Source organism: Sorangiineae bacterium MSr11954 (assembly GCA_037157815.1).
Classification (GTDB): domain Bacteria; phylum Myxococcota_A; class Polyangia; order Polyangiales; family Polyangiaceae; genus Pendulispora; species Pendulispora albinea.
The window spans coordinates 9,155,830-9,271,172 of the sequence record CP089984.1; the positions used below are offsets into that span (position 1 = coordinate 9,155,830).

97 protein-coding genes and 1 pseudogene (1 of these 98 running past the window's edge) are annotated in these 115,343 nt (G+C 66.8%); 50 read left to right on the plus strand and 48 right to left on the minus strand.

The features are described 5' to 3' along the window. The 3 genes in view from kdpA to kdpC are tightly spaced (at most 22 nt apart) and all read left to right on the plus strand, a layout consistent with a single transcriptional unit that may run on beyond the window. Positions 1-944 carry the 3' portion of a potassium-transporting ATPase subunit KdpA gene (gene kdpA / locus LZC94_35735; GenBank protein ID WXB13184.1) on the plus strand. It extends 802 nt beyond the left edge of the window, so only the last 944 of its 1,746 coding nucleotides appear in the window; its start codon lies beyond the left edge, outside the window; its stop codon occupies positions 942-944. Positions 945-946: 2 nt separating this feature from the next. Continuing rightward, positions 947-3,154 carry a potassium-transporting ATPase subunit KdpB gene (gene kdpB / locus LZC94_35740; protein WXB13185.1) on the plus strand — a complete coding sequence of 736 codons (2,208 nt, stop codon included), beginning with the start codon at positions 947-949 and terminating at the stop codon, positions 3,152-3,154. 22 nt (positions 3,155-3,176) lie between these two features. Beyond that, complete coding sequence (gene kdpC, locus LZC94_35745) at positions 3,177-3,803, plus strand: potassium-transporting ATPase subunit KdpC (protein ID WXB13186.1); 627 nt, start codon at positions 3,177-3,179, stop codon at positions 3,801-3,803. Here kdpC and LZC94_35750 read toward each other — a convergent pair. The 6 genes from LZC94_35750 to LZC94_35775 form a co-directional block, all read right to left on the minus strand. After that, complete coding sequence (locus LZC94_35750; protein ID WXB13187.1) at positions 3,772-6,954, minus strand: CusA/CzcA family heavy metal efflux RND transporter; 3,183 nt, start codon at positions 6,952-6,954, stop codon at positions 3,772-3,774. The two genes, kdpC and LZC94_35750, sit on opposite strands and share 32 nt — an antisense overlap. After that, positions 6,951-8,213, minus strand: coding sequence for an efflux RND transporter periplasmic adaptor subunit (locus tag LZC94_35755; GenBank protein ID WXB13188.1), 1,263 nt, complete (start codon positions 8,211-8,213; stop codon positions 6,951-6,953). The genes LZC94_35750 and LZC94_35755 overlap by 4 nt, the downstream gene beginning before the upstream one ends. After that, complete coding sequence (locus LZC94_35760) at positions 8,210-9,643, minus strand: TolC family protein (protein WXB13189.1); 1,434 nt, start codon at positions 9,641-9,643, stop codon at positions 8,210-8,212. Before LZC94_35760 ends, LZC94_35755 begins: the two co-directional genes overlap by 4 nt. Positions 9,644-9,754: 111 nt before the next feature. Beyond that, entirely contained in the window at positions 9,755-10,267 is a 513-nt protein-coding gene (locus LZC94_35765) for a hypothetical protein (protein WXB13190.1), read from the minus strand. Between the two features lie 41 nt (positions 10,268-10,308). Beyond that, complete coding sequence (locus tag LZC94_35770) at positions 10,309-11,157, minus strand: LysR family transcriptional regulator (GenBank protein WXB13191.1); 849 nt, start codon at positions 11,155-11,157, stop codon at positions 10,309-10,311. 69 nt (positions 11,158-11,226) lie between these two features. Then, a complete protein-coding gene (locus LZC94_35775) occupies positions 11,227-11,679 on the minus strand; it encodes a hypothetical protein (protein ID WXB13192.1) in 453 nt (150 codons plus the stop codon). 269 nt (positions 11,680-11,948) lie between these two features. On the opposite strand from LZC94_35775, the gene LZC94_35780 reads away from it, so the two are divergent. Further along, the gene (locus LZC94_35780; GenBank protein WXB13193.1) at positions 11,949-12,389 is read left to right on the plus strand and encodes a hypothetical protein; all 441 of its coding nucleotides are present in this window, start codon (positions 11,949-11,951) and stop codon (positions 12,387-12,389) included. 68 nt (positions 12,390-12,457) lie between these two features. Here the strand turns inward: LZC94_35780 and LZC94_35785 are convergent, their stop codons facing one another. Then, complete coding sequence (locus tag LZC94_35785; GenBank protein ID WXB13194.1) at positions 12,458-14,080, minus strand: amidase; 1,623 nt, start codon at positions 14,078-14,080, stop codon at positions 12,458-12,460. A 155-nt stretch (positions 14,081-14,235) separates the two neighbouring features. Here LZC94_35785 and LZC94_35790 point away from each other — a divergent pair, with 155 nt between their 5' ends. Next, positions 14,236-15,642 (plus strand): serine/threonine protein kinase, encoded by a 1,407-nt coding sequence (locus LZC94_35790; protein ID WXB13195.1) that lies wholly within the window; start codon positions 14,236-14,238, stop codon positions 15,640-15,642. Between the two features lie 25 nt (positions 15,643-15,667). Here LZC94_35790 and LZC94_35795 read toward each other — a convergent pair whose 3' ends face one another. From LZC94_35795 to LZC94_35810, 4 genes are all read right to left on the minus strand, one after another. Next, positions 15,668-16,450 carry a hypothetical protein gene (locus LZC94_35795; GenBank protein WXB13196.1) on the minus strand — a complete coding sequence of 261 codons (783 nt, stop codon included), beginning with the start codon at positions 16,448-16,450 and terminating at the stop codon, positions 15,668-15,670. A 21-nt stretch (positions 16,451-16,471) separates the two neighbouring features. Next, complete coding sequence (locus LZC94_35800) at positions 16,472-16,681, minus strand: hypothetical protein (GenBank protein ID WXB13197.1); 210 nt, start codon at positions 16,679-16,681, stop codon at positions 16,472-16,474. Between the two features lie 632 nt (positions 16,682-17,313). Then, the gene (locus LZC94_35805; protein ID WXB13198.1) at positions 17,314-20,394 is read right to left on the minus strand and encodes an ATP-binding protein; all 3,081 of its coding nucleotides are present in this window, start codon (positions 20,392-20,394) and stop codon (positions 17,314-17,316) included. A 187-nt stretch (positions 20,395-20,581) separates the two neighbouring features. Beyond that, complete coding sequence (locus tag LZC94_35810) at positions 20,582-21,448, minus strand: nucleotidyltransferase family protein (GenBank protein WXB13199.1); 867 nt, start codon at positions 21,446-21,448, stop codon at positions 20,582-20,584. A 149-nt stretch (positions 21,449-21,597) separates the two neighbouring features. Between LZC94_35810 and LZC94_35815 the strand changes: the two genes are divergently transcribed. Then, positions 21,598-22,338 carry a metallophosphoesterase gene (locus LZC94_35815; protein WXB13200.1) on the plus strand — a complete coding sequence of 247 codons (741 nt, stop codon included), beginning with the start codon at positions 21,598-21,600 and terminating at the stop codon, positions 22,336-22,338. A gap of 71 nt (positions 22,339-22,409) precedes the next feature. Here the strand turns inward: LZC94_35815 and LZC94_35820 are convergent, their stop codons facing one another. Beyond that, complete coding sequence (locus LZC94_35820) at positions 22,410-23,120, minus strand: hypothetical protein (protein WXB13201.1); 711 nt, start codon at positions 23,118-23,120, stop codon at positions 22,410-22,412. 319 nt (positions 23,121-23,439) lie between these two features. On the opposite strand from LZC94_35820, the gene LZC94_35825 reads away from it, so the two are divergent. Continuing rightward, positions 23,440-24,375 carry a formylglycine-generating enzyme family protein gene (locus tag LZC94_35825; protein ID WXB13202.1) on the plus strand — a complete coding sequence of 312 codons (936 nt, stop codon included), beginning with the start codon at positions 23,440-23,442 and terminating at the stop codon, positions 24,373-24,375. A gap of 5 nt (positions 24,376-24,380) precedes the next feature. Here the strand turns inward: LZC94_35825 and LZC94_35830 are convergent, their stop codons facing one another. Further along, complete coding sequence (locus LZC94_35830) at positions 24,381-26,210, minus strand: sulfatase-like hydrolase/transferase (protein ID WXB13203.1); 1,830 nt, start codon at positions 26,208-26,210, stop codon at positions 24,381-24,383. Between the two features lie 124 nt (positions 26,211-26,334). Here LZC94_35830 and LZC94_35835 point away from each other — a divergent pair, with 124 nt between their 5' ends. Then, entirely contained in the window at positions 26,335-27,054 is a 720-nt protein-coding gene (locus LZC94_35835) for a DUF882 domain-containing protein (protein WXB20290.1), read from the plus strand. Between the two features lie 104 nt (positions 27,055-27,158). Here LZC94_35835 and LZC94_35840 read toward each other — a convergent pair whose 3' ends face one another. Beyond that, positions 27,159-28,178 carry a serine/threonine protein kinase gene (locus LZC94_35840; GenBank protein ID WXB13204.1) on the minus strand — a complete coding sequence of 340 codons (1,020 nt, stop codon included), beginning with the start codon at positions 28,176-28,178 and terminating at the stop codon, positions 27,159-27,161. Positions 28,179-28,280: 102 nt separating this feature from the next. Then, positions 28,281-28,913 (minus strand): hypothetical protein, encoded by a 633-nt coding sequence (locus LZC94_35845; protein WXB13205.1) that lies wholly within the window; start codon positions 28,911-28,913, stop codon positions 28,281-28,283. A gap of 130 nt (positions 28,914-29,043) precedes the next feature. Here LZC94_35845 and LZC94_35850 point away from each other — a divergent pair, with 130 nt between their 5' ends. Beyond that, positions 29,044-30,507: a trehalose-6-phosphate synthase gene (locus LZC94_35850; protein ID WXB13206.1), complete on the plus strand. Its 1,464-nt coding sequence runs from the start codon at positions 29,044-29,046 to the stop codon at positions 30,505-30,507. 132 nt (positions 30,508-30,639) lie between these two features. On the opposite strand, the gene LZC94_35855 is transcribed toward LZC94_35850, so the two are convergent. Then, positions 30,640-31,296, minus strand: coding sequence for a YceI family protein (locus LZC94_35855; GenBank protein ID WXB13207.1), 657 nt, complete (start codon positions 31,294-31,296; stop codon positions 30,640-30,642). 23 nt (positions 31,297-31,319) lie between these two features. Continuing rightward, the gene (locus LZC94_35860; protein WXB13208.1) at positions 31,320-32,147 is read right to left on the minus strand and encodes a dioxygenase; all 828 of its coding nucleotides are present in this window, start codon (positions 32,145-32,147) and stop codon (positions 31,320-31,322) included. 74 nt (positions 32,148-32,221) lie between these two features. Between LZC94_35860 and LZC94_35865 the strand changes: the two genes are divergently transcribed. Beyond that, the gene (locus LZC94_35865; GenBank protein WXB13209.1) at positions 32,222-33,145 is read left to right on the plus strand and encodes a LysR family transcriptional regulator; all 924 of its coding nucleotides are present in this window, start codon (positions 32,222-32,224) and stop codon (positions 33,143-33,145) included. 76 nt (positions 33,146-33,221) lie between these two features. Next, entirely contained in the window at positions 33,222-35,138 is a 1,917-nt protein-coding gene (htpG, locus tag LZC94_35870; protein WXB13210.1) for a molecular chaperone HtpG, read from the plus strand. A 9-nt stretch (positions 35,139-35,147) separates the two neighbouring features. Here htpG and LZC94_35875 read toward each other — a convergent pair whose 3' ends face one another. Together LZC94_35875 and LZC94_35880 are read right to left on the minus strand one after the other, a co-directional pair. Then, positions 35,148-35,618, minus strand: coding sequence for a hypothetical protein (locus LZC94_35875; GenBank protein ID WXB13211.1), 471 nt, complete (start codon positions 35,616-35,618; stop codon positions 35,148-35,150). After that, positions 35,615-35,854, minus strand: a complete 240-nt coding sequence (locus tag LZC94_35880) for a hypothetical protein (protein WXB13212.1) — start codon at positions 35,852-35,854, stop codon at positions 35,615-35,617. The genes LZC94_35875 and LZC94_35880 overlap by 4 nt, the downstream gene beginning before the upstream one ends. Here LZC94_35880 and LZC94_35885 point away from each other — a divergent pair. Continuing rightward, positions 35,853-36,491: a GFA family protein gene (locus LZC94_35885; GenBank protein WXB13213.1), complete on the plus strand. Its 639-nt coding sequence runs from the start codon at positions 35,853-35,855 to the stop codon at positions 36,489-36,491. The two genes, LZC94_35880 and LZC94_35885, sit on opposite strands and share 2 nt — an antisense overlap. A 282-nt stretch (positions 36,492-36,773) precedes the next feature. On the opposite strand, the gene LZC94_35890 is transcribed toward LZC94_35885, so the two are convergent. Next, positions 36,774-38,234, minus strand: coding sequence for a metallophosphoesterase (locus tag LZC94_35890; GenBank protein ID WXB13214.1), 1,461 nt, complete (start codon positions 38,232-38,234; stop codon positions 36,774-36,776). A 468-nt stretch (positions 38,235-38,702) separates the two neighbouring features. Here LZC94_35890 and LZC94_35895 point away from each other — a divergent pair, with 468 nt between their 5' ends. Beyond that, complete coding sequence (locus LZC94_35895) at positions 38,703-39,926, plus strand: hypothetical protein (GenBank protein ID WXB13215.1); 1,224 nt, start codon at positions 38,703-38,705, stop codon at positions 39,924-39,926. Between the two features lie 97 nt (positions 39,927-40,023). Beyond that, positions 40,024-40,443: a hypothetical protein gene (locus LZC94_35900; protein ID WXB13216.1), complete on the plus strand. Its 420-nt coding sequence runs from the start codon at positions 40,024-40,026 to the stop codon at positions 40,441-40,443. Positions 40,444-40,537: 94 nt separating this feature from the next. On the opposite strand, the gene LZC94_35905 is transcribed toward LZC94_35900, so the two are convergent. Then, positions 40,538-41,938 carry an MATE family efflux transporter gene (locus LZC94_35905; GenBank protein WXB13217.1) on the minus strand — a complete coding sequence of 467 codons (1,401 nt, stop codon included), beginning with the start codon at positions 41,936-41,938 and terminating at the stop codon, positions 40,538-40,540. Between the two features lie 596 nt (positions 41,939-42,534). On the opposite strand from LZC94_35905, the gene LZC94_35910 reads away from it, so the two are divergent. Then, on the plus strand, positions 42,535-44,679 hold the full coding sequence (locus tag LZC94_35910; GenBank protein WXB13218.1) for a S8 family serine peptidase: 2,145 nt from the start codon (positions 42,535-42,537) through the stop codon (positions 44,677-44,679). A gap of 51 nt (positions 44,680-44,730) precedes the next feature. On the opposite strand, the gene LZC94_35915 is transcribed toward LZC94_35910, so the two are convergent. Then, positions 44,731-45,144, minus strand: a complete 414-nt coding sequence (locus tag LZC94_35915) for a DUF2914 domain-containing protein (protein ID WXB13219.1) — start codon at positions 45,142-45,144, stop codon at positions 44,731-44,733. 235 nt (positions 45,145-45,379) lie between these two features. On the opposite strand from LZC94_35915, the gene LZC94_35920 reads away from it, so the two are divergent. Further along, the gene (locus LZC94_35920) at positions 45,380-45,928 is read left to right on the plus strand and encodes a YaeQ family protein (protein ID WXB13220.1); all 549 of its coding nucleotides are present in this window, start codon (positions 45,380-45,382) and stop codon (positions 45,926-45,928) included. A 27-nt stretch (positions 45,929-45,955) separates the two neighbouring features. Here LZC94_35920 and LZC94_35925 read toward each other — a convergent pair whose 3' ends face one another. Then, complete coding sequence (locus LZC94_35925; GenBank protein WXB13221.1) at positions 45,956-46,636, minus strand: NAD(P)H-binding protein; 681 nt, start codon at positions 46,634-46,636, stop codon at positions 45,956-45,958. Between the two features lie 61 nt (positions 46,637-46,697). On the opposite strand from LZC94_35925, the gene LZC94_35930 reads away from it, so the two are divergent. Beyond that, on the plus strand, positions 46,698-47,174 hold the full coding sequence (locus tag LZC94_35930) for a bZIP transcription factor (GenBank protein WXB13222.1): 477 nt from the start codon (positions 46,698-46,700) through the stop codon (positions 47,172-47,174). A 343-nt stretch (positions 47,175-47,517) separates the two neighbouring features. Here LZC94_35930 and LZC94_35935 read toward each other — a convergent pair whose 3' ends face one another. The 4 genes and pseudogenes from LZC94_35935 to LZC94_35950 form a co-directional block, all read right to left on the minus strand. Continuing rightward, positions 47,518-47,757 (minus strand): addiction module protein, encoded by a 240-nt coding sequence (locus LZC94_35935; GenBank protein WXB13223.1) that lies wholly within the window; start codon positions 47,755-47,757, stop codon positions 47,518-47,520. 121 nt (positions 47,758-47,878) lie between these two features. After that, positions 47,879-49,090, minus strand: a complete 1,212-nt coding sequence (locus LZC94_35940) for a pyridoxal phosphate-dependent aminotransferase (GenBank protein WXB13224.1) — start codon at positions 49,088-49,090, stop codon at positions 47,879-47,881. A gap of 182 nt (positions 49,091-49,272) precedes the next feature. Further along, positions 49,273-49,395 (minus strand): annotated as a pseudogene (gene tatA / locus LZC94_35945) (twin-arginine translocase TatA/TatE family subunit). 75 nt (positions 49,396-49,470) lie between these two features. Then, positions 49,471-50,454 (minus strand): hypothetical protein, encoded by a 984-nt coding sequence (locus tag LZC94_35950; GenBank protein ID WXB13225.1) that lies wholly within the window; start codon positions 50,452-50,454, stop codon positions 49,471-49,473. A gap of 161 nt (positions 50,455-50,615) precedes the next feature. Here LZC94_35950 and LZC94_35955 point away from each other — a divergent pair, with 161 nt between their 5' ends. Continuing rightward, on the plus strand, positions 50,616-51,389 hold the full coding sequence (locus tag LZC94_35955; GenBank protein WXB13226.1) for a hypothetical protein: 774 nt from the start codon (positions 50,616-50,618) through the stop codon (positions 51,387-51,389). Positions 51,390-51,524: 135 nt separating this feature from the next. Beyond that, on the plus strand, positions 51,525-53,270 hold the full coding sequence (locus LZC94_35960; GenBank protein ID WXB13227.1) for a protein kinase: 1,746 nt from the start codon (positions 51,525-51,527) through the stop codon (positions 53,268-53,270). A 423-nt stretch (positions 53,271-53,693) separates the two neighbouring features. Here LZC94_35960 and LZC94_35965 read toward each other — a convergent pair whose 3' ends face one another. From LZC94_35965 to rpmI, 6 genes are all read right to left on the minus strand, one after another. Further along, positions 53,694-54,230, minus strand: a complete 537-nt coding sequence (locus LZC94_35965) for a DUF1232 domain-containing protein (protein WXB13228.1) — start codon at positions 54,228-54,230, stop codon at positions 53,694-53,696. A 168-nt stretch (positions 54,231-54,398) separates the two neighbouring features. Next, on the minus strand, positions 54,399-55,796 hold the full coding sequence (locus tag LZC94_35970) for a serine/threonine protein kinase (GenBank protein ID WXB13229.1): 1,398 nt from the start codon (positions 55,794-55,796) through the stop codon (positions 54,399-54,401). A 13-nt stretch (positions 55,797-55,809) separates the two neighbouring features. Then, positions 55,810-58,281 carry a phenylalanine--tRNA ligase subunit beta gene (gene pheT / locus LZC94_35975; protein ID WXB13230.1) on the minus strand — a complete coding sequence of 824 codons (2,472 nt, stop codon included), beginning with the start codon at positions 58,279-58,281 and terminating at the stop codon, positions 55,810-55,812. 17 nt (positions 58,282-58,298) lie between these two features. Next, positions 58,299-59,369 (minus strand): phenylalanine--tRNA ligase subunit alpha, encoded by a 1,071-nt coding sequence (locus tag LZC94_35980; GenBank protein WXB13231.1) that lies wholly within the window; start codon positions 59,367-59,369, stop codon positions 58,299-58,301. A 28-nt stretch (positions 59,370-59,397) separates the two neighbouring features. After that, positions 59,398-59,787, minus strand: a complete 390-nt coding sequence (gene rplT / locus LZC94_35985) for a 50S ribosomal protein L20 (GenBank protein WXB13232.1) — start codon at positions 59,785-59,787, stop codon at positions 59,398-59,400. 132 nt (positions 59,788-59,919) lie between these two features. Then, positions 59,920-60,117: a 50S ribosomal protein L35 gene (rpmI, locus tag LZC94_35990; GenBank protein ID WXB13233.1), complete on the minus strand. Its 198-nt coding sequence runs from the start codon at positions 60,115-60,117 to the stop codon at positions 59,920-59,922. Positions 60,118-60,293: 176 nt separating this feature from the next. On the opposite strand from rpmI, the gene LZC94_35995 reads away from it, so the two are divergent. Together LZC94_35995 and LZC94_36000 are read left to right on the plus strand one after the other, a co-directional pair. After that, a complete protein-coding gene (locus LZC94_35995; protein WXB13234.1) occupies positions 60,294-62,078 on the plus strand; it encodes an AMP-dependent synthetase/ligase in 1,785 nt (594 codons plus the stop codon). Positions 62,079-62,195: 117 nt separating this feature from the next. Next, positions 62,196-63,182 carry an SAM-dependent methyltransferase gene (locus LZC94_36000; protein ID WXB13235.1) on the plus strand — a complete coding sequence of 329 codons (987 nt, stop codon included), beginning with the start codon at positions 62,196-62,198 and terminating at the stop codon, positions 63,180-63,182. On the opposite strand, the gene LZC94_36005 is transcribed toward LZC94_36000, so the two are convergent. Then, a complete protein-coding gene (locus tag LZC94_36005) occupies positions 63,179-64,951 on the minus strand; it encodes a phospho-sugar mutase (protein ID WXB13236.1) in 1,773 nt (590 codons plus the stop codon). The genes LZC94_36000 and LZC94_36005 overlap by 4 nt on opposite strands. 56 nt (positions 64,952-65,007) lie before the next feature. Between LZC94_36005 and LZC94_36010 the strand changes: the two genes are divergently transcribed. The 6 genes from LZC94_36010 (at position 65,008) to LZC94_36035 (ending at position 73,072) form a co-directional block, all read left to right on the plus strand. Continuing rightward, on the plus strand, positions 65,008-66,582 hold the full coding sequence (locus LZC94_36010; protein ID WXB13237.1) for an ABC transporter permease: 1,575 nt from the start codon (positions 65,008-65,010) through the stop codon (positions 66,580-66,582). Further along, positions 66,582-67,625, plus strand: coding sequence for an ABC transporter permease (locus LZC94_36015; protein WXB20291.1), 1,044 nt, complete (start codon positions 66,582-66,584; stop codon positions 67,623-67,625). The genes LZC94_36010 and LZC94_36015 overlap by 1 nt, the downstream gene beginning before the upstream one ends. 322 nt (positions 67,626-67,947) lie before the next feature. Then, positions 67,948-68,619, plus strand: coding sequence for a thioredoxin domain-containing protein (locus LZC94_36020; GenBank protein ID WXB13238.1), 672 nt, complete (start codon positions 67,948-67,950; stop codon positions 68,617-68,619). 229 nt (positions 68,620-68,848) lie between these two features. Then, positions 68,849-69,343: a transcriptional repressor gene (locus tag LZC94_36025; GenBank protein ID WXB13239.1), complete on the plus strand. Its 495-nt coding sequence runs from the start codon at positions 68,849-68,851 to the stop codon at positions 69,341-69,343. Between the two features lie 80 nt (positions 69,344-69,423). Further along, the gene (locus tag LZC94_36030; GenBank protein WXB13240.1) at positions 69,424-71,733 is read left to right on the plus strand and encodes a hypothetical protein; all 2,310 of its coding nucleotides are present in this window, start codon (positions 69,424-69,426) and stop codon (positions 71,731-71,733) included. A gap of 115 nt (positions 71,734-71,848) precedes the next feature. Continuing rightward, positions 71,849-73,072 (plus strand): nuclear transport factor 2 family protein, encoded by a 1,224-nt coding sequence (locus LZC94_36035; GenBank protein WXB13241.1) that lies wholly within the window; start codon positions 71,849-71,851, stop codon positions 73,070-73,072. A gap of 67 nt (positions 73,073-73,139) precedes the next feature. Here the strand turns inward: LZC94_36035 and LZC94_36040 are convergent, their stop codons facing one another. From LZC94_36040 to LZC94_36050, 3 genes are read right to left on the minus strand one after another with little or no spacing between them, the layout of a single operon-like run. After that, a complete protein-coding gene (locus LZC94_36040; GenBank protein WXB13242.1) occupies positions 73,140-73,277 on the minus strand; it encodes a hypothetical protein in 138 nt (45 codons plus the stop codon). 41 nt (positions 73,278-73,318) lie between these two features. Further along, complete coding sequence (rny, locus tag LZC94_36045; GenBank protein WXB13243.1) at positions 73,319-74,998, minus strand: ribonuclease Y; 1,680 nt, start codon at positions 74,996-74,998, stop codon at positions 73,319-73,321. A gap of 3 nt (positions 74,999-75,001) precedes the next feature. Beyond that, on the minus strand, positions 75,002-75,703 hold the full coding sequence (locus LZC94_36050; GenBank protein ID WXB13244.1) for a 5-formyltetrahydrofolate cyclo-ligase: 702 nt from the start codon (positions 75,701-75,703) through the stop codon (positions 75,002-75,004). Positions 75,704-75,732: 29 nt separating this feature from the next. On the opposite strand from LZC94_36050, the gene LZC94_36055 reads away from it, so the two are divergent. Continuing rightward, positions 75,733-76,599 carry a DNA adenine methylase gene (locus tag LZC94_36055; GenBank protein ID WXB13245.1) on the plus strand — a complete coding sequence of 289 codons (867 nt, stop codon included), beginning with the start codon at positions 75,733-75,735 and terminating at the stop codon, positions 76,597-76,599. 15 nt (positions 76,600-76,614) lie between these two features. On the opposite strand, the gene LZC94_36060 is transcribed toward LZC94_36055, so the two are convergent. Genes LZC94_36060 through LZC94_36075 form a run of 4 tightly spaced genes read right to left on the minus strand, consistent with a single transcriptional unit; the run spans position 76,615 to position 82,267 of the window. Next, positions 76,615-78,798 carry a DUF4340 domain-containing protein gene (locus LZC94_36060; protein ID WXB13246.1) on the minus strand — a complete coding sequence of 728 codons (2,184 nt, stop codon included), beginning with the start codon at positions 78,796-78,798 and terminating at the stop codon, positions 76,615-76,617. Then, positions 78,799-80,463, minus strand: a complete 1,665-nt coding sequence (locus LZC94_36065) for a GldG family protein (protein WXB13247.1) — start codon at positions 80,461-80,463, stop codon at positions 78,799-78,801. Beyond that, positions 80,460-81,209 (minus strand): ABC transporter permease, encoded by a 750-nt coding sequence (locus LZC94_36070; protein ID WXB13248.1) that lies wholly within the window; start codon positions 81,207-81,209, stop codon positions 80,460-80,462. Before LZC94_36070 ends, LZC94_36065 begins: the two co-directional genes overlap by 4 nt. Then, a complete protein-coding gene (locus LZC94_36075; GenBank protein ID WXB13249.1) occupies positions 81,206-82,267 on the minus strand; it encodes an ABC transporter ATP-binding protein in 1,062 nt (353 codons plus the stop codon). Before LZC94_36075 ends, LZC94_36070 begins: the two co-directional genes overlap by 4 nt. 54 nt (positions 82,268-82,321) lie before the next feature. On the opposite strand from LZC94_36075, the gene LZC94_36080 reads away from it, so the two are divergent. From LZC94_36080 to LZC94_36090, 3 genes are all read left to right on the plus strand, one after another. Next, a complete protein-coding gene (locus LZC94_36080) occupies positions 82,322-83,206 on the plus strand; it encodes a formylglycine-generating enzyme family protein (GenBank protein WXB13250.1) in 885 nt (294 codons plus the stop codon). Between the two features lie 86 nt (positions 83,207-83,292). Beyond that, entirely contained in the window at positions 83,293-84,996 is a 1,704-nt protein-coding gene (locus LZC94_36085; GenBank protein WXB13251.1) for a DUF262 domain-containing protein, read from the plus strand. Next, positions 84,983-86,224, plus strand: coding sequence for a HipA domain-containing protein (locus tag LZC94_36090; GenBank protein WXB13252.1), 1,242 nt, complete (start codon positions 84,983-84,985; stop codon positions 86,222-86,224). Before LZC94_36085 ends, LZC94_36090 begins: the two co-directional genes overlap by 14 nt. Before the next feature lie 208 nt (positions 86,225-86,432). On the opposite strand, the gene LZC94_36095 is transcribed toward LZC94_36090, so the two are convergent. From LZC94_36095 to xseA, 5 genes are all read right to left on the minus strand, one after another. Next, entirely contained in the window at positions 86,433-86,900 is a 468-nt protein-coding gene (locus LZC94_36095) for a DUF3293 domain-containing protein (protein ID WXB13253.1), read from the minus strand. Positions 86,901-87,387: 487 nt separating this feature from the next. Further along, positions 87,388-88,095, minus strand: coding sequence for a response regulator transcription factor (locus LZC94_36100; GenBank protein WXB13254.1), 708 nt, complete (start codon positions 88,093-88,095; stop codon positions 87,388-87,390). Further along, positions 88,092-89,078 (minus strand): ATP-binding protein, encoded by a 987-nt coding sequence (locus LZC94_36105; protein ID WXB13255.1) that lies wholly within the window; start codon positions 89,076-89,078, stop codon positions 88,092-88,094. The genes LZC94_36100 and LZC94_36105 overlap by 4 nt, the downstream gene beginning before the upstream one ends. A 55-nt stretch (positions 89,079-89,133) precedes the next feature. Continuing rightward, entirely contained in the window at positions 89,134-90,009 is an 876-nt protein-coding gene (gene aroE, locus LZC94_36110) for a shikimate dehydrogenase (GenBank protein ID WXB13256.1), read from the minus strand. After that, positions 90,006-91,439 (minus strand): exodeoxyribonuclease VII large subunit, encoded by a 1,434-nt coding sequence (gene xseA, locus LZC94_36115; protein ID WXB13257.1) that lies wholly within the window; start codon positions 91,437-91,439, stop codon positions 90,006-90,008. The genes aroE and xseA overlap by 4 nt, the downstream gene beginning before the upstream one ends. Positions 91,440-91,546: 107 nt before the next feature. On the opposite strand from xseA, the gene LZC94_36120 reads away from it, so the two are divergent. The 3 genes from LZC94_36120 to metG all read left to right on the plus strand — a co-directional run bounded on the left by LZC94_36120 (position 91,547) and on the right by metG (position 96,369). Next, positions 91,547-93,064, plus strand: a complete 1,518-nt coding sequence (locus tag LZC94_36120) for an acetyl-CoA carboxylase biotin carboxylase subunit (GenBank protein ID WXB13258.1) — start codon at positions 91,547-91,549, stop codon at positions 93,062-93,064. Positions 93,065-93,486: 422 nt separating this feature from the next. Next, complete coding sequence (locus LZC94_36125; protein ID WXB13259.1) at positions 93,487-94,311, plus strand: hypothetical protein; 825 nt, start codon at positions 93,487-93,489, stop codon at positions 94,309-94,311. A 54-nt stretch (positions 94,312-94,365) separates the two neighbouring features. Continuing rightward, on the plus strand, positions 94,366-96,369 hold the full coding sequence (metG, locus tag LZC94_36130) for a methionine--tRNA ligase (GenBank protein WXB13260.1): 2,004 nt from the start codon (positions 94,366-94,368) through the stop codon (positions 96,367-96,369). A gap of 32 nt (positions 96,370-96,401) precedes the next feature. Here the strand turns inward: metG and LZC94_36135 are convergent, their stop codons facing one another. Then, complete coding sequence (locus LZC94_36135; protein WXB13261.1) at positions 96,402-97,712, minus strand: thymidine phosphorylase; 1,311 nt, start codon at positions 97,710-97,712, stop codon at positions 96,402-96,404. A 46-nt stretch (positions 97,713-97,758) separates the two neighbouring features. Between LZC94_36135 and LZC94_36140 the strand changes: the two genes are divergently transcribed. The 16 genes from LZC94_36140 to LZC94_36215 all read left to right on the plus strand — a co-directional run bounded on the left by LZC94_36140 (position 97,759) and on the right by LZC94_36215 (position 113,854). Next, positions 97,759-98,160 carry a hypothetical protein gene (locus LZC94_36140; protein ID WXB13262.1) on the plus strand — a complete coding sequence of 134 codons (402 nt, stop codon included), beginning with the start codon at positions 97,759-97,761 and terminating at the stop codon, positions 98,158-98,160. 42 nt (positions 98,161-98,202) lie between these two features. After that, the gene (locus tag LZC94_36145; GenBank protein ID WXB13263.1) at positions 98,203-99,318 is read left to right on the plus strand and encodes a WYL domain-containing protein; all 1,116 of its coding nucleotides are present in this window, start codon (positions 98,203-98,205) and stop codon (positions 99,316-99,318) included. Between the two features lie 91 nt (positions 99,319-99,409). Further along, positions 99,410-100,795, plus strand: a complete 1,386-nt coding sequence (locus LZC94_36150) for a KamA family radical SAM protein (protein WXB13264.1) — start codon at positions 99,410-99,412, stop codon at positions 100,793-100,795. Between the two features lie 129 nt (positions 100,796-100,924). After that, the gene (locus LZC94_36155; GenBank protein WXB13265.1) at positions 100,925-101,617 is read left to right on the plus strand and encodes a hypothetical protein; all 693 of its coding nucleotides are present in this window, start codon (positions 100,925-100,927) and stop codon (positions 101,615-101,617) included. Positions 101,618-101,698: 81 nt separating this feature from the next. After that, positions 101,699-102,400: a hypothetical protein gene (locus tag LZC94_36160; protein WXB13266.1), complete on the plus strand. Its 702-nt coding sequence runs from the start codon at positions 101,699-101,701 to the stop codon at positions 102,398-102,400. A gap of 521 nt (positions 102,401-102,921) precedes the next feature. Next, positions 102,922-103,461, plus strand: coding sequence for an A24 family peptidase (locus tag LZC94_36165; GenBank protein ID WXB13267.1), 540 nt, complete (start codon positions 102,922-102,924; stop codon positions 103,459-103,461). A gap of 5 nt (positions 103,462-103,466) precedes the next feature. Beyond that, positions 103,467-103,652, plus strand: coding sequence for a hypothetical protein (locus LZC94_36170; GenBank protein ID WXB13268.1), 186 nt, complete (start codon positions 103,467-103,469; stop codon positions 103,650-103,652). A 10-nt stretch (positions 103,653-103,662) separates the two neighbouring features. Continuing rightward, positions 103,663-104,478: a Flp pilus assembly protein CpaB gene (gene cpaB, locus LZC94_36175; GenBank protein WXB13269.1), complete on the plus strand. Its 816-nt coding sequence runs from the start codon at positions 103,663-103,665 to the stop codon at positions 104,476-104,478. Continuing rightward, entirely contained in the window at positions 104,475-105,812 is a 1,338-nt protein-coding gene (locus tag LZC94_36180; protein WXB13270.1) for a type II and III secretion system protein, read from the plus strand. Before cpaB ends, LZC94_36180 begins: the two co-directional genes overlap by 4 nt. A gap of 21 nt (positions 105,813-105,833) precedes the next feature. Further along, entirely contained in the window at positions 105,834-107,711 is a 1,878-nt protein-coding gene (tadA, locus tag LZC94_36185; GenBank protein WXB13271.1) for a Flp pilus assembly complex ATPase component TadA, read from the plus strand. Continuing rightward, positions 107,708-108,595: a type II secretion system F family protein gene (locus LZC94_36190; protein ID WXB13272.1), complete on the plus strand. Its 888-nt coding sequence runs from the start codon at positions 107,708-107,710 to the stop codon at positions 108,593-108,595. The genes tadA and LZC94_36190 overlap by 4 nt, the downstream gene beginning before the upstream one ends. Before the next feature lie 33 nt (positions 108,596-108,628). Beyond that, positions 108,629-109,549, plus strand: a complete 921-nt coding sequence (locus LZC94_36195) for a type II secretion system F family protein (protein WXB13273.1) — start codon at positions 108,629-108,631, stop codon at positions 109,547-109,549. A 34-nt stretch (positions 109,550-109,583) separates the two neighbouring features. Next, positions 109,584-110,465, plus strand: coding sequence for an FHA domain-containing protein (locus LZC94_36200; protein ID WXB13274.1), 882 nt, complete (start codon positions 109,584-109,586; stop codon positions 110,463-110,465). An 8-nt stretch (positions 110,466-110,473) separates the two neighbouring features. After that, a complete protein-coding gene (locus LZC94_36205) occupies positions 110,474-111,100 on the plus strand; it encodes a hypothetical protein (protein WXB13275.1) in 627 nt (208 codons plus the stop codon). After that, entirely contained in the window at positions 111,097-112,245 is a 1,149-nt protein-coding gene (locus LZC94_36210) for a CpaF family protein (GenBank protein WXB13276.1), read from the plus strand. The genes LZC94_36205 and LZC94_36210 overlap by 4 nt, the downstream gene beginning before the upstream one ends. Further along, entirely contained in the window at positions 112,238-113,854 is a 1,617-nt protein-coding gene (locus tag LZC94_36215) for a hypothetical protein (protein WXB13277.1), read from the plus strand. The genes LZC94_36210 and LZC94_36215 overlap by 8 nt, the downstream gene beginning before the upstream one ends. A 36-nt stretch (positions 113,855-113,890) precedes the next feature. Here the strand turns inward: LZC94_36215 and LZC94_36220 are convergent, their stop codons facing one another. After that, complete coding sequence (locus tag LZC94_36220) at positions 113,891-115,297, minus strand: sigma 54-interacting transcriptional regulator (protein ID WXB13278.1); 1,407 nt, start codon at positions 115,295-115,297, stop codon at positions 113,891-113,893. Positions 115,298-115,343 lie beyond the last annotated feature (46 nt).

Sequence of the window (115,343 nt, forward strand, 5' to 3'; positions counted from 1 at the left end):
AGGTGTTCGCCATTTTGATCATCTCGGCGGGCCTCTGCCACACCTTTGGAAAGATGGTGGGCGATCCGCGGCAGGGTTGGGCGGTGCTGGCCGCCATGTTCGTGGTCTTCGTGCCCCTGCTCTTCTTCTGCGCGTCGCAGGAGCAGGCGGGAAATCCCATGCTGGCGAGCCTCCCCATCGATCAAGCGGCGAGCGCGCTCTCGTCCGGCGGCAACATGGAAGGGAAAGAGGTGCGCTTCGGCATCGCGAACTCGGCCCTCTGGGCGACCGCGACCACCGCGGCCTCCAATGGCTCCGTCAACGCCATGCACGACTCGTTTACCCCGCTCGGCGGCTTGGTGCCGATGTGGCTGATGCAGCTGGGCGAGATCATCTTCGGCGGCGTCGGCTGCGGCCTCTACGGCATGCTCATGTTCGCCATCATCGCCGTCTTCATCGCGGGCCTGATGGTGGGGCGCACGCCGGAATACCTCGGTAAGAAGATCGAGGCCTACGAGATGAAGATGGCGTCCATCGTCATTTTGGTGCCCGGCTCCCTGGTGCTCATCGGCACCGCGGTCGCGTGCATGACGGAGGCGGGCCAAAGAGGGGTATTCAACCCCTCCGCGCACGGCTTCAGCGAGATCCTCTACGCGGTCTCCTCCGCCTCGAACAACAACGGCAGCGCGTTCGGCGGGCTGTCGGCCAACACGCCTTTCTACAATACGCTGCTCGGTATTTGCATGTTCGGCTCGCGCTTCTGGCTCATCGTGCCGGTGCTCGCCATCGCCGGCTCGCTCGCGAAGAAGAAGATCGTCCCGCATACCAGCGGCACCTTGCCGACCCACACGCCGCTGTTCGTGGCCATGCTCGTCGGCACCATCGTCCTGGTGGGCGCCCTCACCTTCATTCCGGCCCTCGCGCTCGGCCCGATCGTCGAGCACCTCCTCGCCATGGGGTCTTGATCATGAATACGCACGATAAATCTTCGCTGACCCCCTCGATCCCCGAGGCCCCGCCCTCGGCGCGTCCTTCGCTTTCGCTCATCGCGGCCTCCGGCAAAAAAGAAGCACACGCCCAAGCGCGCGCGGGCATCCCCGTCGCCCGCGGCGGCGCGGCGCCGCGCAAGCTGTTCGAGGCGAACATCGTCGAACGCGCCATCGTCGACTCGTTCTTGAAGCTCGATCCACGACATCAAATCAAGAACCCCGTCATGTTCGTCGTCTTGGTGGGGAGCGTGCTCACCACGTTGCTCTTCGTGCAGGCGCTGGTGGGCACGGGGGAGGCGCCGGCGGGCTTCATCTTCGGCATCTCCGCGTGGCTCTGGTTCACCGTGCTCTTCGCAAACTTCGCGGAGGCCATGGCCGAGGGCCGCGGCAAGGCGCAGGCCGATGCCCTTCGCAATGCGCGCAAGGACACCCCGGCGAAGAAGCTCTCCGAGCCCCGGCGCGAGGGCAAGGCCACGGTCGTATCCTCGTCCACCCTCCGAAAAGGAGACGTGGTGCTCATCGAGGCGGGCGACGACATTCCATGCGACGGCGAGATCATCGAGGGCGTCGCGTCGGTGAACGAGGCGGCCATCACCGGGGAGAGCGCGCCGGTCATCCGCGAGAGCGGCGGCGATCGAAGCGCGGTGGTCGCGGGCACCTCGGTGCTCTCCGACTGGATCGTGGTGCGCGTGGCCGCAAACCCGGGCGAGACCTTCCTCGATCGCATGATCTCGATGGTGGAGGGCGCCAAACGCCAAAAGACGCCCAATGAAATTGCGCTCAACATTCTCTTGGCCGTGCTCTCCATCGTCTTTTTGCTGGCCACCGTGACCTTGCTGCCGTTCTCGCTCTTCAGCGTCAAGGCGGCGGGATCGGGGCAACCGGTCACCGTCACCGTGCTCGTCGCCCTCTTGGTGTGCCTCATTCCGACCACCATCGGCGGGCTGCTCTCCGCCATTGGTATCGCCGGTATGGACCGGATGATCCAAGCCAATGTGATCGCCACCTCCGGCCGCGCGGTGGAGGCGGCGGGCGACGTCGATGTGCTGCTGCTCGACAAGACCGGCACCATCACCCTCGGCAACCGCCAAGCCACCAAGTTCCACCCGGCCCCCGGGGTGTCGGAGGCCGAGCTGGCCGACGCCGCGCAGCTCTCCTCCCTGGCCGACGAGACCCCCGAGGGCCGCAGCATCGTGGTCCTCGCCAAAGAGAAATACGGACTTCGCGAGCGCAATTTGCATGATTTGAACGCCGTCTTCGTTCCTTTCACCGCGCAGACGCGCATGAGCGGCGTCGACGCCGAGGGACGGCAGCTGCGCAAGGGGGCGTCGGAGGCCATCGAGGCCTATGTGCGCGCCAAGGGAACCGCGTTCCCGGAGGCCGTTCAGAGCACGGTCAAAGAGGTCTCGAAGAAGGGCGGTACGCCGCTGGTGGTCGCCGACGGCGCGCGCGTGGTCGGCGTCATCGAGCTGAAGGACATCGTCAAGGGCGGTATCAAGGAGCGCTTCCAAGAGATGCGGCGCATGGGGATCAAGACGGTGATGATCACCGGCGACAACCCGCTCACGGCCGCCGCCATCGCCGCCGAGTCGGGGGTCGACGACTTCCTCGCCGAGGCCACCCCGGAGGCGAAGCTCAAATTGATCCGCGAGCACCAAGCCGGCGGGCGCTTGGTCGCCATGACCGGCGACGGCACCAACGACGCCCCCGCGCTCGCCCAGGCCGACGTGGCGGTGGCGATGAACTCGGGCACGCAGGCGGCCAAAGAAGCCGGAAATATGGTCGATCTCGACTCGAACCCGACCAAATTGATCGAGATCGTCGAGATTGGAAAGCAAATGCTGATGACGCGCGGCGCGCTCACCACATTCAGCATCGCCAACGACATTGCAAAGTACTTCGCCATCATTCCGGCGGCGTTTGCGGTCACCTACCCGCAGCTCGGCAGGCTGAACGTGATGCACCTGGCCACCCCGGGCAGCGCCATCATGAGCGCGGTGATCTTCAATGCGCTGGTCATCATTTTCCTGATTCCGCTGGCGCTCCGCGGGATCCCATACCGCCCCATCGGCGCCAGCGCGCTCTTGAAGCGCAATCTTCTCATCTACGGGCTCGGCGGCGTGGTGGTCCCCTTCATCGGGATCAAGCTGATCGATCTCGTCCTCGTCGTCCTGCACCTCACCTGATCGCGCAATCGAGGTATCGAACATGAGCGCCACCGTGACCTCCCAGCAAACACAAACCGATCCGCAGCCGAGCTTTGGCCAGCAGGCCCTCACGGCCACCGGGATGCTGATCATCCTGAGCCTCATCACCGGGCTCGCGTATCCGCTGCTCGTGACGGGCATCGCGCACGTCGCCATGAAGGACAAAGCCGAGGGCAGCCTGATCGTGCGCGATGGAAAGGTCGTGGGCTCGCGCCTCGTGGGCCAGCCCTTCGAGGATCCGAAGCACTTCTGGGGCCGCATATCGGCGACGTCGCCCGTAGCGTACAATGCGGGCGCTTCGAGCGGCTCCAACTTGGGCCCCACCAACGAGGCGCTGACCAAGGCCGCCCAGGCGCGCATCGATGCGCTGCGCGAGGCCGATCCGGGGAACGAAGCGCCGATCCCCGTCGATCTGGCGACCGCCTCGGGGAGCGGGCTCGATCCGCATATCAGCCTGGCGGCGGCCGAATACCAAGTAGGCCGGGTGGCGCGCGCCCGCGGGATCCCCGAGGCGCGCGTGCGCGAGCTCGTGGCCCAGAACACCGAGGGGCGCGATCTCGGCATTCTGGGCGAGCCCCGCGTCAACGTGCTCGCGCTCAATCTCGCACTGGACGCGCGCTCGAAATAGGCAGCGCGCGCGACTTCCAGATGGCAAAGAGGGCGGGATACACGGTGAGCTCCAGCACGAACGACGTCACCAGCCCGCCCACCATGGGCGCCGCGATGCGCTTCATCACATCGGCGCCCGTCCCGGTGCTCCACAGCACCGGGACGAGGCCGAGGATCATGGTGGCCACCGTCATCAGCTTCGGCCGAAGGCGCTTGGCCGCCCCCTCGACGATGCTCTCGCGCAAATCCGTGTGGGTGCGGAGGCGCCCCTCGCGCGCATACCGATCGTGGGCGAGCTTGAGATAGAGGAGCATCACCACGCCGGTCTCCGCGTCGAGGCCGGCCAGCGCGAGGATGCCCACCCATACCGCCACGCTGACATGGTAGTGCAAAAGGTAGAGGAGCCACACGGCCCCCACCAAGGAGAACGGAACGGCGAGCAGCACCATCGAGGTCTCCGTCGCCGATTGGGTGTTCATGTAGAGAAGCAGCGCGACGATCCCCAAGGTGAGCGGGACGACCCATTTCAGCCGCTCCTTGGCGCGCTCGAAGTACTTGAATTGCCCGACCCACGCGATCCGCGTCCCCGGCGGCAGCTGGACGGCGGCGCCCACGACGTTCTTCGCCTCGGCCACGTAATCGGCGATGGGCCTTTCGGTGTCGACGAAGACGAAGCCGACGAGCCTCCCGCCTTCGCTTCGGATCATGGGCGGTCCCAAGACGCTTCGAACGGTGGCCACCTGCGAAAGTGGGATAGGGCCGCCCTCGGGGGTCGCGACCAGGACGCGGCCCAAGAGCTCGGGCTCGTCGCGAAACTCGCGCGCATAGCGCACATTGATGGGAAAACGCCGGCGCCCCTCGACCGTCTCCGAGACATTTTCGCCGCCGATCGATTGCGCCACGACCGTGTCGATGTCGCGAACGGAGAGCCCGTGGCGCGCGGCCTCTTCGCGTTTGACGTCGATATCGAGATAAAAGCCGCCGACGCCGCGCTCGGCGAAGGCGCTGCGGGTGCCAGGAATGCCGGCCACGGCGCGCTCGATGGCGAGGGCCGCCTTCTCGATGGTGTCGCGATCGTCGCCGAAGACTTGAATGCCGAGGGGGCTGCGCACGCCGGTGGCGAGCATTTCGGTCCGCGTTTGAATCGGCATCCACCAGACGTTGGGCATACCGGGGAAGCGCATTTTCTCGTCCATCTCGCGAACGAGCGCGTCCCACGTCAGCCCCTTTCGCCATTGATCGCGCGGCTTCAAGACGACGTGCACCTCCGCCATGCCGAGCGGCGCAGGGTCGGTCGCGCTCTCCGCGCGCCCTTGTTTGCCAAAGACGCTCAGCACCTCGGGGAACTTCATGAGCTCGCGATCGATGGCTTGGAGCACCACCGCCGATTCGTTTTCGGACATGCCGGGTGGCGCCGTGGGCATGTAGAGGAGGACGCCTTCGTTGAGCGGCGGCATGAACTCGCTGCTCAGGCCTAGGGCGGCCGGAACCGTGAGCGCCATGGTGACGAGGGCGGCCGCGACGACCTTCCCGCGGTGCGCGACCACGAAGCGAACCACGGGCGCGTAGAGCGCGGTGAGCCAGCGGTTGATGGGATTTTTCGTTTCGTCGTGCACCTTGCCGCGGATGAGGAGAACGGCCAGCGCGGGGGTCAGGGTGATGGCGAGGATGGCCGCGAAGCCAATGGAGTACGTCTTGGTGAAGGCGAGCGGCTTGAAAAGACGCCCCTCCGTGGCCTCCAAGGTGAAGACGGGGAGGAAGGACACGGTGATGACGAGCAAGGAGAAAAAGACCGAGGGGCCGACCTCCTGCATCGCCGCGATGAGCACACGGGTCCGTGATTCGCGGCCCTCCGTGCCTTGCCCTGGATACGCGTCGCGCTCCTCGCCGAGTCTCTTGTGGATGTTTTCGATCAGGATGATCGACGCGTCCACCATGGCGCCGATGGCCACGGCGATGCCGCCGAGGGACATGATGTTCGCCGTCAAATTCTGGTGAAGCATGGGAATGAAGGCGAGCAAGACGCCGATGGGCAACGTGAGAATCGGAATGAGGGCGCTTCGCGCGTGCAGCAGGAAGATGAAAATGACCGCGCTGACGACGATCATCTCTTCGACGAGGGTGCGCCGGAGCGTGCTCACCGCCTCGTCGATGAGCTGCGACCGGTCGTAGGTGACGACGATGCGAACCCCCTCGGGCAAACCTCGTTCGATCTCCGAAATGCGCTCCTTCACGGCGTCGATCACGGTCAGCGCATTTTCGCCATAGCGCATGACCACGATGCCGCCGGGCGCCTCGCCCTCGCCATTGAGCTCCGTGAGCCCGCGCCGCATGTCCGGGCCGAGCTGCACGTGCGCGACGTCCTTGACCCGAATGGGCGTTCCGTCCACGACGCGGATGGGGCTCTGGGCGATATCGTTCGTCTTTTGCACATAGCCGCGCCCTCGAATCACGTGTTCGTGGCCGGCAATTTCGAGGACGCGCCCGCTCACCTCCTGGTTCGAATCGCGCACGGCGCGGACCACGTCATCCATGGTGACCCCGCGGGCGAGCAGCGCCTGGGGATCCACATTGACTTGATATTGCTTCACGTAACCGCCCACGCTCGCGACCTCGGCCACGCCGGGCACGCTGGCGAGCGCATAACGGATATTCCAATCTTGAAGGGCGCGCAGCTCGGCGAGATCGTTTTTGCCGCTTTTGTCGACCAGGGCATACTCGAAGACCCAACCGACGCCCGTGGCGTCGGGGCCCAAGGTGGGGTTCGTGCCCTGCGGCAGCTTGGCGCGAACGGCGCTCATGGACTCCAGCACCCGGCTTCGCGCCCAATAAATGTCCGTCCCTTCGCGGAAGATGACATGGACGAAGGACATGCCGAACATCGAAGTTCCGCGCACCGCCTCCACCTTGGGCGCCGAGAGCAGCGCCGAGGAGATGGGATACGTGATTTGGTCCTCGACCCGGTCGGGGCTCTGCCCCATCCACTCCGTAAAGACGATGACCTGGACGTCGGAGAGATCGGGGATGGCGTCGAGCGGCGCCTTTTGCAGCGACACCCAGCCCCATGCCGCGGCGGCGAAGGCGACGAGGATCACCAAGAACGGGCTGCGCGCGCTGGCCGCGATGATGCGCGCGATGAGGCCCGTATGGGCGTGGGTAGGCTCGCTCACGGCTCGTCCCCCGCGTCGGAGGCGTTCTCCCAATAGGCCGCGGCCGTGCGGATGCGGGCCTCGGCGGCGATGAGAAATACGCCGGAGACGGCCACGGAATCGCCGGCTTGCAGGCCCGAGAGCACCTCGTACATCCCATGGGCCTCGGCGCCGATCCGGATCGCGCGCGGTTCGAAGCGGCCCTCGCCGCGATCGAGGAACACGAGCCTTCGCGGGCCGGTGTAAACGACGGCGGCCGAGGGCACCTGGAGCCGGGTGCCCATGTCCGCCCCCAGCTCGACGGTCGCGTACATTTCGGGGCGGAGCGCGAGATCGCGATTGGCGACCGTCACGCGCACCCGCCCCGTGCGCGCTTTGGCGTCGAGGGACGGGTCGATCGACGCGACCTTGGCGTCGTAGGTGCGATCGGGCGCGTGGTCGAGGATGACCTCGACGGGCTGCCCCACGCGCACGTGCACGAGATCGGCTTCGTAGACGTTGGCTTCGATCCAGACGCGATCGAGCGCGGCGATGCGAAAGACGCGGGTGCCGGGCTCGATCGAGGCTCCTTCGACGGCGTTCTTCTCGGCGATGAAGCCGCTCGCAGGCGAGAGCACGGTGATGCTCTCGGCGGGCGCGCCCTTTTTGGCCATGGCGTCGATCTGCGCATCGTCCATACCGAGGAGGCGCAACCTTTGGCGCGCGGCGTGGACGAGGGGGGCGTTCGACGCCTGCAGGGCGAGCAGGAGATCGTGCTGCGCGTTGTACGATTCGGGGCTGTACATCTCGAAGAGGGGCTGGCCTTTGCCGACGGGTTGCCCCGGCTGGCTCGCCATGAGGCGCGTGATCCAGCCACGCACCCGCGGGTTCACGTCGGCGAGCCGTGACTCGTCGTAGGCGACGCGGCCCGCGGCGCGGAAGGTGGTGCGCATCGGGCCGACGGTGACGGGCGCCGTGCGCACGCCGATGAGTTGGCGGCGGGAGTCGTCGAGGGTCACCGTGCTGGCCTGCGGGTCCTTCGCGTCCTTTGCGTCTTTCGCATTTTTCGCGTTGGACGCGTCCTTCGTGTCCTTCGCGACCGGCACCAGGTTCATGCCGCAGATGGGGCACTTGCCGGGCCCCGGCTGCTTGACCGAGGGGTGCATCGAGCACGTGTAGTGATCGATCGCGGCGGCGCGGCCATCGCGATCCTGGAAGCGGGCCACGAGGGCAAAGCCACCTGCGACCGCGAGGAGCGCGAGCACGCGCCGCCGCAACGGCGAAAAGGGTCGAGCGCTCATCGTACGGCCTCCTCTCCGCGGATTCGGATTTGTCCGGGCTCGCCGAGACCCGGAATGCGCCCCAGCGCGCGCTCGAGCTCCGCATGGCGTCGGTCGCAATCGGCGCGCGCTACTTGGTATTCGAGCTCGGCCCTCCGCAAACCCCGCTCGGCCTCGATGACCGCGGAAAACGAACTTTGCGATGCGACGAAGCCGGCGCGTGCGGCGTCGATCTGGCTGCGCGCCACCGGCAAAAGCCGCGCTTCGAACGAGCGCACCAGGTGCTCCGACTCTTCGAGCTGCTTCACGGCCACGAACACCTGGGTGCGCGCCATATCCCGAAGGTGCGCGACCTCGCTCGCCATGCGCGCGCGCGCCGCGTCGGCTTCGTCGACGGCACCCGCGCGGCGACCGGTTTGGATGGGCAATGGAAAGGCGAGGCCCACCATCCAGCGGTGCTCCGGCATATCCCACATCGCGTTGTACGAGGTGGAGACGGTGACATCGGGGTAATACTCGCGGCGACCGCGCTCGGCGCGGGCCACCTCGGCGCGCTCGCGCTCGCGGGCGGCGGTGATCTCCGGACGTCGCGCGAGCGCCTCCTCGCGAAGGCGTTCCGAGTCGCGCCCGTCGCGCACATCGCGCGCAGCCTGCGCGACGGACGGCGCGGGGGGCAAGGCGAGCTCGTTCGGCGGCGAGGGCAGCGGAAGCTCCGGCGCGCGGTGCAAAAGCTCGTTCATCTGCGCCACGGTGACGTCGCGCCGGGAGGCGAGGACGACGACGTCGTGCTCCAGGTGCGCGAGCTCGGCCTCCGCTTGCAGCGGATCGTGCGCCATCGCCCGCCCGGCTTCGAATTGAGCCAGCGCGCCCGCGTGCAATGTCCGCATCAGTCGAATGTGCTCTTCGTGGATGGCGAGCGAGCGGACCGTCACGAAGTATTGGTCGTAGAGCGACGATGCGGCGAGCGCGAGCTCCCGCTTCGTCGCCTCGAAATCGCCCTTCGCCGCCCCCGCCTCGGCGGACGCCGCGTCGCGCTCGAGCGCGCGCTTTCCGAACCACGGCAAACGCTGGTGAATACCGACTTCGTAGCCCAATCGTGCGCTCGAGGAGCCTATCGAGAGCGGCGCGATCCCCACGTTCACCATGGGATCGTCGACCTCCCCGGCCTGCCGTGCTCGCGCGACGGCCGCACGCCACCCCTGCCGCGCCGACTCGATGCTCGCATTGCGCTGCAGCACCGCGCGCACGTACGCCGCGCGCTCGAGCACGGGCCCGCGCAGCACCTGGTCAGAATCGTCCGGCGCGAGCCGAGTTGGATGAAAAGAAGAAGACGGAGCAGGCGGCGGAAGAGCCGTTGCGCCGTTTGCGCCCGTCGCGCAGGCGGCCAAAAGCAAGGACGCGAGCGCGAACCACGGCGTTCGCGCGCGCCCGTACATCGGAGCAAAATCCATCGGAGAATCCTTTTTTGACGTTTGGCGCCGACCAGCAGACGACGGCACGTCGCCTGCGACCCATGTCGCGCGAAGCGCGCTACCGGAGAAGCGCGCGCTTCGCGGGTCGGCTCACGTCAAAAAGACCATCAATCGTGCGCGTTGCGCGCTCGGCGACGGCAAGGGCACGCGCCATCGTTCCACGACCCGCGGCAGCCGATGGCAAATGCCAAATAGTGGATCGGCGGTGCAACGTTGCTCACCCTGCAGGTCGGAGACGAGCGCAACCAGCGGCGCCTCCGGTACGCTGGGGCCGTCGATGTGGGCGCCGTTCGGCACGCTCGGCATGGTGAGCACTTCGCAACAATCCACGTGGTGCGCCCGAAGCTCGGCGCGGGCGGGGTCCTGCACCGCGCGACCTTCCGTGGCGACGGCCGCCGCATGAAGGCAGGGGTTCGACACCAGCAGGCCCATGGGGGCGCAGAAGAAATAACGCTGGCCCGCCTGCGCAAATCCGCAAAGAACGGCAAAGACGAGCACGGCGCAGGCGAAAAGCCGCGCTGTGGCGACCAACGCGCGCAGCCCGCTCCCCAGCGCGCTTTGGCGCCTGGTGCGTTGCGTTTCTCGGCCGCGGTTCCGTCCCACGGCCGATTTCGTATCACCCACACCGTGCGCGCGCAATCCGCCTAAGCCTGCGCCAGCCGCGTGCGCAGGTATTCGATGAAGAGGCGCACCTTGGGGGGAGCCTGCGGGCCGGGGTACACGGCGTGGATACCGCCTTCGCGCAACCGGTACGTGGGAAGGAGCGAGACCAATCGCCCTTGCCGCACGTCGTCGCCGATCAGGCAATCGGGCAGAATGGATATGCCGGCGCCGTTGATCACCAGCCCCCTCACGGCGGCGACATTGTTGGCCTGCGCCACCTGACGCATGCGCACAGTGCGCCGGTTGCCATCCGTCCCCGTAAACGTCCATCGCAAGGGGGAGGGCAGCGGCGCCACGGCAATCCAATCATGGTTCGCCAGCTCGAGGGGCGTGCGCGGTGTACCGCGGGCGGTCAGGTAATGCGGGGCGGCCACCACCAGCTGGTGAAAAGCGGCCAGCCGCACCGTGCGCAGCGAGGAGTCGCGCAACCAGCCGACGCGAATGGCCAAGTCGAAGCGCTCTGCAATCAGGTCGCGAATCTCGTCGCCGATGACCAAGTCGACCTGCAGCTGCGGGTGCCGCCGCATGAAGTCCGCCAGAAGCGGCGCGAGCACCCCGGGGCCGTAGTCCGTGGAGCTCGTGAGGCGCAAGGTGCCGGTCGGCTTCTCGCGATTTTGCGCGACCCGGGCAATCGCGGCGTTCGTTTCGCTCAGGATCCGCACACAGTCGGCGTGAAATGCCGCGCCGGCCTCGGTCAGGGCCATGCGGCGGGTGGTGCGCACCATCAACGACACGCCCAGCTCCCGCTCCAGCCTCGCAAGGTGGTGGCTCACCATCGCCTTCGTGAGCCCCAGCGGCTCTGCGGCTGCGGTGAACGACCCCGCGCGCACCAGCGCAGCAAAAACCGCTAGACGGTTTAAATTGACGTCGCCCTTCATAAAGACACGTCTAGCGATATTTTAGATGGGCGGGGAGAGCTTTGGCGCCGGCTTGGTGAGCTCCTTCTGGAGTTGATCGTGCATCTCGTCCAAGGTGCGGTGGAGCAGCTTGCGATCCGCGTCGAAGGCGCCGATGTAATCGAGGGCGGCCTCGACTTCGTTTCGGCCAAAAATGCGCATTCGCGGGTTGAACCAATTGATGGCAATGGCAGCGATGCGGGCCTCCCGCGTTGTCGCAATCACTGCCTTCAGACACGGCGTTCGACCCTCGGCATCGCGAAGGCGAACACGCTGCGCTGCGTTGGGCGGCGCGGAACAATGGACCAGCACCCGTTTGGCACGGGTCTCTGCCGAACGGTAAATTTCCAGGTACTGATCCCAGTCCGCATTGGTGGGTGTGCGGACCGTAACCACCACGATGTACTGCTCGAGCTCGCGCACGGCCATCGACCGAATGCGACGTGTTTGCTTCACGAATGACTCCCCCTGCCGGCGCCCACTCGGGCCTGAGCCGGCGGCCCTGCATTCACTTGCCCCTCGGATCCAACCACGAACTTGGCGCGGTCCTCGAACGGCGCCTTCGACGATGAAAAATCACCGCCCAGTATGTCAGATTCACATCGTCCCGTTAATCGGAAACTGCCATACAATATCGTATGGCGCACGCGCATAATCTTTGCGCGCGCCTGCTTCACCTTTCGTTCCCCTGCCCGTGCGCCGCGCCGATGCGCGATACTTGCTCCATGAGAATGTGCGGGGGGCTGGGGAAAATTATGATCGGCGGTGCGCTGTTCGTGCTCGGCGCCGAAGCTCACGCGGAGCCACCGAGCTGCGGCCGCGATTGCCAGATAGCGGCCGCAAACACGTACCTTCGCGCGCTCGTGACCCACGATGCGCGCGACGTGCCGCTGGCGCCGGCTGCATACCGGATCGAAAACGGGCTGCTCACCGGTATTTCCGGGGAAACGATCCGCCATGCCCTCGACACTGGCCCACAGTATCGGCTGATCACCGACCTCCGGGACCTGCAGTGGAGCGTTCACGATGGCCGCGTGGTGGCCGACTACCTTCTCGACATCCAACTACCGCAAATACCAATCGGACGGTTGACCATCCATGTTCGGGAGTGGTTTACGGTTCGGAACGATGGCCAGATTCACGTCATCGAAGCGCGGATTGGGTGAGCCCGGTGCGTTTCGACGAGGGCGGCTCGCTCCGACTCACTCGAGGAGCCGGCCACACGCGGTGGAAATTACAGGGTCGGTAGGAAGCGCGGCGGGCGGCGCGCGGCCGTCACCCGCTCCACCGCCGAGGCGAGCGAGAGCACACGTGCGTCGGACCAGCGGCCCGCGAAAATGGATATGCCCACGGGAAGCGGCCCGATGAACCCCGCGGGTACTGTGGTATGCGGATATCCCGCGATGGCGGCGGGTGTCGACGATGGAATGATATCGTTATCGCCTTTGACGCAATCCGTTTTCCAAGCAGGCGGATTGGTGGGCGCCACGATCGCGTCGAGGTGAAACTTCGCCAACGTCTCGTCGATCGAGCGGCGCGACAGATCGGCGAGCCGCGCACGGCGCGCGCGGTAGCCGGGATCGCTCGGCGGCGGGGCCACCTCGGCCTGCTCGAACAGCCCTTGATCGGCAAAGCAGGTTCGTTCCGCGGGATCGCGGCGGTTGTAGGCGATGAGATCGGCGAGGGTGCGCGGGCCGCCAATTCGCGTCGCCAGGTAGGCGTTGATGTCGCGTTTGAACTCGGTGAGCAGCGCGGGCAGCTCGTCGGCGGCGAGTTGATCTTGATACGGCGGTACGACCTCGATCACCGTCGCGCCGTTCGCGCGCAAGGTATCGGCGGTGGCGCGCATGACGCGGTCGACGTCGGGGCCGAGCACGGGCAAGCTCCACAAGCCGATTCGCGCGCCGCGCAGGGCGTTCGGATCGAGGAGCTTGGCATAGTTGGTGGGCTGGTCGCGCGGATAGTCGCCCGTGGCCGGATCGTCGGGATCGCGCGCTTGAAGGACGGACAGCGCGATGGCCGAGTCGACCACGTGCCGCGTGATGGGCCCCGCCGTATCCTGCTCGGCCGAAATCGGGACCACGCCGCTGCGGCTGACCAAGCCGAGGCTCGGTTTATGGCCGACCACACCGTTCATGCCGGCCGCGCAAACGATGGATCCGTCCGTTTCGCTGCCGATGGCGACTTGGGCCAGCGAGGCGGCCACCGCGGCGCCCGATCCCGACGAGGAGCCGCACGGGTTGCGATCGAGCACATGGGGATTGTTCGTGTGCCCGCCCACGCCGGACCACCCCGAGGTCGGCTTGACGGAGCGGAAATTCGCCCACTCCGAGAGGTTTGCTTTTCCGAGGATCACGGCGCCGCCCGCGCGCAGGCGACGGACCAAGAAGGCGTCGCGGGCGGGGCTGGATCCGAGCAAGGCGCGGGAGCCCGCGGTGGTGGGCATCACCACCGTATCGGCGTTGTCCTTGAGCAGCACGGGAATGCCATCCATGGGGCCGAGCGGTTTGCCAGCGCGATGACGCACATCGCTGGCGGCTGCCTCCGCGAGCACCAAAGGGTTGATGAAGAGCACCGATCCGAGCTTGCCGTCGAGGTGATGGATGCGTTGCAAATAGGCGAGGGTGAGTCGAATCGACGAGAGCTCGCCGCGGCCCATCATGCGCGCGAGATCGGGGATGGTCGCCTTATCGAGATCGAACGAGAGCGGAGCCGGCTCGCGTTCGGCATCCTGCAAGGAGTCGAGCCCGGCGCCGCCGTCGGCCCTCGCGGGTGAGGATTGAAAAGCAGCCGCCAATACGACGGCGGCTGCGGTGGCTGCCACTTGGAAGTGCGCCAATCGATGAATGGAACGCATGGATTTTCCTCCGTGAATGGCCGTCCGCCACGAAGACGGTGTACGCTGCGCCAGATACCCCCGATGTTGCGCGCCTGTCCAGATTGTGGCTTTCGTCGAAGCCCGCGCTCGGCTACGTTCGGATTGCAATTTTGAAGTCCAAGCACCATGCATTCGTGGACGGGCTTGCGGAAAAATCTCCGGACGATGTCTTCGCGGATCGATTCCTCATCGAGAAAGAGGCGGGCGTCGGCGGGATGGGGATCGTCTATCGCGCGCTCGATCGGGTCTCGGCGGGTCCGGTTGCGCTGAAGGTGCTCCGCAGAACGGAGCCTTCGACCATCAAGCGATTTGCGACCGAGGCGGGCGCGCTGGAAAACCTCGATCATCCGGCCGTGGTGCGTTACGTCGCCCATGGGGTGTCGGAAGAGGGTGAGCCGTACCTCGCGATGGAGTGGATCGAGGGCGAGAGCCTGCATGTGCGATTGGCACGCGCCAGCGCGGAGGGGACGCTGCTCGCGGTTCGAGACGTGCTCGAGCTGGGTCAACGGGTTGCGGGGGCGCTGGCGGCGGCCCATGCGCTGGGCATCGTTCATCGCGACGTGAAGCCAAACAACATCCTGCTCGTCGAGGGCGATCTCGCGCGCGCCAAGCTGGCCGACTTTGGAATCGCGCGCGCCGACTTTGCGACCCACGTGACCACGTCCGGGGTGATCCTGGGAACCGTCGGCTACATGGCGCCGGAGCAAGCGCGCGGCGCGACGGATCTGGATGGTCGCGCCGATCTGTTCGCGCTGGGGTGCGTGCTCTTTCGCTGCCTGACGAACAAGAATGTGTTCGAGGGGCCCGAGCCGATGGCGATGCTCGCCAAATTGCTGCTGCACGAGGCGCCGCGCGTGGGGGAGCTGCGGCCCGGGGTTCCTGCGGCGCTGGAGGATCTGGTCGCCAAGCTGCTCGCGCGGGAACGGGACAATCGTCCGGCGTCGGCGCTGGATGTGCTCGCGGAGCTAGCGCGTATTGCGACGATGCCGCTCGACACGGCGCCCATGACGCTTTATCGCGCGGCGGAAGCGGCGCGGGCTTCGGCGGAAGCGGCGCGGGCCTCGGCGGGGGGCGTGGGGAGGGCGGGGGCGGCGAAGGCGGCGGGGGGCGCGGAATCGACGACCCTCACCGATGAGCGTACACCGCCGGCGTCGGCGCATGCGGCGCGCGAGGGCAAGGCGTCCCTTGGATGGCGCACGGGCGCCGTGGTCGTCCTCGGCTTGGCGGTGCTCTTCGCGGCGGTGCTCACGGCGCTCTTCGTGCGCCATCGCGGCGAGTCGCGGGCCGCGGTGCACGCCGTCGACGCGCCGCGCGCGGTGCACGCCGTCGACGCGCCGCGCGCTCCGGAGCCAGCGGCCGCCACGGCTTCCGCTGTCGAGCGGCCCGAAGAGCCCGCGGCGGCGCCTTCCGCGTCGAGCGCCGTCCATCGCGCACCGCGCGCTCGCCCCAAGCCCAGCGCCGCGCCGGAGAAGCCGGATTGCAATCCGCACTACTACTTCGATGCGCAAGGGATAAGGCGCGCAAAACCGGAGTGCCTCTAGACGCGAAAGGCGCGCGACCCGTCGCTCAGAAGCGAACCGAGAACGGCGCGGCGCCCGTCGTGGAAGGACCGCGCCGCCACGGCTGCCAAATCAAAATCGCGGCGGCGGCGGACACCACGCCGACACCGGCCGTAATCCAAGCGATATCGTAGAGGCGCGTGGCCGCATCCACGTCGTGGGGATCGCATCGCGGCGCGCAGCTCGATCGAAGGTCCGCCACGTCCAAATGGCCCTTGATCGATAGACCGCCGGCCACGCCAAAAGCGGCAATCGCCGTGGCGCCCAAAATGTAGACGGCGGGCGAAGCAGACGGCTTCGCCCCATCCACGGACGCAGGTGACGACGTTTTCGCGTCGGCCCCGCGAGACGCCGCGGTGGCATCCGCGCTACGCGCCCGCGCCGCGGATGATTCGACAGGCGGCGGTGACCCCACCGGCGACGGCGACCCCACAGGCAACGGTGACCCCACCGGCGACGGCGATCCGACAGGCGGCGGTGACGCAGCAGGCGCCTCGACCGGCGACGTCGCGCGCGGCGCGGGCGCCGCCAGCTGCGCATCGACCTCGGCCCGCCATCGTTCGCAATCGAGCGCAAAGGCGGTCGAGCAAATCGCACGGCACACGAGGAGCTGCGCGCGCGCCTCGGTCAGCCGATCGTGACGCCGCAGCTCCTGCGCCTGTTCGTAGGCGGCCGCGCAGCGAACTTTCACGTCGTCCGCCGCCGCGGGCGGCGCCACCAAGACGCCTATCGTCAGCGCCGCGATGCGCGGGCCGCGGGAGGCAAGCTTGGTCCAACGCGTCGTGGTCATGGCTCCTCGCTGTTCCAACGTTCACTCCTGAACCACCGTCACATTGTCGATGCGGAGATCATTGGTCGATCCCGTAGCGTCCCCACCGCCCAAATAGAGGACAATCGCCGCGAAGGAATCCGGAGCCACCGGCATCGGATTCATAACCGCCGGATCACGGTCGATCGAATGCGCGACGCTGCCGGCCGGCCCAAATTGAATTTCGGTTTTCATATGAACGAATCGATTCATGGGGAGCGGAGGGAGCGCAGGCGACGCACATGGCCGTCCGGAAGGGCAGACGTAGAGCGTCGTGCGGCTCGCCTTTGGCTCGCACGTCAATGAAACCGACTGCGTAGGCCCCGACGTTTCGAGCGACCAGAGCGCATGCACCCCCTGCCCCGCGGCCGCCAAAAGCACGTCCAGCTCGATCCGTATGCGCGATTTGACCGCCAATGTCTTCTCGAGCCTGCAAGGGCGGTCATCCGGTCCGCACACCACCCGGAGCGCATTCGGCGGCGAAACGTTCTTGGCCGGATCCAGCGACAGCGTCGCACCCGCCCCGGGCGTTCCACTCCACATGGCCCCCAACGGCCCTTCGTCGAAGTCGTCACAAAACGTATACGTACCCTGCGCACACCACCGCCCCGACCCGTCGGGCACGTCCCCACCCGAATCCCTCGACCCCGGGTTCACGCCCCCCGCGTCGGAGGCACCGGAGGGCGAATCCCCCGACGCATCGAACGACGGATCCAAAGGCGCACCGCCCGTGAGCCCCGAAACGGAGCACGCGGCGACGCCCACGACGAGCGCCGATACGCCCAGCCCCCAACGCCTCGTTTCGCGAGCCCCGCCCGTCGCCCCCACGAAGGGCGAGCATACCTCTACTTCGTGCCCGTCTCCTCCAGATCCTCCATGGTCAGCGCGTGTGAAGGCGACGACCAGCGCGCAATGGCCTCCACCAAGGCAGCCGGTTCGACGGGCTTCGGGACGTGCATATGGTACCCCGCCTCGAGCGCCTTTCGCTTGTCCTCATGACGCGCGTACGCCGTGAGCGCCAGAGCCGGAATGGGCGGAGTTTTGCGCTCCGCCTCCAGCGCGCGCAGACGCCGGATCAACGTGTAGCCATCGTCGACGGGCATCCCGATGTCGCAGAGGATGACGTCGGGGCGGAGCTCGTCGAGCATGTTCATGGCGTCGCACACGGTCCGCGCGCCGCGTGGCTCGGCGCCGTTCTCGCGAAGGACCTCCATCACCAGGTCGCGCGCGTCCTCTTCGTCGTCGACCACCATGATGCGCATCCCACTGAGGCGCCGCATGCTGGCCGCGGTGGCGTGCGTACCCGAGTCGCGATCGGCAAATCGCGCGGTGGACATCAAGGTGCGCACCGGGAGGTGCACGGCGAAGGTCGCGCCCATGCCGATCCCGGAGCTGTCGGCCTCCACCGTGCCGCCGTGGAGCTCCACGATGTGCCGCACGATGGCCAGGCCGAGACCGAGGCCGCCTTGGGAGCGGGTGGTGGTGCCATCGGCTTGACGGAAGCGCTCGAACACATGGGGCAAGAACGCCGGGTTGATGCCCTCGCCCGTGTCGGTCACGCGAATCTCGACCCGCCCTCGGCTCACCGTGGCGAAGATGGCGACCTTGCCGCCCGAGGGCGTGAACTTCACGGCGTTCGACAACAGGTTCCACACGACCTGCTGCAGTCGATCGGAGTCGCCCACCACCCCGCCGAGCGCAGGCCCCAAGGTGCACACCACCTCGACCTGCTTCTTCTGCGCCGCCGGACGGATGGTGTCGATGGCGCCGTGGATGATGCCCACCATATCGACCGGCTTCAAATCGAGCCGGATCTTTCCCGCGATGATGCGCGACACATCGAGGATGTCCTCGATGAGCTGCGCCTGCGCCCGCGCGTTGCGCTCGATGACGCTGATGGCCTTGGCCACCCGCTCGGGCTTCACCTGGCCATCGCTCAGGAGCTTCACCCAGCCCAAGATGGCCTGCAGCGGCGTGCGCAGCTCGTGGGAGACGGTGGCCAGAAACTCGTCCTTCATCCGATTGAGGCGCTCGGCGTGCGTGCGCGCCGTCTCCTGCTCCATCTCGGATTGACGCCGCACCCGCGAGAGCTCCAGGTGCGTGCGCACCCGCGCCACCAGCTCGCGCGCCGAGAACGGCTTGAGCACGTAGTCGTCGGCGCCGGCGGCGAAGCCCTCCACCGTGGACTCTTGCCCCGCGCGCGCCGTGAGGAGGATGACCGGCGTCGTCTTGAGCCGCGCGTCCTCTCGGATAGCCCGGAGCAAGGCGAAGCCGTCCATCCGCGGCATCATCACGTCTGTCACGATCAAGTCGGGGCGGTGCTCGCGCGCTTTGTCGAGCGCCGCTTGGCCGTCGGCGACGGCGGTGACATCCCAGTGCTTGCCGAGCAGGCGCGTCATGTACGAGCGGATGTCGGCGTTGTCGTCGGCGAGGAGGATGCGCGCGCGGCTCGCGCTCGGGCCCACGCCCACGATGCTCGACGACGGCGGCGGCAAGGTGGAGTGGCGCTCCTCGGAGCCGGGAAGCCAGCGCAGCGCCTCCTCGACATAGGTGGCCACGCCGGCCGAGGCGCGCGCCGATGCTTGCTGACGGCTCACGCGGCTCTGCGGCAGGTGGAGCGAGCCGGTGGGGATGGTCACCGTGAACTGCGTGCCCGTGCCCAGCTGGCTCTCGACGGCGATGTCGCCGCCGTGAATTTTCACCAGATCCTTCACCAGCGCCAGGCCGATGCCCGTGCCCTCGTGCGTCCTCGAGCGCACGCCGCGCACCCGGTGGAAGCGCTCGAACACGCGCCCGATCTCGGCCTCGGGGATGCCGCTCCCGGTGTCGCGCACGCGAAGCTCGACACAGCCGCCCTGCTGCTGGAGCGAGACGCGGATCTCGCCCTCGAAGGTGAACTTCAGGGCGTTCGAGAGGAGATTCAGCACGATCTTCTCCCACATGTCGCGGTCCACGAACGCCGGCGCCGACAGCGGCGCGAGCTCCAAGGTGAGCCGGAGCCCCGCGCGTTCGATGGCCGAACGGAAGGCGCTCGCGAGATCGGCCGTGAAGGCCGGGAGATCGACCTCGTGGAAGATGGCGTCGACCCGGCCGGTCTCCACGCGCGAAAAGTCGAGGAGGGAGTCGGCCAGCTTGGCGAGCCGCTGGGCGTTGCGGCGCACGAGCGCGAGGCGGGCGCGGTGCTCGTGGGGGAGGGATTCGTCGTCGATGGCGTCTTCGATGGGGCCGAGGACGAGGGTGAGCGGGGTGCGGAACTCGTGGCTCACGGTGCCCACGAAGTCGGTCTTGGCGCGGTCGCGCGCGGCCATCGACGCAGTGCGGGCGCGCTGCTGCTCTTCCGCATAGAGGCGGCCGATGCGGCTGCCCAGCTGCGTGGCCGCCAGATCGAAGAACGCGTACAGCTCGTTCTCGAGCGAAGCCGCCGAGTCCAGATCGGAGAGGCCGATGACCAGGATGGCCCGAGGCATCACCCCGCGCGGCTCCTTGGCCGGCACGATGAGCCCCACGCGCGGCACCTCACCCACGGCGGAGCGCTCGCGCACGACCACGTGGCGATCCAAATCGCCGATCACCTCGGTGGCGCCGCAGAAGGCGCTCTGCCGTAGGACGATGGTTGCATCATGCACCCAACCTGGACCGCAGCGCGCCACCAAGCGGGTGTGCTCCCCCTCGCGGTCCACGAGATAGATGAATACACAGGACACATCGCGACCGTTCGCGACGAGCGCCTCGGCCGCGAGCGCGCATGCCCCCTCCGCGCTCTCGGCCGATTCGAGGCTCTCCATCAGTTCGCGCAAGTCGCCCAGGAACCGAAGCTGACGGCGCACCGGCGCGCGCTCTTCGATGTCGCTCGTTCGGTCCATGCTGGTGGCTACCAGCGACGCAGCCACCCCTCGAAACTCGCCCGAAGGCACCTTGTCCATCATCTCCCCCCGCGGACGATGAGGCGCACAGGTTTCCGGCCCGCGCGTCCGCATCTTCCTTCTTCCCTTTGACGCAGTCACAAGGGTAAGCGGCTTCAGCGCCGGCGTGAAGTGGCAGAAGCACTGTCCAGGCGGCGATTTTAGAGAATGCCGAGAACTTGCAGGTGAACCGCGGAGAAAGAAATCAAACTCAACGATTCTTTCGTATCGCCTCCGTCCAGATTGCGATGGTGCGGGGGTTCATCGTTCCATGAGGTGGGAGTCGCCCATCCTGAAAACCACGTCCTAGGTCGGTGAGATACTGCTCGCGCGACAGCAAGGTGCCACGGCACACGGGCCCGCGCTTGGGATCGCGACCCGACGAGGTGCTCTTTCGATGCGCCAGCTCGGCGCGGCCGCGGCGAAAGAGCTCCTCCATCACCCAGGCGGGGATCGTCGGCTCGTCCGGGTAAATGAAGCCGTAGAGCACCAGGTGCCCGAGCAGCACCGGCCAGCGCGAGCCGAATCGGCGAAGGAGGCGCTGCCAATCGATGCGATGCCCTTGCGCCATGATAAGGTGAGCGATGTCGGCTCCATCGAACCGCTCGCGCTCCATGACGAAGGACTTGGACCAAATGGTCTCCTCGATGGGGCAGAGTGCGACCTGTACGCCGAAGAGCGTCGTGCGTGTGGCGTACGTGAACCAATCGTCATCCACGGCGGTAAGGCCGTTTCCCGAGTTGAAAATGATGTCGACGAAATCCTCGCCGGCGTGCGCCTTGGCCAGCCAATGCGGAAACGGCAGCTCCGTCCAGCATCCCGACTTTCGCAGCACCGCGAGCACGGTCTCCAGATCGGACTCGCGCACGAACAGATCGAGATCCTTCGTCTCGCGAACGAGATGACAATACTGCATCAGCGCATACGACCCACCTGCCAAAAACGCCACGTTGGCGTGGGAGAGGCTCTCCAAACAACGCGCATAGAATGCCTCGCTCGGAATGGACGCCGACGCGTGCGGGGGCTCGCGCATTCGGCCGTTTTCGTAACGCGGTGTGCGTAGAAACGGTGAGCTCATGGGGTTCCGTGGGGGCCCTTTGCCCGGCGGTCCCTCTCGCAAACCACGCGCCAAGTTCGGGTCCGCTCGGCCAGGTTCTTGCTGCACCTCGGGCCTCGGAAGTCCCGTTCCCGCCCGTTCCCGCCAACCTCCCGCAAACGGAAGACACCATGAGCGAAGACAAACCTCGCGCGCGGGTGCGCATCGCCGCCGTCGGCGATCTGCACTGCCGCAAGACGTCGATGCACTCGATTTCACCGCTCCTCGAGTCCGTCAATGAACGGGCCGACGTCCTCGTGTTGTGTGGCGATCTCACCGATCACGGCACATCGGAAGAGGCGCATATCCTGGCGAAAGAGCTGGCGGGGGTGCGCATTCCAAAGGTCGGCGTACTGGGCAATCACGACTACGAGACGGGGCAGCCGGAAGAGGTCACCAAGATCCTCGAGCAGGCTGGAATCGAGATTCTGGACGGCGAGGCCGTGGAGATCTGCGGGGTCGGCTTCGCCGGCGCCAAAGGGTTCATTGGCGGGTTCGGCCGCGGAACCCTCGGCGCTTGGGGTGAGTCGGCCATCAAGCGCATCGTGCAAGAGGCCATCGACGAGGCGCTCAAGCTGGAGTCCGCGCTCAGCCGATTGCGCACCGAGCGCCGCGTGGCGATTCTCCACTACGCGCCGGTGCGCGATACCGTGGAGGGCGAGCCGGTCGAGATTTTCCCCTACCTCGGCTGCGGGCGCCTGGCCGAGCCGCTGAACCGCTACCCGGTGGACGCCCTCTTTCACGGCCACGCCCACCACGGCTGCCCCGAGGGTCGCACCAACACGGGGGTACCCGTCTACAACGTGGCGCTGCCGCTGCTGCGGACCTTGCCCGAGAGCCCGACATACCGGCTGCTCACCTTGGGTGCATAGCGTTTGGGTGAGAGGCGCAGCGCCCTCGCCCAGGGCAACCATTGCGCCTCAGTGTGGCGCTCCAGCTGCCTCTATTGAATGCCCACGAAGTTCTTCGGCGGCAGAGCACGCAAATAGGTGACGAGGCCCGCGAGCTGATCCTCGGAGGGATCCCAACGATGGCCCTGCTCCACATCGGGGATGGGGCCGCCGGAGATGCGCTGGCCGGTGGTGATCACCGTCTCCACCCGATTGTCCTCCACCGAGGCCAGCGCGGCCGGCGAGTGATCGATCCCATCTTGGCCGCCATGGCACTTGGTGCAGGCCGGCTTGGTGCCATCGGCGTTCAGGTAGCGCTTTTCGCCCGCGGCATAACGGTCGCGCCCATAGTCGACGACGTGGATGCTCGATTGGGCGCTCTGGCCCCCCGCCGTCGCCGTAAAGGACGTTTGGCCGACTTTCTTGACCGTGAGGATATACCACTTGCCATCATCGCCTTTGGGGTCCTTGAGCGCCGCGGGCTCGATGGTCGCGGCGCTGGGATCCGAAAGCGTGACCTTCAAATCTTTCCCCGCACCGTAAACGGCAATGGGGATGCGAAACGTGTGCGTCTGGTCGAAGCCCGAATAAACCGAGGTCGGTCTCACTTGAAGATCGGGCGTGGAGCCGCTGGTGTCCGGCCCCGGATCCGCGCCGCCATCGCCGCCCTGGCCGGGTCCTCCGCCCGAGGGCGAGGACGAGCTTCCGGAAGAACATGCGCACAAAACCATCGCCATGCCGAAGGCGAGGACGGGGTGTTTCATCGCGCTGGCCTTTTGCAACGCATGTGCCGTAAGCGTCACCTCGCTTGCTCGCACGAATTGCCTAGGAAATAAGCGCTTTCCGCGAGCTCGGACCGGGGTCGTCCCCTCGATTTCGGATCGCATTCCATCCGCCGATGGATGACGAACGCCCCACCCTCGCCAAGGCGCTTCTGCGAATGAACGACGCACACCTCACGTGAACGTTTCCAATGCGCCGGGCGCGCGCCCCCGTGCTGCGCGCCCGCGCGCGAATGTGCGACGCACGCGGTGAAATTGCTCAGACGATACGCGGCATCGCACATGTAAGACGATGCGAGTAATGTCTCGAATTCTGGGAGCGTGTGTTTTTGCGGGCGTGCTCTCACTTTCCGCCCCGGCGCTGCCGCGAATCGACGAGTCGCAGGCCGCGGAGGGGGTGCACGGAGCGCTGGCGAAGCGCTGCCCTTCGGAGATGACCCTGGTGGGCCAGACCTGCGTGGACCGGTACGAGGCCTCCTTGGTCGAAGTGCTCGAGGATGGGACCGAGGTCCCGTTCAGCCCCTACGAGATCCCGAAGAGGCATCGGGTGCGCGCCGTCTCGCGGGCGGGCGTGGTGCCGCAAGCGTATACCTCGATGTACGAGGCGCAGCGCGCTTGCGGCGCGTCCGGCAAACGACTCTGCCATGGGCGCGAGTGGAAGGCGGCGTGCCGCGGACCGGACAACACGCGCTACCCGTACGGCCCCTCGCGCGTGAAGGGCGCGTGCGTGGACACGCATCGGGTCTCGCCCATCATGAAGCTCTTTGGCGGAGGCCACTTCGGCAGCCAAATGAACGATCCGCGGCTGAACCAGCTGGAGGGCACGGTCGCCCCCACGGGGACCGCCACCGCCTGCACCAACCACTACGGCGTCCACGACATGGTCGGCAACCTCCACGAGTGGACCGACGACGGCATCTTCCGCGGCGGCTATTACCTCGACACCGAAATCAACGGCGAGGGCTGCGACTACGTCACGGCCGCCCACATCCCGGCCTACCACGACTACTCGACCGGCTTCCGCTGCTGCGCCGACGCCGACTCCCTCCCCATCGAGGAGGAAGAACCTCCGCCATCCTCGTCGGACAAATCCCAGAGCACTCCGCCCGACGCCCGCCTCGCCGCGCGCGATGCCGTCGAGACCCAAGACGATCACGCGCCCCCCACCTGGGACCTCGGCGCCTCCACCACCCGCGCCCTCGCGCCCCGCCCTCGCCGCAGCCGCCGCCGGCGCTGACGCAACTACCGATTCGGCGTTCGATTCGGCAGCTCGGGAAAATACGCGCGCGACGCCTCCACCATCTTTCGGCAGACGCCATCACCCGCCGCAACCTCCAAGCCCGTTTGGACGTGCATGCAGTGAAACCCACTATCCCACGGCTGCGCCACCAACAACCGCTCCGTCCCCAGCATGCCCCACGTGCTCAACGGACATGGAAACATCTCGGTGCAATTGGTGACCGGCAGCGGCTCCCGCTCCGCCGGCATCGCGCGCAGCAGACTCCGCCCCGCGAACCGCGCCCGGTGCGGCTCCATCCCCATCGCATCGAGCACGCCGTAGCCGTCCAGGATGGTGGGCAACAGATCGAGGTGCGTCACCATATCGTCCTCGCGCGCCCGCAATTGCGCTTCTTCCTCGGGCTCCAGCGCGCCGTTGCCGTACGCGATGAACCCCGGAACGTGGGTTTGCTCGTCGTACAGATTCTGCCCGTGGTGAATGGCGTGGTGCTCCCCGAACTCTTCACCGTGATCGCTCGTGAACACGATGATCCACGGCGAGTCGCCCTGCGCCTCCAAGAAGCGCGAGATGCATTTCGCAATACTCTCGTCCTGTTCGTAAATCGAATTGCGATACGCATTGTGCAAAGGCGACATATGCGACCAGGCCACCGTCCGCTCCCAAGGCACGAACGGCGTCTTCTGCGGATCGACGAAATAGGGCGCGTGGGTGCCGCCGAAGTGGAGCGTCACGAAATACGGCGCCTTCAAGGCCGAAAAATTTCGGACCACATGCTCCGCCAGCAAACGGTCGACGCCGCGGTCGATCATTTTGTCCTCGTCCCCCACCGCGTGGCCGAGCAACGTCTCCATGGTGACGAACGAATCGAGCGCCGAGCGCAGATCCTTCCGCTCGAACACTCGCTCGGACTGGGCCGACCAATAGATCACCGACGGCGCGACCGACCTCTCACCGGCGCGCGTCGCGCGGGCGAAGTCGAACCACGTGGGCGCCGCCAGGATCTCGCCCCGGGGCCCGAGCTGCGAGCGCCCCGTGAGCAAGGCCGAAACGGAGACCGCCGTGTAGCTGGCGACCGAGCGCATCCCGCGCAGCGGCACCCGCTTCGGCAAGAGCGACGCCACCCGCGGAGCGATTTTGCACGCCGGATCGTAGCCCGAACAATAGTCGTCGGCGCGCACGCTCTCCGTGAGCACGAAGAGCACATTGGGCAGCCTCGCCCGCCGCGACGCGAGCGGCACGACATGCACCTCCGCGCCGCCGGAGGCCTCGGGCGCGCGCGCCGGCTCCCAAGCCAACGTCGCGGCGTGCGCCAACCGCACCTCCAAGGTTCCATCGCGAAGCTCGCCGCCCGCGAGCAGCGCGAGCACCCCCGCCGCAAAGACCACGGCGCGCGCCCGCGTGCGATGCAGCACCGCGCCGCGCGCTGCGAACGTGAGCAGGCCGTACTCCAAGGCGCCCGCCACGGCGATGGTGAGCGCCGCCCCCGGCAGCATGGCGATGGCCACCGGCTTCACGTCGGACCACGCGAACAGCGCCGTCTCGATCACTTGCTCGTCGAGCGGCACGTGGTAGTGCCGATACACGACCACGTCGATCACCGTCAACGACGCGACGCCCCCCGCGAGCGCCGCACGTACAACAGGTCGCCAGAAAATATTCCCCACAACGAAACTCGAAAGCACACTCGCGATCGCCGTCAGCAAAAGACGCGGATCTTTTCGATAAGGAGACAGGCCCCGGAGCGCCAGATCGAGCAGCACCCACTGCACGGCGAATGCGAGCAGCGCAATGTGCAACCCAATGCGGGACGATATGTACCTACTTTTTTGCATGAGTGTGTAGATGGGCAATCATTCTATGCTATGCAGGCAATCCATGTTGCGACGCGCGCGATACCGCTGTCTCTTGGCCGCGCCCTTCGCCCTGTTTCTCACGACGTGTGCGCACCCGCATGGAATGACTGGAATAAATGGCGTGGGCGGGTCGCAGGAAATCGTCGGGAGGACGGCGTATGCGGCGGAAAAGACGACTTCGCCTGGCCTTGCTGGTTCCGCGCCAAACGGCGAAGTACGCGAAATCCGTGAGGTTCCTCGGGTCGAGGTCGCGTCGTCCGTTCAGAGCGCGCCGACGCCCACCGCCATCTGGACGGAGCGGCTCGATCCCATTCGAGTGTATTATGCAAATACGGAGGACGAGATCTCCATTCGACTCTATTCCGCGGATGGAAGCGTGGATCCGAACGCGCTGGCCTCGTTTCGCAGCATCGTCGCCGCCAAAGGGGCCGAGCCTGCGCCCATGCATCCACGATTGGTCCAGCTCGTAATGAAGGCAGCTTACCATTTCGGAGCCCATTCCGTCGTCGTGGTTTCCGCATACCGTCCCTCGCGCTCACGTTCCGCGGGCAAACATGCCACGGGAGAAGCAATCGATTTCAAGCTCAAAGGCGTGAGCTCGAAGAAAATTGCGTCCTATGTCCGCCATTTTCCACGCGCTGGTGTTGGAATTTACACGCACCCTGACACTCAATACGTTCACCTCGATGTGCGCGAGGAGAGCTTCCACTGGCTCGACGCGTCACCGCCCGGCAAACACGCGCACGAAAAAAAGCTGAACGATCCCACGCGCGAAGAGCGCGACCTCGCCTACACCCCCGAGAGCGATCTGCCGCTCGATTGATGGGCCGATTCTACCCCGGTACACGTACACGTTCCCGTACACGAGCGGCGCCGTTCCCGTCTCTCCGAGGAACTTCGGGAACGTGCACGGGATGAGAAGACGCCCTACGGCGACTTGCGCTTCACGGGCCGCTGCTTCTCCACCACGGGCTCGAGCGGCGGCGGTGTGGTCCGGCGCCTCAACCAGCCCACCTGGCGCGCGCGGTCGCCCGGAAAGAGGCGGTCGAGCATCGCAGGGGTGAGCGCCGACATGTCGACGCCCTTGGAGGTGCGTTTGACGAAGGCGTCGAGCTCGCGCCCCAGATCGGCCGCCGTGGCGTAGCGGCGATCGGGCTCGCGGTCGAGCGCGCGGATGACGATGTTCGCCAGCTCGTCGGGGTAGCCCCGCACCACCGTGCGCGGATCGGGGATGGGGGCGCTGCGGACGGCTTTGACCGTCGCGATATCGTTCTCGCGCCGGAATAGGCGGCGCATCGTGGTCATTTCCCAGAGCGTCGTGCCGAGCGTAAAGAGATCGCTGCGGCGGTCGATGGGCATCTGCAGGATCTGCTCGGGCGATAGGTACGGCAGCTTCCCTTTGACGATGCCCGCCTGGCTCTTCGACGAGCGCCCCACCGACTTGGCCAACCCGAAATCGAACAGCTTGATCTCGCCGGCGTACGTCAGGAAGATGTTGCTCGGGTTCACGTCGCGGTGGATGATCCCCAGCGAGCTGCCGGAGGAATCCGTCAGCTCGTGCGCGTAGTGCAGCCCCTCGGCCACGCGGGCGATGATCCACGCGCTCATGTCGAGGCGCATCGCCACCTTGAGGCCCGCGCACGTGTCCCACACGTCCATCAACGTGCGCCCCACCAGGAGCTCCATCGCGATGAAGTGGTAGTCGCCGGTGGTGCCGTAGCCCACGGTGCGAATCAGGTTGGGGTGCGAGAGGCGCGAGAGGATCTTGGCCTCGTCCAGGAACATCTTGATGCCCTGATCGTCCTGCGAGAGCTCATGCAGCGGCACCTTGATGGCCACCATGTGGTCCACACCGTTGTCCGCCTTGTCGGGATGCTCCCCGCTGTCCCGCGGGCGCGCCCGGCCCAAGTAGACATTGGCCATGCCGCCAGACGCAATTTTCGCCATGACGTCGTATGAGCCAAGCTTGGTCGGCCGGGGAGGAGGCGGCACCTTCAGCACCTTACCATCGACTTACTGGGACGGGTTGAAAGCTTCGTGCCCGCATGGTCAAGCTGCCTCTTCCTCACGATCCGCGAGGGCTTCCAGCAAATCGTCGAGCGCATCGGAAACTTCCGCCGCGAGCTTACGCGGCACGGTGCGCGTTTCGCCGAGCAGCTGCCTTAGGCGCGTGGCCACATTTCGCAAGCCCGCCACCTCGCGCTGATGCAGCTGGTCCTCGTCGACGGGGAACACAGCGTCGCGAAACTCGCGGCTCACCGCGGGGAGCGGCGCGGCCTCGTCGAGCACGCGCCGGCGAAGGGACTCGAGGGTGTCGGCCGAGACCTTCTCCGCCTCCGCCTTGCGCAGAAAATCGACCGCCTGATAGTTCGGGATGGGCGCCGCGAGGCCATCGCGCCGCAAAACCTCGGGGCGCGCCGAGGCCAGAAATGCATACGAGCCTGTGAGCTTTTCCACCGTTTCGGGCCTTAGATGCAGCTCGCGGCGCGCGTAGGTCTCGAAGCTGTCGTACCCCCACCCCTTCCATCGCCCCGAGCGGCGGACGCGCGTGAGCGACTCGGCCAGCTCCACCCAACTCGACTTGAAACGTCGCGCACAGCGAAGCACCTCGGCGCGCTCGGGATCATGGGCATGGGCTTCTTCGGCGGCGGCGAGTTGGGCCACGACCTTCGTCTCGGTCATGGGCATTTCGATAGATGGGCCACGCAAAGAGCGCAAGCGCGGATTTACAGCATCTTAATGTGGCAGAAACCACCTTGTTGGTGCTGCCGCTCCGCTTGCAGGGGGGAGAAAGACCGCAGATACCCAAGAGATGACTCCTTCGATCCGCCAGGACAAGATCGTCATTCTATCCAACCGAGGGCCCAACGACTTCGTGTGGCGCAACGGAGCCTGGGTCGTCGAGCGCGCATCCGGGGGCTTGGTCAGCATGCTTGCCCCGCTGGCGCAGGGCTCCGGCACGACGTGGTTTTGCTGCGTCTCGGAGCCGCCCGACGCCGCCGGAGAGCGCGATGGTCTCTTCACGACCGCCGCCGACCAATGCGCCGAGTTCGATGTGGTGCCGCTTCCGATGCCGCCCGATGTCTATCAGGCCTACTACGGGCGCATCAGCAACGAGGTCCTGTGGATGCTGCAGCACCACATGCTCGGCCCGGGTGGATATGAGCTCATCGACCATGTGCGCTACCGCGCCTGGTCCATCGGCTACTTCGAAGCCAACCGCCGCCTGGCCGCGGCCGTCAAAGAGACGTGCGTGGCGCCGCGCGCGTTCCTGGTGCAGGACTACCACCTCTATCCGCTGCCGGCCCTCTTGCGGCGCTACTTCCCCGGCGTGCCGAGCCTGCACTTCACGCACATTCCATTTCCCGAGCCCAATGTGCTGCGGCTGCTGCCCCGGCCATGGCGCGAGGCGATCCTGCACGGCATGCTCGGCGCGGATTTGGTCGGGTTCCAAACCGAGGAAGACCGCCAAGCATTCCTCGGCTGCTGCAAATATGCCATCGGCCGGGAGGTGGACGAGCGCGCCAAGACGGTGCGCGCGCTCGATGGGCGCACGGTGAAGGTCGGCGTCTACCCGGCCAGCGTCGATCCCGACGATCTCCTGGCGCTGCAAAAGGGCCCGCGGGTGGCCGAGGCCCGCGAGCGCTTCGCCGACTCGCGCACCGAGTTCTCCATCGTGCGGGTCGACCGCCTCGATCCGAGCAAGAACCAGCTGGTGGGCTTCAAAGCCTTCGCGCGCCTGCTCGAGACGCGCCCCGATCTGCACGGGCGGGTGCGCTTTCGCGCGTTCTTGGTCCCCTCGCGCACCGACCACACCGTCTACCGCGACTACAAGGCGACCATCTACCGCGAGATCGATCGCATCAACGACGCCTTCGGCCCGACATCGGGGTTTCTGCCCATCGAGGTCTTCTACACGAACGATCGCGAGCAAGCGCTGGCCGCGCTGGAGCGCTGCGACGTGCTGCTGGTCAACTCCAAGGAGGACGGCATGAACCTGGTCGCCAAGGAGTGGGCCACCATCGCCACCCACCCCGGCGTTCTCGTCGTCTCCGAGACGGCCGGCGTCGCCGAAGAAGCCCAGGACAGCGCCCTCACCGTCTCCCCCCTCGACGTGGAGGAGACGATGCAAGCCATGGTGCGCGCGCTCGAAATGCCTTTGGCCGAGCGCGAGAGCCGCCTCCGCCGCTTTCGCTCCCGCGTTCAATCCTGGACCGCCAGCCATTGGCTCGACGCGCAGCTCGCCGATCTGGGCCTCAAAGCCAAAAAAGGATAACCCGTTTCCAGCAGGCACGTCGCGAGGGTGGATTCACCCCCTCCCCGCAGGGGAAGCCTGGGAGGGGGAAGCCCGGGGCGGGAGCCGCCTCGATCCCGGCGGCTACGAAGCCTGCGGCTGCGAAGCCTGCGGCTACGAAGCGGCCTTCTTCGCCCGAATCGCCAGCTTGATCAGCACCTCGTCCTTGATGAGATCATCCGGCTTCCCCGGATACACCAGACCAAAGTCTTTGCGATTGATCGCAAACTCGGCGTCCGCCTCGACGTTATCGCCATTCACGCGAATGGTCGCAGGAAAGGTCAACGCCTTGGTCACGCCGTGAAGCTCCAAGTTGCCCGTCACCGTGTGCGTCGCGCCCTTTTCGCCGCCAGCGCGAATGGCCGTCGACGTAAAGTGCGCCTTCGGAAATTTGGCGACATCGAAGAAGTCCGCCGTCTTCAGGTGCCCCGTGAGCTGATCGGTGTCGGTGGCCATCGACCCGATGTCGATGTCCGCCGAGACGCTGCTCTTCTCGGGGTTGTTGTCGACGAGCTGGATGGTGCCCGAGAAGGTGCCGAACGAGCCATCGTGCTTGCGCGTGACCTTGGCGCCCACGAACGAGAACTTCGAGCCATCGGCGCTCGAGAACGCGTACTTGGTGGCCGCCCCCGCCGCGACCGGCTGCGCGACGGTTGCACCCGGCGCCGCGACCTGGGCCTTTGCCTTGTCCTTGCCCGGATCGTTGTCGCAGGCCGCGGAGAGGCCCGCGAGGGTGAGTGCCGCGGCCACGAATGCCAATCTATATTTCATCGTCTCTTCTCCTCGATTAGGAACTAACCGAATTCCACGGAACGCCGGCTCAGACTTCCCAGGTCGAAACCTACTACGGGAAATCGAACCGTTGCGACATCCCCACCGGCCGCACCCAACGCAACCAGAAGAGGACGATAATGTTCCGGGGTTGGGTGCGCGATCGCCCAACCGGGTGCTCGCTCGGGGGCGCAGAGCGCATCCACGGCGCCCGACGACAAAGCATGTTCGACCCAAGCATCGAAGTCCGCGGCCCATGTTGCGAGCTCACCGGTACCGCTCCGATCGAGGCGTCGCAGGTTATGGGTGATATTTCCGCTCCCCAGGATCCAAACATCCTCGTCGCGCAAAGGTTCGAGCGCGCGGCCCAAGGCCACGAGCTCCTCGGCGCGGGCGGTGTACGGCATCGACACTTGCAAGGTCGGCCACGATGCCTGCGGATCGAAGTGCGTCAACACGGTCCATGCACCGTGGTCGAGCCCGCGCGCGCTCGTCCGCGGCCGCCAGGGCGCCGCGAGCTCCATCACCCGCTGCGCGAGCTCCGGCGCCGCCGGTGCATCGTGGCGGGCCGCATAAAGCGCGTCGGGAAAACCCGAAAAGTCATAGACGAGCGAGGTGCCCGGCGAGATCGAGGACAAGGTCAGCGGCGCGTCCTCCCAATGGGCCGAGATCACGAGCACGGCCCGCGGCCGTCGCGGAAGGGCCTTCGACCACGCGGTGAGCTCCGCGCCCCTCGCGACGTCGAGCGCGATCATCGGCGAGCCGTGCCCCACGAACCCCACCGGCATGCGCCGCGCCGAGGATCCCGACGATGCCACCGCATCCGTGTTCCCGTTGCCAGGGTCTTGCATGTCCGTGCCCACCAATGTGGGCGATTGCACCCGGGTGAACAAGGAGGCAACAATGCATCTCTATGTTGCGCCAGATGCAACAATTCACCCCGCAAATCGAAGAGCTGGAGGCCTTCGTGCGGGTCGCGGAGCTCGGGAGCCTCACGGCGGCCGCGAAGCGTCTGCGCGTTCCCAAGTCGACGTTGAGCCGTCGTTTGAGCCGCTTGGAGGAGGGCCTCGGCACGCAGCTGCTCACGCGCACCACGCGCAAGCTGCACCTGACCGAGGTGGGGACGGCGTATTTGGAGCAGGTCGCCCCCGCGCTGGCGCGCATCGACGAGGCGAGCCGCGAGGCGCAAGGCGATCGCGATATCCCCCGCGGGCACCTGCGCATCACCGCGCCCGTCGATCTGGCCACCACCTGGCTTCCGCCGTTGGTCGCGGTCTTTCGCGCGCGCCACCCTGCGCTCCGCATCGAGGTCCTGGTCGAAGCCCGTTTCATGGATCTCGTCGGCGAGGGCGTCGACTTGGCCGTGCGCCCCGCCTTCGAGCTGGCCGATTCGGGGCTGGTGGCGCGGCGCATTTCATCCACGGAGCTCGCGCTCTGGGCGAGCCCGCGCTATTTGCGCCGCCATGGCACGCCGCGCGCGCCCTCGGATCTGACGGATCATGTCTTGGCCGTGCTTGGACGGCCCATCGCCCGACTGACCCTCTCGGGGCCCGATGGCGCGCACACAGCCGATGTGCAAACGTCCATCGCCAGCAACGATCCGATTTTTTTGCGCGAGCTCGCGTTGAAGGACGGAGGCATCGCCATTTTGCCCGGCCTCTTTGCGCGGGCCGATCGCGGTCTGGCGCGCGTGCTCCCGGGCTACTGCCTTCGCCCGGTGGGGCTCTACCTCGTTCACCCGGCCGCGCGCGTCGTGCCGGCCAAAGTGCGTGTGTTTCGCGACTTTTTGGCAAAGCACGCCCCCGACTCGGCCGCCTACCGCGCGCTGCTCCGCAGGTGGATGCGCTGAAAATCGGACGGCGGCCCTTGCCGTCGGTTTGCCCGTGATTATTGGCTGTTCGTCGATGTAAACAGGGGCAAGCGCCATGACCGAAACGAATCGTCCGACCGAACAAACCGAGGGCAAGAAGAGCCTGCCGTTCCAAGCGGAGGTGGCTCAGGTTCTCAAGCTCGTCATCCACTCTCTTTACAGCCACAAAGAGATCTTCCTGCGTGAGCTCGTCTCCAACGCGTCCGACGCGCTCGACAAGCTCCGCTTCCGCAACCTGACCGAGCCCGAATTGATGGGCAACGATCCGCGGCTGGAGGTGAGCATCTTTCCGGACAAGGAAAAAGGGGTCCTCATCATCCGCGACACCGGCATCGGCATGACCGAGGCGGAGCTCATCGAGAACCTGGGGACGGTCGCGCACTCGGGCTCGCGCGCGTTCCTCGAACAGATTGCCAAGTCGGGCAAGGGCGGAAAAGACGTCAATCTCATCGGACAGTTCGGCGTCGGCTTCTACAGCGCGTACCTGGTGGCCGATAAGGTGGAGGTCATCACGCGCGCGGCGGGCCCGGGCCAGCGCGCCCTGCTGTGGTCCTCGGACGCGCAGAGCACCTTCACCATCGAGCCCACCACCCGAGCGGAGCGCGGCACGGAGATCGTGCTGCACCTGCGCGAGGAGCACAAAGACTTCCTCGAGGATTGGCGCATTCGCGATCTGGTCTCGCGATATTCGGATTACGTGGCCTATCCCATCAAGCTGGAGCAAAAAGAGGGCGAGGCGCAGCAAATCAACCGCGCGAACGCGCTCTGGCAGCGCAACAAATCCGACATCACCGACGCGCAGTACGACGAGCTTTACAAGCACCTGACGCACGACTTCGAGCCCCCGCTGGCGCGCACCCACTTCAAGGTCGAGGGCACGCAGGAGTTCGCGGGCCTGCTGTACATCCCGCGCCGCCCGCCGTTCGACCTCTACGACGGCCGCCGCCCGCGCGGCGTGCGCCTCTTCGTGAAGCGCGTGTTCATCATGGACGACGTGGAGGAGGTGCTCCCGCCGTGGCTCCGCTTCATGCGCGGCGTCATCGACTCGGACGATCTGCCGCTCAACGTCTCGCGCGAGCTTCTGCAAGATTCGTCGATTCTCCATGCGATCAAGAAGCAGGTGACCAAGAAGACGCTGGATCTCTTGGAGGAGCTCGCGAAGGAGAAGCCGGACGACTACCAAGTCGCGTGGAAGAACTTCGGCCAAGTGCTCAAAGAGGGCCTGGCGCTCGACAGCGAATACAAAGAGCGCATCGCGCCGCTCCTCCGCTACTCGAGCTCCCACGGCGAGAGCCTGGTCTCGTTGAGCGACTACGTGGGCCGGATGAAGGAGGGGCAGGAGGGCATTTACTACCTCTTCGGCGAATCGGCGGCATCGCTCCAGAGCTCACCCTACCTGGAGTCCTTGGCGGCGCGCGGCTACGAGGTGCTCCTCATGAGCGATCCGGTCGACGAGTGGGCGGCCGAGGGGCTGCGCGAGTTCCAAGGAAAGCCGCTGCTCTCGGCCATGCGAACGGACCTGAAGCTGCCGCTCGACGATGAGCAGAAAAAGACCAAGGAAGAGGCGGCCACCCGGCTTCAGCCGCTCACCTTGCGCATGTTGAAGGTGCTCTCCGATCGCGTGCGCGAGGTGAAGGTCTCCGATCGCCTCACGAGCTCCCCCTCGTGCCTGGTCCTCCCCGACGGCGGAACCCCCGCCTTCATGGAGCGTCTGCTCAAAGAGCGCGGCCGCGACATCCACCACGCCAAGCGCATCTTCGAGATCAACCCGGAGCACGCCATCACCAAGTCGCTCGCCTCCCTCCTCGCCGAAGACGCCGAGTCCCCCAAGATCGACGAGTGGATCGAGATCCTCTACGACCAGGCGCTCCTCACCGAAGGCGCCACCATCGACGATCCCAACCGCCTCGCGCGCCGCATCGCAACCTTGCTCACCGAGGTCGCAACAGGTGGTGGGGTGGGCAAGCGCTGAGCCCTTGGGTCACTTCTTTTTGAGCGTCCGGATCTCCTCGAGATCGAGGAGGTCTTTGGGACGGCCCGCCGCACGTTTTGCCCGCTCGAGCCCATCGAGACCAAGGAGGTGAACGTGGCAGCCAAAGAGCGTCATCGGTGAGGATAAGGCGACAACATCGTCGAAGCTTCCGACCCCGGCGACTTCTCCTAGGAGGTCGACGTCCCCAACATCGGTTCGAAGAGTGAAGTTCAGTCCGCTGCGCAACGTCTGAGAGTCCCAAAGGAAGGGAAGCTCGGGCGGTGCGCCGCGGAGTCGTGGGTGGAAGGGTGCCAAGCTGCGCGCAAGCGCGTCGAGGTTGTCACGCGTACGCGCGTAGCAGAGGTCGAGGTCCTGGGTCACACGCGCCGAGCCCTGAAGGACGAGCGCCACGCCGCCGATCACGACGTAACGGACGCCCTCGGCCGCGAAAACACGAACGAGCCGCTCGAGATCCGTCACCGAGAACCTCTGGCGGCTTCGATGGAGCGAAGAGCCGCCAGCATCTTGAGGAGCCGTTCTTCGGGTGTGAGCTTGAGATTCTCGTCGAGCTGCGTCTCGTCGATGCTGCTCGGTAGGAGGTTCAAGATACGAACATCCCAAGGCTCTTCGCCAGGGTCGAGGAGGCTGTAGTCGCGCGCCATCTCGTGAATCTTACGAACAATACCCGTCCGTGCCAAACTGGTGCGCAAGACCATGAAACTCGAAGGCTCGTGCCAGTGCGGGAAGGTTGGATTCCGTGTCGACTCCGACACGCCGTATCCGTTCATGTATTGCTACTGCACCGTCTGTCGGAAGACGAGCGGTGCGCTCACGTGCAACATCATGGGCAAGCGCGACACCCTGAAAATCCGGGGGGAGCGCTACCTGAAGATGTACCACGCGATCATGCGCGAAAAGGGGAAGCGGCCGCGCAAGAGCGAGGGGGAGCGCTGGTTCTGCGGCGAGTGCGGCACACACCTGTACGTGGCCGACGAAAGGTGGCCCGATGGGGTGTGGCCCAACGCGGCGGCCATCGACACACCGCTGCCGGAGCCCCCCGAGAATGTTCGGATGATGCTCGCCTACCGGGCCAAATGGGTGCCCGTCGTGGGCAAGGGGCCGAAGTTCGATCGGTATCCGAAGCTGTCGATCGCCGCGTGGCACGAGAAGCATGGGCTTCACGAGCAGCCGTCCTCGAAGGAGGCAAAATCCGCGAAATCGGGGAAGGCGGCGAAATCCGGCAAGGCCGCAAAATCGGACAAGGCGGCCGGGAAGAAGCGGTCGGACAAGTCGGAAAAGAAGAAGAGCTCTTCCGGAAAGAAGAAGACCAAGAAGTCGAAAAAGAAGAAGTGAGCGGCAGCTCACAACTTCGGCTTTTCAATCCAAAGCTCGACGTTGCAATCCTTCGCCGTCCCCTGCCCGACCCCACGCCGTGGGAGGTGTAATCCCAAAATCCGAGCTTTCGCCCCCGTGAGGGCCACAGGATCGTGAGCCGCAGCTCACAACTTCGGCTTTTTGATCCAAAGCTTGACGTTGCGGTCCTTCGCCGTCCCCTGCCCGACCCCACGCCGTGGGAGGTGTAATCCCAAATCCGAGCTTTCGCCCCGTGAGGGCCACGGGATCGTGAGCGGCAGCTCACAACTTCGGCTTTTTGATCCAAAGCTTGACGTTGCGGTCCTTCGCCGTCCCTTGCCCCGACCCCACGCCGTGGGAGGTGTAATCCAAAATTCCGAGTTTTCGGCCCGTGAGGGCCACGGGATCATCCTCGGTGGAGAAGTCCGCGGCCACGCTGGTAATGCTCAAATAGTCGTTTCCTTCGTCGGCGATTTCCACCGTTCGGAATTCGTGCGGATAGTCGGCAATTGCGGAGGTGGTGATCTCCCAGTAGGCGCTGGTCCCCGGCACGATCGAGCTGACAGGCCGCACGCGATGAACGTGCGAGTGCGCCGCAAAGTGCGCGATCACGTGCGGGTTCGACGTAAGGAGGTTCTCCCACTCCTGCGTGCTGACGGTGTCGGGTTGTTTGGTGCCCCCGAAACCACCCCCGTCGGAGAAGCTGGCGGCCGCGTGGTGCGACGCGAGAATGACGAATTTCTTCTCTGCTTTGGCGTCGGCCAGCGCAGGCTTCACGAAGCCTTCGAGATCGGATTTGCGCAGAACGCCCTCGGAGCCGCCCGTCTCGGCGGCCGTATCCAGCACGATCAGGCGGACGCCCGAGTCGCCGAAGTCCGAGGTGTAGAAGGCCTTCTTCTTCTCCTTGGCGTAGGCGCCCAACCCGTGCGCCGGCAAGAGCCCCGCCTTGCCGCGGTCGATCACCACGCGGTCGATCACGCTCGTGCGGGAGAGCGCGGCGCGGTTCCCGTCGGGGACGATGGAGTCGGTGGTGATGGGGCTCCCCGGTTGGCGGTAATCACGCGTGCCACCCGAAGCGAGCGTTCCCTTCGACTGCTCGATGCTGGTGGCGTCGACGACGAAGTTTCCTTGAATCAAAATATCGTGGTTGCCGGTCACCCAGTACCACGGCACATCGAGCCCCTCGGGCGCAAAGGGATCTTTGCCGTCGTTGTTGGGCCCCGGCACCGGATCGTCGCGATCGCCCGAGTCGCACGCGAGACGGCTTCCGCCATCCATTAGCGCGAGCACCCATTCGAGCTCGTTCTTTTGGGCGCTGTCGCTGTTGTCGCCGCCGAGCAGCACGAAATCGAGCGGTAGGTCCTTGTGAATGCGATTCACCGTCCGGACCACCGCGTTGGTCATGCGGCAGCCATGCCCCTCCTGGGGACGAAACGCCGCCTCGGCCGGCGGCGGCCCATCGAGGGCCGCGAGGCGCGTGGGCGATTCATCGTCCGCGATCTGAAAGTCGGCCAGGTGCGCGAAACGCACGAGGCGCGTTCGCTTCGCCCCCATGGGGATCAGCGGCGGTGGCATGTCGTCGAGGGTCCGATCCAGAACCGGCTCGCCCGGCCCGGTGGTGAACTCCCCGTAGCCTGACGCCAGCCGCTGCTCGCGCGCGCTCGGATCCTTGGAGGAGGGTGTCTCCATGGAGGGTGCCACGGTGTGCGTCGGCACGATGGTCTCGCCATCGGTGAGTTTCACCGGCCCTGCCAGAGGGTTCAACTTCGCAACCTCCCCACCGCTGCCATCCATTCCCCCATCTGGACCTTTGCTCGGGGACCCGCTGTCGCTCGTGGAACAGGCGGGGACCGCCAATGCAAAGAGCAGAACAGGCCAAGCGAACTTCATCTCGAACAATGGTAACTGAAGTACGATGCGGGTCGAGCTGCGATCACCGCCCGATCGCTCGTTTCCAGCGCATTTCACGGGACTCGCGCCCGCGCCGCGCGCCATCCACCCGCCACACGAGCACACAAGTTGTCACCGCTCCGCCCGAAGAGTGGCACCAGCGTGGCAGCTCGACCGACAAATTCCGCGTTTCGACATGCCGTCATTGATGTAAGGTCGGTTCCACATCGCGTTTCCGACCCCTGAAACACGCAGCCGCACGCCTTCTTCGTGAGGGTCAGGCCCGGTCGGATGGCCACGCAATGTCAAGGAGAGCTTCCAATGAAGAACCGCTTCATGCCCGGAGTCGCCATCGCCGCCGCGTTGCTGCTGCCCGTCCTCACCTATGGCTGCAGCGACAGCGACTCGGGCAACCCGCTCTGTTGCAACGAGTTCAAAGTAGGCGCCACGGTCGACGTGAATATCGGCCCCGTCCAGGCCCAAGTCGCCGCACAAGCGGTCGCCGACGTCTCCGGAATTGCCTCCGCCGCCATCGACGACTTGACCACCGCGTGCCGCGGCATCGCGCAGGATCTCGACGCGCCGAAGACGGAGCAGGACAAGATCGCGGCCGAGAAGGACAGGACCAAACAAATGAGGGCGTGGTGCTCCCTCGCCGCGAGGCAAATCGGCAGCTTCAAAGGCTCGGCAACGTTGAAGATCGACGCCAAACCGCCGCAGTGCGAGGCTTCGATCAGCGCCAAGGCCGACTGCCAGGCCAAGTGCTCCGTGGATGGAAAGTGCGACATCAAGGCCAATCCGCCCACGTGCACCGGCGGCAAATTGGAGATCTCCTGCAAGGGCTCGTGCTCGGCCAGCGGAAGCGCGCGGGTTTCGTGTGAGGGCAAGTGCGAAGGAACCTGCCAAGGCTCGTGCACCGCAAAGGTGACCCCCATTCAGTGCCAAGGAAAGTGCGAAGGGAAGTGCAGCGCGCAAGCCGATGGAAGCGGCAATGGCGCGCAAGCCGATGGTTCGTGCAGCGGGTATTGCAGTGGTACCTGCAGCGGCGGCACGGCCGACGTGAAGTGCGAAGGTACGTGCAACGGCTCGTGCTCGGCCAGCTGCAAGGCCGAAGCCAATGTGGCGGTCAAGTGCGATGGCAAGTGCGACACGGACTACGAGCCGATTTCGTGCACGGGCGGTAAGCTCGAGGGCGGCTGCAAGGTCGACGCCAAGTGCGATGCGAACTGCGATGCGAGCGTGCAGGCGAAGGCTTCGTGCACCCCACCGTCCGTCAACATCACGTTCAACGCCGACGCCGATGGGAAGATCGCCAGGTTGGGGGCAACGCTGAAGGCGAACCTCCCGATCATCTTCTCGCTCAGCGCGAAGCTCAAGGACTTGGGCGCGCTCACGGGCACCATCTCGGGGAACATCTCGGCGGTCGCCGACGTGAAGCCGGCGTGCATCCCGACCTTGGTGGCGGCCGCCGGACAAGCGGTCAACAACGTCGGCGAGGCATTCAAGGCGACGGGAGACATCTCGGGCAGCGTCGGGATCAATTAGTCCGTCACACGAACGGTCGATTTTTTTGCTCGACGGCGCGCTCTCTCCGGGGAGCGCGCCGTTCGTACGAACGCCTCATGACGTGGATATCGCTCCAATGAAAAACGTCTTTACTTATTCATGGGTCGCCGTTTTGGCACTGCTGGCCGCGGGCTGCAGCTCTTCGTCGGAGAACACCGGGACGACGACCAACGGCGTCAACGATTTGAACAAGGCCTGCGCGATTCGCACGGCGTGGACCAACGCGCTCTCCCCCACTTGCAACGAGTGCATCGCCTTCGCCAAGGTCCCGCGCTGCGAATGCCAAGACGAAGAATACGCCGGGCGGTGCAGCGCTCAACAGAGCGCCAAAAATCGCGAGCCGACGTGCGATGGAGTCGACGGCTGCGTAAACCAGTGCAAAAACGGTGACTGCGCCTGCGTCGACACATGCTACGCCGGCAAAGATGCGTGCCGCCCGCTCGGCGCCGCGACGGACGGCTGCCTGGCCGAAATCTGCGACACGTACTGCCGGTAACACGGCGCACGTCCCCATTCGCAAAACGCCCGAGCGGCGCGCCCGCCCATCGTCTCCGAGGTGCGGGCGCGCCGGGAAGGGCCTAAAACGTCGCTCAGACCTGCGTGCGCTTCCAGCCCCCACGGCGGAAGAGGATCGCCGAGATCACGGCGAACACCGAGAAGCAAAGCGCCAGGGTGATGAACACCCCGCTCGGCCCCAAGCCCGTGTGGTGCGACAGGATCCACGCCAGCGGGAGCTGCAGGATCCAGAAGACGAAGAGGTTGATGAGCGTCGGTGTTCGGGTGTCCCCCGCCCCGTTGAACGATTGGCTCAAGACCATTCCGAAGGCGTAGAACAAGAACCCCGAGGTGATGATGCGCAGGTAGGTCACGCCGTAAGGGAGGACCTCCGGATCTTGGGTGAAAAGCCCCACCAAGAAGTTCGCGCCAATCAGAAAGAACAGCCCCGCCACCCCCAGGAAGCCGGCGTTGATGAAGCACGCCCGCCACACGGATTGCTCGGCGCGCTCGGGGTGCCCGGCGCCCAGGTTTTGCCCCACCAAGGTCGCCGCGGCGTTGCTGAGGCCAAACGACGGGAGCATGGCGAACATGAGGATGCGGAAGCCGATGGTGTAACCGGCCAGCGGTGCGCTCCCGAAGGTGGACAGAATGCGCATCACGCCCACATAGCTCGTCATCGTAATCAGCATTTGAAGGGTCACGGAGCCCGACAATCGAAGGACCGAGGCCATGACGCTGAAATCGATCCCGAGGTGCTTGCGCCCAATGGCAATTTTACTGCCGCCGTTCGTGAGCAGGTAAATTTGATACAGCACCGCGCAGCCGCGGCCGATGTTGGTGGCGACGGCGGCCCCCGTGACCCCCAGCGCCGGAATCGGCCCCACACCGAAGATGAAGCACGGCCCCAGAACGATGTTCAGGATGTTGCCCAACCAGAGCACCCGCATCGCCTGGGCCGCGTCCCCGGCGCCGCGGAAGATGGCGTTGATGAGGAACAGCAGGAACACGGTGGTGTTTCCGCCGAGCATCACCCGGGTGAAGTTGCTGCCGGTGGCGATCACCGCGTCGTCCGCGCCCATGATGCGCAGAAGATCGGGCGCGAAGATGGCGCCGAAGAGGCCGATGGTGAGCGCGATCGCCAGGGCGAGCACGATGCCCTGCGCGGCCGTGCGCGACGCCCCCTCCGGGTCTTTTTCGCCCGTGCGCCGGGCGACGAGCGCCATGACGCCGATGGAGACACCCATGGCCCCCGAGTAGATGATCATCATCATCGACTCGGTGAGGCCCACGGAGGCGATGGCATTGGCGCCGAGGTGGCCCACCCAGAACACGTCCACCAAGGCGAAGATGGACTCCATGATCATCTCCATGATCATGGGGATGGCGAGCATCACGATGGCCGTGTTGATGGGCGCGGTGGTGAAATCCATCGGCACACCACGGATGGCGTCGCGAAAGAGCTTCCACGATCGAGGAAGCCAATGTTGCGGCATGACGGAGGAACTTTCTTCCGTTGCAAAAGGGGTCGTGTTCGAGTCCATGATTCACCAACCCCCAACGAAGATGGTTGACGCCGTTTCGATACGTCGCGGCATCGTGGCTATGAAGCGTGCGGCACGCATTGGGTTTCCTCTTTGTTCGTTCGCGGCAGACGGGGTCACATCCCTACGTCGAACGCGCCAGCATCCGATCGACAAGGCACGGCCACTTTTCGAGCGTTGCGCGACGATAGGGCCACCCCTCGGTACGGCTAGCGACCCGTACCGTGGAAACGCGGCGGCGAGCTGGAGGCTCAGTTCGTAACCTAGCGAAATGATGAACCAAATCGCCTGGTAACGCATTTTGCCGATTTCGATGCGCCACCGTCGGGGAGCGCGCATCTATTCACAGAAAGACGACTTGCAGGGCGCCTCGTGCGGGAGGACGTCTCGCGCCTCGAGCCAACGCAGCGCGCGCCCGAGGCGCACGTGCGCACCATTTGCGCCAACTACGCATTAACACAACACGCCGTCCACGGGCGATGGGAGCTCCATGGGGCCGCGATGGCACACGGATGCCTCGCTTCATCGTTCGGGCAAAGGATCCGCCAGTGAAGCTCTCGTCGATCGTCCGGTTGTATGTGCTTGGCAGCGCGTCCGCCATGGGCATCGTGGCATGCGCCGACTCCTCGATGGCTCCGCCCGGCGGCAGCGACGGGGTGAGGCCCGGCTTTTCGCAGTCGGCCTTGGGCGCGAGCGGGTGGGCCAAGCTCGACGCGACGTTGCGCGCGCGATCCATGGATGCGGGTCGCGCGGCCTCCACGGTGGCGATGTTCGTACAGTCGCGCGATCCCGAGGCGACGAAGCGGCTCATCGAGTCGCAGGGTGGATCCGTGGGGACGGTGGCCGGCGACGTTCTCACGGCGCGGGTGCCGCGGGATGCGATGAGCGCCGTGGCCAATGCGCGCTCGGTCTTAAGGCTCGAGGGTGCGCGGCTGGTGCGGGCGAAGCTCGACAAGGCCGAGGCGGCCATCAAGGTCGATCAGGTGCATCGCGGCGAGGCGCCGCTGCCGGCGGCGTTCAAAGGGAGCGGTGCGGTGGTGGGCGTGCTCGACACGGGGATCGACGTTCACCACGCGGCCTTCAAGAAGGCGGACGGCAGCACGCGCATCCGCGCGGTGTGGGACCAGGGGGGCTCGGGCACGCCGCCGGCGGGATTCCGCTATGGGATGGAGTGCACGGCGGCCAAGATCGACGCCAAGACGTGCGGCTATCGAACGGCCACCGATCATGGAACGCACGTGACCGGCATCGCGGCGGGGGGCCCGGTCGCCAATGCTCCTTACGTGGGGGTGGCGCCCGAGGCCGACATCGTGTTCGTGGCGCTCGGTGAGCCCGAAGGCGTGTCGGGCGAGGATGCGCTCTCGACCGCCGTGTGCGATGCCGCCTCGTATGTCTTCAAAACGGCGGCGGCCGCGAACATGCCCGCCGTCGTCAACATGAGCATCGGCGAGCACTCGGGACCGCACGATGGATCGGCGCTGGCCGATCGGTGCCTCGACAACTTGTCGGGCCCGGGCAAAATCTTGGTGGCGGCCGCAGGCAACGAGGGGCGCGGGAGCAAGAACCCGGTGCACGAGGCCCCGGTGGTCGTGCATGCAATGGGGACGGCCTCGGCGCAGCCGGCGGTGATCCGGTGGGTGCCGGGGCAAGCGAGCGACGGCAGCGTGCAGGAGTTCGTGTACGTCTGGAGCGACCCCAACGTGGAGCTCTCCGTCCGGGTCGGCTTCGAGCGCCCGGACGGCACCGCCGCATACTCGAACACGGTCGGCGCCGGCCACGCGTTGGACAAGATCGACAAGACGATGCTCAACGACGGCCCCATCACGCTCGGCCCCATCACCGCCACGAGCAGCGTCATCCCCTCGGGCGCGCGCAACATTCAAATCGCGCTGATGGACAGCAACAACGACGGGCTGGAGGGAGAGCACACGTGGCTGCTCGAAATCACGGGCCAGGGTCGCTTCGATGCCTTCATCGATACGACCAGCCGGGGCGGCTTTCTCAGCACCGGGCAGCCGCCGGGGGTGACGAGCGATAGCAGCATGACCATCGGCTACCCGGCCATCGCCTCGAAGGTGCTCGCGGTGGCGTCCTTCGTGACGCGCAACAGCTGGCGCTCCGTCGACGGCGCGGAGCACCTGCAAACGGACGAGGCGCGGCAGCAAGTCTCCGTCGGCGCGCTCAGCACCTTCTCGAGCCACGGCCCCTCGCGCCACGCCGAGTCTTCGGTGAAACCGGACATCGCGGCCCCCGGCGAGATCATCGCGTCGGCGCTGAACGGGGGCGCGTTTCCGCTCGCGTCGCGCGTGGTCAAGGCGGGGCCCGATGGCTTCGTGATGATGGAGGGGACCAGCATGGCGTCGCCGATGGCGGCGGGCGTGGTCGCGCTCATGCTGCAGCGCAATCCTGCGCTCACCGTCGATGACATTCGTGGGGTGTTCGATCGTACGGCGGAGAAACCCGAGGGCGTCTCCAGCGCGAACATCACCTGGGGGCGCGGTAAAATCGATGCGCTGGCGGCCTTGCAGGACAAGGAGGTGGCCCGAGATGGCGACCGGTGGAGCGCCAAGGCGAGCGGCGGATGCCAAATGGCGTCGGGCGTGGGTCTGGGGGCTGGACTGGGCGCCGGAGCTCTCGCGCTCGTCCCCGTGGGGGGGCTTTTGCGGAGGCGGCGCCGCCGGATCGCTTCGTAAAGTGCGTACGGGGCGCGCGCGGTGCGCGGTGCGCGATGGGACGCGGGTGCGTCAGGTTGCGTCGAAGGTGAGCGTATCTTCTTTCAAGGATTTGCCCGACGCGTCAAGGATTTGCACGCCGACGCTCTTGGCCCCGGCGATGCGCCGCGTCCCCCATGTGCGCCAATGGGCTGCGTGTCCGACGTCGAGCGACTGGCGCTGCACTTCCTTGCCGTCGATGAGCCACACCAAGGTGATGGCGGCCGGCGCGCCCGTGTTGGCGGCATCGACGAAGTAGACGGCTTTGTGCGCGGCGGCGATGCTCTTGGCGTCGCCCACCGGTTTGCCACCCTCGACGTGATCGGCAAACTGCCCGCTGACGATGGTCACCGTGGACTCTTCGTCGGCGTGCGCCAACGTGGCCGTGGTGGAAAGAGAAAGAAGCGAACCAAGAGAAGCCATGAGCATGAAGTGAGAGAGTTTCATTCGTTCCTCCGTGCCGAATGCAAATGCAGCCCGCGTGCCCGGTTCGAGGAGCGTCGATGTGGCCCAATCCGCTCGCAAATCGGCGCGGGGCGGTGGGTTTATACACACACAACGTCCTCTGCACCACACAGCGACACCGGCGAGGCGTCACGAAAATACGGAAAATGACGCAAAAAGGGTCGCGACGTCGCGAGGATTCCACGTCGCGCGGCGCGATCGGCTAACAACCGTATCCATGGCACTCACGGCAACCATCTACCGTGTCGAAATCGCACTCTCCGACGTCGACCGCAGCGTGTACGAGACCTTGGATCTCCGCCTCGCGCGCCACCCGTCCGAGAGCATGCGTTATATGCTGACGCGCCTCTTCGCGTATTGCCTTTCGTACGAGGAGGGTATCGCCTTCAGCAAGGGAGGGCTTTCGTCGACCGACGAGGCGCCGGTGGCCGTGCACGATCCCACGGGGCTCTTGCTCGCGTGGATCGACGTCGGTGCGCCCTCGGCGGAGCGATTGCACAAGGCTGCCAAAGCTGCTCGCAAAATTGCAGTTTACACGCATTCCGATCTTTCGCTATTGCGCAAAGAGGCCGCGAAGAAGGATATTCATCGCGCGGACGACATCGAAATATGGCGCCTCGAGCCGGCGTTCCTCGATGCGCTCGAAGCGCGCCTCGATCGTCATACGAAATGGGAGCTGGTGCGCAACGAGGGGCAGCTCTACGTCACGTGTGGAAGCGCGACCTACGAGGGGATGATTGTGCGTGGGACGCTGGGGGTGACCTAGGTCGACGCGGGGGCGCGGCGTAGGGCGCTACACGCTGGCGGCGGCGCGCGGAGCGAGGGAGAGGATCGCGTCGAAGGCGTGTTCGTGGTGGCCTGGCTCGCTCTGAACGAGCGCACCGACCATGGCCGCGGCCACCGTGGAGGCTTCGATGGGCCGGTACTTTCGCAAGGGGCCGACCAAGCCACCGGACAGGACGCGTGAAACGGCGCTGGCGACCGCCTCGGCGGCGCGGCGCTCGGAGCGCGCGCCGACGAGAAAGCTGGGGCGGAAAACCTCGAGCACCTCGTAGCCGAGCGCCTGCACGTCGTGCTCCGTTTCGCCTTTGACGCGAAGGTAGAAATTGCTCGAGCGGCGATCGGCGCCGACGCTCGAGACGAGGGCGAGTCGCGTGGCGCCATTTTCGCGGGCGAGGCGGGCCAGGTCCACCACGTAGTCGTGATCGACGCGGCGGAACGCTTCGTCGGAGCCGGCGACTTTTCGGGTGGTGCCGAGGCAGCAATACACGTCGTCGGCCCCGAGCTCGCGCGCATGGTCCGACAGTCGCTCGAAGTCGACCACCACCTCCTGCAATTTCGCGTCGTTACGCCCGAGCGAACGGCGCGTCAACACGATGACGCGGGCGTAAATCGGTTGGGCGAGGAGCAACGACAGGCAGTGGCTGCCCACCAGCCCGGTGGCGCCTGCGAGCAGCGCGGTGCGAGAGCTCATTGCTGCGAGGGTATCGTCCTCGGGCGGTTGCGCAACGGGCTGGCTGGGGGGAAGCTTCAGGATGGGACCTTTTCGAAGCGAGCTCGAAGCGTCGCACGCCCGCATCGCTCAACTCGAGGCGGAGAAATCGGATCTCGAACGGCAAAACGTCGAGCTTCAACGTCGGCTCAAGCTCAAACAGAAGGAGACGCGCGCCGCTTCATCGACCCCTCTTCACCCTGCGTGGATCGCCGTCATTCCCACGGTCACCACCGTCTTCATCACCGCCACCGCCGTTCTCATCGGCACCTGGCGCCCCACCTGCGCCGACCTGAACGACGACGTCAGCTCCTTCAAAGGCATCAGCATCGCCCCCCGCCCTGCCTTCGCGCCCCCCGTCCACTCACCGCTCCCACTGCTCAAAAACCCCTCCGCCCCACACACCGAGGAAGCGTGGACCCCCTACGCTCCCTCCCCAGGGCGAGCAGCCGTCCCCGGACGCACGAAATCCTCGGCCTGCGACTGCAAACCGGGCGATCCGTTGTGCAGCTGCTTGTAACTGCAACCAACGATGCTGCGCGACGGGCCGCTTCACCGGCCCATTCGACGCCGCCAATAGTTCGGGCGTCTCTTCAAGTGCAACACCGCAATGACCAGGTACTCGTCCGCACGCTCCAGGACGATGATGGCGTACGGGAACCTTCGTACAAAGTATCGGCGCACCGCGACACCGCGTGGGGCGAGCGGCCAACCCGCACCCAACGATGGTCTCGCTTGGATGGTCCGAAGGCTCTCCCGAACCGCAGAAAGAAACTCTTTACCGAGCCCCTCGCGCTGGCGGTCGTACCAGCGCGAGCCTTCCTCGATTTCGCGCTCCGCTTCGAGACGGATGCGCCAGGGTTTCATGCACGAGTGCGCAATCTTGCCTGAATGTCATCGAGCGCTTCGTTCAGATCGCGCGTCTTCCCGACGCCGGACAAGGATTCTCGAACACGTCGTTCGATCTCCTGTCCCCAAGCCTCTTCGGCGTCCGCGTCGATTTGATCCTCGAGGGTCGCAAGGAGCTCGGACGCAATCTCCGCGCGCTCCTTCGTGCTCAAGGCCATGGCTTCCATCAGCACACGCTTGGCACGCGTATTCATGAGATGAAAAGCATACGCCCCGCACCCCTGTTTCGCCATCTCGAGAGAGACACGTCGGAAGAGCTCTCCGAGACATGCCGCGCGAGGTGCGGGCCGCACGCTTACCGACCGCCGCCGCTCCTCACTTTTCCCGCGACGCGGCTTCGACGGCCGCGTGCATCGCGGAGATGCCTTGGCGAATGCGCTCTTCGCTGGTGGCGTAGCTGAAACGGAGGTAGCCGGGGGCGCCGAATGCTCCGCCGGGGACGGCGGCGACGTGGGCCTTGTCGAGGAGGAAGAACGCCAGCTCCTCGTCGTTGGTGATGGGCTTGCCCTTCCACGGAAGGCCATAGAGACCGCTGCAGTCGGGGAAGGCGTAGAAGGCGCCCTCGGGCTTGCGACAGCGCACGCCGGGGATCGCGTTCAGCGCGGAGATCATGGTGTCGCGGCGCGATTGGAAGACGGCGCGCATGGCTTCGACCTCGGCCTGGGGGCCGGTGAGCGCGGCGACGGCCGCGTGCTGCGCGACGGCGCTGGGGTTGGTGGTGCTCTGGCCTTGAACGACGTCGCACGCCTTGGCGATCGGGCGCGGGGCGATGGACCAGCCGATGCGCCAGCCCGTCATGGCGTAGGACTTGGAGACGCCGTCGATGATGATCAGGCGCGAGCGAAGATCGGGCGCGATGGTGGCGGCCGATACATTGCGGAAGCCTTCGTAGACCAGCTCCGCGTAGATTTCGTCGACCACGATGTAGCAGTCGTGCGCGCGCAGCACGTCGAGCAGGGCGCGCAGCTCGTCCTCGCCGTAGGCCGCGCCCGTCGGGTTCGACGGGGTGCACAAGATCACGGCCTTGGTGCGCGGGGTGAGCGCGCGCTGCAGATCGGCCGGTGCCAGGCGCCACCCGTCTTCCTCGGTCGTCGGCACGAGCACCGGCTCGGCGCCGAACATGCGCACTTGCTCGGGGTAGCTGACCCAGTACGGACCTGGGATGATCACTTCGTCGCCGGGCTCGTAGAGGGCGAGCGCCAAGTTGAAGAGCGCGTGCTTGGCGCCCACGCTGACCGTGACTTGATCGGGCGTGGGCAGGTAGCCGCGACGCCGCTCGCTGGCCGCGCAGATGGCCTGCTTCAGCGCCGCGATGCCGGTGACCGCCGTGTACTTCGACGTCTTTCCGGCATCGATCGCGCTCTTCGCGGCGTCGAGAACGAACGCGGGGGGTTCGAAATCGGGCTCTCCGACGCCAAAATTGACGACGTCGACCCCGCGCGAGCGCAATTCATTGGCTCGACCGCTCACTTCCAGCGTGATGCTCGGGACGATCACGCTCAGGCGATTCGCTAGACCTTGAGGCACGGCACGAACTCCTTCGGATCGTTCGGCCTTCTCCTCGGGTGAAAGTTCACTGGGAGGCGAACGATTCAACGAAGCGGTTTAGCACCGGCTACCGCGCCGCGTCAGGCTTCTTTCTTTTCAGGCAGCTTTTTCGGAGCGGAGTCCGAATCCTCTTTGCCGATCTCATCGGCTTCTTTGAGGCCCTTCTTGAAATGCTTGATCCCTTGCCCGAGGCCCTTGCCGATATCGGCGAGACGCCCGGCGCCGAACAGCACGACAGCGATCAAAGCAATGATCAGCAGCTCCGGCCAACCTAGTCCCGCCATGGCATCCTCATTTGCTTCCTGGATTTGCTTCCTGGTTCCGATCGCACGCACGGCAAAGCACCGTCGCGTGTGCAGTCATTTGCTAGCAGTCGCGCGCTTTCTGGGCAAGCACGCGGCGAGCCATGCGGTGCACAGAATGGCGGTCAGGGTCGCCAGGGGGAGCAACGTAAAGAGGAGAAGGCTCGGACCTACTGTGCGTTCCAGCCATCGAAGCGAGCCAAGCGCAGCCAGTGGACCGGAGGCAGCGACGGCAAGCGCAACCGCACGTCCGCGCACCCTCCGCGACAAGAGAAGAAAGACGATGAGCGCCGCCGCCTCGAACGCCGAGAGCACGACGAGGATCGCGCGCAGCCACGGCGGGAGCTTCGACGATTGCCCCCACGCGGGCAGGCCGCGGATCTGCATGCTCCCCACGTGCACGTTGGCGGTGGGCCCCAGCACGAAGCGCGCGTCGTCGAGATCGATGCGGCGCAAATCCTCGGCGATGTGCGCATCGCCGGCGTTCACCACCAGGTTGCCGACCGGCGAGGGCGCGAGCAAACGCGGAGCGCGATCGGGCGCGCAGAGCCAGCTGGCGCGCAGAAAAGGGACGGTGATGGCCGTGGGCGCGGTGGCGGTGATGCACGATGCGCGGCCCTCGGCCACGAGCTCCGAGAGAACGCGCCCGGGTGCGTTCGCATCGCGGCCGCCGGCGAACGAAAGAACGGCCAGCACGGCGGCGAAAGCAACGCCGCTCGGCACCAGACGGAGGGTCGTTCGCGCGGGGGTCTCGCCCAAGAGCGCAAAGACGCGCGCTTCCCCCACGGACACGAAGCGCTGGGCGGCCAGCGCCCAACCGAGGGGCCAGCCGAGGAAGAAGGCCGCCTCCAACGCAAGCATCGCCACGCTGCGCGCGAACGGGAACACCACGGCCCAAGGCACGGTTGAGTCGAGCGCCCATGGCAAGACGCGCACCGCGCCGGCGCCGAGACCGAGGAGGGCGAGCCCTATGGAAAATGCTACCGCGTCGCGGGTTGCAAGGCGAATCGCCACGTTTGCCGGGAGCGCGGGCCTTCCCACGGGCGCTACCTTAGGCGTTATCGGGCAGGAGCCATAGGCCCGCTCGAAAAGGGAATCGGAAATCCAATGAACGCCGTGGTAGGTTCGCGAAACTCATGAGCGGGTGGACCTCGCACGTAGCACCAGCCCACCCCTCGCTTACGAGCTCGGGAGGATCACGGATGACGACGACATTGGATGAGCGATCGGTCCTGATTTCGGAGGCTGCGGCTTCGACGCGGCGAAGGCCATCCATGTTTCGTCGGGCCGGCGCGTTGATTACGGCAGCTGCATTCGCCACCGCCACCCTCGCCGCGACCCCGGGTGTGGCCCGCGCCGACGAAGTGAAGCCCGACGGCAAAGGCATCGCGGGCGGCGCGCTGCTCGGCGCCGAGATCGTGACCATCCCGATGGCCCTCTTTCGGGTGAAGAGCCCGTGGGCATACGTCATCGGCGGCGGCCTTGGCGCGGTCGGCGGCGGCGTGGCCGGGCACTTCATCGAGCAAGCCTCGTTCTCCAACGATGGACGTCCGCCGACATACATGCTCGCGGGCGGCCTGGCGCTCGTCATCCCGGCGGTCATCCTCGTTCTGAACGCCACGCGCTACCAGCCCGCCGAGGAGCCGAGCGAAGACCGCGCGCCCACCAACGGGCCGCCGGCCGATCCCGGAAGGGCGGGTGGGAGCGTGGTGCTCGAGGGGGGAGGATCCACGTCGCAGCCCACAGCACCTACGACGCCGCCACCTTCGACCACACCAGCCAAGCCGCCGTCGACGGGCTCGTCGCAGCCTCCTGCGCTGCCGATGTCGCTGCTCGATCTGCATCGGACAACCGGTTTCCGCATGGGAATTCCGGTCCCCGAGGTGCGTGAGAGCTACTCGTTGGCCGAGCGCAAGAACTTGGGTGTCGGCCAGGTGACGGAGCTGCGGCTGCCGATCTTCCACGCCACCTTCTGAGTCGACGGTTCCGGAGATGTTGCACATGCGTGCAGCCGATCTGGCGAGCTCTCTCGTCCGCTGCGGGTCGTCGTGCCTTGCGCGGCCTCTGCGAGGCTTGGTTTGAGAGGGTGAGGGCTGCTAGGCTCGGCCGGAGTGAATCAGCCGCAGCCGCTTCGCACACCATCGACTGGAAAACCTGCCGACCCGATGCTGGGGCGCGTCGTAGCAGGAAGATATCGGCTGGAGGCGCGGGCAGGTGAAGGCGGTATGGGCGTCGTGTACCGCGCCCGCCATGTCCTGATCGATCGACTGGTGGCGCTCAAGCTCATCAGGCCCGATCTGCGTGGAGAGACCCATCTTCGCGCGTGGATGCTGCGCGAGGCGCGCGCGGCGAACCGGGTGGACCACGCGCACATCATCGACATCCACGACATCGGCGAGACGGAAGAGGGCGAGCTCTATCTCGTGATGGAGTACCTGGTCGGCACGGCGCTCTCGAGCGAGCTCGCGCGTGGGCCGATGGCGCTGGCGCGCAGCCTCGACATTCTGGAGCAGATGACCGCGGCGCTGGCGCGCGCCCACGATCTGGGCGTGGTGCACCGGGATTTGAAGAGCGACAACATCCTGCTCTCGAGCCGCGGCGGCCGAAAAGACTTCGTGAAGATCCTCGACTTCGGGCTGGCCCACTTGGCGATGGATCCGCGGCTGGCGCCCAAGGGCGCGGTGTTCGGGACGCCCGAGTACATGTCCCCGGAGCAAGCGCGCGGCGAGGAAGCGGTGCCGCAGAGCGATCTCTATGCGTTGGGCATCCTCTTCTTCGAGATGCTCACGGGGCAGCTCCCCTTTCGCTCGAGCGACCGCGAGACACTGCTCGAGATGCAGCGCGCGCAGGCTGCGCCCAAGCCGCGCGCCATCAAGCCCGACGTGCTGCCCGCGGCCGAGGCCATCGTGCTCAAGCTGCTCGAGAAGGATCGCCGCAAGCGCTTTCAGGACGCGCACCATCTGCACGAGGAGCTCAAGTCGCTGCAGCGTTCGATCCCGAGCACGGCGTGGGAGGTGAACACGGTGGGCGAGCTCGCGCCGCCTCCTCCGCCACCGCCACCGCAGTCGCCGGGGGTGATCGAATGGGCGAGCCGGGCGGCGCTCTTTTCGCGCATGGTGAGCCGCGCGTATCCATCGTCGAACGCGCCGGTGGAGCTGCAGAGCGCCGTCGCGCAAGCGTGGGATCTGGCGGCGCGCGCCAGCCGGCTCGAGGGCGAGGTGGCGAGCCATACGCGCAAGCTCGAGTCGCTCGAGCGACGCGGTCGCGCGCTGCGCGCCGAAATCGGGCGCAAAGTCGAAGAGCTGGCGCACGAAGAATCACGCGCGCTGCGCGACGTGACCAGCGAGCAACACGAGGCGGCGCGCATCCGTGAGCTGGTGCACGTGGCCGAGCGGGCGGCGGCGACGGCCAAGGTGCAAGCCGAGGCGGCCATGTCGCAGGGCTTGGGGATCGCACAGCTCCGCGCCACCTTCGAGCGCGCGGGCGCGGCGGCCGCCCTGGTGGAGGCGCGCAAGGAGCACTTGGCGGAGCGCGAGCAAAAAGCCGGCATCAAAGACGCCCACGCGCGCGATCTTCGCCGCCAAATCGAAGAGCTGCGCGCTCAGCTCTCGCGCTACGCGGAGGCGCTCGAGGAGGATCTCGCGCAAGGCCGTGAAAAGGTGGCTGCGCGCACGCGCGAGGGCATCGGCTTCGAAAAGGCGTTCAGCGAGGTCTCGACCTTGCTGCTGAACCACCTCAAAGGCAAACCCGAGGTGCGCGATCTATTGCAAGAGCTCATGGAGAACATGCACGGGCAGCAAACCACGCCGCACATCACCTCCAAAGCCGCCTACGGCACCGAGAGCCGCGGACCGTAGCGTTTCACGCGCATCGGCGCGGGCGCAGCTTCTTCGAATTTGAACCTTCGGTTCGAGTCGGCGCTGCCGGCGACGGTTTCGCGGGGGGACGCGGCCGCCGAGCGGAAGGCCGCGGACCGTAGCGTTCGCGCGGGCGCAGTTTCTTCGAATTTGAACCTTCGGTTCGAGGTCGGCGCTGCCGCCGACGGAGGGCCGCGGACCGGAGCGCTTCGCGCGCATCGGCGCGGGCGCCGTTTCTTCGAATTTCGGTTCGAGGTCGGCGCTGCCGCCGACGGAGGGCCGCGGACCGTAACGTTTTATGCGCATCGGCGCGGGCGCCGTTTCTTCGAATTTGAACCTTCGGTTCGAGGTGGGCGCTGCGCGTGCGAAACGTGCGTCGCCGAGTTCCGAAGGGGCGGAACTTCGGAGGCAGTCTGGAGTTCGTTATGGCAATTTGGCGCTGAGGAAGGCGCGTAGCTTGATGAGCGTCTTGGGGTCGCGGGCGAAGGCGGGCGCCTGGAAGCTTTGCGACCAGGCCGTGACCTCGCCGAGGAAGGAGTCGCGGATGGATTCGTCGTTGAGGATGTCGTCGACGGTGCGGCGGCGCGCGGCGCCTTTGCGGAGGGTTTTGACGTAGGATTCGAGGCGGTCGTAGTCTTCGCCCAGGAACTCTTGGAGGGCCACGGTGTCGCTCGCCAGGCGATGCAATGCGTCGTTGGTGATGGTGGGCTCCTCGCGGAGCGCCAGCGCGGCCGAGACCCGCAGCACGAAGGCGTCGTCGCAAAAACCGAGATCGTCCATGCTGTCGGGGATGAGGTCCAGCGACTTGAAGAGGTAGTTCAAGCCGGCGGCTGCATATTGCTTCACCGCATCCGAATGACCCCCTTTGATGATGTCCCCGAACGCCGCGACGTCTTCGCCCAAGGAACGAAGCCACGCGGGAAAAATCTCGAGATAACGAGGGTCGACCGATTCTGTCATGGCCCGCATAACGTAGCATGAGCGCAATTGGAGTTTGCAGCTGTCTCGCGCGCGCAAAACGCATCACCCAAGGCGCCTGGGACGTGCACTCCAGCCCTCCGCCCTCGCCGCCCTTCGGCCCTCGAACGCCCTAACGTTTCGAGGGGGCAAAGCCCCACACGATGCGCCTCAAAGGGCTCGGCCCACGGCGAGGCCGAGAACGAAACCGGCAATCAGCGCCGCCGCCACCAGGGCCGCCACGATCCAGGGCGCAACACCGCGCGAACCACGGGACGCCTCGGCCGAAGAATCGGGACCCGCCGGAACCAGCAGCACCTGGGGCGGAGGATCGTGCACCGGCGGCTGGTTCCCCCGGGCGCTCGCCAATGTGTCGCTCGACGAGATGGGCGTCTCCAAAAGGCGCCGCCGCGCCTCCGAAATGGACACCTGCGCCGGCAACGCCGACGCCGCGATCACCTCGCCGGATGCCGACGCCCCCGCCGGATGCGCAACCTCGGGAGAAGGCGATGTCGCCGTCGCAGGCGCCCCTGCACCCGGCGCCCCTGCACCCGCAGCACCCGGCGCCCCTGCACCCGGCGCCCCTGCCCCGGCGGGCACCGCCCCCACGAACGGCGACGCAGCCACGCGCGCAGTAGCCGCCAGCGGAACATCCGGCAACCGCGAGAGCGGCGGCGGCGCACGCCCGCGCGATGGATCATGCCCCAGCGCCCCCGCGAGCGCGTGCATCATCTCCGCGGCCGACTGAAAGCGCTGCGCGCGATCCTTCTGAATCGCGCGCGCGATGAACAGCGACAGAAAGGAGAGCTGCGGATCGATGCGCTCGACCGGCTCCGGCGTGACGGTGAGCACCGCCGACAGCTTGGCGAACTCGTTCGGCGCCGGGAAAGCCTGGCGGCCGGTGAGCATCTCGTAGAAGAGGATCCCGAGCGAAAAGAGATCGGAGCGCGGATCGACGTCCTTGGAGTTCTTGATCTGCTCGGGGCTCATGTACGCGGGCGTTCCGAGCAGCATGCCGGTGCTCGTTCGCTTCCCCATGCCGCCCGCCTCGTCCATCACCTTGGCGATGCCGAAGTCCAGGATCTTCGCCACGAACTGCCCGCCGGCCTCCCGCGCGAGAAAGATGTTCTCCGGCTTCAGATCGCGGTGAACGATGCCCTCGGCGTGCGCCGCGCCCAACCCGAAGAGCAGCGCTTGCAGGATGGGCACCGCCTGCGGGAGCGGCACCCGCCCGCCGTTCTTCGTGTAGGCGCTGAGGGGAACACCGTCGAGGAGCTCCATCACCAAGAACGGCAGGTTCTCCTCGGTGCGGCCAGTCCCGAAGATGCGCACGATGTTGGGGTGCACGAGCTTCTGGCCCGTGCGCGCCTCCTCCAGGAAGCGATCGAGCACCCCCGGATCGCCTAAAAATTCGCGGTGCAGGAGCTTGATGGCGACGGGTGTCCCCGTGTCGAGCGCGGTGGCCGCGTAGACGCTTCCCATTCCCCCGGAGCCGAGGAGTCGGGTGAGCCTGTACCGATCCGCGAGGATCGTTCCGCTCAGTGCATCATTCGCTGCCGCATTCGCCATGCATGTTCCTGGATTATGCGCGCAAGGTAGCTCCAAAGCGAGAGCGGACGGTGTCGACCACCTTGGTGTGCTGCGCGTCGACCTCGGCATCCGTCAAGGTGCGGTCCGAAGCGCGGTAGACGACGTGAAAGGCCAGGCTCGCGTGCCCGGCCGGAATCGCGCCGCCCACGAAGCGATCGAACAGCCGAACTTGCTCGCCGAGCGCCCCCGCCGCCTCGCGCACCGCACGCTCCACCTCGCCCGCCGCCACCGCTTCGGAGACGACCAGCGCAATGTCACGCACGCTCGCCGGAAAGCGCGGGATGGCCACGTACTTCGGCTCGCGCGCGCCCAGGCTCAAAATCTTCGCGAGATCCATCTCGATGGCCAGCACGCCTTGCGGCAGCTCGAGGGCGTCCGCCACGTCGGGGTGGATGGGGCCGAACGTGCCCACGCGCTCACCCTCGATGAGCACGAACGCGGCGCCGCGCGGGTGCAGATGGTACGGGCGCGCATCGCCCTCGGCGCGCTGCACGGTGGCCTCGCGGCCGCCCGTGATGCGGGTCACCCAGCCGAGCGCGATCCCCTTTGCGTCCCAAACGTCGACCGGCTCCGGCTTGGCCAGGTAGCCCGTGCGCTCGCCCGAGAGCACGGCCGCGAAGGAGAGCCGCTCTTCGGTCGGCGGTGCCGTATCCGACGGCGGCGCCGGGAGGAAAATCGGCCCCAACCCGAAGAGCCGCACGTCGCGCTCACCGTGCCGCGCCGCGCGCGCCACCGCCTCGAGGAGGCCCGGCAGGAGCGACGTTCGCATCACGTCGCGCTCGGACATGGGGTTCGCGATGGTGATCGCCGGCGCGGGTGCGCCGATGGCCTCGAGCGCCCGCCGCGGCACGAAGCCGAAGAGCAGCGCCTCGGAGAGCCCCAGCTCCACCGCCGCCGCACGCGCCCGCCGCACCGCCTCTTCGCGTCCGCCGACGTCCAGCCGCGGGCGCATCGGCGGGAGCACCGACGGCAATGTCTCGAGCCCGCGAATGCGAGCCACCTCGTCGATCACGTCGACCTCGCGCGTCACGTCGGGCCGATGCGTCGGCACCGTGAGCTCGAGCACGTACGATCCGCCGTCGGCCTCGGCCTCGCGCACCCCGAACCCGAGCCGCGTGAGAATGCCGACCGTCTCGTCCTTCGGCACGGGCACGCCGAGCAGCTGCTCGAGCCGCGCACCGCGCAGCCGCACCTTCGCCGCCGCGATTTCGCGCGCGACCGTGATCCGCACCTCGGGGAGGACCTTGCCGCCCCCGAGCTGGTGCATCAAGCTGGCCGCGCGCGTGAGCACGTGCCGCGCGTCGTTGGGATCGACGCCGCGCTCGAAGCGATGGCTCGCCTCCGTGTGCAGCCCGTGCCGGCGCGACGTGCGGCGGATGCCGCGCGCGTCGAAGTACGCGCACTCGAGCAGGACGCGGGTGGTCGTGTCGCGGATCTCGCTGTTCGCACCGCCCATGATGCCCGCGAGCGACACGGGCCCTTCGCCGTCGCAGACCAGGAGATCGTCGTCGGTGAGCTCGTGGTCTTCGCCGTCGAGCGTGCGCAGCGGCTCGCCGGCGCGCGCGCGGCGCACCACGATGCGCTTGCCCCGCACGAAGTCGAGGTCGAAGGCGTGCATCGAGTGGCCGAACTCGAGCATGACCAAGTTGGTCACGTCGACGATGTTGGAGATGGGCCGCACGCCCAAGGCCGACAGGCGGTAGCGCACGCCGAGCGGCGATGGCTTGATGGTCACCCCCAGGAGCGCCGCCGTTCCGAAGTTCGCGCAGCGCTCACCGTCCTCGATGGTGACGGTGGCCAGGCTATCGAGCTTGGTCGTCTCGTCGCGCGCCTCGGCCGCGGACGGCAACGCAGGCTCGGCCGGCGTCCACGAAAGGCCGTAGAGCGCCGCGATGTCGCGCGCGATGCCGATGTGCCCGAGCGCATCGGGGCGGTTCGGCGTGACGCCGATGGAGAGGATCGTATCGCGGGCCTCGGGGACGGCGTCGGCGAAGCGGGTGCCCGGCTTGGCGAAGTCCGGCGGCAGCACGATGATGCCGTCGTGCTCGTCGGTGAGCCCGAGCTCCGACTCGCTCACGAGCATGCCCGCGCTCTCGATCCCGCCGATGGCCTTCTTCTCCAAGGTGATGCCCTTGGCCGGGAGGTGGGTGCCAAGCGGCGCGAGCACCACCAGCCACCCCGGCTCCGGCACGTTGGGCGCACCGCACACGATCTCTTGATGCGGCGGCGCGCCGGGATCCGCGTCATCCGCCGTGAAGGCCACCGTCACCAGGCGCAGCGAGCCGCGCGTGGGGTGGGGGCGCGCGGACACCACGCGAACGATCACGCACGATTCGCTCCCCGCGCCGTACGCGCGGAGGCCTTCCACCTCCAACCCGGCGGACGTCATGCGCTCCGCCAGATCCTCGGGGGAGGCCGTCAGTTGGGGCAAGAGCGACCTTAGCCACTGATACGAGGCAAGCATCGAGATTCCCTATCGGTCTAGAATTGGGCCAGGAAGCGCGGATCGTTTTCGAACAGGAGGCGAATGTCCGGAATGTCGTAGCGGAGCATCGCCACCCGCTCGATCCCCATGCCGAACGCAAAGCCCGTGTACCGCTCCGAGTCGATCCCGCATGCCTCGAAGACGCGCGGATCGATCATCCCGCACCCCAGGATCTCGATCCAGCCCGTGTGCTTGCAAATGTTGCATCCTGCACGCGTTCCGTCGGCGCGCTTGCAGAAGACGCACGCCACGTCGACCTCGGCCCCCGGCTCGACGAACGGGAAGTAGCTCGCGCGAAAGCGCACCTTCGTCCCGGAGCCATAGAGGCGGACCGCGAACTCGGAGAGGACCCCGCGCAGGTGCGTGAGGGTCACCTTCTCGTCCACCAAGAACCCTTCGATCTGGTGGAACATCGGCGAGTGCGTCACGTCGTCGTCGCGGCGGTAGCAGGCGCCGGGGGCGATGAAGGCCATGGGCGGCTTCTGCTTCATCATGCCGTGCACCTGCACGTTGCTCGTGTGCGTGCGCAGCACGTGCCCGGACGTCGTCCAGAAGCTGTCCTGCATGTCGGTGGCAGGATGGTCGGGCGGAAAACCGAGGCGCGTGAAGTTGTTGGCCTCGAGCTCCACGTCGGGGCCGTCGTGCACGGCGAAGCCCATGGAGCGGAAGATCGTGATCAGCTCTTCGCGCATCCGCGTGATGGGATGGCGGTGGCCCAGCAGAGAGGACTCGCGGGCAGGGAGCGTCAGGTCGAACGGCGGCGCCTTCAGATCGGCTTCGCGCTTGGCGCGGGCGAGGGCGGCGAGGCGCGCGGAGAACGCCTCTTCCACTTCCTTTCGCAGAGCGTTGACCCGCTCTCCGATGGCTTTGCGCTGATCGCCGGGGACGCTCCCCAGCTGCTTCAAAACTTGGGTAAGCTCGCCTTTTTTACCGAGGATCTTCGCGTTTTCTTCGCGAAGCACCTGCTCGGTCGCCGCTGCTTCGAACCGCCGCGAGAAATCCTTGCTGAGGGCCTCGAGCGATTCGAAGAGATTCGGCTGAGCGGGCGTCGTCGCACCTTGAGACATGACGTGTACTTAATACACGTACGAGGCGCTACTTGGAGACGCTTTTGCTCTTATTGGAGGCGGCCGGAACGCTCTTGTTCGCGAGCTCCACGATCTGCTGGAACACGGCTGCGTCCGTGATGGCGAGATCGCTCAGCACCTTGCGGTCCAGACCCACGTTGGCGGTCTTGAGGCCGTGCACCAAGCGCGAGTAGCTCGTGCCGTTGGTGCGGGCGGCTGCGTTGATGCGGGCGATCCAGAGACGGCGGAAGTCGCGCTTCTTGCGCTTGCGATGGGCGTAGGCATAGACCCACGCCTTCATCACGACCTCTTTCGCATAAGCGAAGAGGCGCGAGCGGGCGCTGTGGAAACCCGAAGCGTGCTTCAGAATGCGGTTACGACGGCGACGTGCCTTGAATCCTCGTTTTGCGCGCGGCATGGAATGCTCCTCGAAAGGTCAAAAAAGAAAAAATCAGCGCCAATGGGCCAAGCTGTCGGGCTGCCAACCGTCAGCTACTGGTTACCAGCTGCCAGCTGCCAGCTAGACAGAGAGCTGCAGGGCAGCAGCCGATCAGCCGTAGGGAAGAAGGCTTCGGATCTTCTTCTGGAGGGTCTTGTCCACCATGTCGTTCTTGCGAAGGCGGCGCAGACGCTTGCGTGATTTTTCCTGCATCCCGTGGTTGCCTCCCTGCTTGGGACGACGAACGCGTCCGGTCCCACTGACGCGGAATCGCTTGGAGGCAGCTTTGTTGGTCTTCATCTTCGGCATGGCCGTCACCTTTAGAATCGCTCCCGTAGGTACCCGTACCGTGGCCCCTCACGAATGATGGGTCAGCAGCAGCGGGTTCGACGTTTAGACGCTACGAGGATGCGGAAGGGGCGCTTTATCCTCAACATTGCGCACTTTGTCAAGGCGACCCTCCAAACTTCTGGCAAGCTGGGCACGTGGCCGAGACCATCGTCGAGCGACTTTTCAACCAAGCGAAGATCCGACCAAACGCGCCAGCCTACTACGAAAAGCAGGGCGGCGCCTACGTGTCGACCAGCTGGCAAGGCTATGTCGACCAGGTGCGAGCAGCCGGTAAGGCGTTGATTGCATTGGGAGTCAAGCCGGGCGGGACGGTGTCGATCCTGGGCTACAACCGGCCCGAATGGGTCATCACCAACCTGGCCGCGATGTCCGTGGGCGCGGCGGCAGCTGGCATTTATGTGACGTCGTCGGCGCCGGAGGTTCACTACATCGTTGGTCACGCCGCGTCATCGGTGCTCCTCATCGAGACCGCCGAGCACTGGGAGAAGGTGAAGGCGGGCTGGGGGGAGCTCCCCGAGCTCGCGCACGTGGTGGTCATGCGCGGCGGACCGGCGCCGGACGATCCGCGGGTGCTCTCTTGGGAGGCGTTCCTGGCCAAGGGGAGCGAGGTGCCCGATTCGCTCCTGGACGAGCGAAGGCACGCGCTCGAACCGGGAGGGCTCGCGCTGCTGATCTACACGTCGGGCACGACGGGCCCGCCCAAGGGGGTCATGATCTCGCACGACAACTTGGCGTGGACCGCCGACGCGGCGCTGGGGCTCATTCAGTGCTTTCCGAGCGACTGCGTCGTTTCGTATCTGCCGCTCCCGCACATCGCCGAGCAGCTGTTCACGTTGCACCTGGCCATCACGGCGGGCTACCAGGTGTACTTCGCGGAGTCGCTGGAGAAGCTCCCGGAGAACCTGAAGGAGGTGCAGCCCACGATCTTCCTCGGCGTGCCGCGCACGTGGGAAAAGATGCACGCGGGCATCTCGGCCAAGTTCGCGGAGGCCAAGGGCGTCAAGCGCGCGATGCTGGAGTTCGCACGGCGGACGGCCGCCGCGCACTCCTCCTACATCTGCCGCGGCGAGACGCCCCCCACATCGCTGCGCCTGCGCTACAAGCTGGCGACGCGGCTGGTGCTCTCCAAGCTGAAACCGGCGATAGGCATGGGGCGCGCGCGGCTGTGCGTGGTGGGCGCGGCGCCCATCGGACGCGAGGTGCTCGAGTTCTTTGCGTCGCTCGACATCATCATCCAAGAGGTCTACGGGCAGTCGGAGGACACGGGGCCCACGTCGTTCAATCAGCCCGGGAAGATTCGACTGGGCACGGTGGGCACGCCGTTCCCCGGGGTCGAGGTGCGGATCGCGCAAGACGGCGAGGTCATCGTGCGCGGCCGCAATGTGTTCCTCGGCTACTACAAGGATCCGGAGGCCACCGCCGAAACGCTGCAAGACGGCTGGCTCCACTCGGGGGACTTGGGCATCTTCGATGGGCAGGGGTTCCTGAACATCACCGGGCGCAAGAAAGAGATCCTCATCACGGCGGGCGGCAAGAACATCACGCCGAAGAACATCGAGGAGGGTCTCAAGAAGCACCCCCTGATCTCGGAAGCCATCGCCATCGGCGATCGCCGCAAATACTTGACCGCGCTGATCGCGCTCGACCCCGAGGCGACCAAGGTGTTCGCCAAGGAGCGCGGGCTCGATGCGCGCGACGGGGCCGATCTGCATCAGGCGCCCGAGGTCGTCGCCGCCGTGCAACAGGCGGTCGATGAAACGAACGAGCAGCTGGCGCGGGTGGAGACGATCAAAAAGTTCGCGATCCTACCTCGCCCGCTCTCGATGGAAAAGGGAGAGCTCACCCCGACGTTGAAGGTCAAGCGACGCGTGGTGAACGAGAACTTCTCACAAGAGATCGAAGCGATGTACCGCGAGTAGCGCGAGCGCGCGGGAGCGCCGAACGCAGGAGCGCTACGCGCCGGGGCGCTGAACGCAAGAGGGACGGAATGCGACGAGCGACGGGACTCGGGGCCGCGCGGGCCCTAACGTCGAGGCATGCGTGACGCCCTCGCTGCAACGGTCTTCTACGGCACCAACGTGCTTCTCGCGCCCATCACCTTGGCGGGCTATGCGATTTGGGTCACCAAGTCGGTCGCCCGCGGGAACGCGGCGGGCGTGTCGAGCACGGCGCAAGGTCCCCTGTCTGCGCGCTACTTCGAGCACAACCTCGGCACCCGCCCCGACGAGCCCGCGAACCGGCTGATGATGGCGCTTCCCGGTGTGCCGCGCCTGGGCGTGCGCCTGATATCCGGTCCGATGCTCCTCGCGCACCGCCTGACCGGCTATGTGCCGAAGGCCTTTCGTTACCCCTTCGAAGGCCCCGTCTCGCCGCAATACGAGACCTCGGCCCGGGTGGCGTTCTTCGATGACGCGGTGGAGCGTTACGTCCATCGCGGCGAGGTCGACCAGTTCGTCGTCCTCGGCGCAGGCTTCGACACCCGCGCCTTTCGACTGCCGAACGATACGCGGGTCCGCTCCTTCGAGGTCGACACGCCCAAGACGCAGGCGGTCAAGCGGGAAGCCTTGGCGAAGGTGGACATCGATGCATCCGCCGTCACCTTCGTCGCGGCCGACTTCGAAAGAGACGACTGGCTGGCGCGTTTGGAGGCGAGCGGCTTCGACCGCACCAAGCCTGCGCTCTTCCTCTGGGAGGGCGTCACGATGTACCTCGACCGCCGCGCCATCGAAGAGACGCTGCGCAAAATCGCCACCACCGCCAAGGGCAGCGCCCTCGCCTTCGACTACTTCACGACCGAGAGCCTCGAGTCCAAAGCCCTCTACTGGCGCTATGCCCGCGCCACCACCACCGCCGTGAAGGAGAAGCTCAAGTTCGGAGTCGACAGCACGCCCCCCACGCGCGATCGCCTGGCCGAGCTGCTCACCTCGTGCGGCCTCTCGCTCACCACCCACCGCACCCTCGGCGAAGAGACGACCACCGAACGCGCCTGGGGCGGCTTCGCCATCGCGACCGTCGATCGCTAAATCCCCAGGATCGCGCGGAAGCTCTCCGCCAGAGAGTCCAACGTAGCTTGCGCGCGGCGCTCGGCGGCGGTGAAGGGTTCGCCTTCGGTGATGGGTTCGCGCACGTCGATGTAGCATTTGATTTTCGGCTCGGTGCCGCTGGGGCGCACGATGATGCGGGCGCGGCCCGAGAGCTCCAGCACGATGACGTCGCTCGGGGGGAGTGCGATGGTCTCGGTTTTGCCGTCGGCGACCAGGCGGCGGGTGCCGGCTTCGATGTCCACCACGGAGATGACCTTGAGCGAGCCTACTTCGGTGGGGGGATTTTCGCGCAGGCGGCGCATCCAGGAGCGGATTTCTTCGGCGCCCTTGGCGCCTTTGCGGGTGACGTTGACTTGGCCGCTCGCGTAGAGGCCGTACTTGCGGGCCAGGAGCTCCAGCTCGTCCTTCAAGGTGCGGCCGCGCTCGGCCAGGACGGCGGCGATTTCGGAGATGAGGACGACGGCGCTGATGCCGTCCTTGTCGCGGACGATGTCGCGGATGGTGTAGCCCAGCGCTTCTTCGTAGCCGAAGATGAAGGTGTAGCCCTCGCTGTTCTCGAGCTGCATCGCCCGATGCGCGATCCACTTGAAGCCGGTCAGGGTCTCCTCGTAGTGGACGCCCAAAGCCAGCGCGATGGCGCCCAGCATGGGCGACGAGACCAAGGATGCGAGGACCATGCGCTTCTCACCTGCTGCCGGGGGGCGCTCGGTGAGCAGGTAGTGGCCGAGCAGCACGCCGACTTGGTTACCTGTAAATTGCAGGTATCCGCCGGGGGCCGCGGGGTCGGGGATGGCGACGGCGAGGCGGTCGGCGTCGGGGTCGTTGGCGAAGACCAGATCGGCTTTTTCGCGGCGCGCGAGGGCATAGGCGAGGTCCATCGAGCCTTTTTCCTCCGGGTTCGGAAAGGCCACGGTGGGGAAACGGCCATCGGGCTCGCGCTGCTCGGGGACGCTGGTGACGCGGGTGAATCGGGCCTCGTCCAAGGCCATGCGCACCAGCCGATCGCCGACCCCGTGCAGGGGGGTGTACACGATGCGCAGATCGCGTTTGCCGCCGGGGTGGAGCTCCAAGGCGCGGACCGCGTCGAGGTAGGCGCGCTCGATGGAGGCGTCGAGCAGGTGAAAGAGGGCGCGCGCGGCGGCCTCCGCCCGGGGAACGCCTGCCACCTCGCGGGCGGGCGGCGCCTGGGTGATGAGGGCGGCGATGTCGACGTCGACGGGGGGTACGATTTGCGAGCCGGTTCGCCAATAGAGCTTGTAGCCGTTGTATTCGGGGGGGTTGTGGCTGGCGGTGATCATCACGCCAGCGACCGCGCCAAGGTGCTTGACGGCAAAAGCGGCCAGCGGAGTAGGTACGACATCGGGGAATACGTGCGCGGGGATTTGCTGGGCGGCCAGCACCGAGGCCACGTCCTCGGCGAACTCGCGGCTCATGGTCCGCCCGTCGAAGGCCACGACCACGCCGCGCTCCTGCGCGTCGGGGAACTGCGTCAGCAGGTATTTGCCGAGGGCCCACGTCGTGCGGAGCACCACGGCGCGATTCATGCGATTCGGCCCACCACCAATCACCCCGCGAAGCCCTGCGGTTCCGAACTCCAGGCTGCCCGCGAAACGATCCGCCAGATCGGTCCGCGCGGGGTCGGGGGCATCGAGGAGGCTCTGGAGCTCGGCTCGCGTCTGCGGATCGGGGTCGGCCTCGATCCAAGCTCGTACGGTGGCTTTCAGATCCTCGAAGGTCGTCGTGCTCATGGTAAAGACATGCTTTTCGCAATGCGGAGACGCGCGCAAGGGGCATTGACGGTCGGATGCTGAGGTTTTCGACGCGACGACTTCTTTGGGCCATTCCGACGCTATTCGGAATCAGCGTCATCGTTTTTTTGCTCACGAGCCTCATCCCGGAGCCCGCGGGGCTCGCCTCGCCCGACGCCTTGCTGGCGCTCGATCCCACCGTTTACGATGCGCTCGAAGAAGAGCGCCGCCAGCGATTTCTCGACTTGCCGCGCTTCATCAACGAGCACCCGAGCGACGTGCGCACGCGCGCCGAGCAAGCCCTCGATCACATCGCCAAAGACGACGAGCACGCTCTCATGGCCGCGCACACCTTGGCGCGTCTGGGCGGTGCCGCGCTGCCCCATGTGCTGCCCAAGCTCGATCGCTTCGCCCCCCCGGAGCGGACCAAGGTCGCGCTGGCGCTGGCGCCCATCGGTGAGCGCATGGGGGTCGGATCGCCCGCCGAGCTGCGCGATCCGCAGAAGGCATCGGCGTTCTGGACCCGCTTCTGGGAGGATCGCACCCTGGATTTCACGGAGCCCTCCGTGCGCCGCACCGTGGGACGCCTGCTCCGGCACACCAGCGAGCTTCGCGAGCGCGACATCACCGAGGTCGATACATTTGCGCTGAGCGAGATCCTGCTCGCCTTGAAGGAGCTGCAGCAGCAGCACGCGGGCGTGGGCGACAAAGAGGCCATCTTGCGCCTCTCGGGGTTGGCGGCGCACGCCACCGGGCGCACCGTGGACCTCACCGACGAGCCGCAAACCGCCGAAACGGCGCGCCAGATCGCGCGCGATTGGCAATCGTGGTGGTACGTCCACAAGAGCGACTACGTCACGTTCGTCGGGCCCGAGCGCATCACCGCGGCGGTGAGCGAGACGCGCTACGGCAAATGGCTGGCGCGCGCGGTGACCGGGCAGTTCGGCATCAGCCCGCTCGATAACCGCCCCATTTTCGACAAGCTCGTGGACGGCGCGCAGATCACCTTTGCGCTCACGGGGCTGGCCATGCTCGCCAGCTACCTCATCGCGCTCCCGCTGGCGCTGCTCAGCGCATGGCGCCACAACAAGCCGGTCGATCGCTCGCTCGCGCTGGTGCTGTTCGTCCTCTATTCGCTGCCGACGTTCTGGGTGGCGGAGATCTTCGTGCGGGTCATGCCGCCCGGCTCGGCGGGGCGCATTTTGTGGCCGTCGGCTGCGCTCACGGTGGCGTCGCTCGCCAGCCTCTCGCGCTACCAGCGCACGGCGATGCTCGAGGTGCTGGGGCTCGACTACGTGCGCACCGCGCGCGCGAAGGGCGTGTCGGAGTTTCGGGTGCTGGTGATGCACGCGCTGCGCAACGCGATGATGCCGACGGTGACCTTGGCGGGGCTCCAGCTCCCCACGCTGATCGGCGGCGCCTTCATCGTCGAGGAGGTCTTCGCCCTCCCGGGGCTCGGTTATCAGTCGCTGCGCGCGGTCGAGGGGCACGACAATGCTTGGCTCATCGCCATGATTCTCCTCGCCGCCGTGGTCTCCACCGTGGGGCTCATCGTGAGCGATCTGGCCTACGCGGCGCTCGATCCAAGGGTCCGCGAGCTCTTTCTCCGCCGCGAAGGAACGCACGCGTGATGCGCGACATACCGCCCTCGAGCGCCCCCGTCTCCCTGCCGGAAGCCGGCTTGCGGCGCGCCGTGCTGCAGCTCGGGCAATCGCGCTTTGCCCTGGGCGGCGCCATCGTGCTCGCGTGCTTTACCTTGCTCGCCATCTTCGCCGACTTTCTGGCCAGCGACTGGCCGCTCGTCTGCCACTTCGACGGCCACACCTATATTTTGCCCAATGTGACGCACCCGGCCGCGCTGGCCGACTCGGCCTCGTTCCGAGCCGCGCGGGCCGAGGGCAAGGCCGGTCCGGGCAACTGGGCGCTCGATCCGCCCGTTCCTTTTGGCGCCGCTCGGGAGTCGCGGGGTGACGAGCTCCTGCCGCCTCTAAAGACGAGCGCGCACCTGCTCGGCACCGACGGGCGCGGGCGCGACGTGCTGGCGCGGGTCATTCACGGCACGCGCACCTCGTTCGGGGTGGCGCTTTTTTCGGTCATCGGGTTCATCGCGGTGGGGAGCGTGCTGGGGGCGGCGGGGGGATTTCTCGGCGGGGTGGTGGATGGCTTCGTGTCGCGGACCATCGAGGTGCTCAGCGCGTTTCCCACGTTGGTGCTCGTCTTGGTGGTGCAGGCGCTGCTCCCGAACCCCACGCGGACCACGTTGTTTGCCGCCATCGCGCTCGCCCGGTGGCCGGAGATTGCCCGCCTGGTCCGAGCCGAGGTGCTGGTCGTTCTTTCGCAGGACTACGTCACGGCCGCGCGCGCCTTGGGGGCTTCGCCTTGGCGGGTCTTGATGCGGCACATCGTGCCCAACGCGCGGGCCCCCGTCGTCGTGGCTGCCATGTTTGGCGTCGCCCAGGTGGTGCTGATCGAGGCTTCGCTGTCGTTTTTGCGGGTGGGGGTTCCGCCGGGGGTGGCGTCCTGGGGTGAAATGTTGAGCGAGCTCCGCGACTATACGAGCGCGTGGTGGCTCCTGGTGGTCCCGGGGCTCGCGGTGTTTGCGGTCGTCTCGTCGCTGAACCTCGTGGGGGAGGCCCTTCGGGACACGCTCGATCCGCGGCTTCGTGCCTCGTAGCGCACCGGCGCCTCGGGCGGCGCGGCCTGGGGCAACGCGGGGCATCGGGCGGCGCGGCCTCGGCAACGCGGGGCATCGGGCGGCGGGGCCTCGGCAACGCGGGGCATCGGGCGGCGCGGGGCCGCAGGGAAAAGCGGGTGGGAACGCGGCCGCGATATTCCCTCTTGCAGGATGTGCCCGGGATCCTCATCGTTGGCGCATGTCATTCGTAGGCGGAGGGAAGAAGGGAATACCGGGCGGGGCGGTTCAGGTTGGAGGCCGGGGGCCCGCGCCACGAAGGCCTGCGCCCGCTGGGTCTGCCGGACCGGGTGCGCCAGCCGCCATGAGGCCTGCAGCCCCGGGCGGTGCAGCCAAGTCGGGCATCGTGCAGGTGACCGAGCGCGAGTTCGAGCAAGAGGTGCTCACCAGCGAGGTCCCCGTTCTGATCGAGTTTTCCGCCGACTGGTGTGCGCCGTGCAAACAGATCGCGCCCCAGGTCGAAGCGTTCGCTCGGGAGATGAGCGGCAAGGTCAAGGTCGTCAAAGTCGACATCGATCGCGCCCCCATGCTGGCCCGCGAGCTGCGGGTGCAATCGGTCCCCACGTTCATGGTCTTCGCGCAGCAGCGCATCGTCGACGTCCAGGTCGGCGCCATCGGGAAAAAGCAGATGTTCGCGATGGTCGAGCCCTTCTTGCCGCGCTCCGAGGGCGCCATCAAGCCGCCCGAGCTCGCCGAGTTGATGCGCCAGGGCATGGTGACCCCGGTCGACACGCGCGACAAGGCAGCCTACGACCGCGCGCATATCCCGGGCGCCGCGCACATGGCCCTCGATGAGATCGAGAACCGACTCGCCGAGCTTCATATGCTCGCCGAGCGCCCGGTCCTCTATTGCCGCGCAGGGGACAAGAGCAAAGAGCTCGCGGCCCGCCTCGCCGAACAAGACGTCCCCGTTGCCTTCCTCGAAGGCGGTCTTCTTGGCTGGGAGTCCGACGGACTACCCGTCGAACGTCCGTGAATCGAACCTCCCGACTTTCACGTTCCAACGTGCGGCCCTACTGAGCTTCGTAAGCCGACACGCGGGGCCGCCGCATCCTCATCGGCTTATCGGAAACGAAAATCATTTGCGCTGGAGTTCGAGCTGCTACGAACACCGGCTGGTGAGCTGGGCCGTTGAAGCTTGACTTGACGGCAGAGCGCAGGGCAGCGAAATGTAATGGAGGGTGGGGCTCTTCTACGAGGTAGCGATGGCGAGCAAGATGGATCATCCGATTGACAATCGCCACGCGCAAGCGAGCCTGGAGCACTTCCGGCAGTTGCTCCACGCGCACATGGCCAAGAAGGGCCTCCGGTCGACCGACCAGCGGCGCCTCATCATCGAGACGTTCTTTCAGTCGCCCAACCACGTCAGCATCGAGGAGCTGCTCGCCCAGGTTCGTGTGCAAGATCCCCGCGTCGGCTACGCCACCGTCTACCGCACCTTGAAGCTCCTCACCGAGTGCGGCGTGGCCTTCGAGCGCCGCTTCGGCGATGGTCTCACCCGCTACGAGCTGGCCGACGACTCGCACCATCACGATCACCTCATTTGCGTCGAGTGCGGCGAGATCACCGAGTTCGAAGAGCCCCGCATCGAAGATTTGCAAGAAGAAGTGGCAGCGCAATACGGCTTCGAGCTTCGGAGCCATAAGCACGAGATGTACGGCGTCTGTCCCAAGTGCCGAAAGAAGCCGCGCCGCAACTGACCTCGGCGCGGGGCGCGGGCCCGCACGACGCACCGGCCGGCGCGAGCGCGTGCGCCGCCGCGCGTACCGGTACGGTGTCGATGAACAGCCCGACCATCGCATCGACGTCCGGTAGCGCCGGCGAGTCACCCAATGGGGCGCGGACCGGCGCGTCTGCCGCCGCGCGGACCGGCACGGTGTCGATGAACAGGCCCACCATCGCATCGACGCCCGGTAGCGCCGGCGTGTCACCCAATGGGGCGCGGGCCGGCGCGAGTGCATGCGCGTCCGCCGCCGCGCGGACCGGCACGGTGTCGATGAACAGGCCCACCATCGTATCGACGCCCGGTAGCGCCGGCGTGTCACCCAATGGGGCGCGGACCGGCGCGTCTGCCGCCGCGCGGATCGGCACGGTGTCGATGAACAGGCCCACCATTGCATCGACGCCCAGTAGCGCCGGCGAGTCACCCAATATCGTAACGGCGAAGACGGCGTTGCTCGTTCGCGTTTGCGCAGGGGTTGCGCGTGCCTTGGGGGGTGCAGTTCCCGGGCAGGGAGCGGGGGGTGCGGTTCCCGGGCAGGCGGCGGAAGGTGCGGTTCGCGTGCGGGGTGCCGGCGTGGCCGTGTTGGTGCTCGCGGTCGTCGCGGTGCTCGCGGCTCGGTTCGTGGCCCGGTGGGCGCTCGGGGACGTTCCGCACGTGATGGATGAAATTGCGTACGATCTGCAGGCGAAGACGATGGCCGAGGGGAGCTTGGCGCTCGCCGTGCGGCTGCCGCGGGCGGCGTTTGCGATGTGGTTCGTCGACGATCGGCGCGAGATGTTCGGCATTTTTCCGCCGGGGTGGCCGGCGGTGCTGGCGTTGTTTCATCGGGTGGGGCTCGATGCGTGGGCGAACCCGCTGCTCCATGGCGGGGCGACATTGGCGGTCGCCGCTGCGGCGCGGCGTTTGGCCGGGCCGCGGGCGCGGGTTCTGGCGGCGGCGTTGTATGGGCTTTCGCCGCAGGCGCTGCTGCTGGCGGCGAGTCGGATGTCGCATACCTTGGTCGCGCTGGGGGCGGCGGGCGTGTTGCTGGCCGGGACGGCGTGGGTGCGGGGTGCGGGGCGCCGTCGCGTGGCGAGTGGTGGTGCGGCGGCCGGCGGGTATGGGGGGTTCGCGGTGGGCGGGGTGGGGCTTGGTGCGGTCGTTCTCACGCGGCCTTTGTGCGCGATGGTGCTTGGCGTGACGGCGGCTGGGTTTGGGGTGGTCGCGTGGAGGGGCGCGGCGGCGCGGCGCGCGGCGGTGAGGCGTGCGGCGGGCGAGGCGGCGAGGGGCGCGGCGGCGGCAGGCGAGGCGATGCGGGTGGGCGCGCAGCGGAAGGTGTCGGTGTGGGCGGCGTGCGCGGCTTTCTTGGCGCCGGTTGGGATCGCGGTGGTGCTTCTTGGGGCGTACAACCATCGGCTCACGGGATCCGCGACCCGCTTTCCGCAGAGCGCGTACTTCGACGAGCACGTGCCGCCGCGCGACGATCCGTTCTTCGCATTTCATGCAGGATGCAACGATTTGGGCTTCGGCCACGGCTGCGACCACGGCATCCGCAACGCGTCCCACGATCCGGAGAACGCGCTCTCCAACACGGCCGACAACCTCGTCGCATGGACGTTCCTGGCTGGGGGCGGCCCGCTCGTCTTTGCCGCCGCGGCGTACGCGGTCGCGCGCTCACGACGGCGCGCCCTTTTGCTCGCCGCGCTCGTCCCCGTGCCGGGCGTCATCCTCGCTTATGCCCTTTATTGGTACGGCGGCACCTGCTTCGGCGCACGCTTTTACCACGCGGCGCTCCCCTCCCTTCTCGCCGTAGGCGCGGCCGGCCTCGTCGCGCGGTCGCGTCCTTCGCAGCTTTCGCGTTCGGCGCATTCCATGCGTTCCTCGCGGACGACGGCGGCCATCGCGGCGGTGTGGTTCGCGTGGAACGCCGTGGTCATGGTCGTCGCCGTCCGCGAGATCCGGGGCTCGTACTGGGGGACGGACGACCGCTTTGCGCACCTGGTTGCGTCGTGGACGGAGCGAAAGGAGCCGGACGCCCTCGTCATGGTGGCGTTCCGGCACGCGGAGAACCCCGCACGGGCGACGTATCGGCTCACGAGCTTTCTCCGGGACGCCGAGTTCAAAAACGGCATCCGCGCGCTGGGCGCCCTGGCGCAGAACCGCGCCGATCTCGGCGGTCCCATCGTCTTTGCCAAGTACCACCCGGCCTTGGTTCCCGAGCTTCGCGCGCGCTTTCCGAAGCGCGCCCTCTGGCTCTACATCGTCGAGGACGACCCACGCGGTCCGCGCGCAGACACGTTGCAGCGCGTCGACGCGGCCGCAGTCTCCGACGCGCCAGAGCGCGAGCGCCCTCCGAAGGAAAACTTCGACGCGTTTCACATCCCATGATCGATGAAATTTCGCCATATATCACGACCATGACCGATGGAAATTTCGCCATGTTTCACGACCATGACCGATGGAAATTTCGCCACGTTTCACGGCCATGATCGATGATGCGCGAATGAAGCGCTCCCTCCTCGCCAGCGCCCCCTTCGCACCTTCCGCGCTCGTTGCCCTCGTCCTTGCGCACGCCCAAACCGCGTGCGCCCCCGCTCCCTCCGCGTCCGCCCCCACGCCAGCGGCCCCGGCATCCCCCGCAGCGGACATCGAAGCGGACAAGCGCACCATCGCCGCGGAGCTCGACGACTGGCACGCCGCGGCCGCGCAAGCCAACGAAGCGCGCTATTTTGGCCACTTCGCAAAGGACGCGATTTTCCTCGGCACCGACGCCGCCGAGCACTGGGACGTCCCCGCCTTTCGAGCCTTTGCGCGGCCCTACTTCGAAAAAGGAAAGGCGTGGACGTTCCGCGCGACCAAGCGAACGATCCGGCTGGCCCCCGGCGGCCAGAGCGCTTGGTTCGACGAAGACCTGGAGACCTCGAGCCTCGGCCCATCACGAGGCAGCGGCGTGCTCGTTCGCGAGGACGGCCGCTGGAAGATCACGCAGTACGATCTCTCGATCCCCATCCCCAACGAGCGCCTCTCCGAGCTGCGCGCGCTGCTCGAAGGCCCGCCCAAGCCCCGATCGAAAGAGCGCTACAAAGAGGTCTACGCGAAGGCCAGCGCGCTCGCCGAGAGCGATCTACCCGGCGCCGCCAAGCTCCTGGCCGACATGGTCCCGGAGGCCAAAACCCACCCCGACGAAGATCTCGAGTTCTGGCTTCACAACGAGCTGACGTGGCTTCACTGGGCGCAAGACGATCTCCCCGGCGCCCTCGCCGAGGTCGATGCCATGCGCGCGACCCTCGATCACGGCACCTTATCGCCCGACGCCACCGCCACCCTTCGCCTGCACGAGCGCTGGGACCGCGCCTACATCTTGCTCGAGATGGCCCTCACTGGCCCCCGCGACAAGCGCACCAAGGCCCTCGCCGAGGCCAACGCAGCCCGCACCTCGTACGAAACCCTGGCCAAAGCCCGCGACGATCGCGATGGCCTCACCGCGCTCGACACCTTCTTCGCCGTGCGCCTCGGAAAGAGCAAAGAAGCCCTCGCCTCCGCCAAAAAAGTCGACCTCACCCAGCGCGGCGACGTGCAAGACCTCTACATCTTCCAACTCGCCTACGAAGCAGGCGGCGACAAACAAAGCGCCAACGCAGCCCGCACCCAGATCTGCCGCGCGAAGAACTACCTGATGCGCCCCCTCATCCTGCACCGCGGCGCCAAAGAAGGATGGCGGTGCTGACCGAATCTTCGCTCCATCATGGGCGACGATCCCGCGACCCCCACCGGCTACGCTCACCCCAACGCCCCTACTTCGCGTAATCGATCGCACGCGTTTCGCGGATGACCGTGACGCGGATTTGCCCCGGGTAGCTCATTTCCTTCTCGATGCGCTTCGAGATTTCGCGCGCCAGCAGCACGCCTTCGGCGAATCTTCGCTCCATCATGGGTAACGATCCCACCCACCGGCTACGCTCACCCCAACGCCCTACTTCGCATAATCGATCGCCCGCGTTTCGCGGATGACCGTGACGCGGATTTGCCCCGGGTAGCTCATTTCCTTCTCGATGCGCTTCGAGATTTCGCGCGCCAGCAGCACGGCTTCGGCGTCGCTTACCTCGCTCGGTTCGACGATGACGCGCACCTCGCGGCCCGCCTGGAGCGCGTAGGAGCGCTCGACGCCTGCGAAGCGTGACGAGATGATCTCGAGATCGCGGAGGCGTTTGACGTAGCCCTCGAGCATTTCGCGACGGGCGCCGGGGCGGGCGCCGCTCAGTGCGTCGGCCGCCGTGACCAGGTGCGTGTAGACGGTGGTGACCGGCTCGTCCTCGTGGTGCGCGGCGATGGCGTTGACGACCACGGGGTCCTCCCCGTACTTGCGCGCGAGCTGGCCACCGATGACGGCGTGCCCGCCCTCTTGCTCGTGGCTCACGGCCTTGCCGATGTCGTGCAGAAAGCCCGCGCGGCGGCCGAGCTTTTCGTCGAGCCCCAGCTCCACGGCCATCATGCCCGTGAGGAAGCCCGTTTCGGCCGAGTGGCGGAGCACGTTTTGTCCGAATGAATAGCGATGGTGCAGCCGCCCCAGGAGCTTTTGAATCTCCGGGTGCACGTGCAGAACGCCCAGATCGAGCATCGCGCGCTCGGCCGCCTCGTCGAGCGCTTTCTCGACGTCTTGTTGCGCGCGTGCCACTTCTTCTTCGATGCGCGAGGGTTGGATGCGCCCGTCGGCCACCAAGCGCTCCAAGGCCACGCGCGCTACCTCGCGGCGCACGGGATCGAAGCCGCTGATCAGGATCGTCTCGGGCGTCTCGTCGATGATGATGTCGAGCCCGCACGCCTCCTGCAGCGCCCGAATGTTGCGCCCCTCGCGGCCGATGATGCGGCCCTTCATGTCGTCGCTGGGCAGGTGCACGGTGGTCACCGCGCGCTCTTGCACGCTCTCGCCCGCGAAGCGCTGAATGGCGATGCCCAAGATGCGCTTGGCGCGCGCGTCGACCTCGGTGCGCGCGGCGTCCTCGATGGCTTTCACCTCGCGCGCCATGTCCTCGCGGACCTCCGTCAGCACCTCGGACATGAGCGTCTGGCGCGCCTGTTCGCCGCTCAAGCCGGACAGGGCCTCCAGGCGCGCGCGCCGCGCGTTCACGAGCTCCGTCGCCTGCCGCTGCATGGAGATGGCGCTCGTCTCCTTGGCCTGGATGGCTTGCTCCAGCTTCTCGAGCTCCCCCTCCTTCTTTTGCAGGTGCTCTTCCTTCTGCGCGGCCGTCTTCTCGAGCAAGGTCGCGCGGCGCTCGGCCGACTCGGCGTGGCTCTCTGCCTCCTCGACCAGCTTGCGCGCCTCCTCCTTCACCTCTTCGATCGCGCGCAGCGCCATCTCGCGCGCCTCGAGGTTCGCCACTTGGCGCGCGGTCTCCGCGCTCTGCCGCGCGGTATCGAGCGAGCGGCGAAGCTCCTCGGCCTCGTCCCTTGCGACCCGGAGCTGCTCGCGCGTCTCGCGGGCGAGGTTGTCGTAGCGTTCGCGCTCCTCCGCGCGGGCGCGATCGATCTTGGGCTCGCGCGCGCGCACCTCCTGGAGAAAAGCTTCCTGGTACTTCGAGCGCGCCATTCCGTAGGCCGCCGCGGCCGCCAGCGCGCTGCCGCTCAGGATCAAGTAAACGGGATCGACGATCACCGCCTACTCCCCCCGCGAGAGCCGGCGGCGCGCGACCGGCGCACCTTCTGCGCCGGCCTCGGCTCCCTGCTGGTTTTGCGCGCGCCATCCCCGCTGATCGGTGACGATCCAGTCGACCGACACGTCGCCCTCGGTGATGGGGACCTCGGAGATGAGCTGAAAATCGTAGGCCACGGCGATGGTTACGGCAGGCGGTGCGAAGCGGGGAAGGGTGCGGTCATAGTAACCCTTGCCGTAGCCGATGCGATAGCCGGCAGGATCGACGGCCAGCGCCGGGACCACGATGGCGTCGAGCTCCCCCTCGCGGGCCGCCTCGGCGTCGGACGCGGGCTCCGCGAACCCGAAACCAGCCTCCGCGAGCTGGGCCACGTCGGGCACGAGCTTGAAGGTCATCACCAGCGACTCGCCGTCGATGGTCGGATAAAAGAGGCGCACATTTTTCGCGCGGAGCTCCTGGTCCAAGGACCGGAGGTCGACCTCGCGGCGGGCCTCGATGGGCCAAAAGAGCGCCACGCTTCGGGCCTCGCGCAGCGCCGGCATCTCCCGCAGCCGCGCCACGATCTGGGAGGAGCGCGCCGCGCACGCGCTCTCGGGGGTCGTCGCCCGCAAGCCGCGCATACGTTTACGGAGCTCGGCCTTTACGCGGCGGCGAACCACTTGCTCGAAATTGGGATCCCCGGGGGGAATCGAGACCGGTTCCTTCAATGCCGCTTAATGGTAACACGCAAGGGGAAGTGCAAGCACTGACACCGAAGCCGATCGTGAAATGGGCGGGCGGCAAATCTCGCCTGCTCCCCGAACTGCAAGCCCGGCTGCCAGGATCCATCCGAACCTATGCGGAGCCCTTCGCGGGGGGCGCCGCGCTCTTCTTCGCCCTCGCCGGCGAGCGGCTCGCCAAAAAGCGCGGCGGCCGCACCTACAAGCGGGCAATTTTAGCCGATCGCAACGAAGATCTGGTAGCATGCTACCGAGCGGTCCGCGACCACGTGGATTCGCTGATCGACGCGCTCGGCCGCTACCACTACGACGCCGATCTCTTTTACGCGACGCGCGAGCTCGATCCGACCAAGATGGACGACGTCGAGCGCGGCGCGCGTCTCATTTTCCTGAATCGCACTTGCTACAATGGGCTCTGGCGCGTTAACGCGAGCGGAAAATTCAATGTCCCGTTCGGTCGCCACATCAACCCACGCATCCTCGACGAGGAGGGACTGCGCGCCGCGTCGCGCGCCCTTCAAGGCGTCGATCTGCGCGTCGCCGATTTCAACGACGTGACCCGCTCCTTGGGCGAAGGCGACTTCGTCTACTTCGACCCCCCCTACGTCCCGGTCTCGGGCACCGCCGACTTCACCAGCTACGCCTCGGGCGGCTTCGGCGCGAGCGATCAGGAGCGCCTGGCACGCGAGCTCGTCGCCCTGCGCGACCGCGGGGCCATGGTCATGCTCTCCAACGCCGACACGGCGGAGACCCGCTCCCTCTACGCGGGCTTCGCCACCTATGTCGTGCGCGCACCTCGCTTCATCAACTCCGACCCCACGAAGCGCGGCGACACGAACGAGCTCCTGGTCGTGAGCTGGGACCGGCCGGGCCTCTACGAGTGAGGCTCACCTGCTAGGTCAGAGCGGGTCGAGCAGCGGCTCGATGCGCTCTTTGGCGAGGGTGAAGGTGGCGTCGATGCCATCGACCCGTGCAAAATACACCTTTTGATCGCGCAGCAAGGTCGCGCGCCCGAAGACGAACCGAAGCGAACGCGAGCCGCCGTCGACCGTGAGGGTCGCGCGCACCTCGAGCGATGGCGCGGCGAAGCCTTCGTCGGGGCGGGCGGCGCCCAGGTGCACCACCTCTTCGGCGCGCAGCCGCGCAAAGGTCGCGAAGATGGCCTCGCTCCCCGCATCGCTCGAGGCCGTGTTGCGACCCACGGTGGTGGTGGCCGCGCCGCGCTTCAGGACCACCGACTCGAGCTTGGCCGGGTCGACGAAGAACACGTTGCGGTCGACGAGCGGGCGAGCCAGCATCTCCTCGAGCGCTTTGGGCACGATGAACACCGGGGCGTGCCCGGCGATCTGCGCAAAGACGCCGCCATCGCGCGCGTCGCGGCCCAAGAGCAAGGTCTCGGTCCGCGTTCCAGGTGCGCCGGTCGCGCCAGGTGCGCCGGTCGCGCCCGCCGCGCCTTTGTCGGCGACGCCGACGGTGACGCGGCAGCCGCCTTCGAGGCCGAAGCTGCCATCGTCGAGATCCGCCACCCAGCTCTCGGCCTTGGCGTGCGCCACCGCCTCGAACACGTCGAGGGTGCCGCCGTTGTCGGCGGGGTAGCCCGCGGGCTTGCGGAGCACGAATGTGGTGCCCTCGCGCACCAGCTCTTGCGTGAGGCCGCGCGCGCAGCCGGTCGCGACGGACAGGACGTCTTTTCCTTCGAGCGGCGGCGACCAGAGCTCGCGACCGCGCAGGGCGGTGGCGCGCGGCTCCAGCTTTCGCTCGAGCTCGCGGTCGATGGCGAGAAAGGCGCCGTCGGCCGCGCGCCGCACGATGAACTCGTCGGCCGGTGAGACCGCGCCGGCCACGCGCGCGCGGGGGGTGCGATCGATCTGCACCTCTTCGCGCACCTCGGTCTCGGAGCGAAGGAGCGTGACGCGAAGGCGCGGCGCAAACGAGGCGCCCGGGTTGCTCGCGGCATCGAGCAAGCGGCCTTCCCCGCGCACCAGCTGCGACACCAGCGCGTTGGCCATATCGATTTCGTCCTTGCCGAGCTCGCGGTCCTCGGGTGCGCGCTCGTGCCACCCGCTCCCTTTTCGCGCCATTTCCAGCTTGGATGCGCTGTCCATGGAGGCGAGCGACAGCTCTTCGACCTCGTCGAAGCGCGCGGCGAAGAGGTGCTTGTCCAAGAGATCCGCCTTGGGCGTGCCCAGGCCGCCGAGGATCATCTTCGGCGCGCACGCCGAGAGGCGCGACGGGGATCTTCGCACCACGATGACGTCGTCCGGGTGATCCGGGCACGGGCCGCCGACGGCGAGCTCGCCGGCCGGCTTGGTGCCGTCCTTCGGGATCATCACGATGGTAAAGGCGGCGCCGTGCGCGAGCCCCCGATCGGCGTCCGTGTCCGAGATGAACGCCTCCGCCCGCGTCTCGGCCAGCGCGCTCCACACGCGGTCGATGCCGTCGCGCGAGATGCGCACCGCGGGATCTTCGGCCATGTGGAAGCTCACGTCGTCCGTTCGCTCGATGGCCCAAGGCTCGGCGGGGCCGCGCACCTCGAGGCGCCGCAACGCGAGCGACAGGTACGGCACGATGGTGCGCTCCCGGTACGTCTCGGCGGCCTTGAGCAGCTGCGTGACCAGATCGCGTCCGACGACGAACGAGCCTTCGCCGTCGAGCCTCAGATAGGCGGCGCCCTCGGGGACCGGGGCTTCGCCGCCGAGCGAGAACCGGTACACGATCTTCCCCATGGTGATGGTCCCGCGCAGGCGCGGCACATCGAAGTTCTGCCCCTCCGCGCGCCGGATCACGTTGCCCGTGTCGAGCGTGCCCAAGAGCGCCTCGACGGCGGCGGCATCGGCCGGCGCGTCCACCGGCGAGCGCATGCGCCAATCACCGTCCTTGCGCTCCAGGATGAGGATCTCGCCGGTCTTGGAGAGCTCGATCCGCGTGATCTCGTCCCGCCGAAACGCCGGCAAAAGAGCCGCGCCGCGCGCGTTGCGCTCCGGATCGCTCACCTTGCCGCGGTCGACCACGTACGCATAAATCGACACCAAGAGCGCCGCCGCGATGAAGACCAGCGACGTCACATGACGCTTGATCTGCACCTACGAGCCCTCCGACTTGGGCGCCGCATCCTCTGTGCCGCTTGCATCGCCCGCGTCGCCCGCATCCGGCGAACGCCCCGCACCCGCACCCGGCGAACGCCTTGCCCCCCCATCGCGACGCGGACGCCGTTCCGTCGCGCGCCGGGCAATGGCCACGGCGATGCCGAGAAACGCGACGGCGCCCGGCAGGAAGAAGAGCACGTAGTTGCGAACCTCGACCCGGTCGCCATCGCTGATCTTGATCCCGGCCGCGACCTCCGCCTTGGACGGCACGTCGACGATCTCGGGCTTGGCCGCCAGCCATGCGATGGCATTCTCCACCAGGATGGCGGCCCCGCGGCTCGCCCGCTCCTCGCGCCAGTTCGCCTGCAGCATCACGCCGCCGCTGCCGATGACCACCACGCGCGGCCCGTGCACCGCGTGCGGCGCGACCTTGGGGCGCTCGCTGGCCATGGCGATCGCCAGAGGCCCGCCCGGATCTTGCGGGCGCTTCTCGGGCACGTCCTTCCAATCGGCGGCGCCCGCGATGTTGCGCATACCGAACGACGCGTCGCTGGTGACCAGCAAATCGACGGGCACCGCATCGGGCTTGTCCACGCGATGGAGCGAGCGCGCCATGTGCACGACCACCCGCGGCAAGCCCGGTGTTCCATCCGCGGCGGGCCCGAGCCCCGCGGTGATGGGGTGCTCCTTGGGCTTGACCACGAACTGCGCGTTCATCCGCTGCGGAATGGCCAGCCGGGCGTCCATCTCGAAGACCCAGTCCTCGTCCAGGGCGACGCCGAAGGGCGCGAGCGCGTCGGCGATGCCGGGCGGGCTCATGCCGCTCTCGCCGTTGCCGTTGATGGGGCCGATGGCCGCCAGGAGGTTTCCGCCCTGGAGCAAGTACGTGCGCAGCCGCGCCTCTTCTTCGCGCGTGAAGGGCCCGAGCGGGTGCGCGATGATGGCCAGGGCGCACCCGTTGAAGGGCTCGTGCGCGTTGGGCTCCGTGGTGTCGACGCTCACGGGCTCGTAGTTGTTCTTCTCGAGGATGTCGCGCAAAACGCCCAGGCCATCGGCGCTCACGCGATCGAGCGCGAGCTCGCCGTGCCCTTGGGTGAAGCAGACCTTGAGGCGCTCGCCGCCCAGCACATGGCGGATGGCGCCGGTGATGGCTTGCTCCTCGCGCGGCTTGGCGTGCGTGTCCTCGCCGGCCACCTCGAACATGTCGCTCGGTAAGAGGAACCAGTGCCGGTCCCCACGGGCGACCACCATGATGGCGTCGGTCACGATGCGGCCTTGCGCCGTGTGGTCGACGTCGATGTTGAACCGCTTGCGCACGTCCTGCAGCGCCACGAAGTCGCGATCGGGGTCGACGTAGTGGACGTCGAGCTTGTTCGTCTCCGCCGTGTAGCTCACGAGCAGCTGCTTGATGCTCTGCTCCAGCGGATCGCCGCCGCCGAGCAGCACCCAGATCTGCACCGGCTCCTGCAAGCCGCGCACGGTGGCCAGGGTCGCGGGGCTCAACGTGTAGAGCTTGCCCGTCGTCCAATCCCACCGCCGAAAGTGGCGCGCGGCGAGCACGTTGACCACCACCGCCAGCACCACCGCCGCCACGATGCCCGCGAGCTGGAGGCTCCGCTCCGCGTCGAGCCCGAAGAGGCGGCGCCCGGGTCTGCGGTTCATCCCCACCTCCAAGCGTCCACCATGCGCGAGGTGATGAACAGCGGGAGCAGGATCAACGTGGCATCGTAGATCAAGCGCCGGGTATCGACGATGCCGCTGGCAAAGTCGTTCATCTGTGCCCACACCGAGACATGCGCGCAAATGTCGTGCAACGTGCTGCCAGCCGGGGTGACGAACTCCCCCACCCCGAGGATGAAGAGGACGAGCAGCACGAACGCCGTCCCCACCAGCGCCAGAAACTGCGAGCGCGTGATGGCGCTCATCAGCATGCCGACGGACAGATACCCTGCGCCCACGAGCACCACGCCGAGGTAGCTCGCGCCGGCCACCTGCCAATCCACGACGCCCGTGCGCCGCAGGATCACCAGATACACCACGGTCGGCACCCACATGACGACATAGACGGTGAGCGCGGCCAGGTACTTGCCGAGGACGACGGCCGGCGTCGACACGGGCGCCGTCATCAAGGTCTCGATGGTGCCCGCGCGCCGCTCCTCCGCGAAGAGGCGCATGGTCATGGGCGGGATCAGGAGAAAGAGCACCAGGTAGAGGAGCACCGTGTTGCCGAAGAACGTCTGCAGCGGGGTCTGGTCGCCCGCCAGCTCGGACTGCGCGCTGAAGTGGTCGATCAGCAGGTAGAAGTGCATCCCTTGCACGAGGGAAAAGACGAAGATCTGCACCCACGCGAGCGGCGTGACGAAGAACGCAAAGAGCTCCCGCTTGAAGATGGGCCAGAGTCCTCTCATGACGGCGCCGTGTCCCGCGCGTTCGCCGCGTCGCGGGTGTTTTCGTCCCGCGTGTTCGCCGCATCCCGGGTGCCCGCCGCGTCGCGCGTACCCGCCGCGTCGCGGGTGAGCTCCGCGAACACGTCCTCGAGCGCGCTGCCCACCGCCTTCACCTCGCGGATCCGAATGCCCGCGCCCACGAGCGCGGCCACGGCGGCCTCGATGGTCCCTTGAATGTCGGTGTCGGGGAGCTTCTTCGTCCACGTGCAGTGCAAGGTCGCCACTTCGTCCTTCGACGATGCGTCCTTCACCTTCGAGGCTTCGTTCACGTTCGCGACCCCGGGAACGCCCCGAAGCACCCGAAGCGCCGCTTGGACGTCGCCGCGCACGGTGATGTCGAGCGCCGCCGCGCGACGCATTTTTCGAATGTCGAGGGTCTTGCCCTCCGCGAGCAGCTTGCCCTTGGCGATGACGATCACGCGGTCGCAGCTCTGCTCGACTTCGCTCAAGATGTGGGTCGACAGGAGCACCGTGTGCTCCTTCGAGAGCCCCGCGATGAGCTCGCGCACCTGACGGATCTGATTGGGGTCGAGGCCGGCGGTGGGCTCGTCCAAGATGAGGAGCGGCGGGTTGGCCACCAGCGCATCGGCCATTCCGACCCGCTGGCGGTAGCCTTTGGAGAGCTTGCCGATGAGGGTGGTGGCCACCTCGAGGACATTGGCTTTTTCCATGGCGTCATCGACTTGGGCGCGGCGGCGCGCGCGGGGCACGCCTTTGAGCTCGGCGCGAAAGGCCAAGTACTCGAGCACGCGCATCTCGGGGTAGAGCGGGACCGCCTCCGGCATGTAGCCGACCGAGCGGCGCGCCTCCAGCGAGGCGTTCTCGATATCGTGGCCGCAAATCTCGACCTTGCCGGACGTCATGCCCAGAAAGCCCGAAAGAATGCGCAGGGTGGTGCTCTTCCCCGCGCCGTTGGGCCCCAAAAACCCGACGATCTGCCCTTTTTCAACGCGAAACGACACATCGTCGACCGCGACGTGCGAGCCGTAGTGCTTGACGAGGTGGGAGACGGAAATCACGGAGACGACCCGATTAGCACGGTGCCATGCCATCGTGCTAATCCGAGGGGCAGCGTGGCATCGCACTTCCAGCACGGCGTCCGAGCCTTTGCCGTCCTTTTTCTCTCCATGGCCGCCCGCGCCGACGCGCGCGCCGCATCGGAGCCCGAGATGCTTCCGGTCCCCGGCGGCACCTTCACCATGGGCTCCGACCGGGGCGGAGAGCCCGACGAGCACCCCGCCCACGCCGTGACCCTCGCGCCCTTTCTGCTCGACCGAACCGAGGTCACCCACGCCGCCTACGCCGAGTGCGTCGCCGCCCGCGCCTGCCGCCCCGCCGACGCGCACATCGCCACGCGCTCCCACGCCGCACGCGAATCCCTCTTCCACGGTCCGGACCAGCCCATCAACGGGGTCACCTGGGACGACGCGCACACCTACTGCACCTGGCGCGGCAAACGCCTGCCGCGCGAGGCCGAGTTCGAGCGCGCCATCCGCGGCGACGACGGCCGCCGTTTCCCATGGGGCAACGAGCCCGCCACCCCGGAGCTCACCGTCTTCGGCCGCGATCTCGGCCGCCAGGCCACCGACAACGTGGGCTCGCACCCCAAAGGCCGCGGGCCCTACGGCCACGACGATCTGGCCGGCAACGTCTGGGAGTGGATGGAGGACGAGTACGATCCGTTCGCGTACACGCGCCCCACGGCCGGCGAGGGCAAACCCGGTACGTGCCCCGAGATCCTGGCGGCGCAGAACAAGCTGCGCGAAGAGGGCAAGCAAGGCTTTACGGGGTCGAACCCCATCCCGCGCCTCTGCGAGCGCGTTCTCCGCGGCGGCGCCTACAACTACGATGGCCCGAGCCTTCGCAGCACGAACCGCGTGCACCATCCAGGGACGTATCGGCTGGTGATGACGGGGTTTCGGTGCGCAAAGGATGGCGACGCAGCACCGGTAAAATAGTTCCTTCCCCCGCGGTGCGATACTCTTTCGAGCCACGGGCCATGTGGCTTGCGGCATGCGGCCGCATGAGGTGACGAGGAGCTACCATGTCGAGCAGGTCGATCACGCAACCAAACGCCCAGACGATTCCGCTGGTCGACCTCGTCAACCAGGTGCAACGCGGGCGTGTCCGCATTCCGGAGTTTCAGCGGTTGTTCCGTTGGCAGTGGGAGGACGTGCGGCGCCTCTTCGACAGCATCGTCAAGGGCTACCCGATCGGCAATCTGCTCCTTTGGCAACGCCCGGCCGAGGCCACGCATATCGAGCTGGGGGCGCTCGAATTGGATGCGCCCGCGTTCCCGGAGGCCTGGTGGGTCGTCGATGGACAGCAACGTCTCATCAGCGTCGCGAACACGGTCCATGCTCGCGCAGGAGCCACCGACGAGCGGTTCGAGCTCGCCTTCGACCTACGCACGAACGAGTTTCGCCGCCCACCTCAAATGGAGGACGGGTACATCATCCCGTTGCCCGTGCTCTTCGACTTGGCGAGCCTCGTTCAGTGGTTCGTCTCCGACCACCCCGAGGCAAAAGACAAGCTCCCCATCGCCTCCGAAGTCACCAAGGCCATCCGCGAGTTCTCGGTTCCCGTGTACATCGTCGAACAGCAGGACGAGGCCGTGCTGCGCGACATCTTCAATCGCATGAACAACTACGGCAAGCGACTGAGTCGCGCCGAAGTGTTCTCGGCTCTCCATCGGGCACAAGGACGACGCAGCGCGGAGCCCCATTCGCCGTTCGCCGACATCGCGGAGCTCATCGATCACGAGCAGGGCTTCGGCCGGCTCGACGACGACACCGTGCTTCGCGCGGTCCTCGCGCGGCGCGGCGGCGATGTCACGCGCGATATCCACCTCGAGTTCTCGAGCAGCACCGCACAAGCGCGCGACTTTGCGAACGAAACGGAAGAGTCGGCCTACCGCGAAGGGGCTGCGGCCATCGCGCGCGCCGTAGCCTTTCTCCAAGAGCACCTGCACGTACCGCACTTCGCGTTCTTGCCGTACCGGTATTTGCTCGTCGTCCTGGCGCGGTTCTTCGCGCATTTTCCGGAGCCCAGCGTGCGCAACCGCGACCTCTTACGGCGCTGGTTCTGGCGGGCGGCCATACTCGGCCCGGACGTATTCGGGAGCTGGACGCCCGCGATGCGCATGCTCGCAACGCGCATCGTGGCCGGTGACGAAACGGGCTCCGTGCAGCGGCTCCTGGCTTCGCCGATCGACCGCGCGCTTCCTCCGCCGCGCCTCACGCACTTTCGCACGAACAAGGCCGGGAGCCGGATCATCCTCTGCGCTTTGTGGTCGCTCGGTCCGCGCTCCTTTCTCAACGGAGATCCGTATCTTCAGATCGATCTCATCGAAGAGCTTTCGGCGGGCGGCACGCTCGCGAGCGTGGTCAGCCGGGTGCTCCGGCGCGAACCCGAAGGATACGAGCATTGGGCCGCGAACCGGATCTTCGCCATGGACCTCGAGCCGGCGGGCGGCGTTCGGGAGCTCCTCGCCATGCCTCCCATCGCGCTCACGGCTGCGATGAGGGAGGAGGTGCTCGCGTCCCACGCGCTCGACGGGCAGCTCGTCGCGGCTCTTTTGCGAGACGACCCGAAGGGCTTTCTCGAAGGGAGGCAGCAGCTCATTCAGCAAGTGAGCGCGACGTTCCTGTCGCAGATGGCCGAGGAGGGCTTCGAGGACACACCTCCACTCGATAGCCTCGATCTGGACGACGAGGACCACGGGGAACGGGACGATGCCGTCGGGTGATCAGCAGTTTCGTGTCTATCTGTACGAGCACGCCATCGCGATCCTCCATCGTCGGGACGACTTCACCCGGCTCGTGTTCGACGCCGGCTATGTGCGCGATCCCGGACGCGCCGTTCTCGGTCTCCGCTTCGAGGAGAATCTGCACGGGCGGTATGCGGCGCACTTGCGACTGCCGCCTTGGTTCTCCAACCTGCTGCCCGAAGGACGTCTCCGCGACTGGATTGGACAATCGGCGGGGGTCCCCGTAGAGCGGGAAATGGGCTTACTGGCCCACGTGGGTCACGATCTCCCCGGCGCGGTACGGGTCCTCCCCGTGGATCAGCCGCTACCGCTGGAGGCGGGCGAGCTCCGTGATCTCGTGCATGGAAAGAAGAAGGACGATCGCGACGCGCTATGGCGTTTTTCGCTCGCCGGGGTAGGGCTCAAATTCTCGATGCTCGCCCGAGGCGAGCGTTTCAGCGCTCCCGCCCTCGGAGAAGGCGGCGATTGGATCGTAAAGCTCCCGGAGCCGCATCACGCGGAGGTCCCGCGCAATGAGCTCGCGATGATGACGCTCGCGCGCGCCACGGGAATCGACGTCCCCGATGTAAAGCTCGTGCACCGCGACATGATCGACTCCTTGCCGGACACGGTGTGGCCGCCCCACGAGGAGCATGCCTACGCCGTTCGACGCTTCGATCGCGGCGAGCGCCGTGAGCTCATTCACATCGAAGATTTTGCGCAGGTGCGAGGGTTCTATCCCGATGAGAAATACAAGGGCACCTTCGAGACGGTGGCGTCACTGATCTACCGCCGCCGTGATGTCGAAGGTTTGCGCGAGTTCGCGCGACGGCTGGCGTTCAACGTGATGATCGGCAACGGCGACGCCCATCTCAAGAACTGGTCGCTCATTTACCGCGACCGCCGCACGCCGACCCTGGCGCCGGCTTATGATCTCGTGGCAACGGCCATCTATCGGCCCGCACCGCTCGGACCGGAGGACCTCGGGTTGCGCTTCGGAGGCTCGAGGCGGTTCGATTCCGTCCGCCTCTCGCACTTCGCTGCGCTGGATGAGCGGCTCGAGGCCAAGGCGGGCCTCGCCGATGTGGCGGCCGATCTCGTCCAGCGCACGCTCGCGCAATGGCCCGCCGTCGAAGAGTTGCTTCCGGAAACGGACGGAATGCGGGCAACCGTAGCCACGTTGTTGACGGACCGCGCGGCGATGCTCCTCCGCTCCCGCGCGCCATGACACGCCGTCCGGCGCGAAGACGTTCGTGCCGGACGACGTCTCGATGCACAAAGGCGGGCGCAGTGATCGGCCCTGTTCCACGACGAGTGCGTGTGCGATGGACGCGCGTCCGATTGAACGGAACGCGCGCGTGGCGGAAACCACTTCGTTCGATTCGAACGAAACAGCGGCGCGTCAGAGATACGCGTCCGATAGAACGAAACGCCGATCAGGCGCGCAGGCGCCAGGTGCCGACAATCACGCGACCGACGTCGTCGCACGTCGGATCGGTGACGATCAGCTCGGGGCGCGAGTTGTGGCAGACGAGGATCGTGTTCTGCCGGAAGACGCGGCCGAAGGCGGTGGCTTCGTCGCGGTCCATGTTGTGGACGAGCCAGGAGGGCTCGCGCCAGGTGCCGTCGGGTTCCTCGTCGTAGCCGACGCAGGCTTCGACCCGGTAGCAGCCGAGAATCAAAAGGTCGCGCATCACGGTGTGGCGACCTTCGTTGACCTTGCGCGGCAGGAGCATCGAGCGCGGGTTGTAGGCCGTGAGAACGGCGAAGGGGCGCCGGAGAATCTCGGGCAGCAGTGAAGGATCGGTCGCCGAGTCGCCGTCGAGCGAGACGCGAAGTGGGCCGTCGGGCGTCGGAAGCTCGTAAACCGTGGTGATGTACTGACGAAGCAGCGCTTGATCCATCGTAGCCGCGGGATAGCACATGCAAACGCCGAAGAGAAAAGCGGCCGGCACCGGGATCCCCGACGACCCCCGATCACCCGCACCGCATCGGACACCGCGAGCAGCCGAAAAACCTGCGCCCCCCACGTACCACCTCGACGGAGATCCGTGATCACCCGCACCGCATCGGACACCGCGAGCAGCCGAAAAACCTGCGCCCCCCACGTACCACCTCGACGGAGATCCGTGATCACCCGCACCGCATCGGACACCGCGAGCAGCCGAAAAACCTGCGCCCCCACGTACCACCTCGACGGAGATCCGTGGTTACCCCGCGTTACCGCACGGAAAATCGCCGACACCGCACCGCCGACACCGCATCGCACAGACGCCGCTCCCCCAACACCGCACCGCCGACACCGCATCGCACAGACGCCGCTCCCCCAACACCGCACCGCCGCACCGCACAGACGCCACATCGCACGGGCGAGCAGCGCCCATGCCCCCGTCAGCTCGCCGAAAACCGATACCCCACCCCCCGCACCGTCTGAAAATGCCGCGGGCTCTGCGGATCCGTCTCCAGCTTGGCGCGCAGCTGCTGGACGAAATTGTCGATCGTGCGCGGGGTGCCATGGTGGTTCGGCCCCCACACTTCCTGGAAAATCGTCTCACGCGTAAGCACGCGCCCCTTGGCGCGAAGCAGGCATATCAACAGATCGAACTCGGTCGCCGTGACGTCGACGGCGCGGCCGGCTTTGCGCACACTGCGCGCACCCTCGTCGACCACGATGTCGCCGAATGCGTGCATCGTCGAGGGAGGCGCCATCGCACCGCGGCGAAGCGCCGCCCGCACCCGAGCGAGCAGCTCCGCCAAACTAAAAGGCTTGGCCACGTAGTCTTCGGCGCCAAGCTCGAGGCCCGTCACCTTGTCCATCTCGGCCGTGCGCGCGCTCAGTAAGATGATCGGCATCGTGCGCCCCTCGCGCCGGATGGCTTGCAGCACCTCCAGCCCGTTCATCTTTGGGAGCATGATGTCCAGGATGACCAGATCCGGCTCCTCGCTCGTCGCCAGCTCCAGCCCGCGCTCGCCATCGTCGGCGAGGAAGACCGTGTAGCCCTCGCCCTCGAGGTTGATCCGCAGCCCCAGCGCGATGCTGTGATCGTCCTCCACCACCAACACCTTGCGCTGCACCTTGCCTTGCGTCTCTCGCATCATGACGATCCCGAAGCCTCGGCCGAAGGCGAAGCCGACGACGAACGCTGCCGCAGCTGCTGGCGGCGTGAAACGCGCGGCGTCGGGAGGACCAAGGTGAACGTGCTCCCCTTTCCCGGTGCGCTCTCCAAAACGATGCGCCCGCGGTGGGCGCGCACGACGTGCTTGACGATGGCCAGACCGAGCCCGCTCCCCTCGCGCTCGCGCGACAGACGGTCGTCGATTCGGTAAAACTTCTGAAAGATGCGGCGGTGCTCGGGGCGCGCGATGCCCGGGCCGTTGTCGGTCACCGAAATGGCCACCCCGCCCACCGCCGGCGCGAACGCGCGCAGGCGCACCACCGGGGGCGTGCCGCCGTATTTGTGGGCGTTGGAGAGCAAATTGACGATGGCGTCGACCAGCGCGTCGCGGTCGGCGAGGATCTTCGGCAGGTCGGGCTCGATCTCGCTCGCGAAGTCCACCTTGTCCGTGCGCAGCGCGGTGAAGCCGGCCACGGCTTGCTCCATCACCTCCGACAAGCTCTGCTCCCGAAGATCGTAGAAGCGCCGGCCAGCCTCCATGCGGCCCCAGTCGAGCAAGCGCTGGATGCGCCCCGTGAGACGCTCGCACTCGCCGAGCAGGTGATCGAGGCACTGGTCGACGGTCTTCTCGTCGTCGCGGGAGCGCTCGATGGTCTCCGCAAAGAGACGGATGGCCGTGAGCGGGGTGCGCAGCTCGTGGCTCACTTTGGAGACGAAGTCGGCCTGCAGCTCGCTGAGGTTGGCCTCCCGACGGACGAAGACGAGCACCAGGATGACCCCCGTCACCGCCACCGAAACGAAGGTGACCGTCAGGATCCCGAGCAGGAGGTTCGTGCTCCCCTCCCCGAGGAACATCAGCACGAACCCCAAGGTCAGAAGGAGCACCGTGGGGATGATGACCAGATAGATGAGGAGCTGGACGATCCTCCGGTAACCGAGGCGCTGGAGGTTCTTGCCGGTGGACACGGATCCATTTTACCGTGAAACGGGTTCGAAGACGCGCTCCGTCCCCGAAGACGCCCTACGACGCGAGCGCTGCCCTCATGACGTCGCGCGGCGCGCGCACCCCGAGCCAGAGCTCGAAGGCCAGCGCCCCCTGGCCGGTGAGCATCCCCAGGCCATTTTTCACGCGCAACCCGCGACCGAACGCAGCGCGCAAAAACGGGGTCTCCGGCGGCGAGTACACGACGTCCAGCGCGACGGCCTCGGAGGCGAGTCGATCCCAATCGACGGCGCCCGAGATCGCTTCGCCCGGCGGCCCGCCCTCCATCCCGCAGGTGGTGGTCTGCACGACCACGCCGAACCCGCCATCGTGCTCGGTCGCCGCCAGAGGCTGCGCGCGCAAGAGCGCGGGTGCGCCGGCCCGCATGACCAGCTCCGAGAGCTTGGTGGCGCGGTCGACCGAGCGGGCACGCACCGTGATGAGCCGCACGCCCATGACCGCGAGCGCCACCACCGCCGCCCGCGCGGCCCCTCCGCTTCCAAGGACGAGCGCCTGCTTCTCGCCCCAAGCCTCCACCGTGCGCTCGGGCGCGAGCTCGCGCAGCTCGGCCACCAGCGCCGGCACGTCGGTGTTGTGCGCGACCACCGAGCCGTTTGGGTTGCACACCAAGGTGTTGGCCGCCCCCACCGCGCGGGCGCTCGGGTCGAGCTCGTCGACGAAGGCCAGCACGTTCTCCTTGTGCGGCACGGTCACGTTGAGGCCATCGTAGGTGCGCGCGCGGAGCTGTTGCACCACCCGCTCGAGATCGCCCGGCAACACGCGCAGCGCCTCGTAGCTGTGCGGCAGGTTCAGCGCGCGAAAGGCGGCGCCGTGCATGCGCGGGCTCTTGGTGTGCGCCACCGGATCGCCGATGACGGCGAAGCGCCGCGCGCGGTCTTGCGATGCCGTGGTCATGACGCGGGCTCCTCGAGGCGGGCGGTCACTTGGGCCTCGATGCGGCCGCGCGCGAGGCGAACGGTGATGCGATCGCCCGCTTCGACCTCGCCCGCCGAGCGAAGGGCGTGTCCGTCTTCCGAGCTGGCGATGGCGTAGCCGCGTGCGAGCACTTTGAGCGGGCTCATGGCGTCGAGCCTACCCGCGAGACCCGACAAGGCAAAAGCCCGTTCGGCGAGCATGCGCCGGCCGGCGTGCATGAGCCTTTGTTCGTAGCGTTCGAGCTCCGTGCGCTCCCGCAGGATGACCTTGCCCGGGTGCAGCGCCGAGAGGCGCGGCTCGATGCGCGCGAGCGCCGCCCGGTCGATCTCGACGGTGCGCGCGATCGCGCGGTGCATGCGGAGCACGGTCTCGTCGAGGGTGCGCTTCTGGGTGGCGATGGCCAGCCGCGGATCGCCCAATTTTCGCTCCAGCCGCCCGAGGCGCACGTGCTCCTCGGTCATCCGCGCACGCATGGCGCGCACCAACCTTTGCGCCGTGTGCTCGAGCAGCTCCTGCCGCGCGCGCGCATCGGGCACCACCATCTCCGCCGCTTGCGAAGGGGTGGCCGCGCGCGCATCGGCCACGAAGTCGGTCAACGTCACGTCGACCTCGTGGCCCACCGCGCTGATCACCGGCACCCGGCACGCGGCCACCGCGCGCACCACCGACTCATCGTTGAATGCGCGCAAATCGTCGCTCGAGCCTCCGCCGCGCCCCACGATGATGACGTCGACCCCGCGCACCCGCTGCAGGAGGTGCAGCGCATAGCGGATGGATGCCTCGGCGTTCGCGCCTTGCACGGTGGCGGGCGAGAGCAAAATATTGGCGCCGCCCCGGCGAAACGCGACCTTGCAAATGTCGTGGATGACCGCGCCGCCCGCGCTCGTCACCACGCCGATGATGCGCGGCTCGGTCGGGAGCGGCCGTTTGCGCTCGCGGGCAAAGAGCCCCTCGGCGGCGAGCTTCTCTTTGAGCTTCTCGAGCGCCTCGAGCAGAGCCCCTTTCCCATCCGGCTCCGCCCGATCGGCGACGAACTGCAGCCGCCCCCGCGGCGCCCAGAACGTGGCCCGCCCGCGCAGGCGCACCCTCGCGCCCTCGGCCAGCAACCGGCGCGCGCGCACCGTGACATTGGTGCGGTACATCACCGCATCGATGGCCGCCTCCTCGCGCTCGTCTTTGAGTGTAAAATACAAATGGCCGCTGGGGGCGGCGCGCACACCCGAGACCTCCCCCTGCACCCACACGGCCAGGGCCATCTTCTCGTCCATGGCCGCCTGAAGCACCCGCCCGAGCTCGGCGACCGAAAGCAGCTTTCGCTCCTCGGACGCCGGGGGTGCAGGAGGCGCAGGAGGCGGAGCGGGCGGAGGCGCCGGCGGGGGCCTCGGACTGAAGTCGAACGGCAACGTCACGTTGAGGGCGAGTCTAGTACGGCGCGCCGCCCTTCAAGGTGGGATTCGGGCGGTCGCATCGAACGACGGATTCCGCGGGCCGGGGGCGCCGGGTATAGTGCGCGACCATGTCGAAGGGTTTTCGCAAGGTCCTGGTCGCCAATCGGGGTGAGATTGCCGTTCGCGTCGTGCGGACGCTTCATGAGATGGGGATCGCGGCGGTGGCCGTCTATTCGGACGTCGACCGGGCGGCGCTGCATGTGCGCGTGGCGGACGAAGCGTATCCGATCGGGCCCGCGGCGGCGGCCGAGAGCTACCTGCGCGTCGACAAGATCATCGACACGGCCAAGCGGGCCGGGTGCGATGCCATCCACCCCGGTTATGGCTTCCTCAGCGAGAACCCGCTGCTCCCCGAGGCTTGCGAGCGGGCCGGCATCGTCTTCATCGGGCCCGCGGCCAGCGCCATGCGTCAGATGGGCTCGAAGACGGCGGCGCGCAAACGGATGCAGGACGCGGGGGTGCCCATCGTCCCTGGCGCGACCTGTGAGACCACCGAGGAGGCCACGGCGGCCGCCAAGAAAATTGGCTTCCCCGTGATGCTCAAGGCAGCGGCCGGCGGCGGCGGAAAAGGGATGCGCCGGGTGGAGAGCGCCGAGGAGATGGCCTCCGCCTGGGAGCGCGCCCGCAGCGAGGCCAAGAAGTTCTTCGGCGACGACACGGTGTACATCGAAAAGGCGATCCTCTTCCCCCGGCACGTCGAGATCCAGGTGCTCGGCGATCGCGAGGGGAACATGGTGCACGTGTTCGAGCGCGACTGCTCCATCCAGCGGCGCAATCAGAAGGTCGTCGAAGAGACCCCCTCGCCCGCCGCCTCGCGCGAGCTGGTTGCCCAAATGGGCGCCATCGCGGTGCAAGGGGCCAAGGCGGTCGGGTACCACTCGGCGGGCACCTTCGAGTTTCTCCTCGCCCAGGACGGCAGCTTCTACTTCCTCGAGATGAACACCCGCCTCCAGGTGGAGCACCCCATCACGGAGCTGATCACGGGCCTCGATCTGGTGCGCGAGATGGTCCTCGTGGCCCAGGGGGAGCCCCTCACCTTTGCGCAAAAGGACATCGTCGCGCGCGGCGCGGCCATCGAATGCCGCGTCTATGCCGAGGATCCGTCGACCGGCTTCTTGCCGTCGCCCGGGAAAATCGAGCGGCTGGTGGTGCCGGCCGGCCCGGGGGTGCGCGACGACGGGGGCGCGTACCCGGGGAGCGAGATCTCGAGCTTCTACGATCCGCTGGTCTCCAAGCTCAGCGTGTGGGCGCCGACCCGCGAGCGCGCCATCGCCCGGATGCGGCGGGCCCTCGGGGAGTACGTGATTACGGGCATCCGCACGAATTTGAGCTTCCACGAGAAGCTCCTGGCGCACCCCGACTTCGCCGCGGGACGCTACGACACCGGATTTCTCGAGCGCAACAAAGAGAGCCTGCTCGGCTATGCAGCGGTGCCGGATTCGCGCAGCCGCGCAGTGGCCGTTGCCGTGGCCATCGCCGCCGCCCGTATGGAACGCGAAACGGGTGCCAACGAAGCGCATGTGGGCGAAGTGGGGTCGCGCCTTGCCCCATGGGTCGCGCACCACCGCGCGCGCCGGAGCATGTAGAGCATTTCCCGCTCGAGCAGGCGCCAAGCAGGCCCTGAGCAGGATAGATGCCGATTCCCGCCCCTGGGAAGATCCGTTCACCGGTGGCGCCCGCCGCGTGCCCCCAAAAGCTTTTGAGTTTCATCCAAGCCAAGGTGGACTTCGGGTGCTAGTTACTTAGTGAAACGAGCGGACGTGCGCCCTTCGCACGCCCGTTTGCAGTGTTTTGCGGTGAGGGCTTCATGAGGAATGGCCGAGCGGATCAGCGGTGGCAATGGCCTCTCGGTGAACCGTCGAACAGCTCGTCCCAGCGCCGTCAGCTCGTGGTTGCGCTTGCTTTTCTGGCGCTGGGGGTCGCAGGCTGTACGCTGAAGTTCGCCCTGTTTGAACGCATTGCGTTGATCGGGATCGCCTTTGGAGGCGTCGCGCGTACCGGTCAATCGATGCAAACCCAAAAGCGACGCCGGCCGCGGGGGGCCATCACATTGGAGGGAAGCTCCCTGGTTCGGCACGAACCCGGCGCCCCGTCCGCGGTGCTGGCTGAGTTGCGCGCCCCGTTTGGCATCACGGTGCTCGCCAACCATATGAGGAGCGAAGCGCTCCTGGCGTTTACGACGGCGGAGCAAACGCGCTACCAGCGGGTTCGCGTGGGCAACCCGGCCGATGCCGCCGCCGCCCGTCATCTGCTCGGCCGCGCCATCACCGTGCCCGACGCCGACGCCCTTGGCGCGCAAGGGGTGGAAGCGGCCCTGAGCGCGACCCATGCCACCGAGATGCTCCAAGTCGCCGAGTGCTATGCACCCAGTGCACTTCAACGCATTTACCTGACCGGCTCGCGCGGCGAGGTGCTCGTGCTCGACGGTACCGAGCTCAAGATCGATGGCCGCACCTTCGATCTCTCGCTGCCGCTCGAGTGGCGCGGCTTCATGTTCCACGAGGCGGTGGGCCCCATCGCCACCCTTTATCAGGCCACGTGGATCCGCCAGGCCGGCATCGAGGCGGTGCTGGTCGCGCCGATGCCGGCGGAGATCACCACCACCCTCCCGCCTGGCGCGGCCGCCGATATGAAGGCCGCCGAGCAGCGGGCGGTGCTCCGCGATCTCAAGCTGATGCAGTCGACCCCGGACTCCGCGCCCCCCCACGAGCTGCGCATCGGGGTGGAGCGCCTCTTCATGCTGCCGCTCCGCCAAGCGCTCGACCGTGCGCCGCGCGCCTCCCGCGCCGGCTTTCCCCCGGTGCGCGCGCTCAACCCCAGCGCGCGGGATTGATCACCCACCAGCCTACTTGCCGACTTTCCCACTTTTGCGTGCTATTCCCGGGGTGTGAATCGCTTCTACGTCACGACCCCCATCTATTACGTCAACGACATCCCGCACGTCGGCACCGCTTACACCACCATCGTGGTGGACGCCCTGCGCCGCTTTCATCTCCTGTTGGGCGATGAATCCCGCATGCTCACGGGCACGGATGAACACGGCCTGAAACTCGAGCGCCAATCGCAGGAGGAAGGCAAAACGCCCCAGGCCTTCGTCGACGAAATGGCCGAGCGCTTCCGGCAGGCGTGGCCGGTCCTCGACATCGAGACGGACGATTTCATCCGCACCACCGAAGCCCGCCACAAGCAGTTCGTGCAGGATCTCTGGCGCCGCATCGAGGAGCGCGGGGATCTCTACGAGGGGGAGTACGAGGACTGGTACTGCGTCGGCTGCGAGTCGTACAAGACGGAGAAGGAGCTCCTGCCGGGCAACCTCTGTCCGATTCACAATAAGCCGGTAGAGCGCCTCAAAGAGAAGACGTTCTTCTTCCGCCTCTCGCGCTGGGAGAAGCCGCTGCTCGAGTTCTACGAGCGCAACCCGAGCTTCGTGGAGCCCGCGACCCGCCGCAACGAGGTCATTAGCTTCGTCTCCAGCGGCCTGCGCGATCTGAGCGTCTCGCGCACCAGCTTCACCTGGGGCATCCCCGTCCCCGGCCGGCCCGAGCACGTGATGTACGTGTGGTTCGACGCGCTCACCAACTACCTCACGGCCCTCGGCCGCGAAGGCGATCCGCTCCGCCGTCACTGGCCGCCGAACGGGCGCGCGGTGCACGTGGTGGGCAAAGACATCCTGCGCTTCCACGCCATTTATTGGCCCGCGTTTCTGCTGGCCGCGGGCTTCAGCGAGAAGGAGCTGCCGAGCCAAGTCTTCGCCCACGGCTTCCTCACCGTGGACGGGCAAAAGATGAGCAAATCGCTCCGCAACGCCGTCGACCCGCTCCGCCTGGCGCGCGAGCTGGGCGCGGACACGTTGCGCTATTACCTTTTGCGCGCCATCGCCTTCGGGCAAGACGGCGACTTCTCGCACACGGCGCTGGTCGAGCGTTACAACGCGGACCTGGGGAAGAACCTGGGCAACCTCTTGAGCCGCACCCTGGGGCTCTGCGTGAAGTTCTCCGATGGCAAGACGCCGCCGATTGGAGAGCTCGGACCGCTGGAGCGCGAGCTCGCCGCCACCGCCGAGCAATGCTTCGCCAACGCGCGCTCCGCCTGGGACGAGCTCGCGCCGCATCGCGCGCTCGAGGCCACGTGGGCGCTCTCGTCCGCGGCCAACACGTATGTCGACCGCGCCGCCCCCTGGGCTTCGGCCAAGGCCGGCGACACCGCGCGCACGCACACCATCCTGGGCACCTTGCTCGAGGTGCTTCGCCAACTCAGCGTCATGATTTGGCCCGCGATGCCGCGAAAGAGCGATGGGCTGCGCGCCCAGCTCGGGCTCGCACCGCTCGCGCCGCACGCGGGCGACGCGATTTGGCCCAAGGCGCTCGCACCGCGCCCGGCCGGCGAGGCGCTAGCCCTCGGCGCGCCGCTCTTTCCGACCATCGACAAAGATGCGGAGCAGGCGTTGCTCGAAAAGCTGGCGCCGCACGTTCGCCAGGCGGAAGCGGCGGCCGCGGCGCCTGCACCCCAACCCTCCCCCGAGGGCGGAGCGGGCAAAAGCGCGGAGCCGGAGGCTGCGTCGGCGCCGATCAACTACGACACGTTCCTCGGGGTGGACCTGCGCGTGGGGTACGTGAAGACGTGCGAGAAGGTCCCGCGCAAGGACAAGCTCCTGCGCCTCTCGGTCGACCTCGGCGAGCCGGGGCCGCGGACGATCATCGCGGGCCTGGCCCTGAGCTTCAAGCCGGAGGATCTGGTCGGGCGCAAGGTCATCGTGGTCTCCAACTTGGAGCCGCGCGACTTCGGCAAGGGCCTGGTCTCGCAGGGGATGCTCCTCGCCACGGGCCCCAGCGAAGCGCTGCACCTCGCGACCGTCGAGGGCGACCCACCGCCGGGCTCGCGCCTCAAGTAGCCCCGAGGCGCCGCCGGCCGCGGGCGGCGGCGCTACGCGATCCGCCCGTGAAGCAGCGGCTGCGCGGGCGGCGCCGCATCCCCGATGGAAAACGCGGCGCGCACCCGCTCGGCGGTGAGCGCCGCGTCGCCCTTGGAGCGGACGTACAGCTTCGCCAGCTCGGTGCCGGCGGACACCTTCGCGCCGGGCTTCGCCTCGACGGAGATGCCCACCGCCGGATCGATGGCTTGATCGGTACGCGTGCGCCCCGCGCCCATCGCGACCGCCGACAGCCCGATCTCGAGCGCATCGATCGCCGTCACGAACCCCGCGCGATCGGCGGTGATCGGCACCTCGACCGCCGCCACCTCGAGCCGCGACGGATCGGCCACCACCCGCGGATCGCCGTGCTGCGCGGCCACCATCTTTTCCATCACCGCCACCGCGCGCCCGCTCGAAATGGCCGCCTCGAGCGATTTGCGCGCCTCGTCCGCGTTCGCCGCCTTTCCGCCGAGCACCAACATCTCCGCGCCGAGGAGCAAGGTGCACTCGCGCAGATCCTCGGGCCCGCGACCGTGCAGGATCTCGAACGCCTCGCGCGTCTCGTTGGCGTTGCCCACGGCGTTGCCGAGCGGCGTGTTCATATCGGTCAGCAGCGCCACCACCTTCTTGCCGGCGCGCGTCCCCACACGCACCAGCGCCTCGGCGAGCGCGCGCGCCTGCGCCTCCGTCTTCATGAAGGCGCCGCGACCCACCTTCACGTCGAGCACCAGCGCGTCGATCCCTTCGGCCAGCTTCTTCGACAGGATCGAGGCCACGATCAGCGGGATCGACTCCACCGTGGCGGTGACGTCGCGCAAGGCGTAGATGCGCTTGTCGGCGGGCGCGATCTCCTTCGTCTGCCCGATCATGCAGGTGCCGACGTCTTTGACGATGCGCGCGAAGGCGGACACCTCCAGATCGGTGCGAAACCCGGGGATGGCCTCCAGCTTGTCCAACGTCCCGCCGGAGTGACCGAGCCCCCGGCCGCTCACCATGGGCACCGGCACGCCACACGCGGCCACCAGCGGCGCCAGACAGATCGAGACCTTGTCGCCGACGCCCCCCGTGGAGTGCTTGTCGACCTTCACGCCGGGCACCTCGGAGAGGTCGAGCACCTGCCCCGACTCGAGCATCGCCTGCGTCAGCGCCACGGTCTCGAGGTCGCCCAGGCCGCGGAAGAAGACGGCCATGAGAAAGGCGGCCATCTGGTAGTCGGCCAAGCTGCCATCGAGGAGGGACGCGATCACGCGCTTGATCTCGTCCGCGGAGAGCTCGACTCCGTCGCGCTTGGCGGAGATCAGTTCGACCAGGCTTCGTTTCATGGGATGGCCCGAACGTTAGCCGAAATCGCCTACAATCGAGGCCCCGATGCGCTCGGTCACTCTTTTTCGGCTTCTCCCCGCGCTCCTGACCCTCGTTTGCGCGGCATCCGCCGTTTGCATGGCGTCCGCGCAGCCCCGGCCCGATCCCAAGCCGGAGCCCAAACCCGCCGCCGACTTTCCGCTCCAAGCGTGGATGAAGGCGAACACCGCCCCCGCCATGGAGCGCGCCGATCTCACCGCCCTGGCGAGCGCGCTCGATCGAGTCGCCGCCTTCGCCCCGCCCAGGGATTACCCGAACTGGGCGTCAATCGCGCGCGATGGCGCCAACGCGGCGCGCACCGGCCAGCTCGAACCGGTCAAGGCCGCGTGCCGCTCGTGCCACGGCCAATACCGAATGAAGTACAAGACCGAGCTGCGCATCCGCCCCATCCCGCCCTCGCATTCCTGAGACGAACTCTCTTCGACGAAGAAAGCGCACCCCGACGCCACCATGCCGGTCATCCCGAAGCCGAAGCTCCCGCGCCGCGGCCGTCCCACGGGGCGATTCACCCAGTTTCGCCGCCTCGATCGGCTCCGTGAGGTCCTCGAGTCGCACCCCAGCGGCCTCGCCCTCGATCAGATCGCCGGCATGCTGCACGTGACCACGCGCTCCGTGCGCCGCTACCTGGCGGAGCTCGAACGGGTCACGCAGCTGGAGTCGGTGCCCACGTCCCCGGGTGGCGCGCATCTGTGGCGCATCAAGCCGAGTGAGCGCGGTCGTGCGCTGCTCTTGCGGCGAACGCAAGCCTACGGCCTCCTCGCCACCCGGCGCATCTTCGACATGATGCGCGGCTCCGCGTTCTTCGACGAGCTGCAGCTGGTCACCCGGCAGTTGCTCCTGCTCGCCCAGCGCCCGGCCGCGCGCGCCGGCGTTCGCGGTGAGATCCGCAGCGATCAGCGCCTCGAGGATCGCCTTCTGTACTTGCCGCCCCCTCCCCACAACTATGCGCAGCGCGGCGAGGAGCTCGACGGCCTGTTTCAAGCGGTGGCCGATCTTCGCGCCACCACCTTCCGCTACCGGCCCAAGCGCGACGCCGCCGTCGAGCGCATCACCTTGCACCCGTTTGCGCTCGTTCTTCATCGCGGCGCCATCCACTCGATCGGTCGCGTCGCCCGTGGACCGGAGCGCTCGGTCAACCACGCACCGGATGCCCGCAGCTTGCCGCGGCCCGCGCTCAACGGCAACGGCGACGGCCTCGGCGTCTTCGTCTTCGATCGCATGCACGATCTCACCATCTTGGAGGAGCACTTCACCCTCCCCGAGAGCTTCCACGTCGAGGAGTTCCTCGAGGGCGAATTTGGCATCGCCTCGAGCCCGCGCAAAACGCGGGTGCTCATCGAGTTCGACGCCAAAATCGCCGACGAAATTCGCGCGCGCAAGGTCCACCCCACGCAGCGCCTCGCCACCGCGCCCGATGGCCGTGTCCGTCTTTCCATGACGGTGGCCCACCTCGACGAAGTGCGTCGCTGGATCCTGGGATTCGGCCCCAGCGCACGCGTGCTGGAGCCGGGCGAGCTCATCGAAGATGTGCGCGAATCCCTGCGCGCGACACTCGAACGCTACTGAGCATCGACGCGTTTGTTGCACTGCGCAAATTAAGCTCTTTTTTACGGGGTTGCGCGATGAGAACGCCCGTGGGAAAAGGCTCGTTAAGCTCATGTCCAACGCGCTGCTGAACCTGTTGCCGAACACGCCCACCGCCACCGTCAAGCCCCCGGTCGACCCGGCCACCCTGACGTACCGCGAGCTGGAACGCGGGCCGTTCTGGCAGAAGATCCCCGCGTACCGCGAGGTCGACGAGAAGCAGTTCCTCGATCACACGTGGCAGGCGAAGCACACCATCACCAACACGGCCAAGCTGCTCCGTGCCGTGGAAGGTCTGGTGTCGCCCGCCTTCATCGCCGACGCCGAGGAGGGCTTCAAGCGCGCCCCCATGAGCGTGCGCGTGAGCCCGTACCTGCTCTCCCTCATCGACTGGGAGGATCCGTACAGCGATCCCCTGCGCATCCAGTTCGTGCCGGTGGCCTCGCGCCTCTTGCCGGATCATCCGAAGCTGGACCTCGACTCCTTGCACGAGCAGCAGGACGCGCCCGTCCCCGGCCTCACGCACCGCTATGTCGACAAAGCGCTCTTCCTCCCGCTCGATACCTGTCCCGTTTACTGCCGCTTCTGCACCCGCAGCTATGCGATCGGCCTCGACACCGAGGGCGTCGAGAAGGTGCACCTGCGCGCCAACGACGAGCGATGGAAGCGCGCCTACGAGTACATCGCCTCGCGCCCCGAGCTGGAGGACATCGTCATCTCGGGCGGCGACGCGTACCAGCTCCGCGCGCAGCAGCTCGAAGAGATCGGCATGACATTGCTCGCCATGCCCCACGTCCGGCGCATGCGGTTCGCCACCAAGGGCCCGGCGGTCATGCCCATGAAGATCCTGACCGACGACGCCTGGACCGACGCGCTCACCCGCGTGGTGGAGAAAGGCCGGCAGCTGCACAAGGAGGTGGTGCTTCACACGCACTTCAACCACCCCCGCGAGATCACCGGCATCACGCAAGATGCGATGAACAAGCTCATGGAGCGCGGTGTCACCGTTCGCAACCAGAGCGTGCTCCAGCGCCGGGTCAATGACACCCCCGAACAGATGACCCTCCTGGTCAAACGTCTCGGACACGTCAATGTCCACCCCTACTACGTGTACGTGCACGATCTGGTCAAAGGCGTAGAGGATCTGCGCACCACGCTCGACACCGCGCTGTACATCGAGAAGCACGTGCGCGGCGCCACCGCAGGGTTCAACACCCCCATTTTCGTGGTCGACGCCCCCGGCGGCGGCGGCAAACGCGACGCCCACTCGTACGAGTACTACGACCGCGAGAGCGGCATCAGCGTCTACACGGCCCCCGCCGTGAAGCAAGGCCTCTTCCTCTACTACGATCCGCTCGATCAGCTCAGCGACACGATGCGTCGTCGTTGGGCCGATCCCGCCGAGCACGAGGTCATGATCCGGCTAGCCATCGCCAAGGCACGCGAGCACGTTCGCTAACAGCGCAAAAGAACGAGGGCGCGAGAGGCGCGAACCGCTCTTGCGCCAAACCGGCCGCCCACCGCGCCAAGGTAGCGTTCCGCTGATCCCATTACCGATGCGGTCTGCCGCTTGCTATCGTACGGGGCAATGGTGAATCGCGGGGCCTTGGGTGGGACGGCGGTCGGTCTCTTATTCGTTGCTTTGGCAACATCAGGCTGCGAGCAACCGCCGCTGCCCACGTTCGACGCGGTCATCAAGGTGGAGAGCGATCCGGGGCTTCCGCTCGCAGGCGCGGTTCTGAGCCGCGAGCAGAAGGACGTGGCCACCACCGACGCCGAAGGCCGCGCCAAGCTCACCATCCGCGGTGTGGAGGGCACCCCGTTCGAATATTTCGTGCGATGCCCGCAGGACTACGAGTCACCCACCAAGCCGGTGACGGTGGTGTTGCGCAGCGTCGTGGACAGGAACAAGCCGCCGGAGTACCCGGTTGCCTGCCCTCCGCAGGTTCGCCAAGTGGTGGTGGCCGTGCGCGCCGATGGTGGACCGAACCTGCCGATCACGTACCTGCAACAAAAGGTGGCCACCACCGACGCCTCCGGCGCGGCGACCATTCTTTTGCGCATGCGGCCCGGGGATCAGTTCGAGCTCGGCATCGACACGTCCATGAAGGGTTACGAGCGCCTGAGCCCGCAAAGCCCGATTTTTGCGTTTACGGTCAAACCAAAGGACGAAGTCTTCAATCTGAATGCCAAATTCATTCTGAAGCAGGGAAAGATCGTTTACCACAAACCCAAAGTCGGCCCGATCGAAGTCAAAGTGCGCACGCCCGACGGCGAATGAACGGCGTAGGAAGCGGAATATTGAACGGTCCGCTCGCACGTCCGCTGCCCGCGTGCGTCCGGCTGTGATAAGCTCTGCAGGATGAGCAGCACGCGTGCAGGTCCGAGGTTTCAAGCCCTCGGCGTGGCGTTGATCGCCGTCTTTGCGACGGGCGCCAAGTGTGAGGAGCCCCCGGTTCCCACCTTCGACGTCCACTTCAAGGTGGAGGGCGATCCCGGACAACCGTTGGCGGGCGCGGTCCTGGTTCAGAACCAAAAAGACGTGGCCACCACCGACGCGCAAGGCCGCGCCAAGGCCAGCTTGCAGGGCCAAGAAGGCACCGCCTTCGACTTTTACGTGCGCTGTCCGCAGGACTTCGAGTCACCGGCCAAGCCGATCAACGTGGTTTTGCGCAACGTGGTCGACAAGAACAAGCCGCCCGAATACCCGGTTGCGTGCCCTCCGCAGGTCCGCCAAGTGGTGGTGGCCGTGCGCGCCGATGGCGGGCCGAATCTTCCCGTGACCTACCTGCAGCAGAAGATCGCGACCACCGATTCTTCCGGCTCCGCGACCATCCTTTTGCGCATGCGGCCCGGCGATCAATTCGAGCTCGGCATCGACACTTCCATGAAGGGTTACGAGCGTATGCGGCCGCAGAATCCGATTTTCGCCTTTACCGTCAAACCCAAAGACGAAGTCCTTCCGCTCAATGCCAAGTTCGCGTTGGAAAAAGGACAAATCATCGTCCGCAAAGGTCCCGTAGGCCCGAAAGAGGTCAAAGTGCGCACCCCGGATGGCGATTGACGGTGCACGCCCCCGTCTCCCCCGTTCCGAATTCCTCGGAGAAAGAGAGCGGGAACGGGAACGTGTACGGGCAGAAGGCGTCTCCGTCCGCGCCCTCATCCGACGGGGTGGATCCACCATTACCGGGTCATGGTTCGGTCGCGATCCAGTGCGAAAAGAAGAATTCCGCCAACGGCAGAATATCGGACCCAACCGATGGTCTCCGAAAAAACTCGGCACTTTGAGCTCAGCCGAGGTGGGCAGCCTCCAAGCCGATCGCTCGGCGCCTCATGGCACGACGCGTGAAGTACATGTGGCACCGTGACGGACGGGCGCGGAGGCGGATAAGGCGGATGCGGCAGTTACCCGTCGCAAAAGGTTCACGGTCACGATAGAGTGCGGGTCGTTTTGGATATCGATTTCCAAAACAAAGGACGATTCGCGCTTCGAGCAGGGCCTCTCGTTCGAGGTGCGCCGCCCCCGGCGGCCGGTTTCCAACGAGCCAAACCACGTCAACCAACGGAAGATTCCCTTTTTAGAGCATGTTTCCCTTCCTCATTGCGGCCGTCGTACTCGCAGCCGCTGCGGCGTGGACGGATTGGCGGACCGGTCGAATCCCAAATTGGTTGACGTTCAGCGTTCTGGCGATTGCGCCCTTCGTGCATATTGCGCGTGGGTTGATCCAGGGGCTCGCCAAGGAGGATGCCCTCCTTCAAGGCGGCTTTTCGGTTCTCGGGGCCGTGATCTGCGTGCTCGTTCCGGCGTTTCTATACACGCGCAATGCCATCGGTGGCGGCGACTTGAAGGTCTTCGCAGCCATCGGCGCGCTCTGTCAGTATCCCATCGGATTCGAAGCGGAAATGTACGGTTTTCTGTCGCTCGCGCTCATCGCGCCGGCGCGACTGGCCTACGAGGGCAAGCTCCTTCGAACCATGAAGAACGCCGTCGGGCTCATGATCAATCCCTTCATGCCGAAGGAGAAAAAGGTCGTGATCCAACAAGAAATGATGAGTTGGATCCGAATGGGACCCGGCATCTTGATTGGCGCCATCCTGACTGCGGCGCTCCACTGGGGTGAGTAGCCCTCTTGATTGCTTACTCGGTAGAAGTTGCGCCGAATCATTCCAGCGCGTGCGATTTTTCTCGGGCGCGGGATGAGTTTGCTTTAGCATGGATCGCCGATGCTGGACGCTTCGCGCGCAATCTTGGATTTGTCCTTCCATTGCCCTTCATCACCGTTGCTTCCCGCAACCGTCAAACCCAGCTAAGCTGAGCTCCCCTCGATGAACCGCCGCGCTTTTGTCATCGCTCTGGTCGTCACCGTCATCGGCGTTTTTCTGCTCGCGCTGTATCAGCGCCGCTTCGAGACGGAGGCTTCGGGCGGTGAGAAGGTCAAGCTCCTCATCGCGGTCAAGCCCATCGAGCGCGGCTCCGTCATCGTCGACGACATGATCGCGACGCGCGAGGTGCCGCTGGCCTATGTGGAAGATCGCGCCATCAAGGAGTTCGAGCGGCCCAAAATCGTGGGCTTGCGCGTGGGCAACCTGGTGCAAGCGCAGCAAACGCTCATGTGGACCGACCTCGCCTCCAACGAGGAGCAGCGGGATTTGAGCGGGCTCATTCAGCCCGGCAGCCGCGCGGTCTCCATCCACACCTCGCGCGACGACTCCAACGCCGCGCTGATTCGCCCGGGTGACTACGTCGACGTCATCAGCGTCGTTCCGGAGACGGCCAAGACCGGCGAGCAGGAGCACATGACGTCGGTCGTGCTCATGCAGCGCGTCCTCGTCCTCGCCTCCGGCTTGAGCGTCTCGCCGCAGGAGTCGGTCGACCCCACCTTGGGCGGCGCGCGCTACGCGGACAACACCCTCCTGACCTTGAGCGTGACCTTGCCGGAGGCGCAGGTTCTTGCGCTGGCCGCGGAGAAAGGCCGCTTGGCCGTCGTGCTTCGTCCGCCGAACGACCAGCGCGTGACCTCTCAGGTCACCGAGTATTCCACCCGTCAACTTCTCGAAGCTCGAGAACGAGCAAACATGGCCAAAGGTGGGCGCGTTACTCCCATTGGACCCACGAACATCACCACGGAGACGAACAGATGAGGCTCGCGCATCACGCCGCGGTAGCCGTAGTTCTTGCTGCTGCCTTAACCACGACGATCAGCGTTCCGAGCTTTGCCCAGAGAGGCAAGCCGGCCGCTTCGAGCGACGATCACGCCAACGACGAGATCATCCTCGCGGTGGGTGAAACGAAGACGCTCCCCACCAAAGACGTCGCCAACTACTCCGTGGGCGTCGAGGGCATCATCGCCGTCAGCCTGACGGGCGATAAATCGCAATTCGTCATCGCCGGTAAAAAAGCCGGCTCGACGACCCTGCTCCTCATCAAGAACGATCAATCGCAGATCACCATCCCCATCACCGTCACGGCGCGTTCGCTGGCCACGGTCGAGAAGGAGCTGCAGCAGGCGCTCGAGGGCACGCCCGGCGTCAAGCTGCGCCGGGTCGGCAGCCGCTTCTTCATCGAGGGCGGCGTGACCACCGAGGGCGAGCTTCGCCGCATCGCGCAGATCGCGTCGGCCTACCCCGGCCAGGTCGACAACCTGGTGGTCGTCGGGCAGGGCGGCACGGATCGCAAGCTGCTCGTGCGCCTCGACTTCTTCTTCGTGCAGTACGAGAAGACCTCGAGCTACGCGGTCGGCCTCGGGTGGCCCACGTCGGTCGGCGGCTTCGGTCCCGACGGCACCACGCCGGTGTTCCAGTCGCGCATCGACTACGACTTGATCTCGGGCTCGACCACGGCGGCGCAGGCCTCCATCGTCAACCAGCCGCTCCCGCGCCTCGACATCGGCTCGCAGCACGGGTGGGTCAAGATCCTCAAGCAGTCCACCGTGATCTCCGCCAACGGCACGGAGGCCACGTTCCAGTCCGGCGGTGAGGTCAACGTGATCGGCTCGGCGGGTCTCACCTCGCAGCTGCAGAAAATTACGTTCGGCACGAACGTGAGCGTGCTGCCCCGCTACGATGCGCAGAGCAAAGAGGTGGAGGTCCGTCTCGACTCCGACATCTCGGACCTCACGCCACCTGGACAAGGCACCACCTTGCCGGGTCGCCAGACGACCAAATTGGCCACCTCGGTCAACCTGAAGCTGGGTCAAGCCCTGGTGCTCTCCGGCATCCGCACCCGCAATCAGCGCCACAGCGTGGCCGGCCTGCCCGGGCTCAGCTCGATTCCCGTCCTCGGCATTCTGTTCGGAAGCCACCAAGACGAACAGCGGGACCAGGAAGGTGCTATTTTCATCATCCCGAGCATCATCGAGACGGTCCCCAAGTCCGCCGTCGAGGTGATCAAGAACGCTCTCACCGCCTACGAGGATTTCTCGGGTGAGGTCGATCGGGCCGACTCCTACAACAAGACACCACCTTCGGCGAAGTAGAGGCCCAGCGAGAGGTAGCACGTGGCGGCACGAACCAGCTCCAATCAAGTTCAGGTCGTCATTCACACGGACGACGGAAGTGAGCGCACGGAGATGTGCCCGATCGGTGCCCCGATCACCATCGGGCGCCACGTGAACTGCGTGCTACGTCTCGACAGCGATTTGGTCTCGCGCCAGCACGCGGTCGTCGAGATCGGCCCGTCCTCGATGCGGGTCGAGGACGTGTCGACCAACGGGACCATCGCAGGCGAAATGCTCCTGCGCCGCCAGGCGGTCGACGTTCCCTTCGGAACGCCGATCGTCCTGGGGAACTTCACCGTGTACTTCATGGCCCCGGGGCACACCGTGGGGGCGAGCGGTTCGCAGCAGCGAGGCCCCGCGCCCATGCCGCCGCCGCACGCGGGGCACGGGCAAGCGCCGGCACATCTGCAGGCGCGCCCCGGGCCGAGCTTGGCCGCCATTCCGCCGCCGCCGGGCCGCGGTCCTGCGCCGATGCCGCATCCTCCGGGTGCACCCGGACATCCGGGCGCCCCCGGTCACGCGGAGGCCAAAGGGCAGGCCGCGCCGGGGGTGCAGCAGCCGCGGGTGCTCTCGCAGGCGCCCATCACCACGCCGGAGGCGCTGCAGAAGCGCGAGCGCGACGTGGCCTTGCGGCGCGAGATCCACAAGCTGCTCTTGGAGCACCTCGACCTGGCGACCATGGATCCGTCGAAGGTCGACGATCCGTCGATGCGCCCCAAGGTGCTCGGCGCGCTCCGGCGCATCGTGGGCAACCTCGATACGCGCATCCCCCCGGAGACCGACCGCGATGCGCTCATCGGCGAGCTGGCCGACGAAGCGCTGGGCCTCGGGCCGCTCGAGCGCTTCTTGGCGGACCCGAAGATCTCCGAAATCATGGTCGTGGATCCGAACACGATCTACATCGAAAAAGGCGGCAAGCTCACCTTGTCGGAGACGCGCTTCACGGACGACGAGCGCGTTCGCGCCGTCATCGAGCGCATCGTCACCCCGCTCGGACGCCGCATCGACGAATCGTCGCCGCTGGTCGACGCCCGCTTGAAGGACGGCTCCCGTGTGAACGCCGTCATCAAGCCGCTGGCGCTCCGCGGCTCGTGCATCACCATCCGTAAGTTCTCCAAGACGCCGCTCACGTTGGAGAAGCTCATCAGCTTCGGCGCGCTCACCCCGCAGATGGGCCAGTTCCTCACGCGAAGCGTGATCGCCAAGCGCAACATCGTCATCTCCGGCGGCACGGGCAGCGGCAAGACCACCCTGCTCAACGTGCTCTCGGGCGCCATCCCCTCGGAGGAGCGCATCGTCACCATCGAGGACGCCGCCGAGCTCCAGCTCGCGCAGCCGCACGTGGTGTCGCTCGAAACGCGCCCGGCCAACTTGGAGGGCAAGGGCGAGTACACCATCCGCGATCTGGTGAAGAACTCGCTGCGTATGCGCCCCGACCGAATCGTGGTCGGAGAGTGTCGTGGTGGCGAAGCGCTCGACATGCTCCAGGCCATGAACACGGGCCACGACGGCTCGCTGACCACCACCCACGCGAACTCGCCCCCCGAGGCCATCTCGCGCTTGGAGACCCTGGTGCTCATGGCCGGTATCGATCTCCCCATCCGCGCCATCCGCGATCAGATCGCGGGCGCTGTTCACGTCATCGTCCAGCAGTCGCGCTTCTCCGACGGCTCGCGCCGCGTCAGCGCCATCACCGAGGTGGTGGGCGTGGGCGACGAGGGCACCATCGAGATGCGGCCCATTTTCGAGTTCGTCCGCACGGGCACGGGCCCCGGCGGCAAAGTCATCGGAGAGTTCCGCGCTACAGGGTACCTGCCGTCCTATTTGAACGATTTCATCGTCATGGGCCTGGTGAAGCGCGGCGAGGCGTATCTATGAGTTTACCCAAGGTCAACATCGCGCTCACCGACGAGCTGCTCAAGGGCGGGAGCTTCGTGCTCACCGCCTTCGGGATCTTCGTCAGCGTGTGGGCGACCACCTCGGATCCTTCGAGCTTCGTCTGGCGCTACTGGGCGCGCTACACCTCGTCGCTCGAGCGCAAGCTCCGCCCGCAGTTCATATGGACCAAGGGGAGCACCATCGCCGGCGGACAAGCCGCGGCGATGTTCCTGATGCTCCTCGCGCACGCGCTGGTCCGGCTCTCCAACTTCGTGCTCGTGGTGGGCACGGTGGCCATCATCATCGGCCCCACGATCTGGGTCGAGAAGATGCGGCGCGATCGCGTCCTCGCCATCGAGACGCAGCTCGACACCACCATCCTCTCGCTGGCCAACGCGCTGAAGTCGATCCCCAGCATCGGCGCCGCGTTCCAGTCCGTGGTCATGGTCATCCAAGATCCGACCCGCCAGGAGTTCGAGCTGGCCGTCAAAGAGATGAAGGTCGGCAGCACGCTCGACCAAGCGCTCCTCCACATGGCGGCGCGCATCGGCTCGAGGCAGGTCGACTCGGCGCTCTCCGCGGTGCTCATCGGCCGTCAGATCGGCGGTAACTTGCCCAAGGTGCTCGAGCAAACAGCCGCCACCCTTCGCGAGATGGCCCGCCTCGAGGGCGTGGTGCGGACCAAGACGGCGGAAGGCAAGGCGCAGCTCTGGGTCATGGCGCTCTTGCCGGCGGCGCTCATCTACGCGCTCAACATGTTCTGGCAAGGGTATTTCGATCCTTTGACGAAGAGCATCTTCGGCTACTTCCTCATCGTCGTGTGCGGTGGTCTGTGGATCGGCGGCATCCTCGCCGCCCGCAAGATTCTCAACGTCGACATCTGATCTTCATCTGTCTTCCCCGGATAGCGCAAGCCGATGTACCTGCTCTCCCTTCAAACCATCATCCTGCGGCACGCGACCCTGATCGTGTTCGGGCTCGGGCTCTTCGCGATGACCTACATCATCGCGGCGGCCCCCACGCGCGTCGCCAGCCGCCTCGGTCTGCGCGGTCTGAAACGCCAGCGCGCGCTCGAGAAGAGCGAAGGTTGGCAGAGCGCCGAGCCCCTCGTTCGCTGGCTCGGCGTTCGCGTGAGCGGCGTGGTGAGCGACGACATGCGCACCAAGATCGACACGCAAATTTCGCTCGCCGGCGACTACATGGGCCTCACGGCCGACGAGTTCGTGGCGATGAGCGTCCTGTCGTCCATCGGTGGTTTCGCGGCCGGCCTGCTCCTGGGCTGGATCAGCGGCCTGGGCGGCGTGGCGGTCATCCCGCTGTGCCTCATCGGAGGAGTCCTCCCGTACATGGAGGTGAGCGGCGCCGCCAACAACCGGCTCAAGCAGATCGGCCGCGGCCTCCCGTACGTGATCGACCTCATGGCCCTGGCCATGGGCGCGGGCCTCGACTTTCCGGGCGCCGTGCGGCAGGTCATCGAGAAGTCGAGCAATCCCGACGATCCGCTGGTCGAAGAGTTCATGCTCATCCTGCAGACCCTGCAGCTCGGTCGCACGCGCAAGGACGCCCTGAACGAGTTCGCGCGGCGCGCGCCCAACGAGACGGTGAAGGAGTTCGTGGCCGCGCTCGTTCAAGCCGAGGAGCGCGGCAACCCGGTCGCGGAGGTGCTGCAGATCCAAGCCACCTCTACCCGAAACAAGCGCTCGGTGCGCGCCGAGGAGCTCGCCGCCAAAGCGGGCGTGAAGATCGTCGGTCCTCTGATGATGGTGTTTCTCTGCATCCTCGGGCTGATCCTGGGCCCCGCCATGATGCAGATGACGGGCAGCGGCGGAGCGCTATAAGGCAAGGCAACCAAAGAATGCGAGTGGTGCAATCGTGAGCGTCTTACGTTTCCAGATCCGGCAGCCCAGTGGACAGATCGATCAGCTGTTCATCGAGTCCGAGCGTGTGCTCATCGGAAGCGGTGCACACTGCGAAATCCGGCTGCCGCTCGATCAAGCCGCGGTGGAGCACGCGCTCGTGCAAATGGGGCCGGCCGGCGTCTTCGTGCAGGCGCTCTCCTTCAACCCTCCCCCCACCGTCAACGGCATCCCCTTCACGCAAGGTCCGCTGGCCGCCGAAGCGGTGCTGGGCGTGGGGCAGTTCCAGATCAACGTCACGCGCGCGGAGGGCGCCGCGGCCCAGCAAGCCGTCGGCGGCGCGCAGCCGAAGAAGAAGGGCGGCGCCAGCCCCGTCTCGCTGCTCGCGCTCATCGGCCTCGCGGGCGGCGGCTACATGATGTTCTTCATGGACGCCAAGTCCGACCTCGACATGACGCAGTACAAAGCCCCCGAGCTCTGGGGCGCCCCCGTCGCGCAGTGCTCGCAACCGGCCCCCGATCGCGCGGGTGCGTTCGCGCTCGAGCGCTTCGGCGTCGGCAGCTCGCTCCGAGAGCGGCGGCCGTTCCACGTGCAGGACGGCATCAACGCGGTGCCCATCTTCGAGACGTCGTCGGCCTGTTACCGCGTGGCCCGCGACGAACCCGCGGCCGCCGAGGCCATGGCGGCCGCGAACGCGCTCCGCAAGGAGATCACCGACGACTACCGCACCCACCGTGTGCGGCTCGAGCACTCGCTGCAGGTCGACGACCTGCAGACCGCGCGACGAGAAGTGAAGATCCTTCTCCAGTTCACCGAGGGAAAGCAGGGCGACTACGTCACCTGGCTCTCCAACTTGGATCGCAGCCTGAAATTGAAGTTGGGGCGTCCCGCCTCGTAAGAAACACCATGGCAGGTTTTCGTGTAGGTCTCCGTTTTTGCACCCCCAAGGGAACCGTCACCACCCTCGCGTGTGTGGCGTTTCCCGCAGCGCTGCTCCTGGGGTGCGGCCCTCCCACCAGCGTGCGCGGGGAGGCGGCCAAGTCGAACATTCGCGCCTTCACCAAGGAGCAGAACCCCGACCGCCTCGTGGAGTACGGAAAGGCGTACGCCAACGTAGGCGATCTCACGCGCGCCGAGCAGTACTTCGCGGCGGCCATCAACTCCGGCGGCGACGAGCGGAAGATCCTCCCGATGCTCCTGCGCGTATGCATCCAGGATGGGCGCTTCCAGGTCGGCATCAAGTACGCGGAGGAGCACTTGAAGCAGCACCCCGCCGACCATCGCTCCCGGTTCTTGCTGGCCACGCTCTACATGGGCGTGGGCGACGTGATCAGCGCGCGCGGCAACCTCGAGAAGGTGCTCAGCGCGCGCCCCGACGACGCGGAGGCGCACTACGCGATGGCGGTGCTGATGCGCGACAGCCACGAGGATCCGCTCGGGGCCGATCACCATTTTCGCGAGTATCTTCGCCTTCAACCCGGAGGCTCGCACGCAGAAGAGGCGCAGGCCTCCTTACTCAAGAGCGTCCAATGAGCGGCGGCCACGAAAAAATCCCCAAGGAAGTCTTCGAAGAGACCCTGCTCCAGTTCTTCGCCCCCATCCGTCCCTTCTTGGACGATCCGGCGGTGAGCGAGGTCATGATCAACGGCCCCGGCCAGATCTACATCGAGCGCAAAGGCCAGCTGACCCTCACGGAGGCCAAGTTCGAGAGCCGCGAGCACTTGGCGGCGGGCCTCCGCAACCTGGCGCAGTTCGTCGGCAAGCACGCCGACGAGTTCAAGCCGATCCTCGAAGGTCGCTTGCCCGACGGATCGCGCGTCGAGGCGGTGCTCCCGCCCTGCGCGCCCGATGGTCCGGCCATCGCCATCCGTCGCTTCTTCAAGGAGACGTTGACCGTTCAGCGCCTCATCGGCTTCGGCGCCCTCACCGAGGACGCGGCGAGCGCGCTGCACGCCATGGTCGCCAGCAAGCTGAACATCCTGGTGGCCGGAGGAACGGGCAGCGGCAAGACCTCCATGCTCAACGCGCTCTCGTCGTTCATCCCCGAGGGCGAGCGCGTGGTCATCATCGAGGACTCGCGCGAGCTGCAGCTCCAAAAAGCGCACGTCGTGCAGCTCGAGGCGCGGCCCGGCGATCCCAAGGGGCGCGGCGCGGTGTCCATCCGCGATCTCTTCAAGGCCACCCTGCGTATGCGTCCCGACCGAATCGTCGTTGGGGAGATCCGTGGTGGCGAAGCCCTCGACTTGATTCAAGCGATGACCTCGGGTCACGGTGGGTGTCTCTCCACCCTCCACGCCACCTACCCGCGCGACACGCTGAGCCGGCTCGAGACCATGGCGATGATGAGCGACATCGAAATGCCGCTGGTTGCCATGCGCATTCAGCTCGGTTCCGCGGTAAACTTGATCGTGCAGGTCTCGCGCCTGCAGGACGGTTCGCGCAAGATGACGCACATCACCGAGGTGCTCGGTTTCGATCAAAATACGAACTCGTACATCACGCAAGACGTGTTCGTTCGGAAGTACCTGGGGATGGGGTCCAAGGGCGAGATCTTGAGCGAGTTCGTCCCGTCTGGAATCATGCCCCGATGCCTCGAACAGGTTCACGAGCACGGTATGGATCTCCCCGCGTGCATCTACGACGCTGCGCACGCCGCGCAAAGTAATGGTCATGGCTGAAGCTTCCGTCATCGAGTTGAGAGCAGGACATGGCGATCCACGACAGATCAGCCTGACACCGGGTTCCGTTCTGGATCCCACCAGCGTCGGTCAAACGGGCATGTGGCGGGTCGAGGGCGCCGGGGTGCTCGATGTCCACGGCTACATTTACTTCGATGGCAAGGCGCTGTTCGTGCAGAGCGCCGACGACGAAGCGCCGGTGATGGTGAACCGCCACCGGGTGGCGCGCGCCTGGACCGAAGTGCACATGCCGAGCACCATCGAGCTGGGTGAGGTGCAGCTCGTCTACCGCATCGATACCGCCGTGTTCGAAGAGGCGGATCAGACAGTCGCCGAGCCGGTGGCCGATAACTTCGAGCCCAAGACGGTGGTGTTCGATCCCAACCGCCACCGCGGGCCCGCGCCGCGACCGGCCGCGGGCACCCCCGCCGATGGCATCAACGCCGCCGCGCACATGGCGCGGATGTCCCCGCCCGCGCCGCGCATGGCGGTGCCGGCCCCGCGACCGCAAACCGCGCCGATGCGCGCGCAACCCGCACCTGCGGCACCGGCTTATCCTCCGCCAGCAGGCGCCAACGCCTTTGCGGGCGCGCAGGACAACGATTCGACGCGCTACAAGCCCATCGATGCGGCGGCCGCGCAGGCGCCGCAGCCTGGACCGGCGGAGGATAGCAACGACGTCACGCGCATGCAGCCGATCGAGCGCCCGTCGTCGCCCGCCTTCATGCCGCCGGGCCTCGCGCCGCAGATGCCGCAGCAAGGTTACGCGCAGCAGGGCGCGCTCCCGCCGGGGATGATGGGCGTCGGGCCCGGGGGAGCTCCCGGCGGGCCCATGGGCATGCAGCAAGGGCAGCCTTGGGGCGCGGGCGCCAGCGTGACGGGTCCGGCGCAGCAGCTGCCGGCCGCGCAACCTGCGGCGACATCGGCGCTCGACAAGTTCAAGCAGGAGTTCAACTCGTACAGCCCCGTGAAGCGGCTGGCGTTGGTGCTGCTCCTGTTCGGAATTCCCTCCGGGGGCTTCCTCGTTCTCGGCGGCGGCGCGGAGCCGGAGGCCGACCCGGTCGCGGCGGACACCGTCAGCACGCCCGTATCGTCGGCGTCGGCCACGTCGGCGACCCCGAGCGCGCAACCCCAGGCGCGCGGCCCGCAACCTACGGTCGCGACGAACACGCAGCCGCAAGCCGGGGCCAACATCAACGGCGCCATGGCGAACAACGCCGCGGGCGCGAACAATGCCGCGGGCGCGAACAATGCCGCGGGCGCGAACAACGCCGCAGCAGGCAACACGCGCACCTCGCCGCCAGCGACGCAAGCTCCGCCCACCGCGGCGCCCCCCCCCACGCCCGGCGGCAAGCCGCCCACCCCCGATCCGGCGGCTTCGCAAATCGGCAAGATCCCGTCCGAGCTCCCGGCTTTGATGACGGTCATGCCGATGCCGGCGAAGAAGTCGCTCGAGCGCATGGCCGCGGACGCCGTGGTCGAAGGCCAATACGACAACGCCGCAAAGCTCTACGAGCAGCTCGCCGCCGCCAACCCGGGCAACGCCGCGTTCCGCGAGGCCGCCCGCATCATGCGCGAGGCGAACAAGGGCAGCCCGTCGGGGCCCTGAGTCGGTCGTACCGACCCGAGCGCCCGGGCGGTTACCTCATTTCCGAAAGCTCTCCGGATCGATCTGGTGCCGTTTGAGCCAGCGCTGGATCTGCATGCGCGCCTTTCCCATGGTGCGGGCCACGGCCGCGATGTTTCCTTTGTGCTCGCGCAGCAAGGTGACCAGCTTCTCGCGCTCGGCGTTGCCCTCGCTGCTGCGGCGCAGAAGGTTCGTGCTCTCCAGCGCCGCTTGCACGGCGCCCGGTAGGTGCTCGAGCTCGATGCGCGTCCCCTCCCCGACCAAAATGAGCGCCGACTCGAGGCACTTCTCGAGCTCGCGCACATTGCCCGGCCACGGATAGTAAAGGAGCGCGCGCGCCGCACGCGGGGCCAGCTCCAGGCTTTGGGCGCGCTCGGGGGCGAGCTCGCGCAAGATGGTCCCGGTGATGACGCCCAGATCCTCGCGCCGCATGGCCAGCGGCGGCAGCTCGATGCGATAGCCCGCCAGGCGCGCAAAGAGGTCCGCGCGAAAGGTCCCGTTCTCCACCATGCGCTCGAGCGGGCGGTGCGTGGCGGCGACGACCCGCAAATCCACGGGGACCGGCCGCGTTGCGCCCACCGGCCGCACCTCGCGCTCTTGGAGGACGCGAAGCAAGGCCGCCTGCGACGGCGCGGGCAGATCGCCAATTTCGTCGAGGAAGAGGGTCCCGCGATCGGCGCTGCGGAGCAGCCCCGGGCGATCCTCGGTGGCGCCCGAGAACGCGCCGCGGCGGTAGCCGAAGAGCTCCCCTTCGACCAGATCGCGCGGCAGCGCGCCGCAGTTGATGGCCACGAAATCGCCGCGCCGATCGGATTGCTCGTGCAGGTTGCGCGCGATCACCTCCTTGCCGGTGCCCGTCTCCCCCTCGATGAGCACCGACACCGTCGACTTGGCGACCGACGCCAGCCTCGTAAAGCTGCGCTCCAGCGAAGGGATCAGGGTGGAGAGCTTGCCCGCGGCCCCGCCCTCCGCGCGCGGCGCCTCGAAGATGGCCGGATCGCCCGGCTCGTGCGCGAGATCTTCGCGGAAGATGAAGAACGTGTACCCCAGCTCGATGATGTCGCCGTCCACCAGCTGCGCCTGCGCCTTGCGAACTCCTTGCACAATGCATCCATTTTTGGAGCCCGCGTCCTCGAGGACCCACCGGCGGAGCACGTACGTGAGCCGCGCGTGGGTCGACGAGAGCCAGGGATCGGCCATGCGCACGCTCAGCTGATTCGGCGTGCCTATCTGCTGGCGCCCGATGGCGCGCGAGCTGCCGCGGCCAAAGACCACCTGGGCCATGCCCTCCAGGGCGATGCGCACGGGAGGGGCGAGGGGTTTGGAGCTTTCGAGGACCAGAAAAAGGTGCGCGCCGCGCGACCCTGCGCCAGCGTCGGGAGCGTCATCGGCGATGGATAGCGTTCCGTCATCCAAACGAGACATGTCGATCCCGTAAGCATACCCAAAACGGCGGCCGGCCGAGCTTCGA

What these genes read in the sequence shown, in the direction of transcription:
- aroE (WXB13256.1), bottom strand. Translation starts at nt 90,009, where the DNA reads ATGACCACGGCATCGCAAGACCGCGCGCGGCGCTTCGCCGTCATCGGC.
- LZC94_36030 (WXB13240.1), top strand. Translation starts at nt 69,424, where the DNA reads ATGAACAGCCCGACCATCGCATCGACGTCCGGTAGCGCCGGCGAGTCA.
- rpmI (WXB13233.1), bottom strand. Translation starts at nt 60,117, where the DNA reads ATGCCGAAGATGAAGACCAACAAAGCTGCCTCCAAGCGATTCCGCGTC.
- LZC94_36135 (WXB13261.1), bottom strand. Translation starts at nt 97,712, where the DNA reads ATGAAACGAAGCCTGGTCGAACTGATCTCCGCCAAGCGCGACGGAGTC.
- kdpC (WXB13186.1), top strand. Translation starts at nt 3,177, where the DNA reads ATGAGCGCCACCGTGACCTCCCAGCAAACACAAACCGATCCGCAGCCG.
- LZC94_35840 (WXB13204.1), bottom strand. Translation starts at nt 28,178, where the DNA reads ATGGCGAAAATTGCGTCTGGCGGCATGGCCAATGTCTACTTGGGCCGG.
- LZC94_35850 (WXB13206.1), top strand. Translation starts at nt 29,044, where the DNA reads ATGACTCCTTCGATCCGCCAGGACAAGATCGTCATTCTATCCAACCGA.
- LZC94_35955 (WXB13226.1), top strand. Translation starts at nt 50,616, where the DNA reads ATGACGACGACATTGGATGAGCGATCGGTCCTGATTTCGGAGGCTGCG.
- LZC94_36000 (WXB13235.1), top strand. Translation starts at nt 62,196, where the DNA reads ATGCGTGACGCCCTCGCTGCAACGGTCTTCTACGGCACCAACGTGCTT.
- LZC94_36190 (WXB13272.1), top strand. Translation starts at nt 107,708, where the DNA reads ATGAGTTTACCCAAGGTCAACATCGCGCTCACCGACGAGCTGCTCAAG.
- kdpB (WXB13185.1), top strand. Translation starts at nt 947, where the DNA reads ATGAATACGCACGATAAATCTTCGCTGACCCCCTCGATCCCCGAGGCC.
- LZC94_36070 (WXB13248.1), bottom strand. Translation starts at nt 81,209, where the DNA reads ATGAGAGGACTCTGGCCCATCTTCAAGCGGGAGCTCTTTGCGTTCTTC.
- LZC94_36210 (WXB13276.1), top strand. Translation starts at nt 111,097, where the DNA reads ATGAGCGGCGGCCACGAAAAAATCCCCAAGGAAGTCTTCGAAGAGACC.
- LZC94_35785 (WXB13194.1), bottom strand. Translation starts at nt 14,080, where the DNA reads ATGCGTTCCATTCATCGATTGGCGCACTTCCAAGTGGCAGCCACCGCA.
- LZC94_36180 (WXB13270.1), top strand. Translation starts at nt 104,475, where the DNA reads ATGAGGCTCGCGCATCACGCCGCGGTAGCCGTAGTTCTTGCTGCTGCC.
- htpG (WXB13210.1), top strand. Translation starts at nt 33,222, where the DNA reads ATGACCGAAACGAATCGTCCGACCGAACAAACCGAGGGCAAGAAGAGC.
- LZC94_35980 (WXB13231.1), bottom strand. Translation starts at nt 59,369, where the DNA reads ATGTCTCAAGGTGCGACGACGCCCGCTCAGCCGAATCTCTTCGAATCG.
- pheT (WXB13230.1), bottom strand. Translation starts at nt 58,281, where the DNA reads ATGCTTGCCTCGTATCAGTGGCTAAGGTCGCTCTTGCCCCAACTGACG.
- LZC94_35895 (WXB13215.1), top strand. Translation starts at nt 38,703, where the DNA reads ATGAAGAACCGCTTCATGCCCGGAGTCGCCATCGCCGCCGCGTTGCTG.
- LZC94_36020 (WXB13238.1), top strand. Translation starts at nt 67,948, where the DNA reads ATGAGGCCTGCAGCCCCGGGCGGTGCAGCCAAGTCGGGCATCGTGCAG.
- LZC94_35965 (WXB13228.1), bottom strand. Translation starts at nt 54,230, where the DNA reads ATGACAGAATCGGTCGACCCTCGTTATCTCGAGATTTTTCCCGCGTGG.
- LZC94_35780 (WXB13193.1), top strand. Translation starts at nt 11,949, where the DNA reads ATGAGAATGTGCGGGGGGCTGGGGAAAATTATGATCGGCGGTGCGCTG.
- LZC94_35935 (WXB13223.1), bottom strand. Translation starts at nt 47,757, where the DNA reads ATGAATACGCGTGCCAAGCGTGTGCTGATGGAAGCCATGGCCTTGAGC.
- LZC94_36220 (WXB13278.1), bottom strand. Translation starts at nt 115,297, where the DNA reads ATGTCTCGTTTGGATGACGGAACGCTATCCATCGCCGATGACGCTCCC.
- LZC94_36010 (WXB13237.1), top strand. Translation starts at nt 65,008, where the DNA reads ATGCTGAGGTTTTCGACGCGACGACTTCTTTGGGCCATTCCGACGCTA.
- LZC94_35865 (WXB13209.1), top strand. Translation starts at nt 32,222, where the DNA reads ATGCAACAATTCACCCCGCAAATCGAAGAGCTGGAGGCCTTCGTGCGG.
- LZC94_35825 (WXB13202.1), top strand. Translation starts at nt 23,440, where the DNA reads ATGTCTCGAATTCTGGGAGCGTGTGTTTTTGCGGGCGTGCTCTCACTT.
- LZC94_36025 (WXB13239.1), top strand. Translation starts at nt 68,849, where the DNA reads ATGGCGAGCAAGATGGATCATCCGATTGACAATCGCCACGCGCAAGCG.
- LZC94_36095 (WXB13253.1), bottom strand. Translation starts at nt 86,900, where the DNA reads ATGGATCAAGCGCTGCTTCGTCAGTACATCACCACGGTTTACGAGCTT.
- LZC94_36155 (WXB13265.1), top strand. Translation starts at nt 100,925, where the DNA reads ATGGTGAATCGCGGGGCCTTGGGTGGGACGGCGGTCGGTCTCTTATTC.
- LZC94_35755 (WXB13188.1), bottom strand. Translation starts at nt 8,213, where the DNA reads ATGAGCGCTCGACCCTTTTCGCCGTTGCGGCGGCGCGTGCTCGCGCTC.
- LZC94_36015 (WXB20291.1), top strand. Translation starts at nt 66,582, where the DNA reads ATGCGCGACATACCGCCCTCGAGCGCCCCCGTCTCCCTGCCGGAAGCC.
- LZC94_36215 (WXB13277.1), top strand. Translation starts at nt 112,238, where the DNA reads ATGGCTGAAGCTTCCGTCATCGAGTTGAGAGCAGGACATGGCGATCCA.
- rplT (WXB13232.1), bottom strand. Translation starts at nt 59,787, where the DNA reads ATGCCGCGCGCAAAACGAGGATTCAAGGCACGTCGCCGTCGTAACCGC.
- LZC94_35900 (WXB13216.1), top strand. Translation starts at nt 40,024, where the DNA reads ATGAAAAACGTCTTTACTTATTCATGGGTCGCCGTTTTGGCACTGCTG.
- LZC94_35855 (WXB13207.1), bottom strand. Translation starts at nt 31,296, where the DNA reads ATGAAATATAGATTGGCATTCGTGGCCGCGGCACTCACCCTCGCGGGC.
- LZC94_35830 (WXB13203.1), bottom strand. Translation starts at nt 26,210, where the DNA reads ATGCAAAAAAGTAGGTACATATCGTCCCGCATTGGGTTGCACATTGCG.
- LZC94_36085 (WXB13251.1), top strand. Translation starts at nt 83,293, where the DNA reads ATGTCGAGCAGGTCGATCACGCAACCAAACGCCCAGACGATTCCGCTG.
- LZC94_35905 (WXB13217.1), bottom strand. Translation starts at nt 41,938, where the DNA reads ATGCCGCAACATTGGCTTCCTCGATCGTGGAAGCTCTTTCGCGACGCC.
- LZC94_36205 (WXB13275.1), top strand. Translation starts at nt 110,474, where the DNA reads ATGGCAGGTTTTCGTGTAGGTCTCCGTTTTTGCACCCCCAAGGGAACC.
- LZC94_35925 (WXB13221.1), bottom strand. Translation starts at nt 46,636, where the DNA reads ATGAGCTCTCGCACCGCGCTGCTCGCAGGCGCCACCGGGCTGGTGGGC.
- LZC94_36035 (WXB13241.1), top strand. Translation starts at nt 71,849, where the DNA reads ATGAAGCGCTCCCTCCTCGCCAGCGCCCCCTTCGCACCTTCCGCGCTC.
- LZC94_36040 (WXB13242.1), bottom strand. Translation starts at nt 73,277, where the DNA reads ATGATGGAGCGAAGATTCGCCGAAGGCGTGCTGCTGGCGCGCGAAATC.
- LZC94_35820 (WXB13201.1), bottom strand. Translation starts at nt 23,120, where the DNA reads ATGAAACACCCCGTCCTCGCCTTCGGCATGGCGATGGTTTTGTGCGCA.
- LZC94_36100 (WXB13254.1), bottom strand. Translation starts at nt 88,095, where the DNA reads ATGATGCGAGAGACGCAAGGCAAGGTGCAGCGCAAGGTGTTGGTGGTG.
- LZC94_35915 (WXB13219.1), bottom strand. Translation starts at nt 45,144, where the DNA reads ATGAAACTCTCTCACTTCATGCTCATGGCTTCTCTTGGTTCGCTTCTT.
- LZC94_36195 (WXB13273.1), top strand. Translation starts at nt 108,629, where the DNA reads ATGTACCTGCTCTCCCTTCAAACCATCATCCTGCGGCACGCGACCCTG.
- LZC94_36165 (WXB13267.1), top strand. Translation starts at nt 102,922, where the DNA reads ATGTTTCCCTTCCTCATTGCGGCCGTCGTACTCGCAGCCGCTGCGGCG.
- LZC94_35970 (WXB13229.1), bottom strand. Translation starts at nt 55,796, where the DNA reads ATGGCGAATGCGGCAGCGAATGATGCACTGAGCGGAACGATCCTCGCG.
- LZC94_35880 (WXB13212.1), bottom strand. Translation starts at nt 35,854, where the DNA reads ATGGTCTTGCGCACCAGTTTGGCACGGACGGGTATTGTTCGTAAGATT.
- LZC94_36125 (WXB13259.1), top strand. Translation starts at nt 93,487, where the DNA reads ATGCAAACCCAAAAGCGACGCCGGCCGCGGGGGGCCATCACATTGGAG.
- LZC94_35930 (WXB13222.1), top strand. Translation starts at nt 46,698, where the DNA reads ATGGGACCTTTTCGAAGCGAGCTCGAAGCGTCGCACGCCCGCATCGCT.
- LZC94_35800 (WXB13197.1), bottom strand. Translation starts at nt 16,681, where the DNA reads ATGAATCGATTCGTTCATATGAAAACCGAAATTCAATTTGGGCCGGCC.
- LZC94_35810 (WXB13199.1), bottom strand. Translation starts at nt 21,448, where the DNA reads ATGAGCTCACCGTTTCTACGCACACCGCGTTACGAAAACGGCCGAATG.
- cpaB (WXB13269.1), top strand. Translation starts at nt 103,663, where the DNA reads ATGAACCGCCGCGCTTTTGTCATCGCTCTGGTCGTCACCGTCATCGGC.
- LZC94_36090 (WXB13252.1), top strand. Translation starts at nt 84,983, where the DNA reads ATGCCGTCGGGTGATCAGCAGTTTCGTGTCTATCTGTACGAGCACGCC.
- LZC94_36065 (WXB13247.1), bottom strand. Translation starts at nt 80,463, where the DNA reads ATGAACCGCAGACCCGGGCGCCGCCTCTTCGGGCTCGACGCGGAGCGG.
- LZC94_35815 (WXB13200.1), top strand. Translation starts at nt 21,598, where the DNA reads ATGAGCGAAGACAAACCTCGCGCGCGGGTGCGCATCGCCGCCGTCGGC.
- LZC94_36145 (WXB13263.1), top strand. Translation starts at nt 98,203, where the DNA reads ATGCCGGTCATCCCGAAGCCGAAGCTCCCGCGCCGCGGCCGTCCCACG.
- LZC94_35795 (WXB13196.1), bottom strand. Translation starts at nt 16,450, where the DNA reads ATGACCACGACGCGTTGGACCAAGCTTGCCTCCCGCGGCCCGCGCATC.
- LZC94_36005 (WXB13236.1), bottom strand. Translation starts at nt 64,951, where the DNA reads ATGAGCACGACGACCTTCGAGGATCTGAAAGCCACCGTACGAGCTTGG.
- LZC94_36140 (WXB13262.1), top strand. Translation starts at nt 97,759, where the DNA reads ATGCGCTCGGTCACTCTTTTTCGGCTTCTCCCCGCGCTCCTGACCCTC.
- LZC94_35760 (WXB13189.1), bottom strand. Translation starts at nt 9,643, where the DNA reads ATGGATTTTGCTCCGATGTACGGGCGCGCGCGAACGCCGTGGTTCGCG.
- LZC94_35805 (WXB13198.1), bottom strand. Translation starts at nt 20,394, where the DNA reads ATGATGGACAAGGTGCCTTCGGGCGAGTTTCGAGGGGTGGCTGCGTCG.
- LZC94_36160 (WXB13266.1), top strand. Translation starts at nt 101,699, where the DNA reads ATGAGCAGCACGCGTGCAGGTCCGAGGTTTCAAGCCCTCGGCGTGGCG.
- LZC94_35845 (WXB13205.1), bottom strand. Translation starts at nt 28,913, where the DNA reads ATGACCGAGACGAAGGTCGTGGCCCAACTCGCCGCCGCCGAAGAAGCC.
- LZC94_36120 (WXB13258.1), top strand. Translation starts at nt 91,547, where the DNA reads ATGTCGAAGGGTTTTCGCAAGGTCCTGGTCGCCAATCGGGGTGAGATT.
- LZC94_35885 (WXB13213.1), top strand. Translation starts at nt 35,853, where the DNA reads ATGAAACTCGAAGGCTCGTGCCAGTGCGGGAAGGTTGGATTCCGTGTC.
- LZC94_35835 (WXB20290.1), top strand. Translation starts at nt 26,335, where the DNA reads ATGACTGGAATAAATGGCGTGGGCGGGTCGCAGGAAATCGTCGGGAGG.
- LZC94_35920 (WXB13220.1), top strand. Translation starts at nt 45,380, where the DNA reads ATGGCACTCACGGCAACCATCTACCGTGTCGAAATCGCACTCTCCGAC.
- LZC94_35860 (WXB13208.1), bottom strand. Translation starts at nt 32,147, where the DNA reads ATGCAAGACCCTGGCAACGGGAACACGGATGCGGTGGCATCGTCGGGA.
- LZC94_36150 (WXB13264.1), top strand. Translation starts at nt 99,410, where the DNA reads ATGTCCAACGCGCTGCTGAACCTGTTGCCGAACACGCCCACCGCCACC.